At 42.7% G+C, this 89300-nt stretch carries 72 protein-coding genes and 1 tRNA gene; 20 read left to right on the forward strand and 53 right to left on the reverse strand.

Annotation, left to right across the window (positions count from 1 at the left end; translation table 11 throughout):
* Both VM640_RS06525 and VM640_RS06530 read left to right on the forward strand, forming a co-directional pair.
* The coding region (locus VM640_RS06525; RefSeq protein ID WP_475394572.1) for a DeoR/GlpR family DNA-binding transcription regulator at positions 1-289 on the forward strand (289 nt) is incomplete at its 5' end.
* Between the two features lie 500 nt (positions 290-789).
* The gene (locus VM640_RS06530; RefSeq protein ID WP_325390618.1) at positions 790-2283 is read left to right on the forward strand and encodes an MDR family MFS transporter; all 1494 of its coding nucleotides are present in this window, start codon (positions 790-792) and stop codon (positions 2281-2283) included.
* A gap of 287 nt (positions 2284-2570) precedes the next feature.
* On the opposite strand, the gene VM640_RS06535 is transcribed toward VM640_RS06530, so the two are convergent.
* The 4 genes from VM640_RS06535 to VM640_RS06550 all read right to left on the reverse strand — a co-directional run bounded on the left by VM640_RS06535 (position 2571) and on the right by VM640_RS06550 (position 8865).
* Positions 2571-3023 carry a VanZ family protein gene (locus VM640_RS06535; protein ID WP_325390619.1) on the reverse strand — a complete coding sequence of 151 codons (453 nt, stop codon included), beginning with the start codon at positions 3021-3023 and terminating at the stop codon, positions 2571-2573.
* A gap of 213 nt (positions 3024-3236) precedes the next feature.
* Complete coding sequence (gene gyrA, locus VM640_RS06540; RefSeq protein ID WP_325390620.1) at positions 3237-5660, reverse strand: DNA gyrase subunit A; 2424 nt, start codon at positions 5658-5660, stop codon at positions 3237-3239.
* A 21-nt stretch (positions 5661-5681) separates the two neighbouring features.
* Positions 5682-7637: a DNA gyrase/topoisomerase IV subunit B gene (locus tag VM640_RS06545; RefSeq protein ID WP_414647924.1), complete on the reverse strand. Its 1956-nt coding sequence runs from the start codon at positions 7635-7637 to the stop codon at positions 5682-5684.
* 280 nt (positions 7638-7917) lie between these two features.
* Positions 7918-8865, reverse strand: a complete 948-nt coding sequence (locus VM640_RS06550) for a SwmB domain-containing protein (protein ID WP_325390622.1) — start codon at positions 8863-8865, stop codon at positions 7918-7920.
* Positions 8866-9050: 185 nt separating this feature from the next.
* Between VM640_RS06550 and VM640_RS06555 the strand changes: the two genes are divergently transcribed.
* Both VM640_RS06555 and VM640_RS06560 read left to right on the forward strand, forming a co-directional pair.
* Complete coding sequence (locus VM640_RS06555; RefSeq protein WP_325390623.1) at positions 9051-10034, forward strand: tyrosine-type recombinase/integrase; 984 nt, start codon at positions 9051-9053, stop codon at positions 10032-10034.
* 76 nt (positions 10035-10110) lie between these two features.
* Complete coding sequence (locus VM640_RS06560) at positions 10111-10371, forward strand: hypothetical protein (protein ID WP_325390624.1); 261 nt, start codon at positions 10111-10113, stop codon at positions 10369-10371.
* 115 nt (positions 10372-10486) lie between these two features.
* Here VM640_RS06560 and VM640_RS06565 read toward each other — a convergent pair whose 3' ends face one another.
* From VM640_RS06565 to VM640_RS06575, 3 genes are all read right to left on the reverse strand, one after another.
* Positions 10487-10936: an RrF2 family transcriptional regulator gene (locus tag VM640_RS06565; protein ID WP_325390625.1), complete on the reverse strand. Its 450-nt coding sequence runs from the start codon at positions 10934-10936 to the stop codon at positions 10487-10489.
* Between the two features lie 76 nt (positions 10937-11012).
* Positions 11013-12032: a ThiF family adenylyltransferase gene (locus VM640_RS06570; RefSeq protein WP_325390626.1), complete on the reverse strand. Its 1020-nt coding sequence runs from the start codon at positions 12030-12032 to the stop codon at positions 11013-11015.
* Positions 12033-12048: 16 nt separating this feature from the next.
* Complete coding sequence (locus VM640_RS06575; RefSeq protein ID WP_325390627.1) at positions 12049-13200, reverse strand: aminotransferase class V-fold PLP-dependent enzyme; 1152 nt, start codon at positions 13198-13200, stop codon at positions 12049-12051.
* A gap of 220 nt (positions 13201-13420) precedes the next feature.
* Between VM640_RS06575 and cysK the strand changes: the two genes are divergently transcribed.
* Together cysK and VM640_RS06585 are read left to right on the forward strand one after the other, a co-directional pair.
* Complete coding sequence (gene cysK, locus VM640_RS06580) at positions 13421-14353, forward strand: cysteine synthase A (RefSeq protein ID WP_325390628.1); 933 nt, start codon at positions 13421-13423, stop codon at positions 14351-14353.
* A 158-nt stretch (positions 14354-14511) separates the two neighbouring features.
* Positions 14512-14949: a cupin domain-containing protein gene (locus tag VM640_RS06585; protein WP_325390629.1), complete on the forward strand. Its 438-nt coding sequence runs from the start codon at positions 14512-14514 to the stop codon at positions 14947-14949.
* Between the two features lie 92 nt (positions 14950-15041).
* Here the strand turns inward: VM640_RS06585 and VM640_RS06590 are convergent, their stop codons facing one another.
* The 13 genes from VM640_RS06590 to VM640_RS06650 form a co-directional block, all read right to left on the reverse strand.
* The gene (locus VM640_RS06590; RefSeq protein ID WP_325390630.1) at positions 15042-16334 is read right to left on the reverse strand and encodes a homocysteine synthase; all 1293 of its coding nucleotides are present in this window, start codon (positions 16332-16334) and stop codon (positions 15042-15044) included.
* Between the two features lie 154 nt (positions 16335-16488).
* Positions 16489-17640, reverse strand: coding sequence for a RuBisCO large subunit C-terminal-like domain-containing protein (locus VM640_RS06595; RefSeq protein ID WP_325390631.1), 1152 nt, complete (start codon positions 17638-17640; stop codon positions 16489-16491).
* A 106-nt stretch (positions 17641-17746) separates the two neighbouring features.
* The gene (locus tag VM640_RS06600) at positions 17747-20071 is read right to left on the reverse strand and encodes an ATP-dependent DNA helicase (RefSeq protein WP_325390632.1); all 2325 of its coding nucleotides are present in this window, start codon (positions 20069-20071) and stop codon (positions 17747-17749) included.
* A 55-nt stretch (positions 20072-20126) separates the two neighbouring features.
* Positions 20127-21503 carry a D-serine ammonia-lyase gene (locus VM640_RS06605; protein WP_325390633.1) on the reverse strand — a complete coding sequence of 459 codons (1377 nt, stop codon included), beginning with the start codon at positions 21501-21503 and terminating at the stop codon, positions 20127-20129.
* A 74-nt stretch (positions 21504-21577) separates the two neighbouring features.
* Positions 21578-21913, reverse strand: a complete 336-nt coding sequence (locus VM640_RS06610; protein WP_325390634.1) for a toprim domain-containing protein — start codon at positions 21911-21913, stop codon at positions 21578-21580.
* Between the two features lie 138 nt (positions 21914-22051).
* Positions 22052-22684: a 3'-5' exonuclease KapD gene (gene kapD, locus VM640_RS06615; RefSeq protein ID WP_325390635.1), complete on the reverse strand. Its 633-nt coding sequence runs from the start codon at positions 22682-22684 to the stop codon at positions 22052-22054.
* Between the two features lie 164 nt (positions 22685-22848).
* The gene (locus tag VM640_RS06620; RefSeq protein ID WP_325390687.1) at positions 22849-24090 is read right to left on the reverse strand and encodes a M48 family metallopeptidase; all 1242 of its coding nucleotides are present in this window, start codon (positions 24088-24090) and stop codon (positions 22849-22851) included.
* 123 nt (positions 24091-24213) lie between these two features.
* Positions 24214-24570, reverse strand: coding sequence for a DUF1540 domain-containing protein (locus VM640_RS06625; protein WP_325390636.1), 357 nt, complete (start codon positions 24568-24570; stop codon positions 24214-24216).
* 81 nt (positions 24571-24651) lie between these two features.
* Positions 24652-33198 (reverse strand): glycoside hydrolase family 94 protein, encoded by an 8547-nt coding sequence (locus VM640_RS06630; RefSeq protein WP_325390637.1) that lies wholly within the window; start codon positions 33196-33198, stop codon positions 24652-24654.
* Positions 33199-33375: 177 nt separating this feature from the next.
* Positions 33376-35856 carry a DNA translocase FtsK gene (locus VM640_RS06635; protein WP_325390638.1) on the reverse strand — a complete coding sequence of 827 codons (2481 nt, stop codon included), beginning with the start codon at positions 35854-35856 and terminating at the stop codon, positions 33376-33378.
* A gap of 126 nt (positions 35857-35982) precedes the next feature.
* The gene (locus VM640_RS06640) at positions 35983-36936 is read right to left on the reverse strand and encodes a metal-dependent hydrolase (protein WP_325390688.1); all 954 of its coding nucleotides are present in this window, start codon (positions 36934-36936) and stop codon (positions 35983-35985) included.
* A 143-nt stretch (positions 36937-37079) separates the two neighbouring features.
* Positions 37080-37967, reverse strand: a complete 888-nt coding sequence (locus tag VM640_RS06645; RefSeq protein WP_325390639.1) for a BON domain-containing protein — start codon at positions 37965-37967, stop codon at positions 37080-37082.
* Between the two features lie 38 nt (positions 37968-38005).
* Positions 38006-38845 (reverse strand): PHP domain-containing protein, encoded by an 840-nt coding sequence (locus VM640_RS06650; RefSeq protein ID WP_325390640.1) that lies wholly within the window; start codon positions 38843-38845, stop codon positions 38006-38008.
* A 172-nt stretch (positions 38846-39017) separates the two neighbouring features.
* On the opposite strand from VM640_RS06650, the gene VM640_RS06655 reads away from it, so the two are divergent.
* Positions 39018-39091, forward strand: a tRNA-Trp gene (locus VM640_RS06655).
* Between the two features lie 159 nt (positions 39092-39250).
* Here the strand turns inward: VM640_RS06655 and VM640_RS06660 are convergent.
* From VM640_RS06660 to VM640_RS06670, 3 genes are all read right to left on the reverse strand, one after another.
* On the reverse strand, positions 39251-39697 hold the full coding sequence (locus VM640_RS06660; RefSeq protein ID WP_325390641.1) for a YaiI/YqxD family protein: 447 nt from the start codon (positions 39695-39697) through the stop codon (positions 39251-39253).
* A gap of 18 nt (positions 39698-39715) precedes the next feature.
* Positions 39716-39868, reverse strand: coding sequence for a hypothetical protein (locus tag VM640_RS06665; RefSeq protein WP_325390642.1), 153 nt, complete (start codon positions 39866-39868; stop codon positions 39716-39718).
* A gap of 90 nt (positions 39869-39958) precedes the next feature.
* Positions 39959-41887: an ABC-F family ATP-binding cassette domain-containing protein gene (locus VM640_RS06670; protein WP_325390643.1), complete on the reverse strand. Its 1929-nt coding sequence runs from the start codon at positions 41885-41887 to the stop codon at positions 39959-39961.
* A 226-nt stretch (positions 41888-42113) separates the two neighbouring features.
* Between VM640_RS06670 and VM640_RS06675 the strand changes: the two genes are divergently transcribed.
* On the forward strand, positions 42114-43139 hold the full coding sequence (locus VM640_RS06675; protein ID WP_325390644.1) for a hypothetical protein: 1026 nt from the start codon (positions 42114-42116) through the stop codon (positions 43137-43139).
* Between the two features lie 2 nt (positions 43140-43141).
* Here VM640_RS06675 and VM640_RS06680 read toward each other — a convergent pair whose 3' ends face one another.
* Positions 43142-45271: an EAL domain-containing protein gene (locus tag VM640_RS06680; protein ID WP_325390645.1), complete on the reverse strand. Its 2130-nt coding sequence runs from the start codon at positions 45269-45271 to the stop codon at positions 43142-43144.
* A gap of 214 nt (positions 45272-45485) precedes the next feature.
* Positions 45486-45884, reverse strand: coding sequence for a helix-turn-helix domain-containing protein (locus VM640_RS06685; protein ID WP_325390646.1), 399 nt, complete (start codon positions 45882-45884; stop codon positions 45486-45488).
* Positions 45885-46312: 428 nt separating this feature from the next.
* Here VM640_RS06685 and pepT point away from each other — a divergent pair, with 428 nt between their 5' ends.
* Complete coding sequence (gene pepT / locus VM640_RS06690) at positions 46313-47548, forward strand: peptidase T (RefSeq protein ID WP_325390647.1); 1236 nt, start codon at positions 46313-46315, stop codon at positions 47546-47548.
* A gap of 103 nt (positions 47549-47651) precedes the next feature.
* On the opposite strand, the gene VM640_RS06695 is transcribed toward pepT, so the two are convergent.
* From VM640_RS06695 to VM640_RS06750, 12 genes are all read right to left on the reverse strand, one after another.
* Positions 47652-49472, reverse strand: a complete 1821-nt coding sequence (locus VM640_RS06695) for a carbon starvation CstA family protein (RefSeq protein WP_414647925.1) — start codon at positions 49470-49472, stop codon at positions 47652-47654.
* A 401-nt stretch (positions 49473-49873) separates the two neighbouring features.
* Positions 49874-51061 (reverse strand): MFS transporter, encoded by a 1188-nt coding sequence (locus VM640_RS06700; RefSeq protein WP_325390649.1) that lies wholly within the window; start codon positions 51059-51061, stop codon positions 49874-49876.
* A 34-nt stretch (positions 51062-51095) separates the two neighbouring features.
* Entirely contained in the window at positions 51096-51713 is a 618-nt protein-coding gene (locus tag VM640_RS06705; RefSeq protein ID WP_325390650.1) for a GH3 domain-containing protein, read from the reverse strand.
* A gap of 74 nt (positions 51714-51787) precedes the next feature.
* On the reverse strand, positions 51788-52207 hold the full coding sequence (locus tag VM640_RS06710) for a MarR family winged helix-turn-helix transcriptional regulator (protein WP_325390651.1): 420 nt from the start codon (positions 52205-52207) through the stop codon (positions 51788-51790).
* A gap of 91 nt (positions 52208-52298) precedes the next feature.
* Positions 52299-53159 carry a hypothetical protein gene (locus VM640_RS06715; protein ID WP_325390652.1) on the reverse strand — a complete coding sequence of 287 codons (861 nt, stop codon included), beginning with the start codon at positions 53157-53159 and terminating at the stop codon, positions 52299-52301.
* A 245-nt stretch (positions 53160-53404) separates the two neighbouring features.
* Positions 53405-54733, reverse strand: a complete 1329-nt coding sequence (gene nrfD, locus VM640_RS06720) for an NrfD/PsrC family molybdoenzyme membrane anchor subunit (protein ID WP_325390653.1) — start codon at positions 54731-54733, stop codon at positions 53405-53407.
* Between the two features lie 81 nt (positions 54734-54814).
* Entirely contained in the window at positions 54815-55501 is a 687-nt protein-coding gene (locus VM640_RS06725; RefSeq protein WP_325390654.1) for a 4Fe-4S dicluster domain-containing protein, read from the reverse strand.
* Positions 55498-58068: a molybdopterin-dependent oxidoreductase gene (locus VM640_RS06730; RefSeq protein ID WP_325390655.1), complete on the reverse strand. Its 2571-nt coding sequence runs from the start codon at positions 58066-58068 to the stop codon at positions 55498-55500. The genes VM640_RS06725 and VM640_RS06730 overlap by 4 nt, the downstream gene beginning before the upstream one ends.
* 343 nt (positions 58069-58411) lie before the next feature.
* The gene (locus VM640_RS06735; RefSeq protein ID WP_325390656.1) at positions 58412-60646 is read right to left on the reverse strand and encodes a molybdopterin oxidoreductase family protein; all 2235 of its coding nucleotides are present in this window, start codon (positions 60644-60646) and stop codon (positions 58412-58414) included.
* Positions 60647-60655: 9 nt separating this feature from the next.
* Positions 60656-62401, reverse strand: a complete 1746-nt coding sequence (locus VM640_RS06740) for a sigma-54 interaction domain-containing protein (protein WP_325390657.1) — start codon at positions 62399-62401, stop codon at positions 60656-60658.
* Positions 62402-62566: 165 nt separating this feature from the next.
* A complete protein-coding gene (htpG, locus tag VM640_RS06745) occupies positions 62567-64411 on the reverse strand; it encodes a molecular chaperone HtpG (protein ID WP_325390658.1) in 1845 nt (614 codons plus the stop codon).
* Between the two features lie 291 nt (positions 64412-64702).
* Positions 64703-65428: a GGDEF domain-containing protein gene (locus VM640_RS06750; RefSeq protein ID WP_325390659.1), complete on the reverse strand. Its 726-nt coding sequence runs from the start codon at positions 65426-65428 to the stop codon at positions 64703-64705.
* 160 nt (positions 65429-65588) lie between these two features.
* On the opposite strand from VM640_RS06750, the gene VM640_RS06755 reads away from it, so the two are divergent.
* Positions 65589-66926, forward strand: a complete 1338-nt coding sequence (locus VM640_RS06755; protein ID WP_325390660.1) for a DNA recombination protein RmuC — start codon at positions 65589-65591, stop codon at positions 66924-66926.
* A 109-nt stretch (positions 66927-67035) separates the two neighbouring features.
* Here VM640_RS06755 and VM640_RS06760 read toward each other — a convergent pair whose 3' ends face one another.
* The 7 genes from VM640_RS06760 to VM640_RS06790 all read right to left on the reverse strand — a co-directional run bounded on the left by VM640_RS06760 (position 67036) and on the right by VM640_RS06790 (position 75475).
* A complete protein-coding gene (locus VM640_RS06760; RefSeq protein ID WP_325390661.1) occupies positions 67036-68214 on the reverse strand; it encodes an MFS transporter in 1179 nt (392 codons plus the stop codon).
* Between the two features lie 237 nt (positions 68215-68451).
* Positions 68452-69099 (reverse strand): hypothetical protein, encoded by a 648-nt coding sequence (locus tag VM640_RS06765; protein WP_325390662.1) that lies wholly within the window; start codon positions 69097-69099, stop codon positions 68452-68454.
* 125 nt (positions 69100-69224) lie between these two features.
* Entirely contained in the window at positions 69225-69947 is a 723-nt protein-coding gene (locus VM640_RS06770; RefSeq protein WP_325390663.1) for an amino acid ABC transporter ATP-binding protein, read from the reverse strand.
* Positions 69934-70608 carry an amino acid ABC transporter permease gene (locus VM640_RS06775; protein WP_325390664.1) on the reverse strand — a complete coding sequence of 225 codons (675 nt, stop codon included), beginning with the start codon at positions 70606-70608 and terminating at the stop codon, positions 69934-69936. Before VM640_RS06775 ends, VM640_RS06770 begins: the two co-directional genes overlap by 14 nt.
* Before the next feature lie 90 nt (positions 70609-70698).
* Positions 70699-71514: a basic amino acid ABC transporter substrate-binding protein gene (locus tag VM640_RS06780; RefSeq protein WP_325390665.1), complete on the reverse strand. Its 816-nt coding sequence runs from the start codon at positions 71512-71514 to the stop codon at positions 70699-70701.
* A 133-nt stretch (positions 71515-71647) separates the two neighbouring features.
* Positions 71648-73003 (reverse strand): amino acid permease, encoded by a 1356-nt coding sequence (locus VM640_RS06785; RefSeq protein WP_325390666.1) that lies wholly within the window; start codon positions 73001-73003, stop codon positions 71648-71650.
* A 102-nt stretch (positions 73004-73105) separates the two neighbouring features.
* Entirely contained in the window at positions 73106-75475 is a 2370-nt protein-coding gene (locus tag VM640_RS06790) for a type IA DNA topoisomerase (protein WP_325390667.1), read from the reverse strand.
* 124 nt (positions 75476-75599) lie between these two features.
* Here VM640_RS06790 and VM640_RS06795 point away from each other — a divergent pair, with 124 nt between their 5' ends.
* Positions 75600-75782 carry a DUF1540 domain-containing protein gene (locus VM640_RS06795; RefSeq protein WP_325390668.1) on the forward strand — a complete coding sequence of 61 codons (183 nt, stop codon included), beginning with the start codon at positions 75600-75602 and terminating at the stop codon, positions 75780-75782.
* Between the two features lie 114 nt (positions 75783-75896).
* Here the strand turns inward: VM640_RS06795 and VM640_RS06800 are convergent, their stop codons facing one another.
* Positions 75897-76118, reverse strand: a complete 222-nt coding sequence (locus VM640_RS06800) for a hypothetical protein (protein ID WP_325390669.1) — start codon at positions 76116-76118, stop codon at positions 75897-75899.
* A gap of 192 nt (positions 76119-76310) precedes the next feature.
* Between VM640_RS06800 and VM640_RS06805 the strand changes: the two genes are divergently transcribed.
* Both VM640_RS06805 and VM640_RS06810 read left to right on the forward strand, forming a co-directional pair.
* The gene (locus VM640_RS06805; RefSeq protein WP_325390670.1) at positions 76311-77504 is read left to right on the forward strand and encodes a THUMP domain-containing class I SAM-dependent RNA methyltransferase; all 1194 of its coding nucleotides are present in this window, start codon (positions 76311-76313) and stop codon (positions 77502-77504) included.
* Positions 77505-77682: 178 nt separating this feature from the next.
* Positions 77683-78369 (forward strand): 4Fe-4S ferredoxin, encoded by a 687-nt coding sequence (locus VM640_RS06810; RefSeq protein ID WP_325390671.1) that lies wholly within the window; start codon positions 77683-77685, stop codon positions 78367-78369.
* Positions 78370-78485: 116 nt separating this feature from the next.
* Here VM640_RS06810 and VM640_RS06815 read toward each other — a convergent pair whose 3' ends face one another.
* Positions 78486-79868, reverse strand: a complete 1383-nt coding sequence (locus tag VM640_RS06815) for an aspartate kinase (RefSeq protein WP_325390672.1) — start codon at positions 79866-79868, stop codon at positions 78486-78488.
* A 308-nt stretch (positions 79869-80176) separates the two neighbouring features.
* Here VM640_RS06815 and VM640_RS06820 point away from each other — a divergent pair, with 308 nt between their 5' ends.
* Positions 80177-80527: a YopX family protein gene (locus VM640_RS06820; protein ID WP_325390673.1), complete on the forward strand. Its 351-nt coding sequence runs from the start codon at positions 80177-80179 to the stop codon at positions 80525-80527.
* Positions 80528-81046: 519 nt separating this feature from the next.
* Complete coding sequence (locus VM640_RS06825) at positions 81047-81466, forward strand: VOC family protein (protein WP_325390674.1); 420 nt, start codon at positions 81047-81049, stop codon at positions 81464-81466.
* A 116-nt stretch (positions 81467-81582) separates the two neighbouring features.
* On the opposite strand, the gene VM640_RS06830 is transcribed toward VM640_RS06825, so the two are convergent.
* Both VM640_RS06830 and VM640_RS06835 read right to left on the reverse strand, forming a co-directional pair.
* On the reverse strand, positions 81583-82185 hold the full coding sequence (locus VM640_RS06830) for a DNA-3-methyladenine glycosylase family protein (RefSeq protein WP_325390675.1): 603 nt from the start codon (positions 82183-82185) through the stop codon (positions 81583-81585).
* Between the two features lie 19 nt (positions 82186-82204).
* A complete protein-coding gene (locus VM640_RS06835; RefSeq protein ID WP_325390676.1) occupies positions 82205-83320 on the reverse strand; it encodes a DUF6765 family protein in 1116 nt (371 codons plus the stop codon).
* Positions 83321-83463: 143 nt separating this feature from the next.
* Here VM640_RS06835 and VM640_RS06840 point away from each other — a divergent pair, with 143 nt between their 5' ends.
* Complete coding sequence (locus VM640_RS06840; protein ID WP_325390677.1) at positions 83464-84372, forward strand: DUF4474 domain-containing protein; 909 nt, start codon at positions 83464-83466, stop codon at positions 84370-84372.
* On the opposite strand, the gene thpR is transcribed toward VM640_RS06840, so the two are convergent.
* Positions 84361-84906 (reverse strand): RNA 2',3'-cyclic phosphodiesterase, encoded by a 546-nt coding sequence (gene thpR / locus VM640_RS06845; protein WP_325390678.1) that lies wholly within the window; start codon positions 84904-84906, stop codon positions 84361-84363. The two genes, VM640_RS06840 and thpR, sit on opposite strands and share 12 nt — an antisense overlap.
* An 85-nt stretch (positions 84907-84991) precedes the next feature.
* On the opposite strand from thpR, the gene VM640_RS06850 reads away from it, so the two are divergent.
* The 4 genes from VM640_RS06850 to VM640_RS06865 are packed head-to-tail and all read left to right on the forward strand — an operon-like array spanning position 84992 to position 87153.
* Entirely contained in the window at positions 84992-85417 is a 426-nt protein-coding gene (locus VM640_RS06850; RefSeq protein WP_325390679.1) for an EamA family transporter, read from the forward strand.
* Positions 85418-85427: 10 nt separating this feature from the next.
* Entirely contained in the window at positions 85428-86297 is an 870-nt protein-coding gene (locus VM640_RS06855) for a DMT family transporter (protein ID WP_325390680.1), read from the forward strand.
* Between the two features lie 39 nt (positions 86298-86336).
* On the forward strand, positions 86337-86546 hold the full coding sequence (locus VM640_RS06860) for a hypothetical protein (RefSeq protein WP_325390681.1): 210 nt from the start codon (positions 86337-86339) through the stop codon (positions 86544-86546).
* A 52-nt stretch (positions 86547-86598) separates the two neighbouring features.
* Positions 86599-87153, forward strand: a complete 555-nt coding sequence (locus VM640_RS06865) for a carboxymuconolactone decarboxylase family protein (RefSeq protein WP_325390682.1) — start codon at positions 86599-86601, stop codon at positions 87151-87153.
* 65 nt (positions 87154-87218) lie between these two features.
* Here the strand turns inward: VM640_RS06865 and VM640_RS06870 are convergent, their stop codons facing one another.
* The 4 genes from VM640_RS06870 to VM640_RS06885 all read right to left on the reverse strand — a co-directional run.
* Positions 87219-87683 (reverse strand): C-GCAxxG-C-C family protein, encoded by a 465-nt coding sequence (locus VM640_RS06870; protein WP_325390683.1) that lies wholly within the window; start codon positions 87681-87683, stop codon positions 87219-87221.
* A 66-nt stretch (positions 87684-87749) separates the two neighbouring features.
* A complete protein-coding gene (locus VM640_RS06875) occupies positions 87750-88550 on the reverse strand; it encodes a class I SAM-dependent methyltransferase (RefSeq protein WP_325390684.1) in 801 nt (266 codons plus the stop codon).
* Positions 88551-88629: 79 nt separating this feature from the next.
* On the reverse strand, positions 88630-89001 hold the full coding sequence (locus tag VM640_RS06880) for an HAD-IA family hydrolase (RefSeq protein ID WP_325390685.1): 372 nt from the start codon (positions 88999-89001) through the stop codon (positions 88630-88632).
* A gap of 28 nt (positions 89002-89029) precedes the next feature.
* Positions 89030-89300: hypothetical protein (locus VM640_RS06885; protein WP_325390686.1), on the reverse strand; the 271-nt coding region annotated here is incomplete at its 5' end.

Raw genomic sequence — 89300 nt, forward strand, 5'->3', positions numbered from 1 at the left:
TCAGTCTTTTAATGTTGACAAGCTTTTTCTAGGGGTAACCGGTTTTAGTCTCAAACGTGGCCTAACAACGACAAATTTGCTCGAGTCAGAAGTTAAACAAGCGATGATCCGTGCTTCAAAAGAAGTTATTCTCGTGGCACATAGCCAAAAATTCGAGCAAATCTATTATCATACATTTGCAGATTGGGATCAGATCCGTGCTTTGGTTACCGATAGCGGAATCCCTGAAAGCTTAAAATTTGCACTTAAAAAAAGAGGAGTTAAGGTTTTTATTGTCCAGATTGATTAATCAGGTAGAGATCACTCATTGAATCTTCGACTTAGTTGTTGTCCATATTTACATTCTTGTCCGGTTAGTTGTTGCTATACGATGCAATACATTTTGACTTCTACATTAAATAAGACCATTGACTTATGAACTAGGATCCGTTATCTGTTCGTATAACCGGCTTAGCCAATTGATCCGATAAACGATACAACGAAAATATTATAATTATAGTGCCACAGTGCCGTACTCTACTTAGTTCCTACCAACGAGTCCAAGAAACTAAAGGAACGTTGAGTATATTACCTTAATTTCATAGTAACAGAAGTTCATTTTGAATAGTGTGAGTAATATCACAAACAATAACTTACACCCCAATATAGAAAGCTTATTTAATCGTATTGGGTCTCTATAATCTCAACAACATTTAATCATCCAGAAGAAACTCTGTCGATATAAAATAATGGTATAATTCAGTACAGGTGCTAATTTACCTAGTTCTGTTTAAAGGAGACCGCTTACTTATGGAGAAAATAACGCAACGTAAAATGGTCACTGTTGCCATGATGGTATCAATTATGCTTGTAGCCCTTGATACGACCATTGTTACTACTTCAATGCCTCACATTGTAAAACAATTGAGCGGTTTGAAGTTAATTAGTTGGGTTTTCGCTATCTATCTACTGACAACATCCGTAACCACACCAATTTACGGCAAGCTTGCCGACCTATTCGGAAGGAAGCCTGTTTTCATTTTTGGCGTTGCGCTTTTCGTCGTCGGTTCCATGGTGTCCGGAATGGCACAGACGATGCATCAGCTAATTTGGTTCCGGGCTTTTCAAGGTCTCGGCGCCGGTGCCGTTATGCCGTTGACTTTCACGATTATCGGTGATTTGTACTCAGGGGAAGAGCGCGCCAAGATGCAGGGGCTATTTAGTTCGGTTTGGGGCGTTGCTGGGCTGCTCGGCCCTTTGGTAGGAGGGCTGTTTGTCGACCAGATTTCGTGGCGCTGGATTTTTTATATCAATGTACCGATCGGGATTGTCGCTATTTTGCTAGTACTCGCTTTTCTGCACGAAACGCAGGTCAGGAAAGCGGAAAAAAGCATCGATTATTGGGGGGCGACACTGTTTACCCTTTCAATGGGCTCTCTTCTCTACGCGCTGCTCAACGGCGGAGAAGTGTACGCCTGGAATTCACCCGTGATCATCTCTTTGTTTGTTGCAGCTGCCGTTTCTTTGATTTTATTTCTTTACGTGGAGGCTAAGGCGAAAGATCCAATGCTTCCTCTTTCGTTGTTTAAAATACCGGTAATTGCCGTCTCCAATGCCGTCGGCTTTATGGCCAGCTTCGTGCTGATTGGCGTCAATGTATATTTGCCAATATGGATTCAGACGCTACTCGGCCACAGCGCAACCAGCTCAGGACTAACCTTGATGCCCATGTCGTTTGCCTGGCCGCTGGCATCAACTTTGGCCGGACGGTACATGTACAAAATAGGCTCCAAGACAACAGCTCTGTTCGGCGCGGTGTTGATTGCTGCTGGATCGGCCTGGCTGTTGCTTGTTCATCCAAACTCCCCTTATTGGTATTTGGTTGGTGTGATGATCGTCATCGGTTTTGGCATGGGGTGTTCCATGACGCCTCTAACCGTTTTGATCCAGTCGGCCGTCGGTTGGGATTTGCGCGGCGTAGTCACAGCTTCCAACACATTTACGCGTTCACTAGGACAAACGGTCGGAATCGCCGTGTTTGGCACAGTGTTTAACAGTACTATGAACAGTTACGTCCAAAACCATGTCCCTGGAGTTTGGCAAAGCGAGAACATCAGCAATGCCTTGGCGTCTGGAGCGAGCGCAAACATTCCCGCAAACGTCCTTGAACAATTACAAAACGGCATGGCGCAAAGCTTGCATTCGATCTTCATCCTGGTATTCGCTATTTCCATTGTTACCCTGCTGATCAGCGCAGTTCTACCTTCGCACAGCAAGGTGATGGAGCAGCAGAAAGCGGATTAAGCCTTCCCATTGATACCTACCGTATTGATGTAATCTATGATTCGAGCGGCATCTTCTTTTACGACCTCTCGAATAACAATTGTTTCCCCGCTTCTGAGTTGGCACTATTTCCTCTCTAACCTCTCCCTTCTGAACATGAATATATTAATACATAACTTACTTGAAATATCCTCATAACATTAACAAACCTCATGAACCGTCCTGATATAGACATGTCATCTAGGGTCCCGCCGGTTGTTGACGCATCTCAACAACAGTCATCTATGCAAAGTGTTGGGATCCGGCTGTTATAAGCCGTTGGCCCCATCCTTCTTCATTATCTGGTTAAGTATTTTTCGGCTTAAAATTAGTAATAAATAGCCTAAGAATCCTCCCAGAGTATTTAAAATAACATCGTCAATATCGGTTATTCCGAGTTTAAGCAAAAACTGCGTCATTTCAAGAAAAAAACTAATAAGAAATGTAAGAGTAGTAATCCTTTTGAAACTTTTTAGAGTGTGAAAAATAATGGGCAAGAGAAAACCCATCGGCATAAAAGCTAATATGTTACCAAAAAGATTGAAAAACCAAACATCAAGTTTATATTTACTAATACCGATTATGTAACTGACAATAGTTTTGAATGGAATTAAATTGTACTTTATTTCGTTTTCATAAAACCTAAAATACTGGCCGTAGGCAAAAAAGAAAAGTCTATATACTAGGGTAGACAAAATACGTAAGAAAAAGTAAAACTGCAATTTTTTGTATCAGCTTATTCATCCTTGAGTAATCCATAGCCCTCTTTTCCTATTCCCAATGATTCTCTTTTAACTTTTCAACGCATAACCTGAATATTCCTCCTAAATTGTCAAATCTTACATGAAGCAAGAAAAAAGCCAGAACGCGTAAAAACGTTCTGGCTTTTCAATTTAATCTTATACTTATCAAACTGGGTTTCTTGTTATTCCAGCCTATATTACTTGGACAACGTAATCATTCAAAATAACGTTGACTAAGGCTATGCCACTTTTTGCCCTCGACTCATTCTTAAGTGATTTAACTTCAAGCGTGGTTACATCTCCACTCTGTTGAATGATATTAAGCAGCTTATTCTCATTCATCACTTGAAGAGTAGAAACAATATACCCCGTTTCTTGAGCATTAACCTTGGCAAGCGTTATGCCGCGTCCGGCTCGTCCTTGAGATTTATATTCATCAAAAGATGTTCGTTTAATATAACCTCGCTCGGTGACGGTTATTAAATCGCTCACTGGATTCTCTTGGTCGGAATAAAGAAGCAGTGCATCCACAACCCTATCTTCATTGCCTAATGTCATGCCTTTAACACCCCGAGATTTCCTTCCCATTGGGTTCACTTCCGATTCTGCGAAGCGAATAGCTTGTCCTTTGTAGCTGGCAAGGAACAGATCTCCCTGACCCTCACTTACGAAAACCCGTACGACTTCATCCTGATCCTTGAGTCCCATCGCCTCGTTTGTTCGAGCGTTAACAAAATCATTAACAGGGCATCTCATAACCTGGCCCTCTTTGGTCACAAAAACGAAATACAAGCCTTCCCTCGTCTCTTTGAGAGGTAAGGTCGAAATGATCCGTTCTCCTTCAGGTAGGGGGAATAAAACGGTGACCGCTTTTCCCTTATCCTTTGCTCCTGCCTCCGAAACGATCTTTGCTTTCACATTGTAGGATTTCCCATTCTGAGTAAAGAAATATAAAGTATCTTTAGTGGTACAGGGGATTCTCTCAGTTAAGATATCTCCACCTTTGAAAGTGCATTTTTGTGCGTTCGCCTTACTTTTTCTTGTTGGGGTTGGTATCTGCTTAATGAACCCGTTTTTCGTCAACATCACTTCAATTGGCGTTTCGGGTTCTTCAAATACGCTAAAATCAATCTCTTCCCCGTTATCCTCGGGCAAAATCAAAGTACGTCGCTCATCTCCGTACTTCTCACCAATATCCTTAAGCTCTTCTTTAATGATATCATAGACTTTGTCCACATCAGCTAAGATACTCTCCAACTCATCTATGAGCTTCAGAATATCCGCATATTCCTTCTTAATGCCATCTAGTTCAAGGTTCGTTAAGTGTTGGAGTTTCATATCTAAGATTGCTTGGGCCTGAACCTCGGATAGTTCAAAACGGGTGATCAACCCAGCCTTAGCAATTGTCGGGTTTTTACTGGAGCGGATAATAGCAAGGACTTCATCGAGGTTGTTGATGGCGATAACTAGCCCTTCTAAGATGTGAGCTCTTGCTTTAGCCTTTTCTAGATCATACTGCGTCCTACGCGTAACAACTTCTTTACGGTGCTTAATATAGGCCGCTATGATTTCTTTAAGCCCTAATATTTTAGGAGTTCCTTCTGCGGTAATGACCAAGTTGATAATTCCAAAGGTTTCTTGCAACTGAGTATATTTAAAAAGGAGCTTTATGATCTGTTTCGGATCAGCGTCCTTCTTACACTCCACAACCAAGCGAAGCCCTTCCCGATCCGATTCATCCCGGACTTCATTGATCCCGTCAATTTTTCCAAGGTCCGCTTGGGTTTCAATCTTAGCGGCGAGGGTAGACTTGGAAACTTGATAAGGGATTTCCGTAATAACAATCAGATTCTTGCCGTTTTTTCCTTGCTCAATAAGCGCTTTTCCTCGCATCATCACTTTTCCGCGTCCAGTTTTATACGCGTCTGTGAACCCTTTTGAACCGATAATCAACCCCCCTGTGGGGAAGTCCGGACCTGTTATCTTCTGCATAAGTTCTTCTAAGGTAACATTGGGATTCTCAATTTGAAGAATAACCGCGGCCATAACTTCGCGCAGATTATGGGGTGGCATGTTACTGGCCATCCCTACTGCAATTCCTGAACCACCATTGACCAGGAGATTAGGAAACGGGCTAGGAAGCACAGTAGGCTCCTTCAATCGTTGGTCGTAGTTCGCCCTAAAGGGAACAACGTTTTTCTCAATATCTTGCGTCATGAGTTGTGATAAATACGTCATTCTCATCTCAGTGTACCGCATAGCAGCCGCATTATCGCCATCAATCGAGCCAAAATTTCCATGCCCATCAATTAAGGGATAACGGGTAGCCCAGGGTTGGGCCATACGAACCGCTGAATCATAAATTGAGGAATCGCCATGAGGGTGATATTTTCCCATGCAGTCCCCTACAAGACGGGCCGATTTACTGTAAGCCTTATCCGGTTGCATCCCAATCCCATCCATCGAATAGATAATACGTCGATGAACTGGCTTTAAGCCATCTCGAACGTCCGGGACAGCCCTTTGCAGAATCACGAATTTTGAATAGCCTAAGAAGCTCTCAGGAAGAACCTCTTCCAACGGTCGTTGGGTAATATTTTCCTCAAGTGTACTCATTTTCTCACCTCAACTATTCTCTTACATATCATCGTCAGTAAACACGATATTCTCCATCAGAAATTCTCTACGTGGCTCAACCTTTTCGCTCATCAAAATTTTAAGCTTGCGCTCAGCTTCCAGGGCATCATCAATCGTGACTTGAATCATACGTCGGTTTGATGGATTAAGCGTCGTTTCCCAAAGTTGTTCTGGATTCATCTCTCCCAGCCCTTTATAACGCTGTACTTTAGCTGTTTTTCCTAGTTCCTTGAGGGTCACTTTTAACTCGTGCTCGTCATACGCATAACGCGCGACTTTCCCCTTTTCCTTCTCAGCCTTATACAAAGGGGATTGAGCAATATATACCCGCCCACTCAAGATGAGTGGTTTCATGTAACGATAGAAGAAAGTCAGCAACAAACAACGAATATGTGCCCCGTCAATATCCGCATCCGTCATAATACAAACCCGAGCATAATTAGACTTTTCAACATCAAATTCCTTACCTACTCCTGCTCCTATGGCGGTAATCATACTGCGGATTTCTTCATTTTCTAAGACTTTATCCATCTTCGCCCGGTAGGTATTGATGACCTTACCTCTTAACGGCAGAATCGCTTGGAACCGCCGATCACGACCAGTTTTAGCTGAACCGCCGGCACTGTCTCCTTCAACCAGAAAAAGCTCATTACGCTCCCGATCTTTCTCGCTACAGGCTGCCAGTTTTCCGCTTAAAGCTTTAACCTCAGCCTCACGAGCCTTCTTCTTAAGTTCCTTCGCCTTTTTGGCAGCTAACCGTTGAAGGCAGGTGGTTAAAGTACGATTAATCGCATCCTTAGCGACAGCCGGATATTGCTCAAAGAAAGTGCTTATTCCTTCATTCGTAAGGGATTGGACAATGCCTTCAACTTCGGTATTGGAGAGTTTGGCTTTAGTTTGCCCTTCGAACTGCGGTTCCCGTACTTTAACGGAGAGAACACACGATAAACCATCCTTCAAATCATCGCCAATTAGATTCTCATCTTTCTTAAAGATGTTATTCTTCTTCCCATAAGTATTAAAAACTTTAGTTAATGCCGTCCGAAAGCCCGATTCATGGGTCCCGCCTTCATCCGTAGAGATGTTGTTAACGTAGGAACGCAATTGTTCATCATCGCCATCGTTATACTGGATGGCACATTCAACAACAACATCGTCCTTTTCTCCCTTAAAATAGATTGGTTTTTTATGCACTGTGGTATAATCAGATTCTTTATTTAAGTGTTCAACAAAGCCAATAACTCCGTTTTTAGATTGAAAGGTTTCTGTCTTTATTTCTCCCCGATTGTCAGTCAAAATAATAGTAAGTTCAGGATTCAAAAAAGATAACTCCATTAGTCGGCTGCGTAAGGTATCATACTTTAATGCTGTTGTCTCCTTGAAAATAAGAGGATCAGGTTTAAAAGTCACAGTTGTCCCAGTTCCTTTGACGTTTTTCCCAACCACTCGCAGATCTGACTTCAACTGCCCTCCATTTATATATTCCAGGCGATGGAGTTTCCCGCCGCGACTGACTTCAACCGTAAGAAAGGTTGATAACGCATTAACAACGCTTGCCCCAACCCCGTGAAGTCCTCCTGACGTTTTATAGGTATCTCCTCCGAATTTTCCCCCGGCGTGAAGTTGTTCAAACGCTAGACGAATAGCAGGGATCTTCTTAATGGGGTGAATATCTACCGGTATCCCTCGCCCATTATCGCGAACCGTAAGCGATCCATCTTTATTGAGCGTAACTTCGATGAGATCACAGAATCCAGCCCCAGCCTCATCTATGGCGTTGTCCACTATCTCCCAAGCGCAATGGTGTAAACCCCTGCTTCCCGTTGAACCGATATACATACCCGGTCGTTTACGAACAGCTTCTAAGCCCTCTAATACTTGGATGGATTCGGCATTATACTCCGGAATAACTGACAAAACCCTTCCCCCTTTATTCAAAACGATGATCTCGTTCATTTAGCATTTAATGTGTCCTTCTTCTCAAGATGGGAAATCCAAACTATTTTATCATGAAAAGTCTTCACCATTATAGAGCATTTAACCATTTTCGGCCAATATTTCTTGTCTTTTCACACAAATCATTATCTGCCCGTGTCCCCGTTCATCATTGGAAAGACCATCTTGGGGTACTAAAAAGTTAAAAGAAGCTATCTCAAAACGATGCCAATTGGCATTCATCGAAACAGCTTCTTTACACTTTCTACTTCCTTTGGAGTCCAGCTTCGGATAAAGAACCTTACTCCACGTTATTCGTTACAGCCAGGAGATAGACGTTTGCTACCGGAGTACCCTTAGTCAGATTGTTGATTCCCGTCTTGGTGTAGCTCACTTTGACAAAGGAATCCGTATTCACAATCGGCGCACTCAGCGTCAGGGTTACTGTTGAGCCAGATACTGTAACCCGGGTGACGGTCGGGTTTGACGCTACCCCCGCGATGATAAAGGCTTCTGGGTCACCGATTGTGCCCATCAATTGACTATTCATCGTCAATACGATGTGCCAGCTATCCGAGGTCACAGCGCTGGATACAGTAGGTGCTGAAGGGACAACCACGTAGGATGCAGTCCCAAAGTTATAACCACTCTTCTCAGCCGTGACTGTGTAGGTTTTCCCAGCTGTCAGATTCGCGGCAAGCTGATAGGTGGTACCACTATTTGATACTGAGGCCGAGGTAATCGCTACTGAAGCAGTACTGTCCATAAGTTTGAAGTCATGAACAGTTAAACCCACCAGAGCAGGACTCACCGTCACCGTAAATCCAGTCGTCGACGGGTTGCTGACTATCAAGGTTTCGTTCGTTGTCGATGCCGAAGGTACAACTACTTTTGGCGCCGTTACAAAATTATAACCAGTTCTCGAGGCTATTACCGTGTAGGTTTGACCCGCATTCAAAGCCGCACTCAGGGTGTACGTAACTCCGTTGTCTGATGTGTAAGCACTGTTTAACGCCACTGAGTTTCCGTAACGGTCAAGCAGGGTAAAGTTTTTGGTGGTCAAACCATTGAGCGCTGGATACATGTTTAAAGTAAAGCCAGTAGTCGAAGAGTTGCTCACCGTGAAAGTTCCGTTCGTTGTCGCAGGATTTGTTGTTGTTCCATTGCTTTGGATAATCTCATCGATTTGGTCAAGCAAGCGTTGCGGAACCGCACCTTCTCCGCCCAGTACGTTAACTTGTGGTTGCACGTATTCAATTAATAATTCGCAAGCGCCTTTGAGTTTTGCGGGGTGGATTGGCAATCACTTCCAAATAAATAATCAACTTTAGAGTTTCTACTCTGCACTAAATAATTTTTTAATGCATAGTTTGACAAAATAATTTATCTCTTGTAACATGATGAAAAAGTTCAACAATATTATGGAGGCACACAATGCTTAGTGATTATCTCTCTTCCCTTCCCCCATTTGCACGCGCATATATCCATCACTTAGGCGTAATTAATAAATCAGAGAATACCCAACTTGCCTATTCACAAGAACTTAGGCTGTTCTTCCAGCATCTCTGTGATTCTATATCCGAGTTTCCCCCTTCCCCTGCTAGTTTGAAACTATCCCATCTTGAAAGTTTACAACATACTGATATTGAAGCCTATTTGAGCTGGGCTCGTACATATCGCAAGAATGGAGTTAGGGCTTTAGCCCGTAAACAAGCCGTTATATGCTCCTTTTACCATTATCTTGCAAAGGAAGATCTTATTATCAAGGATATTACCCTAAAACTTGATCCCATCCAAGTCCATCAAAAGCTTCCTAAAGCTCTTGAACCTGAGCAAATCGCAGATTTAACCGATATTCTAGAGTCGGGGGCTGGGCTGAGTATAGGACAACTCAAATACCATAATTATACTGAGAAAAGGGACTACGCTATTTTCTTAACCTTTATCGGAACCGGACTACGCTTGTCCGAATTATGTAATTTAAAACTACAGAATATTGATTTTAATAAAGGGTGTTTTGATGTTGTACGCAAAGGAAATAAGGAATCGCTCATTTACTTTAATCAGGAGGTTTCTAACGCTCTGCTAGACTACATAAAGAATGAAAGAGCGCGCTACGCCCTAAATGAACCAGCTGCCCTTTTTCTTTCTATTCAAGGCAAACAAATTAGTAAACGTGCTATCCAGGATTTGATTAAAAAATATCTCAACGTACTAAAGGCTTTTGGCCACAACACTGAGGGATTTAGTACTCACAAATTGCGCTCCACCTTTGCCACGCTGCTTCTTCGCGAAACAGATAATTTAGCAATCGTACAAGATGCCTTGGGACATTCTGATCCACGAACCACTCGAATCTATGCGAAGGTGCTGGATGAACAGTTAAGGCGAGCTGCTGACCTCATTAAGTTCAAATAGCATGGGTTAAATCTTTTCTGAAACTCAGTTTTTATGATATATTAAACTATAAAAACAAGGAGTGGAGGAATCGTCATTGGAGACAATATCAAGTGCACTTCGCTTAATTTACGATCTTATTTGCAAAGGTGATATTGACAATGCTTTGTGGGAAGTAAGCGAACTTGAACAGGATCTCATCAAAAACGCTCCTGGTCTGACAGAAAAGTACCATTTAAAAACTTACTTTGTAAAATGGCGAAATCGACTAATGAGAACCCATAACCATAATTTCAGCCTTGTGTTAGAAGAGATTGAACTTCTAGCCAACAAGTTTGAGAATATCGTCATATACTAAAAAAGTGGCTCGACCCCTTTCTGGGTACGAGCCACTTCATATGAATCAACTGCGTTTGTTTAACAACGCCTAAGAGAATACGCGCCCGGAAGCACTCAATTCTATTGGGTTAAGATTAAATATAGTACATATCGCCTATCTCATTATGCAAAGCCTTATAATCATGAACCAAATCCTCAAGCGTTATCGAATCGACAAAATTATTGATGCTCTCCGACATCTTGTCCCAGACATTTAATTGAAGGCAGTATTGGATACTCTCATAATAATTTTCGGAATGATCACTGTCATCTTGAACTACGGCTAGATCTCCTTCTAAAACTCTGAGGATTCTGCCGACTCGAATATTGGTGGTTTTATCAGCGAGTGTATACCCTCCTTGAGCTCCTTTAACACTCTTAATTATTCCAGACTTGCGCAACGAAGAGAAAACCTGTTCGAGATAGTTCTCGGAAATGCCTTGTCTCTCTGCGATATTCGAAAGAGCAACATGTTCACCTTTTGAGTGAACCGCTAAATCAAGCAAAGCCCTTAACCCATATCTACCTTTTGTGGATATCTTCAAAGGTACACCACTCCAAACTTAAGCATTCTTATCGGTATACTATCATCGTAATATTAATAATTCTCTTTGTCAAATTTTAGAATCCAATGTATTCTGAGTAAACCGATTTTGCCACATTCGGGTCTGTCACGCCCTTAATTATGGCTCTTCCATCCGGGAAAAGGGTAATATTAATATCCATGTAAGAAAAACGCAAAAGGAATCGATTATAACTCACTTCGCCAAGTTGCAGAAGCTTATCGTGCATAACTTGAAAATTGATTTCGCTTCTCGTTTGAGGCACGATCTGAATCGAATCACTTCCACACAAAGAAGTCGTGTAGGAACCGACGTTATTATTTAAAAATTCATATTCACCCTGACCACAGGCCTTACAATCCTTATTCTTAGGAATCGTCATAAATTCGCTGACATTATCCCAGATATCGACGAATAACACATCCTTGCGCAAGTCAGGACTTTTTACTAGAAACTTAACCGCCTCAACAGTTTCATAGTTGCCTATGATTCCCGTAATCATATTGAGCACACCCGCAGTACTGCACGTCGGCTGTGTTCCTGGCGCAGGAATTTCCTTTAAAAGGCACCTTAGACAAGGCGTCTCCCCAGGGATGATATTCATCGTAATACCATAGCTACCAATGGCTCCTCCATAGATCCAAGGTATCCCTAGCTTAACGCAAGCATCGTTAATGAGAAGACGGATTTCAAAATTATCCGTTCCATCCAGAACTAGATCCACATCGCCAATTAACTGTTCGACGTTTGATGGATTCACGTCCTTAACGACCGGCTCAAGGGTTATCTCGGAATTGATTTTTTTCAAATGCTCCACAGCCGCAACGGCTTTGGGAATATGTTCAGAGACATCTGCCTCGGTAAAAAGAGTTTGACGTTGTAAATTACTGATTTCCACAAAATCACGGTCGATCAGACGCAGCAAGCCCACGCCAGCTCTGCATAGGTTGTTAGCAATTACCGTTCCTAAAGCGCCAACTCCAATCACCGCGACCCGCGCTTCAGCTAACCTTTTCTGACCCTCCTTGCCGATTCCCGAAAAAAGTACTTGCCTCGAATATCTTTCCGCAATATCCATTGGCCTATCACACTCCTTAGAATTTGCTTTCTTCAGCAATGCCCGCGATCGCTTCTAGACAAAAGTCAACCTCCCCGATTGTATTAAAATATCCTAAGCTGAAGCGTACCGTCCCCTGTTTGGACAACGTACCAATGCTTTCATGAGCATCAGGGGCACAATGAAGTCCCGGCCTTGAGGCAATTTCAAAGCTCTGGTCCAAAATGAAGGACACCTCAGAGGGTTCCATTCCTTCGATATTAAAAGAAATTACAGGAGCTCTCTCAATACCAAGGGATGGACCATAGACACTAACTCCGGGAATCGCTTCCAGACCTTTTAATAATCGCTCCGTCAGGATTCTTTCTTTCTCTTTGATTCGCTCGATCCCTTCCTGAAGGATAAATTTGATTCCACTCGCTAAGCCGGCAATACCAGGTGTATTTAAGGTCCCACTTTCATAGCGTTCCGGAGAAGTTTCAGGTTGGAAAAGCGATTCAGAGTTTGTGCCCGTTCCACCTTCCTTAAGCGGCGTCAGGCGCAGATCCTTTCTAAGGTATAACCCGCCGACGCCCTGAGGCCCCATGAGACCTTTGTGACCCGCAAAAGCAAGCAAATCAATTCCCATAGCCTGGACATCGATTGGAAATGAGCCCGCAGTCTGAGCGGAATCCACAAGAAACAAGAGGTTTCGCGCCCGTGTCACTTCCCCGATCTCCCGAATCGGGTTTATTGCACCCGTGACATTAGAAGCGTGGTTGATAATCACAAGTTTTGTATTCTCCTTAATCGCTGCCTCTACCTGTGCCGGCTGAACACCATTGCTAACAGATGTGGAAAGCTTGCTAACCTCGATTCCCTGGCTCCGTAAAGTCTCGAGTGGGCGTGCTACCGCATTATGTTCCAAGGAGCTCGTAATTACATGATCACCTGGTTTTAAAAGTCCTTTTATCCCCAGATTAAGAGCTTCCGTGGCATTCAGGGTAAAAATAACTTGAGACGGCTCAGGTATATTGAATAATTTTGCAATAAGATCACGTGCTTCCATAATAATCTGGCCAGCGGCAAGAGCCATGTGATGCCCCGAACGACCAGGATTGGCTCCCTGCTTGCGCATACAATAATCAACAGCCTGGTAAACAGCTTCAGGTTTCGGCCAGGTAGTTGCAGCATTATCAAAATAAACCATTCTTGATCCGCCTTCCTACTCTCTGTAAATCTTATAATGGATTTAATTATACCGCATATTAACATTGATTTAATTACTTTTTATTTCAAAAATAATTCAAGGAAAATCTGGTAATAATGCTATTGACAAAAAAACAGTTAAGAGGTACGATTTATTCGTCATATTAAACATATAAGAATTATAGGAAATTAAATTTGTATTATGATATGGAGGCTATATTATGTCAAAAGTTTATAAGAGTCTAACTGATCTAATTGGTAAAACCCCGCTGCTAGAGTTAACAAACTTCGAGAAAAAGTATCAGCTGAAAGCAACCATCTTGGCCAAACTAGAGTATTTTAATCCGGCTGGTAGCATCAAAGACAGAATTGCCAAGGCTATGATTGATGATGCTGAAGCAAAAGGGCTATTAAACCCGAAATCTACCATCATCGAACCGACAAGTGGTAACACCGGCATCGGTCTCGCTTTAGTTGCTGCAGCTAGAGGATATCGTGTCATCCTCACCATGCCAGAATCGATGAGTATTGAACGTAGAAATCTTTTAAAAGCCTATGGTGCCGAACTTGTACTTACTGAAGGATCTAAGGGTATGAAGGGTGCCATTGCCAAGGCTGAAGAACTCGCCAAGGAAACGCCTAACTCCTATATTCCTGGACAATTTGAAAACCCGGCTAATCCTGCTGCCCATAAAGCGACAACAGGCCCAGAAATCTGGGAGGACACTGATGGTAAGGTCGATATCTTCGTTGCAGGTATTGGTACAGGCGGAACGATTACAGGTGTCGGTGAATTCTTAAAATCTAAAAACCCCAATGTCAAGATTATTGCCGTTGAACCATTTGATTCACCCGTTCTGTCCGAAGGCAGATCCGGGTCTCACAAAATCCAAGGTATTGGTGCCGGCTTTGTTCCTGACACACTTGACACCTCCATTTATGACGAAATCATCAAGGTACAAAATGAAGATGCCTTCAAAATTGGCAGAGAGCTTCCTAAAACGGAAGGTCTGCTCGTAGGTATTTCGTCCGGCGCCGCGCTTTGGGCAGGTATCGTACTTGCTAATCGCCCAGAGAATGCAGGAAAAAATATTGTTGTCCTTTTACCTGATACAGGTGAAAGGTATCTTTCCACTGCGCTTTTTGCAGAATAAAGATTATCCGAAATTATTAGTATTCGGATAATCTTTAATACCGCCATTCCAAGTGGATGGCGGTATTTTATTGACTTTGAACAGAAATACAATAAAATTTAAGAATGTGAGAAGATAAGATTATTCTCCTAGAAAAATGTTGAAGGAGTAAACATACTATGCTAATTAGACATCTTGGAAACTATGATTGGGAAAACACTCTTGTCCTTAACTATAAAGAAGAGGGAACTCATTTTAAATCCATCACTCGGCGCGTTTTATGTGAAGGGCTGGCCGATGTCCCATGTCAGCTACGCTATTTTGAAATCGCCCCTGAAGGATACTCTACTTTAGAGCATCATCAGCATGCTCACCTTGTGATGATCTTCAGAGGTGAAGGTGAAGTGCTTTTGGGGGACAAAATCTATCCTGTTCAGGAAAAGGATGTTGTCACCATTCCTGCCCAAACTTGGCATCAATTTCGGGCGACTAAAGGCACAACTTTTGGTTTTCTTTGTCTTGTTAATATTGATCGTGATCGACCCTTTCTACCGACTGAGGATGACCTGAAGTTGCTACGCCAAAATCCCGAGATAGCTGCATTTATAAGAAGTTAATATAATAAACTAAAGTTCGAAGCAAAAAGAAAACGACATCTAATCCGGCTACTCTTAGTAGTACCGCATTTGAATGTCGTTTTTTGCTTGGTTTATTTACCCGCCGCTTTGTTGAGCGCTTGATCTAAGTCATAGATAAGGTCATCTACATCCTCAATCCCAATTGAAAGTCTTACCATATCAGGTGTAACTCCAGCTTCTCTCAATTCCTCTTCCGACAACTGGGCATGGGTCGTACTTGCCGGATGAATGACCAAGGATTTCACATCGGCTACATTAGCAAGCAGGGAAAAGATTTCCAGACTGTCGATAAACGTTTTGCCTGCTTCGACTCCACCTTTGATGCCAAAGGTAAAAATTGAACCAGCACCTTTTGGAAGATATTTTTGGGCTAAATCATAATATTTATTACCCTTAAGGCTCGGATAATTGACCCAAGAGACAAGCGGGTGATTTTGCAGGAATTCGGCGATTTTTTTCGCATTGGCAACGTGCTTTTCTACCCGTAAGGAGAGTGTTTCCAGTCCTTGAATGAATAAGAAGGAGTTAAAAGGACTTAGCGCTGCACCGGTATCCCTGAGAAGCTGCACTCTGGCCTTGGTGATATAGGCAACTGGTCCCAAGGCTTCATAATATTTCAACCCGTGATAACTTTCATCCGGTTCAGTCAGACCTGGGAACTTCCCGCTCTCTGCCCAGTTAAATTTGCCGGAATCTACAATAACCCCGCCAATTGAACTTCCATGACCCCCAATGAATTTGGTTGCTGAGTGGACAACGATATCTGCTCCAAATTCAATCGGTTTTATCAGGTACGGAGTACCGAAGGTGTTGTCAACAATTAGGGGGACTCCATTATCATGGGCTATTTTAGCGACAGCTTCGATATCAATGATATTGATACCGGGATTCCCAATGGATTCAATATATACGGCTTTGGTATTTGGAGTCATTGCTTTTCTAAAATTTTCTGGATCGTCAGGATTCACAAAATGAGTTTTGATTCCTAACCTTGGCAGAGTTGCTGAGAACAGATTGTAGGTACCCCCGTAAAGCGTGCTTGCGGAAACGATTTCATCGCCAGCGCCCGCGATATTAAGAATCGAATAGGTAATCGCCGCAGACCCAGAAGCCGTTGCTAATCCAGCTACTCCGCCTTCAAGTGCAGCAATTCGTTGTTCAAAAACATCAGTCGTTGGGTTCATAATTCTCGTATAAATATTTCCGGATTCTTGTAACCCAAATAAGTTGGCGGCATGTTCCGCATTTTTAAAAACGTAAGATGATGTCTGGTAAATCGGTACTGCGCTTGAACCCGTAGTGGGATCAGGCGTTTGTCCAGCATGGACTTGCAAGGTGTCAAATTTCAGCTTTCTTTCACTCATAATGATCGCTCCTTTAATTCGTTTTTCGAAATGCCTTTCCATTTCATAGTATTTTAATATGTTTAGTGCGTTTAATATGTATCAAATTTTAATACGCTCACCGGTATTTGTCAATGTGTTTTATTATAATTTCGTTTTTTGTTCATCTGTTATATTATTCGCTGAGTTTAGTGACCAGCGCACGAAAATAGCGACTGTTTTCGATTAGATCAGGACCTTGTTTAAAAAGTCCGCCACCGATCAAAAAGGCGACATCATTCCCATAGACTTTTATTGACTCTGGAACGCTAGCCAAGCTCATCCCCCCAGCCGGGCATGGAAAAATTGGTTTTAAGTTGCCCATGGGAATCACTGTACCCCTGGCAATACTCTCACATTCTGCACGGGAAAAGGAAAATCGTCCGCCGAAATTCGGATAGATCGTACCCTCTGCACCGGCCAAACGAACGATTTGTCCAAACAAAGCGTGGTGAGAAATCCCACTCATACCCATCACATAACTGCCCAGAAACGCGGGATGACTGATTACCGGTAAAGCGACACGATCATCCTCGGCGATTTCCCGCAGCATATCCAATCCCGTTAAACCCGGTGAAATCAACACTCCTCCGGCACCTACTGCTTTTGCCGTTAGTGCTCTTTTCATGACCTCGTGAACAGGGGCGGTAATATTCGCAACATAGATTGAATGCTGTCCAGTTTCCTGGTTAGCTTTGTTCACTGCTTCAGCACACAAGCTTGTTCTTTCTTCATAAGGCGAAAATGGCTGGTTAGAAAGCCCATGGTCATCTTTAATAATATCAATACCACCGAGCGCAAATTTGTACGCCAGCTTGGCCAATTCCTGCGAGGTAAGCCCCATTGGTTTAAGAGCTGTAAACAGCAAGGGGCGTTTTTCAACTTCAAGTAACTTTCTCAAACCCGCTCTACCAAAACGCGGTCCTTTAAAATTCTGCAGTAAGGCATCGGGAAGTTCGAGATGTTCAACCCGTATTCCAGGCTTAAGGCTAATATTACCGAAAACAACATTAAGAAGCTGGGTAAGCTCGCTCGCCGCAGAGTCGATAGCATAACTAATCACCACCAGGAAGCTATTTTCAGCATAGGATTCAAAAGATTCAATCTGGCCAATGATCTGTTCCTTGATTAGTCCTTCGGGAATAAATTCTTCGGGAAATTCTACGGTCTGCTCCAAGCAAATATCCTTAGCTTTCGTGTAGGCTTCTTTTTGATCACCGTAAAGTCGATAGGTTACTCTAAACCGTTGACACGGTACTGATAATCGGGAATATCCTGAGAGAAGCAACTCATCCCCCCCAAACTTTAATATGAATTACAATTAGTATTCCGATATATATTAGTTAATAATTATTGCTTAATAATGCCTCTATTGTCAAGAAGCTGATTTTCCTTTATTCAGAAAAATGTTGGTTCCAAAAGGTATGGCTTTGCTCCTCAATCATTTGAAGATTAGAAATGAAATGCAGCGATTGCCATTCACTGGGAAAGAGTTTTTTATAATTAGAGTGAGCAAAACGTTCATCAACCAAGAGTACCACTCCCCTGTCTTGCTCGGTGCGTATCACACGCCCTACCGCCTGCAAAACCTTGTTCAATCCGGGATACATATAAGCGTATTCAAACCCTCTTTTTACTAACTTCTGAAAGTGGGCACGGATCAGATCCCGTTCTAAACAAATTTGGGGCAAACCCACACCAATAATGACAGCACCAGAAAGTCGGTTTCCCGTTAGATCGATTCCTTCGCCAAAAATTCCGCCTAAAAGGGAGAAGCCGACTAAGGTTTCCTCTGGATCTTCTTGAAATTGAGCGAGAAAGCCTTCCCGCTCTTCTTCGGTCATTCCCGTCGTTTGAACAATCGTCTGGATCTCCTGGTTTTGCAACTTAAACCGCTCATAAACCTGATGAAGATAAACATACGATGGAAAAAAGATCAGATAGTTACCTGTTTTTGACTTCACGAGTGTCGCAATAACTTCCGCAAGTTGGTCATAACTTGTATCCCGTTGAGTGTAGCGCGTGGATATTCCCGCGTGGAGCATTAAACAAAGGTTTTGCGGAGGAAAGGGTGAACTTAGTCTTAATTTATAAGAAGATTCTTCTCCACCTAATATTTTCATAAAGTAATCCAGTGGACTTAAGGTTGCCGAGAAAAGGACCGCAGCCCTTCCCCTTTTGAAGGCCTCAGCAAGAAACAAGGAGGGGTCAAGACAATAGAGTTTGAGCGAAAACTCCTCCTTTTCATGCTTATAGAGTGTGACATAACGATCATCATAATATTCAGCTGTTCTCAAAAATCCGAGAGTTTTGTAATAGAGGTCTAATAATTCCTCTTTCCAAGGAACTGGCTTCTCCTCCCGCCAAAAACGTTCTGCCGCCTTCACAAATTGCTGCAAACTGGAATAAAGTTCAATGGGAGGATCGATTTGAAAATCCCCGGTCCGGTCCTTCTTTAACTTACCCAGTTGCGCATTCACTTTCTGCAGTCTCTTCCCCAACTGAGGATAATCCGTTTGAACTTCTTTCTTGAGCTTGAGAAAGGGCTCTTTCGCGAGTTCAGCAGAAAACATCTCTCGGGCTCGATCGACGAGGTTATGAGCTTCATCAACCAGGAAGAGATAATCTCCCCTTTCAAGGAAAAGCCTGCGCAAATAAACCCGCGGATCAAAAACATAATTGTAATCACAAATGACGATATCCGCCCAATTGGCCAAATCCAACGAAAACTCAAATGGACAAACCGTATTTCTGCGAGCATAATCCTCGATCATCGCCCGAGTCCAGGAGTTTTCGATGAAAATCTCTTCCACCGCTCTACGCACCCGATCATAATAACCTCGAGCATACGGGCACTCCTCAGGGTCACAAGCGCTATCTGGCAAAAAGCAAATCTTATCTTTTGCGGTCAACGTAAGTCTCTTAATCTTCAGGCCTTGGTTTTGCAGATCACTTAGGGCTTTTTCCGCGACGGTTCGGGTCATAGTCTTGGCCGTTAAATAAAAAAGTTGGCTTGTCAATCCTTCGGGAAGTGCCTTTAGTGCCGGAAACAGGGTAGCTATTGTTTTCCCAATTCCGGTTGGCGCTTGGGCAAAGAGTTTCTTTCCTTGCTCAAGCGTTTTATAAACCGCGATAACAAGTTCGCGCTGTCCGGAGCGGTAAGAAGGATACGGAAAAACCAAATTGCGGATGCTAGCATTCCGGGTTTCAATCCAGGATTGTACTTTTTGGGCCCAACGCAGATAACTTCGAACTAGCTCAAGAAAAAATCTCTCGAGATCCTCAACTGAATAGGAACGGGTCAAAATTCGCGTCTCTCCATAATCAAGGTGATAATAGGTCAGTTGAACCTCGATTGTCCTCAAGCTAGCCTGCGCAGCATAGATATAGGCATAACATTTTGCCTGTGCCCAGTGGATTTCACTAAAGGAATCATCCCATTGGTCGAGATCCCGGGTAGTCGACTTTATCTCATCAAGGCAGATGCCCGATTCCTTCTGGATAATTCCATCCGCTCGGCCTTGAATTTCAATTTTCATTCCATCCTGCTCATAAACATAGCTCAGACGGACTTCGGGTTGGTATTCTTGTCCATAAGCCTTCTGAATAAACTGATGAGCTTTGATCCCTTCTGTGGTTCGAGACGGACCATTGCCTGTCCATTGTAAATCTCCTGATCGGAGTACAAATTCGACCAGCTCACGTACTGCTACTCTCATATTTAACTTCTAACCCATCCTTCTCCTCTTCGATCTAAGTTCTATCATTCATGCTCTACTTGTGCCGACTTTTAAACTGCTGTTTTAAACGATTACCCTTTTGAAGATATTCAGCCATAATCTCACTTGGAACCAAACTTCCGCCTGTCGCCCAGACGATATGGGTCGCCTGCGTCATCTTTTCAGTTAAGCTATGGTTAACCAGATAGTCCTGTCCAGGCTTTGTTTGCAGAAGTCTGACCGGTCCGATCATTCCCGCTAGGGCAGAGGGTTCTAGTTGAACCTGCTCGACTTCATTCAGGGCACTTAGTAAAATATAAAGTTCATCGTCTTGGACCGTATAATTTCCGCTCAGCCTATTTTCCATAACCCCGCTTACGAGCCCCGAAGGTCGTCCAACCGCTAACCCATCAGCTTCAGTATGATTATCAATCCCGAAATCTTGGACTGCTACTTGATCTTGGAGTCCAGTTAATAAGCCGAGCAGCATACAGGGAGAATGGGTAGGTTCAGCAAAAAAGCAATGCACAAATTCGCCATAAATAAGTTTTAGGCCGAACGTAATTCCTCCCGGCCCACCGCCCACTCCACAGGGTAGATAAACAAACAAGGGATGATTTTCGTCCACGCTAACTTTCATTTTCTCAAGCTGCCTTTGCAAGCGTCGCGCCGCGACTGCATACCCCAAAAACAGGTCCAACGAATTCTCATCATCAATAAAATAGCAGTGGGGATTCGCCTGAGCGGCTCTTCTTCCTTCCTCAACAGCCTGGCTGTAATCTGAGTCATATTCGATAACCTCTACCCCATGACTTCTGAGCAATTCTTTTTTCCAGCGCTTCGCATCGGCCGACATATGAACTGTTACCTGATAACCTAATTGAGAACCGATCATCCCTATGCTGAGGCCCAGATTTCCAGTAGAGCCAACAGCTATAGCATATTGCGCAAAGAATTCTCGAAACTGAGAGGATGATAACACGGTATAGTCATCCTGAAGCGTCAGAAGTTGATTTTGGAGCGCTAATTCCTCCGAATGCTTTAAAACTTCGTAGATACCACCTCTGGCCTTGATTGAGCCAGCTATTGGTAGAAGATTATCTTCTTTGAGAAAAAGTTGCCCAGATATTTCAATTTTGTACCATTCTTTAAGAAACCGGTGCATTCGCGATATGGTAATCAAGGGGGATTCAATCAACCCTTTTTGTCCTGCGGTAACAGGGAATGCTTTAGCCAGATAAGGAGCGAACCGGAGCAAGCGTGCTTCAGCATCATCAACCTCTTTGAGACCAATGGGCGCGTGTTTTACTTCCTTATCGAGATAATGGGGATTCGTCCAAAAAACTTCTTCCCCTGAAAGCAGACGTGTAAACACCGGGAATTCATTGACCCACTCCGTTGTTGTTTTGCCACAAACTCTCACTTTCTCCAAACCGATCTTCCCTTCATTAAATCTTGCATTAATATAATTCCGATTTCTCTCCAAATTCTCCTCGAGTAATCTTTCTAATTAAGCTCTGGCTCTTTAACTTCAAAATGTGCATGTCCTAAGATCTCAGCCAAAACATCTAAAGGAGTCGTGGCAATCTCCCGATACGTACGATGGGTATAGAGATGGCGAACATCGGGAAGCTCCTGTTTAATTCGTTTTCTAAGCTTATTCCCGGGATCATCTGCATCAACAAAAATATAGATTTCCGAGCTTTCTAACCACTCTGCCCATTCTTCCAGTTTTTCTTGACTCAATGTACCGTTACTACAAAGAATTTCAACAGGTTCGTCTAAAATCTTCAGTAACTGTTCTCGATCAGTTTTTCCTTCGACAATGATGACTTTTCCCATAGCTCACTCTCCTTGCTACGCTTTATCTTAGAATTAGACTCTCTCAACACCGTTCAATTTATTCTGTAGCTTATTTTACGAAATAATTTAGACCTCAGTGCATTATCACCAAGGCCTTTAGCTAGATTTTAAGTTCCTTTAAACTGAACGGCTTTCCTTTTTTTCACTTTGAGCACTAGCGACTTTGCTCTCCATTTCTTCCGTAGAAGCATGGCCTTTCATCACCCAGCCATTCTGAATCATCCAGGCCATAACCTGGGCTGCATTAATCGCATCATCCAAAGCCGAATGAAGGATTCCAATTTGCGGTATTTCATTTTCCTCAATCGCACGTTTTAATGATGCTCTTCTCTCTAACTTGCAAAATGATTTATATTCTTCAGCCAGATCGAGATAATTATCCCAAACGAAAGGATAATCCAAACCATACTTTTCGCAGACGCTACCGAGGACTTTCCGATCAGAATCCCCCCAAGCGACTAACCACGTATTCTTATCTGGGGACATCTTTCTCAGGTCATCTAGAGAGGTCTCCAGACCAACACCGCCATCTACATCCTCCTGCCGGATTCCAGTAATTGCATAGTTCTCCTCGGTCATACGCGGCCAAAATCGAGGCTTAATAAAGGCGCTATACGTTTGGTCAGTCGGGTCACCCAGTGGACCCGCCAGAACCGCCCCGACTTCAGTTATTTCTGGAAACCAGGCCCTCGGCTTGCCATAAGACCGTGGTACAGAAAACTCAAAATCTACTACTAAGAAGTTTCCCATTCTCCCTCTTCCTCTCCCGAGCTATCCCTCAGCCCAATGCTCAACGTCCAGTCTAAGTATGAATTACGTTCAATAAAATATGTTCTCTAGACATCATACTCCAACGGCTGCAACAATAAAAGAAGATATCGTCAATCCCCTAGGAGTATCCCAGAACAAGAATCTTATTTCTGAGATAGTTCTTGAATGGTTTTGATTCGGGTCAACGCCGGAGGATGAGTATAGCTAAACCACTCGATAAACGGAGAAGGAGATACATCCGAAAGATTACGCCTGGCGAGGTCAATTTGTAAACGGATAGTCGATTGGGGATCTTCTGTCAATTGAACAGCCATGATATCTGCTTGAGTTTCCATTTGCCGCGAGACATAATTTTGAAGTGGGCTGCTCAGAAAACCAAATAATAAAAGCAAGAATAGAAAAACTGGCCAGGCCTCAAGAGGATACTTTCCCTTAGGGAAAAGTATGTTCATGGTCCAAAAGGCAATTCTCCAAAAAAGAAAGCTACCTAAGATACCCAGCAGCACTCCCTTGAGAATATGTCCATATTTCCAATGAGCCATTTCATGAGCAATAACGGCTTGGATTTCATTCTGATCATAATCATGGAGTAACGTGTCATAAAGGACAATCCTTTGAGTTCCACCTACCCCTGTATAATAGGCATTAGCTTTTGTTGTTCTTCGGCTCGCGTCCATGACTAAGATCTGATTCACCTTGAGGTCCGCCGTTTTGGCAAGATCTTCAACCATGGAGATAATCTGTGGATTCTCTACTTTGCTAAAATTATTAAACAACGGAGCAATGAGGATCGGCCAAAGAAAGGATTGAATAACTAGCCAGCCGGCAAAAAAAGCAGTTCCCACGGCCCACCACATTCGGGGCCAATGATTAAATATCCCAAAAAGGAATAGCACCCCGAGGCCAGTGATTCCAATATCCAGGAATGAGTTTTTCAGATCATCCAGCAACCAAGAACTAAGACTTTGTCTAGAAAAGCCCCACTGATGCTGCCATATATAGTTACTAAAGAAGCTAAAGGGAAAGCTTAGAATCTTAAGAAGAAGCCATATCCCGATAAACATCAAGAGGATACTGACCCACTCTCTCCCTCGGGAAATTCTTATAGCCTCACGAGTCAATCCATGAATTTTCCCTGAAATAATCAACCAACCCAGGCAAGTAGCTTGAACCAAAAAGCTTAGGATATAGGTCAAACGGGGGACAACGCTATACACTTTTCCTTTTTGTATTTGCTCATCACTAAAAATCTGAAGAGCTAAAGGATCAACCTTTCCGGGGTAAAGTGTAAACCATAGATATGAAAGGCTAAAAGCCGCCGTCAGAAGGAATAGAATTAGCCAAAAGGCCTTAAATCGTGAGGTCAGCTGTCCATCACTCCCTATAAAATCGCTTTATAAAATTTTCGACGCCCACTCAATTAATCCTCTTGTAAAAGTGAAAATAGAGCACACTAGAAATCGTCAAAAACAATTTCTAGTGTGCTCTATTTCTGGAATCATGGAATATTAGCGCGGAAAAAAAGTCTGACACTCCGTTTGTTCAGCTGTCGAAGAGACTTCATTTTGGATTTGAACTGCATCAGCATCGCATTTTTGTTCGACATTATAGGCGCAGTTAACTGCATTACAGAGAACGTGAGGTTCCATTGACGGGTGATCACTGAATACTTGTTCGGCTGCGCCACCATAATTCATATTCCCCATCGAGGATACATAATTTCCTAAGTTACGAGAGTTAAATGTCCCACAAAATGTAGCTCGTCCACCCATCGCCTGTCCACCTTGGACTTGGATTTCGTCGGCACCACAAAGGGTGTTGTAATTGTGTAAACAGTTAACCGCTTTACATTTAAGTTTCTCCATCAAAGTTTCCTCCCAGTTTACCCATCCCACGGGATCTATTCTGAATTAGCTTGTTCGAATAGCTCAAGGATTATACTTATCTTACATAATAAAGTGTACCCAATGTTCTTTTCCATCATCAGTTAGATTGATCTGATCTCCCTCTAATAATTGACCATCCAAGACAGACTTCTCTACTCCCGTCATTTTTCCATGCAAATTTTCGACCTTGATTCGATATAATGCAGACTTATAGTGATAATCGATTTCATATCCTTGCCAATGCGCTGGAATACACGGCCTCAGGGAGAGTTTTGCTCCTTGTTTCGATAAACCTAGTATTCCTTCTATTCCCACCTGATACATCCATCCCGCTGCCCCTGTATACCAGGACCATCCTCCGCGACCGATATGAGGATGAACGGCATAAACATCTGCAGCCATAACGTAAGGTTCAACCTTATAGCGAGCAACTTCCTGGGGAGTACGCGCATGATTGATGGGGTTCAACATGTTAAATAGTTGCAAAGCCTTACTCCCTTCACCCATGGAGGTAAACGCTAGAACCGACCAAATTGCTCCATGGGTATACTGACCTCCATTCTCGCGAACTCCCGGCACATACCCTTTAATATACCCGGGATCAAGGGATGAATGATCAAAAGGAGGAGTTAAGAGAAGATGAACACCATCTTCTTTACGCCAGAGATAGTTTTCGAGCGCAGTCATGGAATCACGGACGCGGCTAGGGCGAGCTGCTCCAGAAATCACCCCCCAGGATTGAGCAATTGCATCCATTTGACACTCAGGGTTTCTGCTCGAGCCTAGAGGGGTTCCATCATCAAAATAAGCCCGTCGGTACCAGCCCCCGTCCCAAGCATTTTTCTCAATACTCTCAGTCAGCTCCAGCGCTATTTGCCGGTATCTTTCCGCCCGTTCTAGCTCCTGATTCTCCTCACACACGCTAGCGAAGCGGTCGAGAGTCGTGATCAAAAACCACCCTAACCAAACACTTTCGCCTTTTCCTTTGACCCCAACCCGACTAAAACCATCATTCCAGTCCCCTGATCCGATCAAAGGCAATCCATGTTCGCCTAACTTTAAACTTCGCTCAATTGCTCGAATGCAGTGCTCATAAACTGTTCCACAACTCGTTGATAGTTGGGGTATGGAATAGCGTTCATCTTCTTCCTCACCCAGGGGCTGATCATCTAAAAAAGAAACAACTTCTTCGAGCAAGGATTTGTCTTGGGTATGCTCGAGATAATCAGCCGTGACAAAAGGTAGCCACAATAAATCATCCGAAAACTTGGTGCGAATTCCCTTACTTTTCTCAGCATGCCACCAATGTTGAACATCTCCTTCGCTAAATTGATGCGCACAATGCAACAAAATCTGGGAACGGGTCTTTTCCGGAGCGACGAGCGTTAAGGCCATCACGTCTTGGAGTTGGTCGCGGAAACCGAAGGCACCCCCAGACTGATAAAAGGCAGAACGAGCCCAGAGACGGCACACGATTGTTTGATAAAGCAACCAACGGTTGAGAAGTAAATCCAACGATTTTTCGGGGGTCCGAACAGTTACCCGACCGAGAAGTTCCTGCCAATACCCTTGAACCTCTTGGAAAGCTTGCTCGATTTTCGCTTCGTTTTGCAACTCAGTTAAGAGAGCTTGTGTCTCCTCAAGGCTTCCGCCTTCACCTAGGATAAAGTAAATGCTTCGTTTTTCTGCTGGGGCCAGCTTAATCTTGTATTGTAGAACTCCACAAGGATCAAACCCTGCTCCTGTATTACCAGACAGTTTCTTTTCCATCAGTGCTTTTGGATGACTCAAATCTCCATTTCGCCCGATAAACTCTGTCCGATCACCTGTATAAGCGTTAACCTGGCTCCCGCAAGCGCTCAGGAAAGCGATCCGCTGTGCGAATTCCTCCTGGTAGGAATTTCGGGCCAGGAGAGCTGAGTGTTCTTCATCATATTCAGTCACTATGAAGGGAGCACTCAATTCCCTAGCAATCCCCATCACCCATTCAACATAGTAGGTCAGCGTGAAGTTCCGATCATGAGCCGCTTGATTTTTTAAGGTGAGTTTCATGATTTTCAGAGGTTTTTCGAGCGGAACAAACATGAACATTTCCTGCTCCAAGTCATGACTCCTGTGTCTAAAAACGGAATATCCTTGGCCGTGACAGACTTCATAGTCCGTCTGCTCACGAATAGGCGAAGGAGTTGGACTCCAAATCATTCCCGTCTGATCCTCTTGGATATAGAGGGCTTCCCCAGGTGAATCAAGAATGGGATCATTCGACCACGGCGTGAGTTTATTCTCACGGCTATTACCCGACCAAGTATAGCCTGCTCCATTTTCGGAAACTTGAAATCCAAAATGGGGGTTCGCGATCACATTGATCCAGGGGAGGGGAGTCTTTTTTCCATCGCGAAGCCAGATAATGTATTCACTACCCTCGCGATTATACCCACCATAACCATTAAAATAAAGAAGTTGAGATTGTTCTTCAAAACGGGAAGCTTTTTCTAAGGAGGTGCTTTCTTCGCTTAAGTCGACAACAGTGCGAGCTCTTTTTCCCATACTTGGAACAATCTGCGCAACTCGCTTGCGTTGCTTACGAAGTTGAACCGCGCAAGATCCTTCCTCTTCGTTAAAGACAACACGTGCTACGGAATGAAGCAAGTTAACATCTTCCTCAGACATATGACGTTCTTGCAGTAAATAAATTCCGCCCGCTTGATTGATCAAATCCCGAGCATGCCCGACCGCAACAAGATCTTGCAGCATGTCTTGAAGGGTTTGCATATACCCTGTTTCATCTTGGTTTAAAATGACAAGATCAACATAGAGGCCCTTCATCCGCCAGTATTCGTGAACAATTAATAATTGCCGAACGAAATCCAGATGCTGTGTTTTCTTCAGCAAGACAAGGATCATGGGTAAATCTCCGGACACAGCATAGGGCCACAAGGAAGATTGACCTTTAGTGTTACGGCTCAGGCGTTCAGCATAATCACGGCGTCTAGGACTGAGATAGAGGACTTGACTTCCTAAGCTTAAAGCATCGTTGGCCTGAGCCGCAGTCAGATTTAAATGTTTAAGCTCCATTTGGCTTTGCGTCCAAGACAATTCAAATACCCGGTCAATTACCGACGGTTCTCGGTATTTTTCGGCTAATTGCATAACTGCTTCCCGGGTGGCCGCGATCCCTGTCGAAAAAGATATTTTAGCAGTCTGTCCCGGTTTGATACTGACCCGTTGTCTTAAACTGAGGATAGGATCGAGAACTGCACCTGTAGAATTCGAAAGCGGTTGGTTCAATTCTAAGGCCTGAGGATGGACGATGCTCCCTCCCCGACCCAAAAAGCGTCCACGATCTGTCTCATATTGCAGGTTGGCTACCTCTTTTCCTTCTAAAGCAACCGTTTGCATGAGCCAATATCGTGCTTCTTCCTGGTTTCTGGGGCGCCGGGAAGCAATCAAGGCTTGATGCACAAATTCGGTTTCAATAAATAAGTTAGCAAAGGCCGGGTGGGCTAATTCATCCTGAGGACGCAGGAGAACGACTTCGAAATAACTTGTGACCTCTAATACCCGCTCATACTGGCTATGATTTGTTAACGATAATCTGCGGGTTTCAACTGGATCTTCAGGAGAAACGACAACTTCCATTTTTGTCGAGATGTTTCCGTCTTTACGAAAATATTCTATCCTATCTGGAGCATACGTCACACGATAATCCTCTCCTGAATCCTGACAAGGTTGGTGCGTCGCAGACCAAAAATTGCCGGAATTTAAGTTCTGTATGTAGAAATACATTCCCCAGTCGTCGCAAGTAACATCCTCACGCCAACGCGAAACTGCCAAGCCTTTAAAGCGGCTAAATCCGGACCCTGCATTGGTCATCATGACGGAGTATTCACCGTTAGCTACAAAATGAGTAAGAGGCATAAGGGTATCTGCGCTTGGGTAGCTAATAAACCGATCTTCCTCATCGTTCTGAACGAGATTACCCTCTAAAGACCTTCGCGCAGTTTCCGGAGGAGGAACAATTTTCTGAACTCGGGGTAAACGCTCCTGCAGCAGCAATTCTGTTGCTTGAATTAAAGGATCTGCATGGAAATGATGTTGCATCCGATTAGCCAATAAGACATTGCTTAGAGCCAGAAAACTCATCCCTTGATGATGGGCCATATAACTCTTCACGATCTGGAAATTTTGCTTCAGTGAAATCCTCTCGCGCGTAAAATCGACTGCTTCATAGAGTCCATACCGACTAGCAAATCCCATTCCTGCCATCCGTCGCAGATTATTGACCCCGTTTTGCGGCTCGATTAATAAAGCCAGGAACGTGGCATAGGGTGCGATGACTAATTCCTGAACTAATCCCCGCTTTAATCCCAACCCAGGAACACCGAAAGCCTTGTATTGATAATTGAGTTGAAGATCTAAGGTTGAATATCCTGATTCAGATATGCCCCAGGGGATCCCTTTTTCAAGGCCATAAAGTCGTTGAATTTCAACGACAGAATGATAGGTCTCATCCAACAAGGTCCCTGGATAATTCTGCATCAGCAAGAGAGGCATCATAAACTCAAACATAGTTCCACTCCAGGAGACTAAACTTCTTCTCCCCTTAACCTGAGTTAAAGTGCGTCCTAGCCGAAACCAATGTGCTTGTGAGACATCCCCCTTGGCAATGGCCATGAAACTAGCCTGGCGAGCTTCAGAAGCTAAGAGATCGTAATAAGAACGATCTCTTGTTCCCTCCTCAACTCGATAACCGATTGAAAAGAGTTGTCGTTCCGAAGCATAGAGGGGTTGAAAATTCGTGTTTAGGGCGAGCTCTCTGATCCGCGTGCTTAAATTCTCAGTACGACTCATAACATGTTGAAGATTCTCAATTTTTTGCTCCAAAATGATCCTTACGTCTTGAGCGTTTTCCATCTGCTCAACTTTTTGCTGATACCATTCAAGAAGTTCTATCAGGCTTAAAGTTTCAAACCTCTTCCCCTTCGTCCCTTCCAAATCTGCCTGGACAAGATTATTCTCTTCCTCAATCGGATAAAATTGAGCGATTTCTCGATTAAACGAAGACAGCATTTTTTTTAACCGCTCAATCCAAAATAGTCCTTCTTCCGCAGCATTTTTAATCATCCCTTCAACCATTTGTTGCTCCCATTTTTCCAATGAAGTGTGCAGAGACCAAACGTTCTTCGGGAATTCAGTTTTAGCTAAGGAAGTCCAATCGTTTTCCCCAGCAAGCTGTTCCTCGTTTCCACCCTGATTCATATGTTCCCTGACCAATTGAAAGGTATCGGTTAAACCTGAAATCATCGGCTGAAGAAGCGATTCTTCGCCCAAAGTGCGCAGTCCTTGGCTTAAGGTCATAAGATAAACAACTAAGTTGCCGCTATCGACGGTCGAAATATAACGTGGCTGAAGCGGTTGGAGCGTTAACGTATCATACCAATTATAGAAATGCCCCTTCCATTGCTCCATTTTTTCTAACGTTGTCAGCGACCCTTCGATCCGATCCAAAGTTGCATCTACAGTCTGATATCCCAATTCAAACGCCGCTAAATTCGAGAGCATGGCGAGCCCGATATTGGTCGGTGAAGTACGATGGGCAATTCCGTTGGGCGGGTCAACTTGGACGTTATCTGGAGGAAGCCAGTTTTCCTGACGCGTAACATAATCTTCAAAAAACGCCCAGATCCGGCGTGACCATAGCCGCAATTCCTGAATATCCTCCTTGGAAAGATGCTCGCTCACACGAGTCAGGGGTACGCTGAAAGCATAAGACAGAAAGGGAGACACACCCCAGATGAAACACACGGGCAGAAAAGCAAGGGTTTGAGCTGGCTGAACGGCATTAATTCCTCCTGTAAAAATAAATAGTCCTAACCAAACCGGCCACATCTTGAGAATCGTTGACGCTAAGCTAAATTTTAGACGTTGTTCCACATCAGCAGCGCTCTCCCATTCCAGAAGATTGTGGTGCGTTATAAATTGGCGAACAAGACTTCGAAAAATTGCATCGAATTGAATTAACGCTTGATAGAACAGTGTCGAAGCTTGAAAAATCCAAGGATAGATCATCTCTCGATAGTCAAATCTTGAAGCCGTACTCTTTCTACGACTAAATACTTGGTCCAGGAGTCGAAGAAAATGGGGCAAGAAAAGACTAAAGCCGACAAAGCCAAGCCATAAGTAAGGCTGTGGAGCAAAGGAGATAAACCCAAGGAGAATCAGCAGAACCTGGCAAGGGACTTCAAGACTTCGACGCAAATTATCGAAGATCTTCCATTTTGCTAAGAACGGGAGATCTTTGCCTAACCAGGGCAATATCTGCCAATCTCCCCGCACCCAGCGATGTAATCGCTTGATATACGTTGGATATTTGCTAGGATAGCCATCAATCAGTTCGATATCCGTGACAAGGCCAGTTCTGGCATATAGCCCTTCCAGAAGATCATGGCTGAGAATCCGATTTTCTGGAAAAACCTTTCCGGTCACTTTGTGGAAGACCTCGACATCATAAATCCCTTTGCCTGTATAAATTCCTTCACCAAATAAATCTTGGTAAACATCGGATACGGCTGTTGTATAAGGATCGATTCCTGTCTGTCCTGAAAACAGAGAGGAAAAGGCTGAGGCTTGTGCACTCAGAATAGAGACTCCAACTCGAGGTTGCAATAGCCCATACCCTTCGATAACGCGTGTCCTTTCTTCGTTAAGGCGAGGACGCTGTAAAGGATGCGCCAAGGTACCGATCAATTTCTTGGCAACTCCTCGTGGCAGTTCCGTATCAGCATCCAAGGTGATGACATATTTGATTTTAGGCAGAATTTCTAATGCACCAATTTGAACATCATAGCTAGTAGGCCCTTCTTGCCGTAAAAGTTGGTTGAATTCAAGCAACTTTCCCCGTTTCCTCTCCCATCCCATCCAGACCTTTTCTGATTCATTCCAGAGTCGTTTCCGATTCAGGAAAAAAAATCCATCCACGCGGTATTTCTGATTGAGTTGCTCGATACCTTGAACTGCAGCTTGGACAATCTCAAGATCATTAGGAAGATTCGATGTAGCTGCATCCTTAAAATCACCAAGCAGGGCAAAATGCAAGTGCAAATCTTGATTCGCCAGATAAGATATCTCAAGCTGGCCAATAAGGTCTCTTACCCGTTCAACGCTTGGTAAAAGGGCTGGAATCACAATTACTGTGCGGAGGTCTTCCGGAATTTCTGCTTTTAATTCAAGTTTTGGGAAAAAGGTAGGAGGGAAAAAATGAGCAACAAGCCAATTGACTAACGGAATAGATACAGCCGTAACCGGGACCACGAGTATGAAAATAGCATAGACCCAATCTCTAAAGCTCATCTTGTGACCCACAAATAACCGGGGAGCCAGAAGCGCAAGTAAAAGCATGGAGATCAAAAATATACTGCCGAAATAGCAGACGTGCGTGTTATCTCGCACCCAACGTTTGACTTGACACGCCAAATGTTGGACTTCTTTCCCCTCTTGCTCAAGCTCCTTTTCCAGCTCGCGATTGCCCTGCCCCAAGAGATCAAAGCCGATATGTACTTTCTTAACATTACCTATACCAGCTCGTTTGGTCGCTCTTGCCAAAAGCTTACGGGCGATCATAATTTCGGAGACTTGATAACGGCGGGCAAGTTTTTCTACCTGATGCCGGTATTTGTCCCGTGAATCAAAGTCCATTTTTAAGAAGATCCCACTCGGGTCTTCTTCTAATAACTTCTGGACAGGACTTATTTCTTCGAAAAAGCGGGGCCAATCCTCTTCAGCGAGAAAACGGATACTGGCAATCGCATGCGACATTGACACTTGACACATCGCTTGCTGCTGATATTCTGATTTTGCAAGACCTTCAATTGTTACCTCTTGTTTACTGAGAAAATCGTCGAGATGATGCAGCAAGGGTGTGGCATCCACGCCTAGTTCACGAATTTTACTGAGTAATCGTTCAGCATAGGCTGAAGATTTGATTCGCGACTGATCAATTGAAATATAGGATTTTTCCCAGTCTTCAGATGGATGATCCATCTGAAGAAAAGGGGTAATCCAATGTTCCGCTTCCTCTCGATCTAACTGTGTGGTCAGGATCTGCTCAACCAAACAACGGATATTTTCTAAAACAATAATCTTCAACATGATTGGAACGGCCCATAATTCAGCACTTGATAAAGGTATTATCAACTGATAGGCATTAATAAAGTCACGAAGCAGTTTTCTCGAGATTTGAATATCCGTATGAATCACAAGTTCCCGCATTAAGAAAAATACCCGTGGATAATATTGAGATTTGTCATCAGCAATACAGGGCAATTGTCGTTCATATTTTCGAGGTAAATTTTGTTTAATCTCCAATCGTAAATCCTTGAGGAGGTAATAATTATCGAGAAACCATTCTGCAGCCGGAACCCTATCTGTTGTCTTCTGGCTGTACTGATTGATCTTCTCATATGCTTGTTGGAGAAAGGAAGTATTTTCTTTAACCCTTGAAAACAGTTTGCTGCAGCCTTTTCGGTTCCCGGATTGGAGATGAGAATGGGCAATATTTTTGGCATATTCCAGCAATTCTTCGTGATTTAAGATTATTTTAACCGACATATATCTACTCCATAGTCTTTCCTTATTTTAGTTTCTCAGATGTTCAGTCCTTATGGATTATACCCATTTCTCCAGATATCATGTGTATAAAGACTCTGCAGCATATGTGGGTAGATCTTAAAGGCAGAATTTTAGCCAGAAAAAGAGGCTGTCATACTCTGACAACCTCTTTTTAAATCAGCCAAATCGTTCCTCAAATTCTTCTTTTGTCATTAAAATCTGTCGTGGCTTACTCCCTTCATACCCGCCAACGACTCCATTATCTTCTAAAAGATCTATCAAACGAGCTGCTCTCGCATATCCCAGTTTGAATTTACGTTGCAGAAACGAAACAGAGGCCATACCTGTATTCATAATCATCCGGCCAGCGTCAACGAACAATTCATCATCAGGTCCGGCACCTTCGTTTTTGGTTTCCATCTCTGCTAGGAACCCTTCAGGATCGAGGTATTCCGGTTTTCCTTGGGCCTTCCAATAGTCAATAATTCTTTGGACCTCATCATCCGCAACAAAACATCCCTGGACACGTATCGGTTTATTTAGCCCTTGAGGAGAATAAAGCATATCTCCACGTCCTAACAGTTTTTCCGCACCTGTCGTATCGAGAATCGTCCGAGAATCTATTTGGGAACTGACGGCAAAGGAGATTCGACTCGGAATATTCGCTTTAATAACTCCAGTAATAACATCGACTGAGGGTCGTTGGGTCGCTATAACTAAGTGAATTCCTGCTGCTCTGGCCATTTGAGCTAGACGACAAATAGCTTCTTCTACTTCATTTGCTGCGACCATCATTAAATCGGCTAGCTCATCGATAATCACAACTATCCAAGGAAGCGCAGGCACCGCTTCATCCGAGCTTGCTTTCTGACGATTATAACGTTCAATATCCCTTACCCCAGCAGCAGCGAAAAGCTCATAACGGGTTTCCATTTCCTTAACAACCCATTTGAGTGCGGCTGCGGCTTTCTTCGGATCAGTAACAACAGGTGCTAGAAGATGCGGAATTCCATTATAAATGCTCAGTTCAACCATCTTCGGGTCGACCATGAGAAATTTCACTTCATTCGGTTGAGCGTTAAACAAAATAGAATTAATGAGCGAAGTAATACAAACACTTTTTCCGGATCCCGTAGCCCCTGCAATAAGCACATGGGGCATTTTCGCTAAATCCGCGATCACCGGTTGGTTCGAAATATCCTTACCAAGCGCGGTCTTTAGCTTAGAGGGATTTTCCTGGAATGTTGAAGTTTCTAGCACTTCCCGGAAGGGCACAGGACGAGGTTGCTTATTGGGTACTTCGATCCCAATTGCAGCTTTTCCTGGAATTGGAGCCTCGATCCGGACATCTCGGGCAGCTAACCCCAAAGCAATATCATCAGCGAGATGGACAATTCGACTGATCTTAACGCCTGGGGCAGGGGCTAATTCGAAACGAGTAATAACAGGACCACGAGTTACCCGAATCACTTTTGCCTCGACCCCGAAATCCGCGAGAACCTGTTCGAGTCTTTTCTGTACTTCCGGATCATAAACCGCGGGTATATTTGGAACTGGATCAAGAAGCTTGAATTCCGGCAATGACCAAGGCTTAGCTCTTTCTAATTGAGGCTTATCAACACAATCATCATGAACTTCTGTTAAGATTTCTGAAGAAATCGCTGGAGCTACCTCATCATTTTTACTTATGATTTCTACTTGCTCCTGATCGCCTGAATTGACGTTAATTTCATTTTCACCAACTATGCGAGGTGAATTCACTATTAAATTAGGTATGTTAAGTTTTGAGCCATCATCTATAGGGGATTGGGGTTCAAGGTACGTGCTTTCAGGGATAGTTTCAGGTCTATTTACCCTCGAGAGTTCTTCTCCCTGTACCTGAACAGTCCTCTTCTCTTCTTGTGGTGTTATCTGAACGTTCGAGGATTCTTCTTGTGGCAGATCCCGAATCAGTTGGGCGAGTTGACCTGGAACTCTTCTTTCATCTTCTTTTAAAATACTAAGCCAATCTCTTTTTTCCGGTATCAGAATTCCTGCATCAGGGCGAGCATATTTTTTTAATTCTTCTTCATATTCTGATTGGACAGCGTCAAAATAGCTAGGAAACCCCTTCATTGCTTGAAGTGTCGTCATTTTTGTTCCTAAAGTGCGAAAAGAGAACTCCTGCCCCTCTTGAAAATAGGTTGTGAAATCTCGACCGAGTTCACTCAAACGCTCTCCTGTCGCTGCACTTTCGATCTCTGGGCCTTCTGGCGAAGCAAAATATTCTTCAAAGCCCTGTAGACTCACTAATTTGCCTTTGGGAATAGCCATGCCCTTATTCTCTTCGTGCATAGCAACTCTGTTCGTTCTTCGCTTTTGAATGGGTTTCCTTCTTTTTCGGTTCGTATGTTCAGTTTTTCGTAAAAGGTGCCACGAATTTACCTCTTGTTTACGCGATTGGCTATGAGTCACTATTTCTATGACAATCATCACTAGTAAGAAAAGTAAAGGTCCTACCCAGGCTATACTGCCGAAAACTGTTTTAAAGCCAGTGTAAATAGAACGACCGACTCCAGTAATCTCCAGTTCTCCGATTATTCCCAAAAAACCCAAAATTCCTATCAGGGTTGCAACAAAATCCCACTTTCCCCGAGAACTTTTCTGTTTTTTTGGCACAATCCCACCTCCGCAATATATAATTATCGTTGATGTCGAATTTTAAGTCAATAGTGAGTGTGCTAAATGACAGAAATAGAACCTCTGATTACAGAGGTTCTATTTCTGTCATTTAAGGATTTCCGGTTAATATTCAAGAACAATTCCCTGTGAATTCCTTCTTTTAAAGGAATAGAACGTTTCTTCAGCAATTTGACCATCAGGAAGCATAAGAACCTCACCAGTATAGAGAAAGTCTTCCTTATCCCAATAACGAAGATCAAGAAACTCAACTTTGAGTTGATTCTCTTCCTCAAGAAGGAGAACGTGGCAATACGGTGTAAATTGGTTAAAAATCTCTGCTAATCCGCCCTCCATTGCGTTGACAATCGAAGGATCATTCTGGTCGCAGCGCGGTAATCTCTTAATAATCTGGAATTTTTCTCCTAGCACCTTACCAAATCTTACTTCTGTTTCTTCAAAGAGTAAAAAGGACCAGTTAAACGGTCGATACATAGCCGGTAAAACTTTGATCTGTTTTTTATCAATAATTTGATATCTCTGCATAAGCTTCTTTCGAGTCTTTTGCCGACCCGTTTGCCGATAGAAAAGATAACCTGAACTTAAGATTAGTGCGGCCACTGTCGATTCTTTGGCAACAGTAGGATAGATAATCGACCCAACAAGAGAAAATAAGAAAAGTCCAAAAACAACCGGATCGGTAACGATTATCATATCAACCGTCAGTTTTTTTCGATAGAAAGGCCAAAGTAACTCTGCTCCATAAGAGTTTAATACATCACTCAAGCCATGAGATAGCGTTCCAATCAAGGTCCAGAAGACAATGGTTCCCCAGGAGGCCATGGGGAGAAATGCATAGATAAGACTTCCTAGTCCCAGAGCCATTGCACCTAAAGCCAATAGAGAATGACTTACTCCTCGATGTTTCATCAAATAGTTTAGTCTTCCCTTAAAGTAAGTGATAATATCTAAGTCGGGCAACATTGCACCCATAGTACACCCTAAAAATACAGGATCATTAATCTGTATCGGATGCCCGGATAAGGTGCTAAGAGCTGCTCCAATCAAGCCATGCGTTATTGGATCCGTACTTCATCACCTCCATGATAAATGGAACAACCGAACTTATTATAACACATTAGTTCTTTCGTTGTTTGCTTTATTTCTATCTGTTAATTTCTTGCAAAAAAGCTCAACCTCGGAATCAGGCTGAGCTTTTTCCCTTACTTAATACTATGAGCCGCTACTTTTATGGAACTGTTTATCCCATGGATCCCGGAAACGTGATGAATCATCGATTCGGCCCAGCGACGATCTTCATCTGAATAAACTTCTCCGCTAAAAAAAGCGATACCCTCTTGAACAAAAGCTCGGACGTGCTGACTCGTTATTCCATGTTGGCCTAGTTTTCTCACCAATTGCTCCGTCATATGTAAATCCTCACCCTGAGAACGATGACGAGCAAAGATTTCGCTCACAACTGCTTTCACCCCAGGAACCTGGTAAGCCGTCTCGACCGCCCATTCAATCGCTTCTTGGGTATCAACCATCCCGGTAATTGTAATCAATCCATTACGGGCTGTTGTTTTGATTTCTTGGGCATCGACCCAAGGTGAGGCTACAAAAGCATTCTCTACCCGATTCACCAAAGTTGCATCATCAACCGCCTTTTCCAGGAATTGAATCTCGCTCCGTATCTCCTTGACTCCCCTGACCTGGGAAGCAATCCTTTTGGCTAACCGTTCTGTGCTTTGAGTTTCAACATGACCCAATAATGTTACAATTCCCTGACTGACCCGGCAACCAAGGTGTGTAATGTCCTCATAATTTGCCTGAGTAAATCTCTCGGTAACCTGCTTCTCGATATCTTTATCAGTAATATTGCCATCGTTAGCAACGGTTAAGGAATTATCAAGTTCCCTGACTCCATCAACCCGACTAATCCGCTGCCCCATAAAATCTTTTTCGGCTAAGGCATCTACCGTTCCCCAAAGAGTAACTTTATCCCCCTTTACTTCAACATGTATGCCTTGGCCGCTTTCTCCAAAGTGAGTCTGAATTAATTGTTTTATGTCTTGGAAAACTTCCTTTTCCGATCGGAATTTTTGCATATTCGTCCCTCCAGTCAAAAACTGAATTTAGTTTTTCTCTAGATGGCTGATTTTATCCCTTTTTCAAGATTTTCAAGACATTGGAGAGGGACATCGATTTGACCTAAAGTCACCCGACTAAAAGATCCATGAAAATCGCTCCCACCCGTAATTAGAATAGCTTTTTCTCGCCCTAAGGCTTCAAATTCTGTAATGAGAGTTTCCCGATTTTCCCAGTACCCATAATAAACTTCTAAGCCAATCGGACGTTGGGACAGAAGCTGATAAACAAGTTTAGGATCTTTAAGTAAACCTGGATGGGCGAGAACAGGTATTCCGCCACAAGCATAAATCAAATCAACTGCTTCTGTAAAATCATGTCCCAAAAAAGGTAGATAGGCAGCTCCACCAGGTTGAAAAAAGCTGGAGATCAACGGCCAGGGCACTTCTTCAGGTTTAGTATAATGATTATGAAGTGCGTGCATAATGTGCCCTTTACTGACAGTACCTTCTGGATTGGCAACTTCTTCTACCTCACTCCACTTTAAAGACAAGCCCTCCTGTTGCAAACGCTTCACCATATCATACGCTAAGGCTGTCCGTTGAAGCCGTAATTCCTTTAACCGATCCTGGAGCTGTGGATGGGTTAGGCAAGAATCATCAAAGTAACCGAGCAGGTGTACTTCACGTCCTTGATAAGCCGTAACCAGTTCGACCCCAGGAATAACTTTTAACTTAAATAAATCCTTGTAGTTCCGAGCTAATGCTATTCCATGTGTCGTTTCATGATCCGTCAGTGAGAGAGCTTGTATCCCACGTTCCGACGCCAGATTCAGTACTTCATAAACAGAAAGCGCCCCATCAGACTCCTCGGTATGGACATGCATATCAATGGACACTAAGCTTCCCCTCCCCAACTTTCGTTTTCTATTTTAACACAATATTAAGCCTATTCTTCCTTTTCCCATAAAATCCCTTTAGAAGGGATTTTATAAAAACCTCTAGATATCATTGACATAATAATATTACTCGAGTATAATTTTCAATGTCGCTATTTTGTTTTTAACCCTTAGGGGATTAGTTTAATGGTAGAACAGCGGTCTCCAAAACCGCTGATGGGGGTTCGACTCCCTCATCCCCTGCCAACCTTACTTTAATACTGTCATATTAATGGTTTTAACGATTTAATTCTTCGTTAGAGCCTTTTTTGTTTTGGTCTAAAATGTACTGACCCGCTAATTTGTGTCTGCTTCTACTCAAAACATGAAAGGTATTGTTTCAATGCTTTGATTATCACTCTTCATTTATGCCTGTTTTATTGCCACCTTAATAAGGCAGATTAAACATTGTGTAAAAGCGAGGTCATCTTCGTCCGTACGCTTTTTGGGTCCCTTAGTCCTCCCGCCAGAGCGTCTAAACTTTGCTTTCAGTTCCCGTTCTTCGAGCAGAAAATCGATCGTCTCGGTTCGATACTCTTGACCTTTCGGCCCCATCGCATAGGCACCTTTAGCTAAAACCATGCCCGCAAGCCCAAAATCCTGGGTTATAACTATATCTCCAGCTTTCGTGACATTTAGAATCTTCAGGTCAGCTTCTTGCGAATTATCTCCAACGGTAATGTGGTACTCGGAAAGAATATGGTGATTAAAATTAGCAACCGTCCATACTTCAAAATGATACTGATGGCCGAGTTTAAAACAGATTTCTAGTGCCGAATGGGGGCAAGCGTCTGCATCCACTAAAATCTTCATCACGTAAGTCCCCTTTCTTTACTTATCAAACATACCGCCTTGTTTAAAGCGTTTAATCCCTTTGCGCCTTTCTCCGATCTTTTTCGTATGCTTCTGGGGCATGCCTTGTTGGGCACTTTTTTTCTGTTTTTCAGCAATGATCTTTTTCATTTGTTTAATCATATCATCCATTTTTTTGTTCTCCATTCTTTTTTCTATTATTTAAAATAATCTATTTAGCGAAATAGCATATTTCTTACTTTCTTACTTACTTTGGATAACTTAGCTCTTGTCTTGAGCAATTTTCTCGGCCAGCTCATTTAAAAATGCCCAGCGTTCCATAAATTCTTCAAGTTTCTGTTCCACGGCATGCTGTTGATTGACAAGCTCGTTTAGCTTTCCATAATCACTGCCTGCTGTATTCATTTCTTGATTAACCTTGGCCAGCTCTTCTTCCTTTTGGGCAATTAAATTATCAATCTGTTCAAATTCGCGCTGTTCCTTAAAGGTCATCTTTAGGGGGCGTTCCTTTTGCTGTCTCTGTTTTGAATCCTCGGGCGAACGGTTTTCTCGGTGAGCGAGTTCAAGCTCAGGTGTATTAGTGCGTTCTGCTTTCGCTGCCTGATCCTGATAATCAGAGTAGTTTCCCACATAGGATCGAATCTTGCCCTGCTCTTCAAAGGCAAAGATTTTCTGGGCAACCCGATCAAGGAAGTAGCGATCATGTGAAACGCTCATGACCGCTCCAGGGAAATCTTCAAGATACTCTTCCAGAACTCGTAACGTCTGAATGTCTAAATCGTTCGTCGGTTCATCTAAGAAAAGGACATTCGGAGCACCCATGAGGATGTGGAGAAGATAGAGTCTCCTTTTTTCTCCTCCCGAAAGTTTTCCAATATGAGCCCACTGGAGTTCAGGCGGAAAAAGAAAACGTTCCAGCATCTGTGAAGCCGTAATTGTCCCACCATCTACCGTTGGCAGTACTTCTGCTATTTCCTTAAGATAGTCGATCACGCGTTGGTTGGGATTCATCTCGGTGTTTTCCTGAGCAAAGTAACCGATCTTAACGGTCGGACCCCATTCAATTTCTCCTCGAATTGGCTGAAGCCGCCCCGCCAAGAGGTTTAGCAATGTGGATTTTCCCATCCCATTCGGTCCGATGATTCCCACACGATCATTCCTGGCAAGAATATAACTGAAATCCTCAATCACAGTTCCTCGGTCAGGAAATTCGTAGTGGAGATGACTGCACTCCAAAACCTTTTTCCCTAAACGACTCGCCCCAGCTGAAATATCCACCGTTCCTGTCACTCCTGTTGGCTTATCAGCAACCAACCCATCAAAGCGCTCAATCCGTGCTCTTTGCTTCGTTGACCTACCCTGGGCTCCCCTTCTAATCCAGGCCAATTCGTTACGAATCCGGTTTTGTCGTTTCTGTTCCGAGGCCTCTTCTTGCTCCTCACGCTCGCTTTTCAGCTCCAAATAGCGGGTATAGTTGCCTGGATAGGGATAAAGTTTGCCCTGGTCGAGTTCGAAAATTTTATTGACCACACGATCGAGAAAATAACGATCATGCGTAATCATCAGCAGAGCGCCTTTACGATTATTTAAGTATTGTTCCAACCAATCGACCGTAGCGTTATCAATATGGTTAGTTGGCTCATCAAGAATCAGAAGGTCAGAAGGATTGATTAACGCGCTCGCTAAAGCAACCCGTTTGCGTTGGCCGCCAGATAAATTGCCCATAGGTGTTTCGAATTCCGTAATTCCGAGCTTCGTCAGAACCGTTTTTGCTTCGCTCTCCAGTTGCCAGGCATTTTGCTCATCCATCTTCTGCCCCAAGTCCAGGAGCCTATTTTGATAGGCTGGATTTTGCGGATCTCGGTTCAGTTTTTCAAGGGTCCGCTCGTAGTCCCTTAACAGCTGCATGAAGGAGGAGTTACCACGAAAAACCTGCTCTAACACGGTCGCTTGTTCTTCGAACTCAGGATCTTGAGGTAGATACTCTAGCGATACGTCATTTTTCTTACTAATTTGACCTTCTTCCGGGCTTTCAATTCCCGCTAATATTTTCAGAAGTGTGGATTTTCCAATCCCGTTGACACCAATGATTCCGATTTTTTCTTTATCTTGAATGCCAAAGGATATATTGGCAAAAAGAACCTTCGTCCCATAACTTTTCGTCAAGTTTTCCGCAGTTAAAAGATTCATAACTCTGCTTCTCCTTGTCCCTTTTCTTTACTAAACTCTTATTATATCATATATTATCAATTCAAGAGCAGATATCCACCTCTCATCTTAAACCTGCGTATTTTATTCCAGATTATTTTAGCCTAATATTCCCTTTGGTAAGGCTGTCTAAAAATGATAGAATTAATCTGAGCTTGTAATCTCGTACTAATATTTCAATCATCCAAAAGAACTGAGGGTAAAATTCATGAAAAAAATCATCGCTCTTTTGCTTTTATATTTAATTGCCTACACTTATTCACCCCAAGTTCAAACCGGGATGAAGACACTTTTTCAAAGTGAGCCTGTTCAGCAGACCGTAACTAAGGTCGAAAATTATATTGCCACTCAGGGTTGGGACCAAGTCTGGCAAAATACATTGGGAACCATACTCCAAGTCGTCTCCGGTATAAGTAGTGATAATCCTACCCTAGAAAAATCAATGCGGCTTCTTGAGAAGCATCTTCAGATTCAACTTAACTCGTTACCCTCCGTTAATCCTTCGTCCTTAAAAGAACAGGTATCACCAAAGCTTACCCTCTACGCAGGAGATACAGGGGTAACGGTCGACACACTAAAATCAGCAAGTTCGCTGATCACGACCTACTCGCTACCGATTATCCAAAACAGCATTAATCTTAACCCGAATCGGCTTACAGAAATCGTTTTCTACTCCAATCCACAAATGTACGGCGACGCACTTCTTCGTGCCGGGATCTCCACACAAGAAATCTCGGCCATCGTGAGTCAGACCGGAGGAATTACGGTAAACTCTTCAATTTGGATTCCCTTATTCAACCTTCAAGGAAAAGCTGACCTCGCCAATGTTCTTACCCATGAGCTCACCCATGTTGCGTTCAACCAAGCCGGGATTGGTGCCCAACTTCCCCTTTGGTTCAATGAAGGAACATGCTGGCATAATGGCCTTGCCGCCCAGCAAAAAATAAGCCCCGCTCAAACCAAACTGGAGATCAAAGCCCTTACTACAAGTCTTAAAAAGACTGCGCAAAGCGGAGGACTTTTACCGTTGAGTAAAATCGATCAAGGACTTCTTTCCGCGCCATATAATGTGGAATTTCAAGGGTATCTAGCCACAGAGCATTTGATTTCGCAACATGGCCTCGATCATCTACAGGCGTTCTTGAATCAAGTACAACTGTATGGAGTACAGCAAAGTTTTTTACAGAATTTTGGTCAAACACTAAGCGACTTTGAAAATGGATTCAAGATTTAAGTTTACGTTGTGGTCTTCTTTGATTCACTCGGAACTAAAATTGTGTCCTGATTTTCATGGACAAAATTGAGGAAAATCGTCATATCGCGCGCGGGAAGCGGTCGTGATATGAGATAACCTTGGATCCCCTCACAGGCTTTAACTTTAAGAAATTCGAGTTGGGCTTCTGTTTCTACCCCTTCAACGATTGCTGAATAGTTTAATTCACGGGCCAGCTCTAAGATAGTGGAAACAATCGCACCATTCTCAGAATTACTCAAACTGTCCTGGATAAAGCTCTGATCTACCTTTAAGGTGTCGATTGGGAAGCGTTTTAGATAGTTAAGAGAAGAATAACCGACTCCAAAGTCATCAATAGCAATATGTATTCCTAATTTCTTTAATTGTCCTAACACACGAGACGTAAGCTCGATATCCTGCATGGCCATGCTTTCTGTGATCTCGAGTTCAAGCCAGACTCCCTTCATCCCTTCCTCTTCCAAGATCTCACTGATTCGCTCGACTAAGTCTTCTTGCTGAAGCTGGCGGACAGAGAGATTAACTGCAATACGCAGCGGAGGTAAGCCTTTTTCTTGCCAAGCCACATTTTGTGCTATGGCTGTACGCAAAACCCATTCACCAATCGGAATAATCAGACCAGTTTCCTCCGCAATCGGGATGAATTTTCGTGGTGGAACCAATCCCGTTTCAGGATTCTGCCATCGTATCAAAGCTTCCATTCCGAGAAGTTTACCGCTGGTAACATCGACTTGAGGCTGATAATAGAGCACGAATTCATTCCGATCGAGTCCTTTTCTTAACCGTTGTTCTAATGTTAAACGATCCTGCGCCTGGATATCCATATCCGATTGATAGAGCCAGTAACGGTTCTTCCCATTTTCCTTCGCCTTGTACATCGCCAAATCGGCATAGCGTAAGATCGTTTGCGCATCAATCAGTTTATCGGAAGCAACCGCAATGCCAATGCTAGGGGTTAAGAACAGCTCCAGCCCCTCCAGGATGAAGGGCATCCTGAAAACCCCCAGGATTCGTCGGGCGACGTCCTTAGCTTCTTCAATTCGAATATCCGGAAGAAGTACAGTAAACTCATCTCCACCCATCCGGGCTACTGTGTCCTCTTCCCGAATACACGTTGTAATCCGTCGACCGACCTCTTGCAAAAGCTGATCACCCGCTGCATGTCCTAAGGTATCATTAACATCCTTAAATCGATCTAAATCCAAAAAGAGAACAGCCAGTGTATTATCGTGCCGCGCAGCATGAGCTAAAGCAATTGTTAGGCGATCAAGGAAGAGGTAGCGATTGGGGAGATCTGTCAGCGCATCATAATAGGCTAAATGTTTGATTCGTTCTTCATTTTTTTTGCGTAACGTTAAATCACTGAGAATAGCCGCATATTGTACCGTTTTTCCACAATCATCCTTGATCACACTTATGGTCAGCCACTCGGGGTAAATTTCTCCCGTTCTACGGCGGTTCCAAATTTCTCCCTGCCATTCCCCTTTTTCCAGAAGGAATTTCCACATTTGTCTGTAAAACTCTTGATTATGTTTGCCGGAACTTAAAATTTTGGGATTCTTCCCTAATACCTCTTCAGTGCTATAGCCTGTAATTTCTTGAAAGGATCGATTCGTAAAAATAATGTCGCCCTTATCATCAGTTATCAAAACACCCTCTAAGGTGTTTTCGAAGATTTTAGCCGCCATGCGCATCTCTTCCATGTCCTTACGTCTTTGGGTAACATCCTGCTTGACGGCAATAAAATATAAATTCTGCTCTGGCTCAAAATAAACAGGAGTGATCGTCATTTCTTCTGTATAAAGGGTTCCATTCTTTTTCCGATTAATCATTTCTCCATGCCAAACTTTATTAGCCATAATGGTATCCCATAGTTCTTTATAAAATTCGGTCGGATGTACCTCAGATTTCAAAAACCGCAGATTCTTACCGAAGACCTCAGTCAAACTATAACCCGTTAAGGCAGTAAAGGCTGAATTGGCCCAGTTAATATGACCCTCAGCGTCTGTGATCACGATCGAATTAGCAGCCGCCTCTAACGCCGCTATTTGCAATCGATTAAATTTCTCTTCTTTGAATTTCGAAAGAGACTTTCGTTTGTGTTTTTTTAGCATACTCATCACCTCTCTGACAAGCTAAATGACCTATTATTTTCTTCTTAGGCCGTTAATTTAGAATAATTACTTTAATATTCTTGTTCTTATTATACAAGACCTTGGCACATTTACTACTTGATTTTTTATTAAATTTCTTGTTAAATTTTAATAGAAACAAAAATCCTCACAAAATGTGAGGATTAGCTAATAAAGTTCATATCAAATTTTAACTTTATTTTGCATCCAATAAGGAAGTCTTAGCTATAAAATAAAACTTACGATAAATCTCTTCTTTCTTTTGCTTGGAAAGTTCGGACATTCCAATCGCTTTAAGCGTTTCTTGTAAAAGCGTATGTTGTTCCAGTTCTTCTCGAGCAATAAGTGGAGCTTTACCTAAGCAACTGAAAATATAGTTCTCATCAAGTCCACAGTTTTCCGATAAATTCCGAATAAATTGATCATCTGGAACCTTCTCACCGCGTTCTACCTCACGCAGGTAGGAAGGATTCACTCCCACGTGTACACTTAGTTGCTGGAGCGATATTTTTTTGTGAACTCTATATTCATTAATATATCGACCAATTTCCAAAAGTAATTCTTTATGCTCACTCTGCTCTCTGCTCAAGGCCATATCACTAGCTCTCCTCTGTCCCCTGTCTACAACAGGCATTATTATTAAACTTGAAAATAAATTTATCTTACCCTTTACAGAAACTTTCCTTCGGTAATGGATATAATAATTTTTAGGATAAAATTATGTTGTTTAAATATTGCAAGAATCGTGCCATACTATAATACCATAATATGCACTTCTGCGGGTTACAATTTGTTAACTTTTTGAAATAAGAGTTAACTTCGCGTTAACTCTGTGAACTATGATGAATATTTTGATGAATATTTTTAAATAATTTTTCGGGGCATTCCATACTTTCACAGCTCAATTCCTATATAATAGTAACTGTCGTCATTAAGATAACTTTAATAAAACATTATCTTAGTATTAAATTTAATAACAATTATAATGGTATTAATTAAAAGAATATAAGTGGAGGTTAGCACATGTCCAATGTAATTAAACGTTTTCTTAAATATGTTCAGATTGATACCCAATCAAATGAAGTTTCGACCTCGGTTCCAAGCACCACGAACCAACTTAATTTAGGCAGAGTACTGTTTGATGAACTCAAAAGTTTAGGGTTGCAAGGGGCAAAATTGGATGATAAAGGATATGTTTATGCCACCCTTCCCGCCAATGTAACTCAAACCGTTCCAGCAATCGGTTTCATCGCTCATATGGATACAAGCCCGGACATGTCTGGACGCGACGTTAAACCTCAGCTCATCGAAAACTATCCTGGTGGAGACATTGTTTTAAATTCTAAACAAAACCTTATGATTTCAGTAGAAGCATTTCCCGAACTGAACCAATACATTGGAGCCACCTTGATCACCACAGATGGAACAACCCTACTTGGGGCAGATGATAAGGCCGGTATCGCGGAAATTATGGCCGTACTAGAATATTTAACTGAGCATCCCGAGCTTCCACATGGCAAACTTTGCATCGCATTTACACCAGATGAGGAAATTGGTCGCGGTGCAGACCATTTTGATGTTGAAGGCTTTGGCGCAGAATTTGCCTATACGGTTGATGGCGGACCGCTTGGCGAATTGGAATATGAAAATTTTAATGCAGCTAAAGCTGTGGTTAAAGTACATGGTCGCAATGTTCATCCCGGAAGTTCAAAAGGTAAGATGATTAACTCACTGCTTCTAGCCAATGAGTTCATTCTACTTCTTCCTCCGCAGGAGACTCCTTCACATACGGAAGGGTATGAAGGATTCTATCATCTAAACAGCATTCAGGGGGATGTTGAGGACACTGTTCTTGACTATATTCTCCGTGATTTTCAGAGTGAAGGCTTGGAAAACCGTAAAAAGACTGTGCAACAAGCGATTGTACAGTTACAGAAAAAATACGGTGAAAACTCTTTTACGTTAGAAATCACGGATCAGTACCAGAATATGCGCGAAAAAATCGAGCCTGTGATGCATATCGTGAAGACCGCTCAGCACGCGATGGAAGAGGTTGGAGTCAAACCCGATATTCGCCCGATTCGCGGAGGTACAGACGGAGCGCGTCTTTCGTTCATGGGCTTGCCCACCCCTAACCTCTTCACAGGCGGACATAATGCCCACGGTAAATATGAATTCATCCCAACCTTTGCTCTTGAAAAAGGAGTCGAAGTCATCCTTAAAGTAATCGAGATCTACACCAAAGCCGCGATTCGTTAGGTTTCAGTGATACAACTTAAGAAAAACGAAGAATATGGAAAAGACGAAGGATCAAAGAAATAATTTTCTCATCCTTCGTCTTTTCATTTAATCGACTCTCGAATTATTTACCGGTAATACTACTCGCCGGCAAAGAAATTGTAGCAGTAGGATGTCCAGCTTTACGTTCAGCAATAATTTCAAACCATTTGCGAACTCCATCAATAAGGATGACCGCAGCCAACACCAACATGATGACGATGAGTCCCACCTTTACGTAATCATGAGCCGGCATATATTGATTCATCATGGACCATAATCCAGCATAGAAAACCGTTACTACCATGTAAGTAAAAGGTACAAGCGTAGTCCAAGCATAAATCATCTTTTTGGAGTTTCTTAAAATTATTGTTGTGCCAATTGACAATACGATGGTCGCCAATAACTGGTTAGATACACCAAAGATTGGCCAAATCGAAGAAACATTCCCTCCCCACAGCATATAACCCCAAGCTCCAGATATAGCTGCACTGGTAATAATTACTCCAGGCCACCAATGAATACTAGAGAAGGGTTTATAGACATAACGTCCCAAGAAATCTTGAAGAATATAACGACCAACCCGGGTTCCAGCATCAATAGTCGTTAAGATAAAGAGGGCTTCAAACATGATTCCAAACTGATACCAATATTTCATCAAATTGGTTCCTAACATTTGCGAGAAAACGTGGGCCATTCCAACGGCTAAGGTCACAGCGCCTCCTGTACGTCCTGCTAAATCCATGCCCACCATAGAGGATAAGCTCTGAAGATCTACTGTTTGCATATTTAAGGTCGCAAAGACCTTAGGCGCTGTATTGATAGCGAAATAGTCTCCCGGTTGCAGCACGGTTGCAGCAATTAAGGCCATAATCGCAACAAAGGCTTCCATGAGCATTCCGCCGAAGCCCACGATTTGGATATCTTTTTCGCTATTGATAATTTTAGGAGTAGTTCCTGAACTAATTAGAGCGTGGAAACCTGAAATCGCGCCACAGGCGATGGAAATACTCACGAAGGGCCAAATCGGGCCTTTAACAATCGGACCATTTGCCGTCCGAGCAAATTCCGTTATAGCAGGCATTACGATTTGGGGATGGACCCAAATAATCCCGACTGCTAACATTAAGATTGTACCAATTTTCAAATAACTACTGATATAATCACGCGGTGCCAAGAGTAACCACACTGGCAAAATCGCAGCGACCAGACCATAAACGGGAAGAATAATCCACATCATCTGTTCTGACCAGTTAAATATAAATCCGAACCCTGACGAAACGACGGCTTGGCCTGCCCAAATGCTCAAAAAGACAAGTGCAACACCCAGTGCCGATGCTTCCCCGATCTTTCCGGGGCGAATTTTATACATATAAAGTCCAACTAAAAGGGCGATTGGAATAGTCATGGTGATAATAAAGGAGCCCCAAGGATTATTTTTCATTGCACCAACGATAACAACCGCCAAGCCTGCCATCGCGAGTACGAGAATGAAGAGAATAGCAATACCAGTAGTTAGACCTGATACCTTACCAATTTCTTCTTTCGCAATTTCTGAAAGTGAACGTCCATTATAACGAACAGAGGCAAAAAGAATAATCATATCATGAACTGCACCACCCAGAACTGCTCCCACTAAAATCCAGATTGCTCCTGGTAAGTAACCAAATTGAGCGGCTAGAACAGGTCCAACAAGAGGCCCAGCACCCGCGATTGCTGCAAAATGGTGGCCAAAAACAACCCATTTATTTGTCGGGACAAAGTTTTGTCCATCATTTAAGCGGTGGGCTGGCGTAATTCGATTTTCATCAATAACCAATACTTTGGTGACCATAAATGCACCATAGAATCGATAAGCAAGCATAAGAATACACGCGGCTGCAATGACTAGCGTCAAAGCATTCATGAACATTCACCAACTTTCTTCTATTAATTACACATAAAAAATCCGTAATATTACGTAGTCGCAGAAGATTCCGATAATAGAAAAGTCCATAATCTTTTTTTCAAAACTAAAACGAAATAATAATAGCAATTAATTCACCCTGGCAAATAAGTAATCTCTATCCTCCCCTCTCTTTATGGACATTTTCTAAGCTAAACTTACCATAAAGCTAAAAAACTGTCTACATTTTTTTGAATAATTTAGACTTGTACCATAACAGTTTTAGTATCTGACATAAGGTTCCTCCTTTATGAAGATAGAAATAAAGCCTAGTTCAGCCATACGGCTGAACTAGGCTCACGCAAAATCAGTAATTTCCATTTTATCTTTGAGAATTATTTACTTCCTATTTTATTAACCTCTTAAGATTCTTGTCTAAGGGGAGTCGATTTATTTTCAAAACTATTAAGCTTACGACCCGCCACTAAAACAACTCCCAAAAGAAGGATCGCTCCTGTGATATAGGGTAACCCCATATATAACCCGTATAGAGCCCCGCCCATTATAGGTCCAAGAATCCGTCCCAGACTACCAAAGGATTGAAACAAGCCGAGCGAAGCTCCTTGACCTTGGCTGCCTTGTTTCGTCACTAGACTCGAACTCGTTGGACCCATTAAGGAATTCCCAACCATGAAAAGGATCGTTGCAAGGACTAATGTCACCGTATTAGGAGCCAATAAAATCAGAAAAAGTGAAATGGCACAAAAATAAGCCCCTGTTTTAACCAAATTGGCATCACCAAACCGTTTCACTAACTGCCCGATCAACCCGCCTTGTACGATAACTCCGAATATCCCAAGAATAGTGAAGGTTGTTCCCATTTCTTTCGGTCCAAATCCAACCTTAGCCGCTGCTAATAAGGCAAACGTAGTTTCAAACATGGCCATAGCAAAGCTGAGGACAAAGTTGAAAATGTATAATGCAAATAGCGGATCTTTCACTATTTCGATGCTGAAATGAGGAATTTTTTTATTTGAAGGTTTGCTTGATTTTTGTAAAGTCTCCGGTAATAAGGCCAAAGCAAACGGGAGAACGGCTAATGCTAAGGCACCTGCGACAAAGAAGGGTGTTGTAAAACTTGAATGACCCAACCATCCGCCGAGAGCCGGTCCAAAGATCATCCCCATCCCCATTGCCGCACCAACCATCCCCATACTTTTGGAACGGTCAGCACCTTCAGTAATATCGGCTAAATAAGCCATACTCGTGGGTAAAGTTGCAGAGGAGATCATCCCCGATAAAGCTCGGATGGCGATAAGGAGCCAAAGATTGTGTGCGAAGCCAAAAAGGAAAAAAGTGAGTCCATAGCCACTCAAACCAATAAGAATGACTGGCCTACGCCCAATCCGATCTGAGAGACGTCCCCAAAACGGAGCGAAGAAAAATTGCATAATGGAGTAGGCAGACATGAAGAGTCCAAGAGAAATAGCATTTCCTCCAAGATCCTGAACCAAGAACGGTAGGATCGGAATAATAATTCCAAAACCGACCATCACTAAAAACTGAATGATCAACAAGATAATCATCGGGCGTACATATGATTTCTCCATAAGTTTCATGATCTCCTATTCTCTATCCTCTATTCTAGTTCTTGATCGCTACACGATTGTCTTCAAGGAGTGCGATTAGCTGTGCATCCTTAACCAAGCGGGGAATTTTCACCTGGTTAAGGGACGCACCCCGTCGAAGCAATTCCTGACGTAGTTTAGCAAACGTTCCTGGCTGTACTTTATCCATTTTCAGGGAGATGATCCGGTTTCCTTCAATACCCGCTCGATAACGGGGATTCATCTCTTCAAGGTAATGTTCAAGGTTTGTCTGAAAGGTTTTAATATCAGAAGAAGCGATTTCAACATAGAAATGATAATGCCCTACAGCTTCCTTCATAAACTCAAGGCTTGGGCTTTGATGATAATACCCTACCACTTTGACCACATCCTCGAGACGATAACGGTAAAATCCCGAGAAATTGGTCACAACAATTTCATACATTTCACCGACTCGTAAATCCTTTAGTTCAAGGGTAGAAGGTTTCGAAGAATCGGACTCTTTGATTGGAATAAATTCATAGTAAGCTGATCGAGGCGTGATAACATAGGTTGCTTCATTAACGTTAACTGCTAAGCCTATCAGGGCTTCCGTGGCCCCATAGACCGCTGAATAAACGGGTAATTTTCCAGAATAGTAATTTAGTTTGTCCAATCTGATCCGCCGCAAAAGCATAAACAACGTTCACGATTTTCTCAAAAAAGCTCATTATTCTACTCCCTGTTTTTCTATCTCAAATCTGATACTTCGTCAAGCACCTGAAGGTAACGAATTAGGTGTTGATTAAGGAGTTCAATCTCCTCTTCACCTAACCGATTTAATATGTGTTGATGAATCGTGGAAAGTCTCTGATCGAAAAAAGCCAATTGACTCTCTCCTTCTTCCGAAAGCTTGATCAACACCAGTCGTCGATCCTGATCACTTCGTTCGCGAGTGATCAATCCCAGTTTATATAATCGATCGACAAACCCGGTCACCGCCCCTAGTGTAATATCGTATAGTTTAGCGATCTCTGACGGTGTACAGCTCTCTTGCCGTTTAAGATACATAAGAAAATGAAATTGATGAAGAGAAATCTTTTCTTCAGTAGGTATGAGAAATTTTTGATATTTTTGTCCTATTGAGTGTATTACACTATCAGTCTCCATTAAATTAGATATCATCATTAGCACCTCGATCCTCGGTAAATTATATGCCGCACTAATAGTTTATGTCAATAACTAATTATGTAAAAATATGTTAAGTTAGTTTCAAAGGATTAAACTTTTTTTCTGATTGGGGTTCAAATTCTAGGCAGCTTGGAAATATAATTTCCAGGATCTCTTCAAATTTTGAATTCTCGAGGTCGTCATTCACAAGATAAATTGGAAATCGATCCGCTCTAAAGGGTGTCTGTAGTCTGATCCATTGCTCTAGGGTCTGTGTCCCCTGACCTCCGATCGACTTTTCAAGTCGGGTGTAATAAGCAGATAAGGCGTTTGGCTCTAGCTCAGCAGCTTGACCATAACCGTCACGTTGTCGAGCATAGAGCTGGAGCACATATCGTCGTTTCTCTTCATCCCATTCTGGATGATTCTGAAAGAGGTAAACATTAGCGAGCGTTTCTTCTATACAATCTTGCGTTCCCCACATCGGAGCATAGACTTCCTTTTTATAACGTGGGTAGTGCGACAATGCGCTGGTTCGGCCTAATGCGAAGCAAGAACGAGTCCCTCGCTCAGCATAACGTTCAACAAGGTAATGAAAGGCCCCATGAGATTGGACACATTCTAAGGCAAATGCATGAGCTTTACCTAAAGATAACCCTGTCGTTTCCAGGATATTTATGAGCAAGGCTGCAAAAAAGCGTGCATATATGTAAAGTCCAAATTCAGTCCCATTGAAATGATAAGGCCGATAGGTGGCAACCATGTCGAAATTTTCACAACGCTGTTCATTAAAATACTTATCCGCCCAGTTGAAGTTTTTCTTAAACCAAGATAAGGGTTTTACTCGAAGTCTTCTAAGTACCGGCTTAGGAAGTTCTAAGGTTTCCCAGTCTGGAATAGCATAACATTCCTCAGACTTTTCTTCTTTTACTCCGATTTTTAAACTCTTCAATAGTAGCTCCACCCTTCCCCCTGCATTCTGAAATGCTAAGTTGCTTAGTAAACATTATGCAAGGGAAAGGGCTAGAATTCTTAGTATTCTTTATCCTACGATGAAACCTTTATTTCATAAGCGAAAACTGCGACAGATCGGGATCATGGGGCTAGCAGTCTGGGAATTTTAGAATATTACAAAGAGTGAAGGCAGCTTCCTATTAGAAGTAGCCTTCACTCTTTTCACCACTTGTAATTTAAAATTTAATGTTTTTCGGGCAAGAAAGCATAGAGTTTAAGCGCTAGGGAAACCACAAACGTCACAATGCCAAACGGTAAAATCGCGAGCAAGCCTTCGACCAAACTTGGTACGTAAGACCAGGAGGTAACAAAGGACGGCATCCCATCGCGCAATTGACCTACCGAGATTGGGTATGCCCAGCTCTCAATTCCAGCTGCAGGTAAGCTTAAAGTTAAAGGAATCGCGTTAAAGGCTGGGAACATGAGCATCATTCGATGGGCGAATACGCCACTAAAGAGAAGAACACTGCCAAAGATTAGTGATTGGTAAGAACGTTTGCCCCGGGCAGAGAAGAAATAAAACATCGTAAAACCTGGGAGAAGGAGTTCTGTGGCATAAACTAAACTATAACGGCCAAAGAGCAGAGAGAAAAGTTCATGAGCCTCCTGTTTCCCCCACCAACCATGGATCACAAGATCGACAAAGACAAAGAAAAAGTGAACTACGAGCGCGCCAGCAACGATACTGGCTAAGATTTTAAAGGCGTCGTTGTATTCTGTGAACCGTTCTTTGCCGGCTACCAATAAGCCAATGAGCATGACTAAGGCAGTGCCTGAGGCTATCGCCACTGCGATAAAATCAGGAGGAAGAATCGCCGTATTCCACCAACCGCGCGAAGCCTGTGTCGCAAAGATCAACGCTGTGACTGTGTGAAGCAGGATCGCAAAGGGAAGACCAATCAATGAGATTCGTTTGGACCATTTTTTAGAAAACTTTTGCACTTCTTCAAGGGAGCGACTTTTAGTCCAGCCATTGAAGAAACCCCGTCCCTCACTTTTCCAATCAGGTAATAGTTGAACATAAACACTTAAAAAAGTGACAACCATATAAGCGCTGATCACCATCACATCCCACACCAGTGGGGAGCGAAAGTTTGGATGAAAAAAGATATTAAGAATTCGATCGATTCTCCCCATATCCGGCAAAATCATCGCTCCCGCTGCCAGAACACTGGCAAAGGCGGAGAGAGAGGCAATCCGGGTGAAGGGTTTGAGTTTTTCGAGATCAAATAGATAAACCGAAGAGGAAACGATTAAACCCCCTGCTGCAATCCCGACGAAAAAAGCAAATGTGGCAATATATAACCCCCAGCTAAAAGGGTTTCGCATATTCGTCACAATCAAACCTTGACTTAACTGATAGCCCCAGGCTGATAGTGAAATGAGTATGGCGATAATTGATATGCCGATTACTTTATTCAAGGGTTTTTCTGTCAGATTTTTAGGTCGTAATCCTAAAGGATTTACCGCACCGATATTGCTGAACGCTGCGGGTTGCGAATCTACTCTCATATTTCACACTCCCTCATATTTTTTTGACAACCTCAGCCTTTCCCTCCTGTTTTTTTGAGGGGAAGGCTTTAACTTCCACTCTTAGCGATTAGGCTTACTGGCTGGTAGATAATAGACCTTAGGCTGAGTCCCGAGTTCTTCCTTCAAACGTATGGCTTGCCGCTCGCGGATGAGACGGCTGACTTCAGATTCGGGGTCATCTAAATCGCCGAAAAATCGTGCTTTCGCGGGGCAGGAACGAACACAAGCAGGGAGCTCTCCTTTAGAGGTATATTGAAAACAGAAGGTACACTTCTCCACGACGCCTACCGGGCGACTTGGCGTATAGACCAACTGCCCCTCTTTATCCCGAACATCAGTGGGATAACCATACTCATACCCTTGTTCATATCCAACCCGTGCTTTCGCTTTCTTGGGATCTTCCCAATTGAATTGGCGAACATTATAGGGGCAGGCAGCGAGACAATAACGACAACCGATGCATCGATCATAGTCAACGAGAACCACGCCTCGTTCATCCGTATAAGTCGCTCCGACGGGACAGACTTTTTCACAGGGCGCATTATCGCACATTTGACAGGAGACTGGGAGAAAGTTCATTTGCAAATGCCCATCATTACCCACGGCGGCTTGGTGAAATTCACTACCTGGAGTGAAAACGCGGTTCCACCAGATGCCTGGGGGTTGAGCATTATGGGATTTACACGAGACGGTGCACGTACGACACCCTATACATTTATCTAAATCGATGACCATACCGAGTCTCATTGAGCATCACCCACCTTTCTCACATCACAGAGGCATTCATTCCAGGCCGTATTAGGCGCCCAGATTCCAGGGACGAAATAAACTTCATTAGTCGGTTTGATAAAAGGATAGGTTAAGGAATTATAGGACTGCCCTTTAAGGTAACGGGCCCACCATCCTTCTTCAAACACAGCGACTTTACGTCCAACACCAGGATCCACAACCGCAAATACGGTTAAGGTTCCGCGATCATTATAAAGCTCAACGGTGTCTCCTTCTTTAATCCCCTTCTCCGCGGCGTCTTGGGGATTTAACCAAACACGAGGCTTACCATCTTGAAGTTCATTCATCCAAACATTGTTGGAATGGGTGGAGTGCACCCGATAAATCGCGTTGCGCGTGATATAGGCAAAAGTGTATTTCTCCTTGGCCTGCGGATTTAAAGCATATTCACTTTCTACAAAGGGAGGTTTGTGAGTCGGTAAGGCTTCGCCGGCCTGTAAAAAAGCATCCTCATCTTTATAAAATTCAATGCGACCCGATTTAACAAACTGTGCCGTCTGCTCGATTTTCGCGGGCAGGCTAACCGGTGGGAAAGGCTTTTTATTCTGAATCTGGTCGTAGAAAGGAATCTGACGGTTGCCGGGAACCGTGGATTTAAGCCGGACCGGTCCTTTCTTCAATTGTTCAAGGGTAATTCCCGCAACGTTTGGTCCCCCCGTTTGTAGAAGAAGTTCAATAACTTTTTCTGCCGCTTGATTCTCATCAAGTCCAGGGTAGAAGTACTTTTCGAAATCCGGATTATATCGTTTAGCCAACTCCCGGATGATCCATAGTTCGGATTTTCCTTCGTAGAGAGGTTTGATGGCAGGCTGTTGAAGCTGTAAGAAAGGATGCACAGGTGTAGCAACCATCTCTGTTTTTTCATACCAGGATACAGCAGGTAAGACGACATGACTGTACTCAGTGGTTGTTGTTTTCTGGAAGTCCATCGTCACAATTAATTCCAAATCACCTTTATCTACCATGTCGCGAAGTTTATTTGCCATATTATGCTGGTCGAAAGGGTTTCCCCAACCAAGGACAAGTGCCTTAATTCCGTTTTTCGGCCATTTCGCTTTCATCGTTTTGGTCGGACCGTTTAAGACATAAAGGAAAGGTACCCAATTTTGCGCCCGTCCTTCAGGTGTCCACCATTCGGCAAGCTTAAAGCGGATTCGGTATTGCCCAGCATAGGTGGAAATTCCTGTTCCGGGTTTACCAATATTTCCGGTGAGTACGGGCAGCAAAGCCAGGGCACGACCTTTTAAGTCACCATGATACCATTGGTAGTTACTCGCACCATAAATGACATGAAGGGCTTTTGCTGTTGCCATTTCATGAGCCACTTTTTTCAGGGTCTCTGGTTTAATTCCGGATTCCTGTTGGACATATTCAGGGGTATACTTCGCCAAACTTTCTTTTAGCAATTGGAAGGTTGGTTTGGCTTTCACCGTTTCTCCTGTCTTTAAGGGAACCTCCACTTCTCCTTCAAGAAGCGTATCGAGCGGTAAGTCCAGTTTTTCAGGGTTAACGATAATAAATTGCCCATTATAAACAACATAAGCCTCACGATAAGTCGGCACATCAGCAGGCTTTACAAGCCCTTGAACCTCATCGGCTTTAATCCGTTTTCCGTTATCAGTACGAATAAGGATCGGTAAATCCGTAAAGGTACGAATAAAATCGGCCTTATACAGATTTTCTTCGACAATAATTTTGGCAATACCTAACCCAACGGCTGCATCAGAGCTCCCGTTGATTTGGACCCACTCATCTGCCTTCGCAGCCGTAGGACTGTAGTTGGGGTCAAAGACCACCATTTTGGCGCCTTTATTGCGTGCTTCAACCAAGAAATGCGCATCCGGCAAACGGGTAGCCATGATGTTGGAACCGAAGACTGCAACATAGCTGGAATTTAACCATTCTGCAGGTTCGAGTTCTTCCGACTGAACCCCAAAGGTCATCGGCCAAAACATAGGAAGGTCCCCATTTTGATCGTAAGCATGATGGAGACTCCAGCCTGCCAGCGTAGCTAGACGAGAAAACGCACCTTTATGGACATAACCTGTCCCTCCAACCTGGAAGGCTACTCCAATAGATTCAGGGCCATACTTTTCGGCAATTTCTTTTAACCGTTGAGCCGTAAAATCAAGGGCCTCATTCCAGCTCGCTTCTTGTAACTCATCTTTTCCCGCTTTTCCCTTTTGGATGAGCGGAGTCTTTAACCGATCTGGACCATAGATCAGATTCATCATCGAGAGTCCTTTGAGACAACCCCGCGGATTGTATTCTGGGTCAGGATAATCAGCCGCTTGAATAATCGATTTGATTTGATCATTTTCCACGACCGCGTTCATTCCGCACGCCCCTGTACAATTTGGGGAGCAGGTCGTACGCACTGTCTTAAGATTGGGTACGCCTACCTCTCCTGAAGCATAAGCCTTTTGTGTTAAAGCGACAGCTCCGCCGCCCCCTAAGAGTACTCCAGTAGCAGTAGCCGCTTTTAGAAATTGACGACGCGACAACTTCATTTTACTTTTACCCACTCGATATACCTCCACTTCTTACTCATTTACCTAAAGCATTATTTAGTAAGTCATAATATTAAAATGTTATGACTTATTTCCTGCCCTTGCTTGAAAACTTTCTCACTTAAAGGGTCAGACGTTGTAAATATAAAAGCAAGATTCATGCCAAGAGCGATCTCAATTTGACAAGAAAACAGACTTTTCTCGAAACAGTGATGATAGGCGAACTTGATGCTTTTGAGATCTATCGATTAGAAGGGCTAATACGTGTTATAAATCTTCAATTTCGGGAAAACAAGAATTAGTCCTCTACAAAACACGAAAACCCTCTAATATATTAGAGGGTTTTCGAAAAATTATTTCAGGTTAATTTTACTATCTTATCAATTCGGCAAGACGCGACTTTAAAAATAGGTTGTTTCGAGAGTGGGTCTACCCAATTTAAAGTCAAGTGATTAGCTGCCTGTTTAAGATGGGCTTCACTTGGGTCTAAATCTCCAAAATGAAAGGGAACAAAAATCTGTCCAGGACTAACACTGTTTTTTATATGAGCTGAAACGATGATCCAGCCTCGCCTTGAGGTTAAACGGATCTTCTCGTCGTCTTGAATCCTAAGCTTTTGCGCATCCTCTGGATTAATTTCGACAAACCCTTCGGGAGCAGAAATATCTAACTCAGCTACACGCTTAGTTTTCGTCCGGGTATGATATTGTTCAATAATCCGCCCCGTGTTGAGCCAAAAAGGAAACTGAGCATCCGGAATTTCAGGAGGTTCCTGATAGGGAATTCCCCAAAGCTTGGCTCGACCTGCCGGATGATTAAATGCTCCATAGGCCTGCGAGATCTCTGGAGCTGTGTTAAAACGCCCTTCAGTATATAATCGTTTAGCTTGAATTATTCCGTCAGGCTCCCCGTTAGTGCAGGGCCAAACCATCCCCTGCTCCCGTTCGATCTGCGCATAACTCATCCCTGACATATCATTCGGACGTCCTTGAGAAAGGCATTGCCACTCTTGAAACGCTTCTTCGGTATTTCTCCAGGAGAAAAGCGGTTCTGCCCCAAGACGCTTGGCAACCGCCTGAATAATTTCAAAATCTGATTTTCCTTCACCCGGAGGTTCGACGGCTTTACAAGCGAGATTGACTCGGCGTTCAGAATTAGTAACGGTTCCAGTCTTCTCTCCCCATTGGGCGGCGGGAAGAAAAATATCCGCGTACTTCGCAGTCTCCATCGGATAATAGACATCCTGAACCACGAGGAAAACCTTGTCTAATAATTCCCGCACATAACCTTGATCGGGTAGAGAGACGGCCGGATTCGTCCCCATCGTCCATAAAAAGTTGAGTTTTCCTTGCTCAATTGCTTTAAACATGCTCATAATATCTTGAACTTGGGTCGGCAGAACTTGAGAATCAATTCCCCAAAACTCAGCGACTTCTTGTCGGTGCTTAGGATTGGCTGGATTTCTGTACCCGGGAAGGTAAGTATTTCCTCCCACTTCCCGATTACTCATGGCTGAGGATTGCCCGGTTAAGGAAAAAGGTGCACATCCCGGTTTACCAATCTTACCGGTAATCAAGTGCAGCGAACTGATTAAGGTTACAGTATCTGTTGCTGACATACTCTGATTGACGCCTTGGCAAAAGAGCGTAGTCGCCGTCTTGGCACGGCCAAAAATACGTGCAGCTTCAACGATCTTCTCGGCAGGTACACCAGTCAAGCTTTCCCCAATCTCTGGGGGATAAGCTAAAACGGTTTGGCGCAATTCCTCAAATCCAAAGGTGGAGTTTCGAATATAGTCTAAATCCAGAAGGTCTTCCTTAAAAATCACATACATGAGACTGTTCAGCAAGGCCACATTACTCCCTGGACGAAGCGCTAGATGCAAATCTGCGACCTCGGCAGGTAGAGTTAACCGCGGATCAGCGACAATGATCGTGCAGCCCTCCCTTTCACGATGATTGAGAATGCGTTGCCAGAGTTGTGGATGCATTTCCGCCGGATTTGCCCCGAAAATCAAAAGAACCTCGGCCTGATCTAAGTCGTCGTAACACCCTGGGGGGCCATCTGTACCAAAGGAACGAATATACCCCTGAACGGCGGCCGACATACATAGCCGGGTATTCGAATCAATATTCGGCGTTCCAATCACCCCTTTGGCAAGCTTCCCTAGGGCATAATATTCTTCTAACAAGAACTGGCCGGTATGATAAATGCCTACAGCTTCCGGACCCACTTGCTCTAAATTCGCTTTAATCTTTTCCGTCAGTAAAGACAAAGCTTCCTCCCAAGATGCAGGAACAAGCTCTCCATTTTTGCGAATCATCGGCGTGGTTGCCCGTTCTGGATGATCAAGCACCTTCCATTCATACAATCCTTTAACACAAAGATGCCCTCGATTTACTGGGGAATCGGGATTTCCTTCGACGGCTACAGCTTTGCCATCCTTCACACCGATATAGAGCCCACACCCCACCGCACAATAACCACACGTGGAATAAACCCATTCATCCGGAACTTGATCGCTGGAGGAACGTGTTACAAACCGATCCTGAAGGATCGACAGCGCTGATTTGATACTTGTTTCCTTATCCATAAGTCCTCCCTAGTGTCCGGTGATATTATATTTTTTAAGTTTCTGGTATAACCCCGAAACGTGGATTCCCAAAATTCGAGCTGCTTCTTGTTTATTGCCTTGGCTAAGCTTGAGCGACTGCAAAATCGTATTGATTTCAGCCTGCGACACAGCTTGTTCCAGGGAAATCTCACGACGGTTTGAATTGGAACTAGTAACTGTCTCTAAGCGCAACTCTGAAGAGCACTGTGAATTGGGGATGTGTTTCACAAAATCCCCTGGCAGATGCTCGAGGCTGATCACCTTTTCTCCAGGTTCGAGGAAGTTAAACGCGTACTCTAAAACATTCTCTAGTTCACGAACATTACCTGGCCAATTATATTTTGAAAAGAGTTGCCGCACTTCAGGACTGAGTTCATTAACCTTCAAGGAGTATTTATGGTTCAGTTTTTGCATAATGCTTGCCGTCAATTTGGGTATATCCTCGTTTCGTTCCCGTAGAGGTGGAATATGCAGCTTGATGACTGCCAAGCGATAATACATGTCTAACCGAAACTTTCCTTCATCAATCGCTTGCTCTAAATTTCGGTGAGTTGCAGCCAACACCCGCACATCGACATTCAATGTTTTGCAGCCGCCTACACGTTCAAACGATTTTTCTTGCAGAACACGTAGAATTTTCGCTTGCATGGCTGCAGGCATATCCCCGATCTCGTCCAGGAAAATCGTGCCTCCATCCGCTAATTCAAATTTACCCGATTTTCCCCCTTTAGCGGCTCCTGTAAAGGCACCCTCCTCATAACCAAAAAGCTCAGACTCCAATAAATTATCAGGAATCGCTGCACAATTGATCTTGATAAATGGCTCGTTACTCCGGTGACTCAGATTGTGGATCACTTGCGCGATCAGCCCTTTACCAGTCCCACTTTCCCCCGTAATCAGAACATTGGCATCATGGAGAGCCACACGTGCCGAGACCTGTTTGATTTTTTTCATCACTGGCGTATCCCCAATGATCTCCTCTAAGGGAGAAGATAATCGACGAATTTCCTGTAGCTCCTCCTTGTAAAAAAGGAGTTTGCTTTCCAAAAGCTGAAATCGGTCGAATAACTCCTTAACATGATATTTTTCCAAGCGCTCCCGATTCAGAATTTTGCTTAAGCCACCCACGAGTTCCTTCTCGCAATAAATGGGAGCTTCAGAAAGGAAAAAGGATGACCCTTGAAATTTCACTTCCATTCCTCGAACAGACTGACCTGTACGCAGGACATCACGGACTCTGGAAAAGGGTAAAATCTGTAGAAGGGAAACTCCGCGAGCCGGTTGACAAGAAATTCCAAGTGTTTCTTGGTACTCCCGGTTTAGCATCACAATACGCCCCTGGCGGTCAACTACAGCAATCCCAATGGGGAGATCCCCAAGAATGCTTTCATAAAGACTGAGCAAAGTGTTCAGCTGCGGATTATCCGCTTCTTGATTCACAAGGGATGGTTTAGCATGCCAATAGACGGCAACACCCAAAAATTTCTCGTCCTTGCAGATCGGACAGTAATGAAGGGTCGCTTTTTGTTTCCAGATCATCAGGTCCTGGGTAAGAACTTGATGAGAGGTTAGTACCTCTAGTAACCGGGTCTCAGGGAAGACCTCCGTAAGGCGACGTCCCTGAGCATTTCCCGGTAAAACTTTAAGGGCCTGCGCGACCGAATTATCAATAAAAGTTATGATTCCTCGTTCATTAACTAAGAGCATACCCTCGCCAACAAATTCTTGTTGCACAATCTCACCTCGTTTATCCGATGGTCGATATTCTTTAATTCGTAATTATTTGAGGAAATCCTTTTTCGTTTTGACAAAAACAGAAGCCGACATCCCTAGCAAAGAGGAATACCAGCTTCAAGCCACATACTAAAGCATAACTTTGATTCAGAAATTATTCAAACATTAACCAAGTGCCTTTTCTAAAATTTCATTCAAGCGATTGACCATTCCGCGCGGATCCACGATAATCCCCGCCGCGATTTGTGCATTAGCAAATAATTGTTCTGCTGCTAAGCGTGCAAATGAATCCTCTTGCTTACGCAAGTCGTTAAGACGCAGAATCAATGCATGCGCAGGATTTATTTCTAAGATTCCCGGGGCGACATCTTTCAAGTCCCGGTTCATCATTTGCATCATCCGTTGCATACTATGCGTTCCATAGGGACTCAACATGATTGCTGGACTATCGACAAGACGCTTAGACTCGCGAACTTCCGTAACTTTCGTTCCCAGGAGCTCTTTTAACCAGTCTGTAAAGTTCTTCAACTCGTCCCCTGCCAAACCTGTCTGTTTGTCAGTTTCATTCTCGTTAGGGGTCAAATTCAGATCCGCTTGATCCGCAGAAACTAATTTTTTCCCCTCAAATTCACCAATTGTACTAAAAACATAGTCGTCAATCGGCTCATGAGTATAAATCACTTCATAGTCCTTGTTCCGGAAAACCTCAAGATAGGGTCCTGCTTCAATGACTTCACGACTTGGGCCATTCATGTAATAGATAGCCTCCTGCCCTTCTTTCATCCGGCTGACATAATCCTCCAGCGCAAGAAGGTCATCTCCCTCTGTTTTTGAGGACTCGAAGCGGAGGAGCTTCAGAAGTTCATCACGATGGGAGAAATCATTGGCCGCTCCTTCTTTGAGAAATATTCCAAATTCCTTCCAGAATTCTTTATATTTTTCTGGTTCGGACTTAGCCTGTTCTTCGAGAAACTTAAGGAAGCGTGTCGTAACAACTTTATTTAGTTTCGCGACTAAAGCACTATCTTGCATGGTTTCACGGGAGATGTTTAAGGGTAGTTCTTCACTATCCACAACACCCCTGACGAAACGCAGCCACTCCGGCAAGATATCCTTAGCTTGCTCCTGAATCAATACTTTCTTGCAATAGAGGTTAATACTCGGTTCCATCCGTCCAAATCCGAACTTTTCAATATTGTTCTTAGGCACGAACAAAAGAGTATTGAGGTTGATCGGCGCATCTGAGGAAAAATGAAGACGGAAAAGGGGCTCATCATAAGCATTCGCAATGAACTTATAGAATTCGGTATATTCTTCTTCCGTAATCTCCTTTTTATTTTTGGTCCAAAGAGCTTGAACCGTGTTCACTTTCTCCTCATTTACACTGACCGGATAGGGTACAAAACTAGAGTATTGTTTAATTATCCGTTTTACAGTATCTGGCTTTGCAAACTCCTCGGCGTCCTTTTTCAGATGAAGAATGATTCGGGTTCCCCGAGCTTGATCTTCGGCTTCTTCAATCGAGTAACTTCCCTTACCATCGGATTCCCATTTGTAACTTGGAGCATCTAGCTGGTAAGAACGGGTATAGAGCGTTACTTTCTCCGCGACCATGAAAGCAGAATAAAATCCAACCCCGAACTGACCGATCAGATTCATATCTTTCTTATCCCCAGCCTCTGCCAAGTTTTGAATAAATGCCTTAGAGCCAGAGTGCGCAATTGTTCCCAGATTCTCAGTCAATTCTTCCTTGGTCATCCCGATACCTGCATCTACGAAGGTAAGAGTATGCTCTTCTTCATTGGTGGAAATCTGTATTTCCAAGGGTAGATCTTTGTCTTTAATTTCTTGACCGGCTAATTGGTGAAAACGGACCTTTTCCATTGCATCGGAAGCATTCGAGACGATTTCTCGTAAAAAGATCTCCCGGTCCGTGTAAAGTGAGTTGATGACAATGTCTAACAATTGACGGATCTCGGTTTGAAATTCTTTGGTTTCTGTTGTACTCATGGGTTTTCCTCCTTGATTCGATTTTAATTATGATCCTAACTCCCCTTACAAAGTGGGTAAATTGGAGTTAAAGATGGATAGAAAATAGAAATAGATCAAAATGTAACCCGTAATCTATTTTAATCAAATTTGGTCAGACTGCAAGTGTTCACAAAAAATTTATCTTCAAAATAAAGAAAACTTGGCTTGCGCCAAGCCTCTAGCGTGGGCGGAAGCCTTAGTTGCACTTATGCTATCTGCCCAAAACTTATACTTTCTGTTAGTACAAAGAAAAGTTGACTTAATTTTAAATTAAGTCAACCCTAGCTGGGCATAATCAATCACACAATTTCTCGTTCGTTTGGCCTGATAAAGCGCCTGATCGGCAAATTTCACCACGTCAGTGATAACATCTTCTTCTTCAAGTTTCTGATCAAGTTCTTTCACCGAGACCACACCTACGCTCACCGTAATTTTCTGGGACTGAACTTCTGGTCCAAAATCATAGTTCTCGGTAATTTCCCGAATTCTCTCTAAAAAAGCCAAAGCTCCTTCAACTTCAGTATCCAATAAGATAATGGCAAATTCCTCTCCCCCCCAGCGCACAACGACATCGGTGGAACGAACATTTCGTTCTAAAATCTGCGCTAATTGTTTTAACACACAATCTCCTGCAGGGTGACCGTACTGGTCATTTACACATTTAAAATTATCAATATCAAGCATTGCTAAAGAAAATGAACTCTTTGACTTTTTTAAAAACTTCTGGGTCTCGTTCTGCAAACAGTAATAAAATAACCCTTTATTTCCAAGCCCGGTTAACGAATCCATTGTCGCGCGACGGGCTAAATTTTTGATCGTCCACCCGACGATAACCCCATTAAAGATCAAGACTAAAGTTATCGTTAACCAGGCCTCAAATTCATACTCAACTGGAAGAAAATGATTATTACCATAACCGACTAACCCTAAAACTACACCTAACAATGGTAGAATCAAAGGAGCCCATTGCGTCAAATTCCAAATTTTGAAATACATTCCTGTTATCACCTTCTTTCGTGAATTTCCTTCAGTAATTATAGCATTAAATTTAATTTAAATAAGTGAGATTTTTGACATTTTTAGAGCATTTCCCAAAAATGTCCGCAAATTATGGTAAAGTAAACTTGAACTAAAGAATCATTTGGAGGGGAAAACTTTGTCCGATATTCTACTCATAACTATAACTATTCTAGCCAGTTTAGGTCTCATATTTTTACTCATCCTCTGGAATCAGGTTATGCATCTGAATCTCACCCGGCTAGAAAGTCGGTTGGATTTTTTAGAAAAGAATCTTGGGCAACAGATCACAAGCGTTTTCGAAGAACTTTCTCGGAACCGTGAAGAAACGAGTAGCAATGCCCGAATGGCACGTGAAGAACAAAATATTTCTCTCAAAGGATTTAACGATTCCGTTCTTGCACGTATGGTTGAGATCGCCAATCTAGAGCGAAGTCAACTCGATATTTTTTCCCGCCAGATGAACCAATTAACTCAGACTAACGAACAAAAGCTTGAGCAATTACGCAAAACTGTCGAAGATCGGCTGCTCCAGCTACAGCAGGATAATGCCCAAAAGCTAGACCAGATGCGCTTAACCGTCGATGAAAAACTCACTTCGACTTTAGAGCAACGACTTGGAGAATCGTTCAAGCTCGTGAGTGAACGTCTCGAAATGGTCCATAAAGGACTAGGTGAGATGCAGACCCTTGCCTCGGGTGTGGGAGATCTAAAGAAAGTTCTGAGTAATGTTAAAACCCGCGGCATCTGGGGAGAAGTTCAATTAGGAAATCTTCTCGAACAGATCCTAACTCCAGAGCAATATGCCTTAAATGTAGCCACCAAGCACGACAGTAATGATCGAGTAGAATTTGCGATTAAGATCCCCGCTAAAGATGACAATGACGGGATTATATGGCTGCCGATCGATGCCAAATTCCCGCTGGAGGATTATGAACGCCTTCTCGATGCTCAAGATAAAGGTGATCTTGCTCTGATCGAAGAAGCGGGGAAAGCACTTGAAAACCGAATTAAATCAGAAGCGAAAACGATCCATTCAAAATATATTGATCCACCCCAGACCACAGATTTCGGGATTCTCTTTCTCCCGATTGAGGGACTTTATGCTGAAGTTCTGCGTCGTCCAGGGCTTAGTGATCAATTACAAAGGGATTATAAAGTGATCATCGCCGGACCAACCACGCTTGCCGCCCTTCTCAACAGCTTACAGATGGGCTTTCGAACCCTGGCGATCGAAAAACGTTCGAGCGAAGTTTGGAATCTCTTGGGGGCCGTCAAAACGGAATTTGGCAAGTTCGCCGAGATCCTGGAAAGAACGCAGAAAAAACTTCAGGAGGCGAGCAATTCCATCGAAACTGCAACGAAGAAGTCACGGACGATTGAACGCAAACTTAAAACAGTTCAAACCTTACCGGTTGAAGAAAGTATAGCCTTATTAGCCGCTTCAGAGGAGATAGAGGAACTTCCAGAGAATTAAGGATGTGCTTGGGACACACAGAACCCACCTCATAACTAAGGTGGGTTCTGTAATTAAAGAAGATAAGCTGATGGTTTTTTAATTCATGTCCACCATATTGTCTTAAAGATTACTCTTCTTTATGCGTTTTATGTATAAACTTGGAGAATAAGTTGTATGGAAGAATTAAAATCACAAGCGCCACCAGAATCGGAAGAATGGCCCATAAATACATCCGACTATACCCAACAGCTTGAGCGACAGATCCCAATGAAATAGAGCCCAAGCCAATTCCCAGATCAAAACCTGTGGAATACGTGGCACTGGCAGCTCCTCGCCGATGAGGAGGAACCTGACGGACAGACATCGCTTGTAAAGCAGGCATGGCTGCCCCAAAGCTCACCCCATACAAGAATCCAGCTAACAAAAAAAGTGGAAGGGATTTGGCGAAAGAGAGCAAAAGCAGGGCACATATGACCCCTACGAGACCGGGTAAGACGACAACCTTCAGTCCTTTCCGATCACTTAAACGACCAAACAGCGGACGCGAAATCATCAACGCGAGCGCATACACCGTAAAAAACGGACCAATATTGGCAATTCCCTGTTGTTGGGCATATAACGCGATAAATGTCACAATCGAGCCATACGACATGGTTAGGAATAAGACAATGGTGGCTGGTCGGAAGGCAGTTTTCTCAAAAAGGTGACCTTTACCCGGTTGAGGCTGAACAGTCGGATAGCGGATTCCTAGACTTAAGCCCATGGCTACCAAAAAGGCAGCTGCCGAGAAAATAAAAACTCCTTCGAAAGTCGATTGTTGAATCATATAAAGTCCTAGAGCCGGGGCGATCGCCATCGCCAGTGTCGAGGTCAAGCCGAAATATCCCATTCCCTCTCCCAGACGACTCCGCGGAATAATATCCGAGGCTACGGTATTTGCGGTAGTACTTGTCGTTCCCCAACCGAAACCATGGAAAAAACGCAAAAGTAAAAGGACCAGAACAGTCGAAGCGGTCGTATACGAAAGCGAGAACAAACAGAAAAAGATGAACCCGATTAGGAATATCTTCTTTCGTCCAAAAACATCGAGCGCCCTACCGATAAAGGGGCGAACGACCACAGCTGAAATAGTAAAAATGCCCACAACCAGGCCAGCCGACGTTTCCCCTCCTCCTAAAGCACGTGCGTAAACTGGTAAAATTGGCATCAGAATCTGAAAGCCCATGAACATGGCAAAATTAAGCAAGATAAGCATCACGAAATTTCGGCTCCATAGCTTCTCAGCTATTCCCGCTTCTTTATTCATTGTATCCCAACCTTTTAGGCGTGTCGCCAAATAAATTGATGATTATAAATTAGATAGACCCTCAGCCGAAAGGCTGATAATCATCCCTGCCGTCTCCACTTGATTCGTACCTGCTTCAATCTTATAAGCCAGCCGGGGACTAACATCGTATCTTCAGTTTCCCATCTTTTATAGGTTTTGACAAGACCTACCCCATTGTATTTATCAAGAGACGAAAAGAGACATCCACATGCCGGGTTAACAACTTTTTTCGTTTTTTTGTAAGCTCTTCTCGATAATACTTCCATTCAGCATCCAACTGATCTGCCCTGCTTCGAAGGAACGCTGCAAGCCCCAGTCTTTTAGATGGTTAAACCAAACTTCGAAATAAGCGGTTTCTGAGCTCAAAGACATTCTGGGAGAAACTTGGTATACACTGCTTTCCCAAACAAGAATGAGATGTTGTGAATGTGTCGCATTGATTTTAGAATCCCAAGACTTAAGCAAATTGTTGTAATCTGATTCGCCTTTTTTACCTTGAATTGCTTGATAGAGAGGCTCATGAAGTCCCTGAAAAGAGGTAGCGTAGGCATAATATTCGAGCTTTGCCTGTTCAAGACTGTAGGGATGAAGTAATAACGAAGCAGGTTTAGTCAAATTCGCTTGGGTGTGATCTTTCTTATGTTTGCGCTTAAAGTTAGGGTTTAGTATCGGAATAACAGCTTTCCGCTTTCGAAAACGTTTCGAAGCCTTCACCCCTACTTTTTCGTTCTTCACAGATTGTCTTTTTCCCGAATCAGCCTTCTTTTGGCTCAAACCTTTCTCGCGGCCACTAATTTTTCGTGCATAGTAAAAACCCAAGATCAAAACGAGGGCAATGACCATGCTTACCCATGAGCTATGCATACTCCACCGCCTATCTCCTCATAGCTTTTTTATATTCTTTAGCCAGTGTTATATTCTATTCAAAAAATCATAGGTCTGAACACATTTAAGAATAAAGACAGAGGACAGTTTCCTGTCCCCTACCTTTAGAGAATTTTACTTAAGAATAGTTGGGTCCGTTCTTCTTGAGGATGGTTAAAAATCTGTTCTGGTGTTCCCTGCTCAACAATCCGGCCCTCATCTAGAAAAAGGACACGATCCCCAACTTCGCGTGCAAACCCCATTTCGTGAGTAACTACAACCATGGTCATTCCTTCTCTGGCCAGATCTTTCATGACTGCCAAGACTTCTCCGACCATTTCTGGGTCGAGCGCCGAAGTTGGTTCATCAAAAAGCATGACAATCGGGTTCATGGCTAAGGCCCGTGCAATCGCAACCCGCTGTTGCTGTCCGCCAGAAAGTTGTTCTGGATAGGCCTTGGCTTTTTCTTGAAGCCCTACTTTATCCAAAAGCTCATAGGCCCTCTTTTCTGCCTCTTGCTTACTTTTTTTTAGTACTTGTACCTGTCCAATAGTGACATTTTCGATAACCGAAAGATGCTGAAACAGATTAAAGCGTTGAAAAACCATTCCTACTTCCTTACGAACTAAACTGAGATTGGTTTTACTATGAGTGATTTCAGCCTGGTTAACAAAAATCTCGCCTTTGGAGACGCTTTCCAGACCATTCATACACCGTAAAAAAGTGCTTTTTCCTGAACCCGAAGGACCAATAATAACGACTACTTCCTGAGGAGCTATTTCCAGAGAAATATCCTTGAGTACCTCATGGCGGCCAAAATACTTTGTAATATTCTTAACGCTGATCAACTTGCCACCTTCTTTCGATATAACTAGAAAGTGCAGTCAAACTAAGAATGATCACCAGATAGACGATGGCGATAGCCGTCCAGATCTGCAAGCCCGCAAAGTTAACAGAAATGATCATCTGTCCCCGCCGCGTCAGTTCAGCTACAGAAATAGCCGAAAGCAAGGAGGTATCCTTAATCGTTTGAATAAACTGGTTGACCAAAGGAGGAACCATCCTCTTTAAGGCTTGCGGGAGAATAATAAATCGCATCGTTTGAAAGTTGGTCATCCCAATACTCATTGCCGCTTCGGTCTGTCCACGATCAATCGATAAGATTCCTGCACGTATAATTTCCGTAATATAAGCTCCCTCATTGAGGGCTAACGCAGTAATCCCCGCCATAATCATGTATTTGTTGCCAAACCAGACTTGGAGAGGGAACACGGAAGGTAAGGCAAAATAAATATAAAAGATGAGAACAAGAAGAGGTAAGCCCCGAAAGATATGGACGTACCCCTGCCCAATTCCCCTAAGGATGGAAACTGACGACAATTTAAAAAGAGCAAAAACTAAGCCTAAGATTGTTGCAAAAAAGACGGCTGCGATCGAATAGAGAATCGTGAGCCTGGCCCCTTCGAGGAGTTGAGGCATAGCATCCAAAACAATTGGCCAAAAGTTCATCCTTTCACCTCTTCTCTAAATTAATTAGATAAAATGGAAAAAGCGCAGCCCCGGGCTGCGCTTATGCTTAAAGATCAACAAACCCTTAACTTACTTTTTAGTGACTTTTCCATAATCATCTTTAAAGTATTTTTGATAGATTTTATCATACTCTCCATTTTGGATAATCTTATCAAAACCATCATTGATTTTATTTACGAGTTGAGCATCCTTCTTCGTTACCGCGATCCCATAATCTTCACCGGTTAAAAGATCACCGACAACTTTTACATTTTCATGTCCCGTATTGATATAGTTCTGGTGAACAGGGTTATCAAAAATGACAGCGTCCGCGCCCGAATTTTGTAATTCACGATAGGCCTCATCAATGTTATTAAAACGTTTAACAGTTACGCCTTGCTCATTGCTCATCATGAGATCGCCCGTGGTCCCTAATTTTACAGCCACAGTTTTTCCCTTCAGATCAGCAACTCCTGCAATCGTACTATCCTTTTTCACCAGTAACGAAATTCCAGATTTATAATACGGTTTGGAGAAATTAACTTGTTGAGCGCGTTCCGGTTTAATTGTAATCCCGGCAACCGCAACATCAATCGTTCCCGTTTGAATAGCAGGAATTAACCCTTGAAAGTCCATAGTTTTAATATCTCCATCGATCTGGAGATTTGCTTCTTTGGCAATTGCCGTAATAATATCGATATCGAAACCTGTGACCTTACCATTTTGCATCTGCTCAAAAGGCGGAAAAGTGACGTCCGCTCCAAGTTTAATAGTTTGAGCACTTGCTGTTCCTGCACTTGATCCTTCAGTGGCGGAAGATTTCGAAGGCTGATTTGCTGCACCACACCCTGTTAATAATAGACCTAGAACTAGTGTACTCGCGACCAAAGAACTCCATTTACGCAAATTCAATACCTCCCCAATTTTAGTATTCCCTACTTTTCGTTAAAAATAAATTCTCTGTATCATCCTTAGCTTTTAACTATTCGACAGGGATGAGCTAAATCCCTCTGTTTGATATTGAGTATACAGTATTATACTAACGAGACCCTTTCAAACGGAATCCCAGATAGAGCAAGAGAATCCACAATGGTCCAACTGCGAGGGCGAAACGCATATCCGGAATAAACGACATCAAAACTAAGAGTACACCCATAAAAATGAGCGCAACCGTCGAAAGTAATTTATTCGCTGGCATTTTAAAAGTAAGTTGTTCCACTTGGTCAGGACTTAAAGACTTCCGGAACTTCAACTGGGTCACCAGAATACTGGTCCAGGTAATCACCATGGCGAAGGTCGTAATCGCCGATAAAATAGTGAAAGCTCGACTCGGTAATAAATAATTAAGGACGACGACGATAAGGATAATTGAGGAAGAGACAAGAATTCCGTTTCTTGGCACTCCCGCAGGACTTAAGCGAGCAAACATTTTAGGAGCGTTATCTTGCAAAGCAAGATTATAGAGCATTCGGCCTGTACTGAAAAGACCACTATTAAAAGACGATAGGGCCGCGGTAATAACAACAGCATTGATAATCGAAGCTGCTGCTGGAATCCCGATCCGGTCAAAAATTAAGACGAAAGGGCTTCCTTGAGTTCCGATTTCATTCCAAGGGTAAATCGCCATCATGACACCAATTGCCCCAACATAAAAAATTAGGACCCGCCAAAAAACAGTGTTAATAGCTTTAGGTATTGTGCTTTGAGGGTTCTCTGCTTCACCTGCGGTAATTCCAATGAGTTCAACGCCTCCGAAGGAGAACATAACCATGACTAAAGACAAGACCAATCCTGATATTCCGTTGGGCATAAACCCGCCATTGCGCCAAAGATTACTTAAGCCCTGAGGATGTGCCTGACCTACCCCAAGAATAATGAGAATCCCAGCCGCAATCATCCCCAAAATTGCCACTACTTTAATCGTGGCGAACCAGAATTCAAACTCTCCAAAAGCTTTTACGTTGACCAAATTGACGGCTACCATCAAAACCAATGCGACCAACGCGGAAGCCCAATGAGGAATTCCCGGGTACCAATAATTTACATAAACGCCCAGAGCTGTTAGTTCAGCCATCCCGACTGCAATCCATAAAAACCAATAGGTCCAGCCAGTCAAAAAACCGGAAAAGGGGCCGACATAACGATAAGCATATGCACTAAACGAACCAGATAAAGGTTCCGCGGTTGCCATTTCCCCGAGAGCGCGCATAATAATGAAAATAATGAATCCCCCGAATGTATATGATAGGGTAATCGCTGGCCCTGCCATTTGAATCGTTGTTGCTGAGCCATAAAATAAGCCTACTCCAATCGCTCCCCCTAAGGCGATCATTTGAATATGTCGTTCACTGAGACTGCGTTGCAATCCTTCCTGATTCTGATTACTGCTACTCATCCTACTTGCTTTACTCCTTCTATTAGCCTCATTAAGATTTACTTACTTACCTGAAATTGCGGTATTAGTGTTTGGCAATTGCCGGATTTCCATTCTCTCTGATTAATCCTTTTCAAAAACGAACTTAAGCTTCGCCGAACCTTCTTTTACCCATACTAAATAAGCTGAGAAAGGTTTTCCAGACTTTGAGCGAAATCCTTTGATTAAGTCAGTCGAACCTTTTTTGAGGAGCTTTTTTACTTGGGCCGGAGATAGAACCTTACCACAGATTGGTTCTTTCCAAACAACAAAGGTACACCCTTGCCGCCAATTTAAACAACCATACCCCTTTTTCCCCTCGATAATATCCCCACCGCAGAACGGGCAAAGCCCCAAGACCTCGGGTTGGGTATTGGTATTCTTTGTATGCTCCTTTGTTGCTGTAAGTGTGGAGGTTCTGTTCCGAGTTGAAGTAGCTTTCGTACCCCCGCCTATTGCCTTCACAGGAGCGTGCGCAAGAGGACGTTTACCAAAGGCTTTTTCAAACGCTCTTAACTCATCAAGAATCTCAAGGATCGCCTTCTCAACTTGGGCCATGTACTTCGTCAGTTCCATTTTTCCTTGCTCTACCTGCGCGAGTTCAAACTCCATCTGTCCGGTCATTTCTGCACTCACTAAGAGTTGAGCTTTCGGTAATTCCACTTTAATTAAACGGATGAGCTCTTTCCCCTTCTCCGTAGGGTGTAACGCCCGCTGTTCCTGAAGCAAGTATCCTCGGTTCAGCAGATTTTCAAGAATGGCTGGGCGAGTTGCCACCGTCCCCAGACCTTTCCCTTTGAGTTGTTGCTGCAGGAGTTCGTCCTCCACCCTTTTCCCGGCATTTTCCATGGCTTTTAGCAAATCACCCTGGGTATAGCGTTTCGGAGGTTTGGTCTCTTTCTCTTTAACCATAGCGTTCAAGGCGGTTACCGTTTCGCCAGAACTCAGGACAGGTAAAGCGACAAATTCTGAATTCCCGTCCTCTCCATCGTCTCCGTTTTCGTCTTTTTTCGATTTACTCTTCTGTCGTTTGGGCTGACCTTCTTCCTCTGGTTTGTCTCCGAAGAGTTTTTTCCAGCCCAGATCAATCAGTACCTTACCTCGTGTCCGGAAGTATTCCTCCTCGACTTGTGTGAGAACAACTGTCGTTTCATAGCGAGCGGGTGGAAACCAAACGCTCAAAAAGCGGCGAACGATCATATCCCAAAGCTTTCTCTCATCGAGGGAAAGTTTTTCCGGCGAAATTTTCTCGGTAGTCGGGATAATAGCATGGTGGGCTGTGATTTGATTGATGACACGCTTACCCTTCGGTAAGTCTTTGCTGAGGGCTTCCTCGACCCATGCGGTATATGGTTCTATTTGCAAAGCTCGCAAATGCGCAGGCAATTTGGGCAGAATGTCTGGAGGTAAAAAGTTACAGTCCGTACGGGGGTAAGTCGTTGCTTTTTTTTCATAAAGTGATTGGGCGATCTTCAGAACCTGGTCAGCACTCATCCCGAACCGTTTCGAAGCGGCAACTGTGAGAGAAGTTAGATCAAAAAGCAGTGGATGGGGTTCTTGAACCTCCTTCGCCTCAAGGGCATGCACGTTTCCAGGTTTTCCTTTGACCTTCGCTACGATTTCTTTAGCCTTTACAAGATTTAATCCATGCTCTGAACCGTTGGAATTATGTTGGCTCAGCTCGGATTTTCCCTCTCCAGCCTTGGGATCTTCCACCCATTTCCCAGTATAGCTACCTGCGCTCGCCTTAAACTCAGCTTCAACTTCACAGTAATGCACAGGATTAAACTGCTCAATCTCCCATTCTCGTTCAACGACTAAGGCCAGGGTCGGGGTCTGGACCCGGCCAATGGAAATGACATTAGGCTTTTTGCGAACAGGGTCAAAACTCCCGAACAGAGCCGAAAACCCTTCCGTAAGGTTCATCCCAAAATCCCAATCTCCATAACTTCGCCCATAGCCTGCTTGAGCTAATCCTTCCACATCGGCTTCTGTCCGAAGCTTGCTCATCCCCTCGCGAATCGCTTCAGCGGTTAAGGAAGAAATCCAAAGCCGTTTTAGAGGCTTAGTACATTGCACAATATCCCAAACTTCCTGAAAAAGAAGCTGCCCTTCGCGGTCGGCGTCTGTCCCACAGATCACTTTGTCAATCTCCGGGGAATTCAGAAGCTGAGTAAGGACCGTATACTGGCTGCGTGTTGACGCTTTGATTTGATGTTTAAAACTCTTAAGTGAAGGTAAAACGGGGAGACGATGTAAGCCCCATTTCTTCCCCACTTGATCTAAATTCATGTACTCCTCAGGTCGATTCAGTTCTAATAGATGCCCGATACACCAGGTAATAATATAGCCTTCATTTTGAAAATATCCTTCTCCTCTGCCATTTACTCCAAGAGTCTTCGCATATTCTCTGGCTTGAGAAGGCTTCTCCGCGACAATTAAAATCTTACCCATGGTTGTCACCTATTCAATCTCATTATTTTCGTACTAAACTTTCAAGACATAAATTAGAAGGAAACGGAGAAAATATCAATGTAAACCGCACGTAAAAAATCTAATATTAATGGAGGAAAAAGATATGCCTGGAAGAATTGATAAACTTGATTCTCCTATTCAAGGGATTAAATGCGTCGTGAATACCTGCCATTACTGGGGACAAGATCATTGCTTCGCGCAGCAAATCGAAGTTCAAGCGCCCAATGCTACAACGACTGAAATGACAGATTGTGCGACCTTCACCCCGAACGGAAGTCTTTCCTAAATTTACAAGACAAAACGAATGGCTAGCCAATAACCGGCTAGCCATTCTCTATGTTCTTGGCTATACTTTATTTCGACTTAAGGTATTTAAAATCCTCTTTCTGCGCGCTGGCTATTAATATTCATTGTGCCAAAAGGCTGCTCCTAGCCATTCTTCATCAAGTTCTTCCTCATCCGAGTCGAAGTTTGAATCTGCACCTTGCAAATAAAGCGTGTTATTACCCTCTAACTGACTAACTCGAATTTTTAATTGCTCTACTTCCCACCTCAATCGCCGATTTTCTTCTTCTAAACGATAAAATGCCTTCCTTAAATCGAGTCCATTTACGCCATCCAAATTAGGACACCTCCCGCGTTGATTGCTAATTTTTCATCTCTTTGGCAATCATTCTAATTGTGAAATTCACCTTCGTCAAGGGATGTCGGTTCAAAGAACAATTAAACTTCCTGAATGGTAGCTACAACTTGCCTTTTTCCCCAAAGGCCTATACTATTAATAGGGACTTTTAAATAAAGTAGGTGTTTCCTTTTGTCGAAACTGAAGTTAATAGCCACTTCTGCCTTTGGCCTTGAATCCATCGTTGCTCGCGAGTTATCAAATCTTGGGTATACCGAAACAAAGGTAGAAAACGGGAAAGTGAATTTTACGGCCGATGAATCAGGAATCTGCCGCACGAATCTGTGGTTGCGTTCCTCAGAGCGAGTGCTCTTAAAAATGGGAGAATTCAATGCCACTACCTTTGAAGAGCTCTTCCAACAAACTAAGGATCTTCCTTGGGAGCAATGGCTTCCTATCGATGCTGAATTTCCTGTAGAAGGGAAATCAATTAAGTCGAAGCTTTTTAGTGTCTCAGACTGCCAAGCGATTGTTAAAAAGGCCATTGTTGAACGCTTAAAAGAGGTCTATGGAATCAGTTGGTTTCAAGAGACAGGTGCCCGCTATAAAGTTGAAGTCGCACTTCTTAAGGACGTCGCGACACTTACGATCGACACGTCAGGACCTGGACTTCATAAGCGAGGATACCGCAAGTTAGCCGGGATAGCCCCCTTAAAGGAAACCTTAGCAGCAGCGATGATTCAACTCAGCTATTGGAAAGCCGACCGGGCCTTGATCGACCCCTTCTGCGGAACGGGGACGATTCCTATTGAAGCCGCGATGATTGCTCAGAACCGGGCACCCGGCCTGAACCGGGAATTCATCTCCGAAAAATGGGGCAATATCGAGGAACAGCTGTGGCAACAAGCCCGCGAAGAAGCCCGCGAACTTTGGCATCCAGATCTGGATTTACACATCTATGGTTCCGATATCGATCCGCAAGCCTTACAGCTCGCGCGTGTTCATGCTGAAGAAGCTGGTTTGAAAGATAATGTTTTCTTTCAGAAATTACCTGTTGCTGAGGTCCGTTCGAGATTTCAATATGGCCATTTGATCACGAATCCTCCCTATGGCGAACGTCTCGGCGAACTGGAGGAAGTAAAAACGCTCTACCAAGATTTAGGCCAAATCTTCAAAGCCCTGCCGACCTGGTCTCTTCATGTGATTACTTCGTTGAAGAAACCTGAGGATTTGATCAGAAGACCCTGGGATAAGAGCCGTAAACTCTATAATGGGCGTATTGAATGTCACTATTTTCAATTCTTCGGGCCGAAACCTCCTCGCAAACCGAGATTTGATACCCCTCAAACATCTGAAATACTATTAGAGGAAAACGCAGATCAATAAATTTCAATCGTGAATTAAAGCTCTAGATAATTGACCGGCACTACGGTGAATTTCTAGAGCTTTCTTTGTCCTACGATGAAAATATCTATGTTTCATAGTTTTCTTTAGCTCCACAACATTTTCTTGGGGATTTGCGGGTAATCTATATCTTGAATCTGAAACAAAAGGGGTCCTACTTATGTATGATCAGACTGTCAACTCTCACAATTCCTGTGAAGCGCTATCTGAAAAAAAAGACCTACAGGCGTACATCACGCAAACATCATTAAAGCACGGAGCATTGGTCGTTGGCTACACGAAAGTCAGGAAGACTCAACCCGTCATTGTCCTGGCCTTTCCCTTCTCTAATGCTTGGATCTTAAACCATCCTTTTTATATTACGCGCCGATTTGGCGAAGAACTCTGGTACGAACATAAGGCCCATGGAGAACTCTCTACCCTTCTCCGTAAGGAGGGGTATCGCTGCAAAGTTAAGAGTTCCTTATCTGTTTTTGGGGATATCCGCCCCCTAGCCATTGCCGCCGGGATCGGACAATGGGGCAAGAATGGGCTTGTGGTTAATAAAACCTACGGCTCCAAGCTCTTGTTTTCTGCTTTATTTACGGACGCCCCCCTCGAGGCTACAGATCAAACAAGTCGACTTGACCTTTCCTCAGACTCCTGTGTCAATTGCGATCAATGTTTTCAGTCTTGTCCTGGAAAAGCCTTTGAAGATGGTGTTTTTAACCCTAGACGCTGTTTTCTAAAATCGATTCGTGGTTGTTCTGAATGTGTCCAATCCTGTTTCGGGGAATCTCATTCCGAGCTTTCCCTCATTGGATGTGAATATTCACTAGAAAATGATGAAACCACCTGTCGTCCATAACAGGTGGTTTCCATTTACGAATCGCAATAAATTGCGATTCCCCAATGTCAGCTCATTGAACATGATAGACTAGAATCAAAGAAATGTCAACCTCATCTTCACTTTTTACGTATTTCTTACTTGAGACATAATTCTTCATTCAACTCAATGATCGCTTTGGTATACTTATCCCGGTCAATGACAAATTGCATATTGACCTGACGTAAGGATTGAGACACACAGTTGATGTTTATCTTATTTTTCGCTAAGATTGTTGCAGCACGCGCCAGAATATTTGGTAAAGCAATATTCGAGCCAATCACACAGACAATAGCCACTTGTTTAACCGTTATGGTCTGATATTTTTCCTTGAGTTCATTAATCAATTCATCATTCAGATCCGTTTCCCAAATGACAAGAGAAATACTATTTGCATTCGTCGCCTTCGTAATATAACTGATATCAAACTGCTTAAAAGTTTTCATGATTTCAAAATCAAAACCCGTTTGCCCCACCATCGAAGCATCGTGAATTTCGATAATCACGACCTTGTCTGACCCTGCGATAATTTCGATTTTGGCCTCTGGCCCAACATATCCCTTGGAAATTAAAGTTCCAGGATGTTGGGGTTGGAAGGTATTTTTCAAGCGCAAACTAATCCCCGCTAATTCTAAAGGTTTAGCCGCATTAGGATGAATTGCTTCCATCCCAATATCCGCTAATTGATCGGCGACATCATAATTCGTATGCCCAACCGGAACCGCCTTATCCACGCCAACAACTTTGGGATCCGCAGAGGATAAATGGTATTCCTTATGAATGATTGCTTCATCCGCATGCAGATGCGTAGCAATCTTCGAAAATGTAATTTCCGAATAGCCACGAGCAAACTGACGCATTATGCCCTCGCGGCCTTTCGTATACCCCGTGGCTATAACAATTCCGGCAAACGGATCAATATTTTTAAAGGATTGCTCAATCCGTTCGCTGATGGTAAGCTGCCGGGAATCGCGAAAACCAGTGAGATCCACCAATTTGGCAGAGATACCCCGATTCTGCAAAATATTTACAGAGTTAAATGCCGAATGCGCTTCTCCGATCGAGGCTAGCAACTCGCGGGCAGCAGAAAAAATGCTTTCTCGTTCGACATACCCAGAAGCAATGATTTCTCCCATACTATTCAGATATGATTTCGTTTGGGCAATTCTCGCAGCTAAAAAGTCTCGGCAAACGTCATAATCAAGCCCTAAATCAGCAAATTCTTCATTGATATTCAAAAGATGATTCAGCAATTCATCGAGAGGTTTTTCATAATCTTCACCTAGGACGAAGTGTTGATAGACACCTGGGGCTTTTGTTTTTTTGTCCTCAAGGAGTAAATTCGTTATCCCTGCATAAGCCGAGACTACAAACACTCGACCAAAACGGAAATCGGGGTTCTCCGGGTTTCCGATAATATTTTTTAGTACATCCTGAAATTGAGTCATTGACGTTCCACCAATTTTCTCTACCGTCAGCAAATCCACTACCTCCAAATATATTTCCTTACAGAAGACATGAAATCCCACTTACTGTACATTTATGTATGTATAGAATAGCTCAGAATTCAATTCATGGCAATAAAAACTTACATAACAGACAGCTCAATTAGAGTAAATCTTCTCCCTGTCTTAGTACAGAATCTGAACTTCCATAGTTTGGATGATCTTGCAACCCATAAAACTGCATCCTATTTTCGTATAGCTAATTGGGTTCTTTTCTACTTTAGATGGAGTAAGCTACTTCGCCTAAAGCAAGCATTTCGATATAGAAAGAGGTTAGATACGATATGAAAACTACAAAATACCGAGTATGGGATAAAGTTCGAAAAAAGATGTTTAATATTCTTGCCTTAACATTTGATACTCAGAGTCAAGCTCCTTTTGCCGTGAGTGTTCTGGGACGATCTTGGGAACCAATCGCAAAATTTGAATTGCTTCAATGGACAGGCCTAAGTGATCAAGAGAGTAAGGATGTTTATGAAGGGGACCTCATTAAAATCGGTTCGTCATATTATGAGGTAATTTGGAGTGATAATGAAGCTAGTTTTCAGCTAAAAGATAACACACTTCAACAAAAGGCCCCGATCCAAGAGGTGTCCAAAGGAAAAGTTGTAGGCCATCGTTTCGAAGACCGTTAGATTGAGATCCGTTATCAAGTTTCTTGATGCAAAAATAGGGCAACTTCATCAAATGGTAAATGGTCAACTTTCATCTGGATTTTTATGGAATACATTAGTATTAGGTATTGACCACAGAGTAAAGTTTTAAGAGGTGATTATCATGGTCTTATTCCACAAATGTCCTGAGTATTATGAAGCATTATGTTGTTATCCGATTAGCCCCTGCGTTCACCCCCAGCCGCAACCGTTGACGCGGCCACTAGCTCAACCTGCACTCAGTCCATCTTATTATGCTCCCAGCCCAAAGGCTAAAGGCTGATTCTGTACAGCTAATAACGCACTCATTAAGAGTGAAAATTCTCGTGGTATGACTCTAACCGAGGAATACCACTTTTTTGTATTTTAAAAATCATTCGTTTTTTATCGGTTTTCTTTATCCCGAATTTTGCTTTCTTTATTTTTGGGATATAATGAACCAGGGATCTTTCGATTTTCTACATATTACACTAAAGAAATTTACCAGAAAGAAGGATGTTTATGAGTGACTGGTTAATCCCCTATTTAGTCTTTAACGGGAATTGTGAGGAAGCGGTCAATTTTTATCAAAAAGTGCTTGGCGGAGAAGCTCAAATTCTCCATTTTAAAGATGCTCCCCCCAATCCTGAGTTTCCGGTTCAGGAGCAGCTAAAGGATCTCGTTCTCCATGCCGAATTAAGAAAAGATGGTCATGTCATTCGTTTCTCTGATACGTTCCCTGGTGTTCCCTTTAATCCGGGAAATACGATCTCTTTTTCCTTAGAATTCGATACCAAAGAAGAAACCAAAGCCATATATGAATCTTTAGCCGAGGGCGGACGAGTCGAAATGGAGCTCCAAGCAACCTTTTTCAGCCCGCTCTATGCAAAGTTTACGGATAAATTCGGAACAAATTGGCAAGTCAGCTGTAAGACTCATTAAAAGAAATCAAACAAGCTCAAATAACGAAGCTGCTCTGTATTTTTATAGAGCAGCTTTTTTTGCCCCTTCTGACCTCAATGATAGCCGTTCATAGAACGGAGCAGTTGCTGCCAAAATTAGTTTAGAGAAAGCTCCCATAGATACAAGGATGCAACTGATCCATAGGGAGAGTACCTTTTTCGATAACGCTCGAACTTTTCCTTAGGGAGTTCTTTGAGCCCGTATAAATTCATCATTCCCCGACAGATTGCCAAATCCTTATAACTCACCACATCAGGACGACACAGGGAAAAAATAAGCAGCATTTCGGCTGTCCAAACACCTACCCCGTTAAATGAGGATAACTTTTTAATGATCTCCTCATTCGGTAGTGTATGCAGTGTCTTAAAATCGATAGTATCGATTATTACCGCGTCTGCGATTCCCTTAATGTAACCCGCTTTTCTTTCAGACATGCCACACCCTTGGACTGCCGCTAAATCCACCTGGGCAATGCTTTCCGGGGTAATGCTTCCAAGCAGTGTTGATAATCTCTGCCAGACCGTAGCCGCCGCTTTTTTCGAAATCTGCTGGCTAACAACACTTGAAATCAGTGCCGTAAACGGATCTGGAGTCACCTCGCGCTGGATCATGCCGATCCTTTCAATCGCTGCGCCCAGTTTTTTGTCCTTGCGTTTTAAGTAATCGATTTCCATTTGTCCATATTCAAAATATTGCATTGTCGATCATCCTTATCGTTTAGTTTGGAATATTCAATTGATACTTTTCACAGTAGTGGAAAAACTTTTTCTTATACCATTTAACCGCTAAATAAAAGCCATACCAATTCGAAGTTACAAAGTTATCCGCCAATTGCACTCCATCGACCTCGCGATTGTCAAACACTTTTCGATCGTAATTATAAAAGGCTTCTTTCAACCATTGATCATCTTCGTATATCAGCAAATCCTGGTCATCTTTACTCACTAGTCCTTGTTCAACTAAAACTCTTTGCCAATTTTTTTCCCTGTTTTTATCGTGAGCTTCTAGTACGAGAGCATTTCTAAGGGTATCAAAGTTTTTGAACTTTAGTTTCTGATCCACGTACTGCTGATGATTTGTTAAATAAGTCTCCAAATAGTTTCGAATTCCCATGAAAGCGCCTTGATATCTGTCTTTATTATCAATTACTACCTTTTTATAGGAACCATTAAATTCATCACTAAAATCATATTCATACGACCACACCAAATAAGGAAGATCAGGATAATCAAGGGCTTGACCATGTCCGTAGGCTGGCATAATGTGGTCAAAATAATTCTCGTATTTTTCCTGACCTAATTGCTTAAAAATCTTTAGGGTTCTGTCTAATAGCCCTAAAGGTTTTTTATTGCTCGCTTCACAGTTCTTAATGTCATTGACTTTGCTTAACATTCCACTGAACCCTTGGTGAGAAAATGTATCGGCGTATACATGCAAAACGATACCGAGCTTAATAAGGTTGTCCTCAAGTAATACATCTTTTAATATTGCCATAATTATTGGGGATTCCGCCCTGCAGCGGAGTTTTTTCGTAAAGTTTTCACCCTTACAGCCTGGAACAAAATGAAAGGCGACCGTGTTGTTGACCATCGCCTCGTAATTGAACGTTTTAACCCGAAAGTAGGAATGACAGGTGGCCATATTGAAAAAAGCAGGCCGATTATTCACAAGATCATACTCGATAATCGAATTTGAAGGATTAAAAAAAATCAGATTGATCTTCGCATCATCCACAAGTTGTGAAGCATACGCTATGATCTGAGCGCTCTTTTTGCTAAACCCACAGGTTCGACAAAAGGCCAAAATAGCATAATAATGGGCATCTCTTTTCATGTATTCCCTTCCCCCTCAATCACGACTTATTTGGGGATTTATGCCTCCAAAATATTTCCAAAAATCAAATATTTTAATGCACCATACTATGCATCAACCCAATACTATGTACTAGAGAGGACTAGTATAAAGGAGTGCTTTATATGTCCAAAAGCGTTGAAGAATTAGGCCTGTTACCTCAAGGGACCGGTAATGAAGAACTGGATAAAGCCATTGAACTTGCAGGTTATTCCTATGATCCAGCACAAGATATCTTTTATTCAACGATGGATCCGTGGCAAAGAAAGGTTGGCTATTGCCGTCTGTTTGATGAAGTGTCAGCACCTTTGGGGATGATTATTGATTGTGAGCCAATTTTCTTTGAATATCGTGGAATAAAATGGATGATTAGCTTTTGGAAGGGGCAGTATGATTTAGTAACAGGTTGCGAGATAGGAATATATCGAGAGGCACTAGAGCTCAATATTTCTAAGGCTTTTACAGGGACTTTTTATATGCCTATTAACAACGATGATCTTCTACAAATGTCCTATACGTTAAAAAAGAATGGCAATCCGCTCTTTACACGCGAAGGAAAACATTGGTGGCTCACCGGTTTCAAACTCGGAGAGTTTTCTGAGCCCTCGGAATTAGTCATGGAAATCATGATAACTCTCGAAGATGTGATGATGCGTGATGCGTTTGTATCTGGATTAAGGGATTCCGGGTATTCAGACTCTGAACTCTTTATTGCTGGAAAGTCCGTCCGTTTTACCTTTGATATCCCGCATACCCTGCAACCCATGACACGCACAGTGGAAACGGATAAGCTGATTCAAAGCAAGAATCAACTGTTATGTGACCAGTATCAAGCGATTACGAGGCCCTATAACAATTTTCCCGACAAAGTAAAGGCTCTTGAAGAACTCTCCCCTGTGTTGTATCGAAAAGTGATGAAGATCGGGAAAACCCAAAGATTTTATGAGATGTATACTTCGATAATTATCATTGGCATGTTTCTTTTATCTCGTTTAGCCGGAGGGATAAATAAAACCAAGCAATTACTTCGTTAAGCATGCTCTGAATAAATCCGTGTAGATTCTTTTGCCACGGATAGCTTTGCTCTCGAATAAGGTAACTTCCGCAACAAAGAACTCGCCGAGCTTCTTCAGTTGAACAGAGGATAAGTCAAGATCGTCAAGCTCAGGACGGGAAGCAAGAGTTAGATGGGGCTTAAATTGCCTGTCCTCTAAAAGAAATCCCTTGTTTGTGAGCTCACGATGTAATTTATCTCTAAGTCTGCTCAGCTCGTCTAATCCTCCACCTACAGCGGTCCACAAGGTATGCGGTCGTTTAAAAGAAGGAAATGCACCTAGCCCACCGATGTTCACTATAAAAGGTCTTTGATTTTGGGCCACTATGGTCAGAGTCTCCGTGAGTGTCGGAAGGATATTGGGTTCTAACTCACCCATGAATTCTAAGGTTATATGAAAGTTTTCTGGTGCTTTCCATGACCCCTTGACTCCAAGCTGTCTTAGCTCTGATTGAAATACTAAGATTGCTTGCTTAAGTTCAGCGGAAAGATCAATTCCTATAAATAATCGCATCGTTGTCCTCTCACTTTTTTTCTATGAATTCAAACTCTGGGCATGTATGATATAAGTATTAAGCCTTAATGAAGGAGTAGCTCATATGTTTATGTATCTATTTTCAATCTTACTTATCATTGCCTCAAATGTCTTATATAACATTGTCCAGAAATCAACGCCGTCAAAAGTAAATCCTTTCTTAACGTTAATTATTTCTTATCTGACTGCTGCAATTATCGCTTTCATTATATTCCTATTCACTAGAACAGACAAAGGAATACTTTCTTCTTTAAAAGAATTGAATTGGACAAGTATTGTGCTTGGAGTTTCCATTGTTGGTCTCGAATTTGGGTACTTGATGGCTTACCGAGCGGGTTGGAAGATCAGTGTTGGCTCATTAGTCGCAAATATTGCACTTGCAGTGATACTTATCCCAATTGGGATCCTATTTTTCAAAGAAGGTTTTGGGTTTAATAAGGTACTTGGTGCCATTTTTTGTATCATCGGATTAGTGTTAATTAACAGATAGTGGAGGAACTATGAACGGAAAATTTAGACTTGTAACTGCTATGCTCATTTTTGGAAGCATTGGAGTTTTTGTCAAGAATATTGATCTATCCTCAAGTGAAATCGCATTTCTGAGGGGAGTCATCGGAAGCTTATTTTTGATTAGTGTCAGTTTTATCGTAAGACAAAAGCCCTCTTTTAAATTAATCAAAGAAAATATTGTCCTTCTCCTCTTATCGGGTGCTGCAATTGGTTTTAACTGGATATTACTGTTCCAGTCCTACAAGTATACGACAATATCCAATGCGACCTTAAGCTATTACTTTGCACCAATATTCGTAATAATCTTGGCTCCTTTTGTCCTTAAAGAAAAACTAACACCTGTGAAAATAGGGTGTATTGTTAGTGCCATGCTTGGCTTATTTCTGATCGTTAATATTGGCGGCAGTAGCCCGGATGGCTCGTATAATCACGTGCTCGGGATATTATACGGTCTTTCAGCCGCAGTACTCTATGCTAGTGTAATCTTGATGAATAAATTCATAAAAAATTTACCCGGTTTTGAGACTACTGTCATTCAATTAATGCTAGCAAGCCTGGTACTTTTACCTTACGTTCTGATTAAAGATCATATGGATTTTTCAGGTATAACCTCAAATTCTCTAATTTCTATCCTAATCCTTGGTATTCTCCATACCGGAATTGCTTACTTCTTCTATTTTACCTCAATCAAGGAATTAAAGGGACAAACGATCGCTGTTCTCAGCTATATTGACCCTATCTCGGCAGTGATCATTGCCGCATTAGTCCTAGGCGAGAGTATGAGTTTTAGGCAAATCATGGGAGGAATTCTTATCCTCGGATCCACTTTTTTAAGTGAGCGATTAGAAGCAAAAGGTTGAATAATAATGTAATGCTCACGAAAGCGTAAGGTGAATAGAATGAATAGAAATGAAAATCTCGTCATTTTATCTGAACAGTTAGAGTATTCTGATGTTGATTTAGATCCATTGACCCAAAAAATATTTCTTAAGTTTGCGAAACGAAGCGAACAGGATAACCGGGCTGATGTTAGTCACTTACGTCAGGCTGTAACTTTCGATATACTGGCCTTCTCAAGTTTATCTTTAATCCATACTGACCAGATTTAATTTTGGGATTATAATTAAGACGAAATTCAATTAGAAATGAGGTTAATGTATAATGGCTTTCATTAAACCACCAAGAAAAATACCTTTTTATTTAAAAATAGGTATTTGGATTACCAAGCTTGTAACAGGAAAAGATCTTCTCCCACCGAAACTTCTGGCCTGGTATCCTAAAGCGGCGATAAGTTCTGGAATCCTTGAATCCCTTGTAGCAAACGGTAAAAAGGATTTGGACAAAAGATTACTAAAACTGGTTCGATTACAAGCGTCATTTGCAGCTTCATGCCCCTTTTGTATTGACATGAACTCTTTTGAAATTGATGTGGTCGGGATAACTGAGGAAGAGTTATCCGTCCTTCAAGGGCGCACTGAGTTAAATATCGTAAAATCATTTTCTGTCCGAGAAAAACTTGCGATCGAATATGCAAAGTGTATATCTAAAAGCCCACTTTTCTTTCCCTCACCACTTATCGAGGAACTGAAAAAACACTTTTCCGAACGAGAAATAGTCATACTGGCGACTACGGCCGCGCAGGTCAATTATTGGGCTAGAACGCTACAGGCTTTAGGAGTTCCACCGGCCGGATTTTCCGATAGCTGCACTCTGTAACAATTTCAGACCTCTTCCAGCGAAAAGGAGAGCTATTCTATAGTAAAGCATAAATCTCTACTAAGTTAGGTGATGGATGGCGACCCCAAATCATGCTTGCAAATTGGATCTTCATTATTGACGTTCAAATAACTCAGAGTAAACAGAATTGCCTTTTTTGTTATATCTTCACATAAGTGTGGTGGATTGTCCGGATTAAATCCTTGTGGTCTGAGATCTCGACAATCTAAACTTCCAAACTCTTCTTCGAACCCCTTAGCAAAATCATGGCATATAGTTACTATTTCCTCATGCTCTAATCCTTTTGATTTGCCCTGAATTCCAATGAACATCAAAGAACTTCCTACCAAGCCACACTGAGCCCCATACCTACCTGCTCCTGGCATTCCTGTTACCGCATCAAGAATTTGAGAGCACAAATTGGCATGAAATATTTCAGAGAGAGTTAGTAATGAAGTTGTTGTGCAATTCAAGTTATCATTCCAATAATACTTATGCACTTTTTCATCGATAAACCTTTGATATTGCATCTAATCCTCCTCATCATATCCGTTAAAGATCAATACCTAAAATTTCGAATTCTTTACCCGATTCAACTAATAACTTCTCAATATTTCCTGTAATAATGGTTTTACCGCTCTTGTTGCAAAATATTTAGGAGCGTAATTACAAATTAAATCGCTATCAATATCCTCATAAAAACCATTGATATGAAATCCTACAGATACTTGGCCTCCAATAAGTTCATCTAAAGTATGGCTGTACTCAATGGCATTACCTTTTTCTAAAAATTCTTTTCTTCCTTCTTCATCAATTTCATCCAATGAATTATATGGTAATTTGTTTGAAACCTCAAGAATTTCATCATCCCATTTTTCACCGTTAAAAATATAAATATATGGGTTCACACAACCGGTCATTAAAATACCGCCTTTTTTTAGAACACGATAGCACTCGCTCCAGACTGGGGTTAACTCTGGAATATAGGTGTTTGAAACAGGATTAAATACTATATCAAAGGTTTCATCTCCAAATCGTGATAAATCACACATATCTCCTTGAACTGTTTTTAAGTCAAGATTATCTCTACGAGCCACAAATTCATCCTGCTTTAGTTGTAAGCCAGAAATATCAAGAACCGTGACATTAGCACCTGTAGCAGATAACACGGGTCCTTGCTGTCCACCACCGCTTGCAAGGCATAGTATATCTTGACCTTTGATGTCATTTGGAAACCAAGCGCGTGGTACAGGTTTTTGTGACGTAAGTTTTATGTTAAAAAGACCTTTTCGTGCTAACTCAATCACTTCACTACTAACACGAATTGTCCACTTTGAACCATCTTGAACACGTTTATCCCAAGCGGATCTATTATGATTAATAATCTCGTTATCCATACTTTTCCTCCTCATTTTAATATTTCTTTATCCTTTCGAATCAATCAACATTGTCTAATAATTTATCCGCAGTGCATTCTCATTCAAAATCATTATGCAGAACATTATATCTAATCAACTTTTCCCTCAGTTCAAGAGATGTTGTAAAAAGTATCGTTTGAAATCCCAACTTTAACGCGCCTTCAATATTTTCCTTTGTATCATCTATAAAAATTGATTCATTTGGATTAATTTCATACGAATTGATTAATTTTTCATAAATATCTTTCTCTGGCTTCATAAGTTTCTCCTTATATGAAACGATGCCCCCCTCAAAATTGCTGAAAAAATCATATCTCTTAAAAACATCTTCGAATGCCAATAAATGGAAATTAGATAAATAAAAGAGTTTATATCCACTATATTTTAATTCATTTAAAACCTCTACTACATCTTCTTTAGGCGTAAGCATTTGAATAGCAATAGGTAAAGCTTTGATACTATCTCCACCTTTTGCCGGCTAAGTCGGAGGGATTGCTCCCTCTTTCTCGCCTAAGAACCGTACGTGTTGATTTCCCAACATACGGCTCAGGCATACCTTTATCCAAAAGTGATTTTAAAGCACTCCCGCCATTCTCTTGCCCTTGATAACTTTGTAATACTGGGCAGTTTGTGCTGGCGTTGGGATTTCTCCCTTTGCTGGGAATGCCTTGTGATAGTCTATGTGGCATGAACTGTGAAGCAGTTGAAGGTTCTTGTATGCACCTGTTC

Origin of the sequence: Desulfitobacterium sp., assembly GCF_035539115.1 — a bacterium.
In the GTDB taxonomy this organism is placed as follows: Bacteria; Bacillota; Desulfitobacteriia; order Desulfitobacteriales; family Desulfitobacteriaceae; genus Desulfitobacterium_A.

Bases quoted from the DNA above. Each gene is read 5' to 3' on its own strand.
- VM640_RS06530 (WP_325390618.1), top strand. From the start codon at position 790: ATGGAGAAAATAACGCAACGTAAAATGGTCACTGTTGCCATGATGGTA.
- gyrA (WP_325390620.1), bottom strand. From the start codon at position 5,660: ATGAGTACACTTGAGGAAAATATTACCCAACGACCGTTGGAAGAGGTT.
- VM640_RS06545 (WP_414647924.1), bottom strand. From the start codon at position 7,637: ATGAACGAGATCATCGTTTTGAATAAAGGGGGAAGGGTTTTGTCAGTT.
- VM640_RS06555 (WP_325390623.1), top strand. From the start codon at position 9,051: ATGCTTAGTGATTATCTCTCTTCCCTTCCCCCATTTGCACGCGCATAT.
- VM640_RS06570 (WP_325390626.1), bottom strand. From the start codon at position 12,032: ATGGATATTGCGGAAAGATATTCGAGGCAAGTACTTTTTTCGGGAATC.
- VM640_RS06575 (WP_325390627.1), bottom strand. From the start codon at position 13,200: ATGGTTTATTTTGATAATGCTGCAACTACCTGGCCGAAACCTGAAGCT.
- cysK (WP_325390628.1), top strand. From the start codon at position 13,421: ATGTCAAAAGTTTATAAGAGTCTAACTGATCTAATTGGTAAAACCCCG.
- VM640_RS06585 (WP_325390629.1), top strand. From the start codon at position 14,512: ATGCTAATTAGACATCTTGGAAACTATGATTGGGAAAACACTCTTGTC.
- VM640_RS06590 (WP_325390630.1), bottom strand. From the start codon at position 16,334: ATGAGTGAAAGAAAGCTGAAATTTGACACCTTGCAAGTCCATGCTGGA.
- VM640_RS06600 (WP_325390632.1), bottom strand. From the start codon at position 20,071: ATGAGAGTAGCAGTACGTGAGCTGGTCGAATTTGTACTCCGATCAGGA.
- VM640_RS06610 (WP_325390634.1), bottom strand. From the start codon at position 21,913: ATGGGAAAAGTCATCATTGTCGAAGGAAAAACTGATCGAGAACAGTTA.
- kapD (WP_325390635.1), bottom strand. From the start codon at position 22,684: ATGGGAAACTTCTTAGTAGTAGATTTTGAGTTTTCTGTACCACGGTCT.
- VM640_RS06625 (WP_325390636.1), bottom strand. From the start codon at position 24,570: ATGGAGAAACTTAAATGTAAAGCGGTTAACTGTTTACACAATTACAAC.
- VM640_RS06630 (WP_325390637.1), bottom strand. From the start codon at position 33,198: ATGTCGGTTAAAATAATCTTAAATCACGAAGAATTGCTGGAATATGCC.
- VM640_RS06645 (WP_325390639.1), bottom strand. From the start codon at position 37,967: ATGCAAAAATTCCGATCGGAAAAGGAAGTTTTCCAAGACATAAAACAA.
- VM640_RS06660 (WP_325390641.1), bottom strand. From the start codon at position 39,697: ATGAAGATTTTAGTGGATGCAGACGCTTGCCCCCATTCGGCACTAGAA.
- VM640_RS06665 (WP_325390642.1), bottom strand. From the start codon at position 39,868: ATGGATGATATGATTAAACAAATGAAAAAGATCATTGCTGAAAAACAG.
- VM640_RS06670 (WP_325390643.1), bottom strand. From the start codon at position 41,887: ATGAATCTTTTAACTGCGGAAAACTTGACGAAAAGTTATGGGACGAAG.
- VM640_RS06675 (WP_325390644.1), top strand. From the start codon at position 42,114: ATGAAAAAAATCATCGCTCTTTTGCTTTTATATTTAATTGCCTACACT.
- VM640_RS06680 (WP_325390645.1), bottom strand. From the start codon at position 45,271: ATGCTAAAAAAACACAAACGAAAGTCTCTTTCGAAATTCAAAGAAGAG.
- VM640_RS06685 (WP_325390646.1), bottom strand. From the start codon at position 45,884: ATGGCCTTGAGCAGAGAGCAGAGTGAGCATAAAGAATTACTTTTGGAA.
- pepT (WP_325390647.1), top strand. From the start codon at position 46,313: ATGTCCAATGTAATTAAACGTTTTCTTAAATATGTTCAGATTGATACC.
- VM640_RS06695 (WP_414647925.1), bottom strand. From the start codon at position 49,472: ATGAATGCTTTGACGCTAGTCATTGCAGCCGCGTGTATTCTTATGCTT.
- VM640_RS06700 (WP_325390649.1), bottom strand. From the start codon at position 51,061: ATGGAGAAATCATATGTACGCCCGATGATTATCTTGTTGATCATTCAG.
- VM640_RS06710 (WP_325390651.1), bottom strand. From the start codon at position 52,207: ATGGAGACTGATAGTGTAATACACTCAATAGGACAAAAATATCAAAAA.
- nrfD (WP_325390653.1), bottom strand. From the start codon at position 54,733: ATGAGAGTAGATTCGCAACCCGCAGCGTTCAGCAATATCGGTGCGGTA.
- VM640_RS06725 (WP_325390654.1), bottom strand. From the start codon at position 55,501: ATGAGACTCGGTATGGTCATCGATTTAGATAAATGTATAGGGTGTCGT.
- VM640_RS06735 (WP_325390656.1), bottom strand. From the start codon at position 60,646: ATGGATAAGGAAACAAGTATCAAATCAGCGCTGTCGATCCTTCAGGAT.
- htpG (WP_325390658.1), bottom strand. From the start codon at position 64,411: ATGAGTACAACAGAAACCAAAGAATTTCAAACCGAGATCCGTCAATTG.
- VM640_RS06750 (WP_325390659.1), bottom strand. From the start codon at position 65,428: ATGTATTTCAAAATTTGGAATTTGACGCAATGGGCTCCTTTGATTCTA.
- VM640_RS06760 (WP_325390661.1), bottom strand. From the start codon at position 68,214: ATGAATAAAGAAGCGGGAATAGCTGAGAAGCTATGGAGCCGAAATTTC.
- VM640_RS06765 (WP_325390662.1), bottom strand. From the start codon at position 69,099: ATGCATAGCTCATGGGTAAGCATGGTCATTGCCCTCGTTTTGATCTTG.
- VM640_RS06775 (WP_325390664.1), bottom strand. From the start codon at position 70,608: ATGAACTTTTGGCCAATTGTTTTGGATGCTATGCCTCAACTCCTCGAA.
- VM640_RS06785 (WP_325390666.1), bottom strand. From the start codon at position 73,003: ATGAGTAGCAGTAATCAGAATCAGGAAGGATTGCAACGCAGTCTCAGT.
- VM640_RS06790 (WP_325390667.1), bottom strand. From the start codon at position 75,475: ATGGGTAAGATTTTAATTGTCGCGGAGAAGCCTTCTCAAGCCAGAGAA.
- VM640_RS06795 (WP_325390668.1), top strand. From the start codon at position 75,600: ATGCCTGGAAGAATTGATAAACTTGATTCTCCTATTCAAGGGATTAAA.
- VM640_RS06810 (WP_325390671.1), top strand. From the start codon at position 77,683: ATGTATGATCAGACTGTCAACTCTCACAATTCCTGTGAAGCGCTATCT.
- VM640_RS06820 (WP_325390673.1), top strand. From the start codon at position 80,177: ATGAAAACTACAAAATACCGAGTATGGGATAAAGTTCGAAAAAAGATG.
- VM640_RS06825 (WP_325390674.1), top strand. From the start codon at position 81,047: ATGAGTGACTGGTTAATCCCCTATTTAGTCTTTAACGGGAATTGTGAG.
- VM640_RS06830 (WP_325390675.1), bottom strand. From the start codon at position 82,185: ATGCAATATTTTGAATATGGACAAATGGAAATCGATTACTTAAAACGC.
- VM640_RS06835 (WP_325390676.1), bottom strand. From the start codon at position 83,320: ATGAAAAGAGATGCCCATTATTATGCTATTTTGGCCTTTTGTCGAACC.
- VM640_RS06840 (WP_325390677.1), top strand. From the start codon at position 83,464: ATGTCCAAAAGCGTTGAAGAATTAGGCCTGTTACCTCAAGGGACCGGT.
- thpR (WP_325390678.1), bottom strand. From the start codon at position 84,906: ATGCGATTATTTATAGGAATTGATCTTTCCGCTGAACTTAAGCAAGCA.
- VM640_RS06850 (WP_325390679.1), top strand. From the start codon at position 84,992: ATGTTTATGTATCTATTTTCAATCTTACTTATCATTGCCTCAAATGTC.
- VM640_RS06855 (WP_325390680.1), top strand. From the start codon at position 85,428: ATGAACGGAAAATTTAGACTTGTAACTGCTATGCTCATTTTTGGAAGC.
- VM640_RS06860 (WP_325390681.1), top strand. From the start codon at position 86,337: ATGAATAGAAATGAAAATCTCGTCATTTTATCTGAACAGTTAGAGTAT.
- VM640_RS06865 (WP_325390682.1), top strand. From the start codon at position 86,599: ATGGCTTTCATTAAACCACCAAGAAAAATACCTTTTTATTTAAAAATA.
- VM640_RS06870 (WP_325390683.1), bottom strand. From the start codon at position 87,683: ATGCAATATCAAAGGTTTATCGATGAAAAAGTGCATAAGTATTATTGG.
- VM640_RS06875 (WP_325390684.1), bottom strand. From the start codon at position 88,550: ATGGATAACGAGATTATTAATCATAATAGATCCGCTTGGGATAAACGT.
- VM640_RS06880 (WP_325390685.1), bottom strand. From the start codon at position 89,001: ATGCTTACGCCTAAAGAAGATGTAGTAGAGGTTTTAAATGAATTAAAA.